Origin of the sequence: Paraburkholderia sp. BL17N1 (assembly GCF_003634175.1) — a bacterium.
In the GTDB taxonomy this organism is placed as follows: Bacteria; Pseudomonadota; Gammaproteobacteria; order Burkholderiales; family Burkholderiaceae; genus Paraburkholderia.
The window spans coordinates 1,379,833-1,494,727 of the sequence record NZ_RBIW01000002.1; the positions used below are offsets into that span (position 1 = coordinate 1,379,833).

The 114,895-nt window shown below is 62.4% G+C and carries 102 protein-coding genes and 2 pseudogenes (2 of these 104 running past the window's edge); 60 read left to right on the plus strand and 44 right to left on the minus strand.

What is annotated here, in order from left to right:
- Nucleotides 1-124 carry the 3' portion of an L-histidine N(alpha)-methyltransferase gene (gene egtD, locus B0G82_RS26155; RefSeq protein ID WP_121309535.1) on the plus strand. 857 nt of this gene lie to the left of the window's left edge, so 124 of the gene's 981 nt are visible here — the last part of the coding sequence; its start codon lies off the left edge, out of view; the stop codon is at nucleotides 122-124.
- Nucleotides 125-242: 118 nt separating this feature from the next.
- Here egtD and B0G82_RS26160 read toward each other — a convergent pair whose 3' ends face one another.
- Nucleotides 243-536, minus strand: coding sequence for an acylphosphatase (locus tag B0G82_RS26160; RefSeq protein ID WP_012428825.1), 294 nt, complete (start codon nucleotides 534-536; stop codon nucleotides 243-245).
- Between the two features lie 163 nt (nucleotides 537-699).
- Here B0G82_RS26160 and hpnA point away from each other — a divergent pair, with 163 nt between their 5' ends.
- On the plus strand, nucleotides 700-1,710 hold the full coding sequence (gene hpnA, locus B0G82_RS26165; RefSeq protein ID WP_121309536.1) for a hopanoid-associated sugar epimerase: 1,011 nt from the start codon (nucleotides 700-702) through the stop codon (nucleotides 1,708-1,710).
- A gap of 136 nt (nucleotides 1,711-1,846) precedes the next feature.
- A complete protein-coding gene (locus tag B0G82_RS26170; protein WP_106281465.1) occupies nucleotides 1,847-2,386 on the plus strand; it encodes a hypothetical protein in 540 nt (179 codons plus the stop codon).
- Between the two features lie 62 nt (nucleotides 2,387-2,448).
- On the opposite strand, the gene B0G82_RS26175 is transcribed toward B0G82_RS26170, so the two are convergent.
- Nucleotides 2,449-3,621, minus strand: a complete 1,173-nt coding sequence (locus tag B0G82_RS26175) for a glycosyltransferase (RefSeq protein WP_121309537.1) — start codon at nucleotides 3,619-3,621, stop codon at nucleotides 2,449-2,451.
- On the minus strand, nucleotides 3,621-4,487 hold the full coding sequence (gene hpnC, locus B0G82_RS26180; RefSeq protein WP_121310857.1) for a squalene synthase HpnC: 867 nt from the start codon (nucleotides 4,485-4,487) through the stop codon (nucleotides 3,621-3,623). The genes B0G82_RS26175 and hpnC overlap by 1 nt, the downstream gene beginning before the upstream one ends.
- Before the next feature lie 343 nt (nucleotides 4,488-4,830).
- Here hpnC and ispH point away from each other — a divergent pair, with 343 nt between their 5' ends.
- Entirely contained in the window at nucleotides 4,831-5,775 is a 945-nt protein-coding gene (gene ispH / locus B0G82_RS26185) for a 4-hydroxy-3-methylbut-2-enyl diphosphate reductase (protein ID WP_106281469.1), read from the plus strand.
- Nucleotides 5,776-5,785: 10 nt separating this feature from the next.
- Nucleotides 5,786-6,940 carry an adenosyl-hopene transferase HpnH gene (gene hpnH / locus B0G82_RS26190; protein WP_106281471.1) on the plus strand — a complete coding sequence of 385 codons (1,155 nt, stop codon included), beginning with the start codon at nucleotides 5,786-5,788 and terminating at the stop codon, nucleotides 6,938-6,940.
- Nucleotides 6,941-7,076: 136 nt separating this feature from the next.
- Here hpnH and B0G82_RS26195 read toward each other — a convergent pair whose 3' ends face one another.
- Entirely contained in the window at nucleotides 7,077-7,682 is a 606-nt protein-coding gene (locus tag B0G82_RS26195; RefSeq protein WP_116146589.1) for an ABC transporter substrate-binding protein, read from the minus strand.
- Nucleotides 7,683-7,895: 213 nt separating this feature from the next.
- On the opposite strand from B0G82_RS26195, the gene B0G82_RS26200 reads away from it, so the two are divergent.
- Both B0G82_RS26200 and B0G82_RS26205 read left to right on the plus strand, forming a co-directional pair.
- The gene (locus B0G82_RS26200; RefSeq protein ID WP_121310859.1) at nucleotides 7,896-10,511 is read left to right on the plus strand and encodes an MMPL family transporter; all 2,616 of its coding nucleotides are present in this window, start codon (nucleotides 7,896-7,898) and stop codon (nucleotides 10,509-10,511) included.
- 2 nt (nucleotides 10,512-10,513) lie between these two features.
- Nucleotides 10,514-11,527, plus strand: coding sequence for a VacJ family lipoprotein (locus B0G82_RS26205; RefSeq protein ID WP_121309538.1), 1,014 nt, complete (start codon nucleotides 10,514-10,516; stop codon nucleotides 11,525-11,527).
- A gap of 118 nt (nucleotides 11,528-11,645) precedes the next feature.
- On the opposite strand, the gene B0G82_RS26210 is transcribed toward B0G82_RS26205, so the two are convergent.
- The 7 genes from B0G82_RS26210 to B0G82_RS26240 all read right to left on the minus strand — a co-directional run bounded on the left by B0G82_RS26210 (nucleotide 11,646) and on the right by B0G82_RS26240 (nucleotide 18,726).
- The gene (locus B0G82_RS26210) at nucleotides 11,646-12,377 is read right to left on the minus strand and encodes a phosphorylase (protein ID WP_121309539.1); all 732 of its coding nucleotides are present in this window, start codon (nucleotides 12,375-12,377) and stop codon (nucleotides 11,646-11,648) included.
- 3 nt (nucleotides 12,378-12,380) lie between these two features.
- On the minus strand, nucleotides 12,381-14,411 hold the full coding sequence (gene shc / locus B0G82_RS26215; RefSeq protein ID WP_121309540.1) for a squalene--hopene cyclase: 2,031 nt from the start codon (nucleotides 14,409-14,411) through the stop codon (nucleotides 12,381-12,383).
- Nucleotides 14,408-15,676, minus strand: a complete 1,269-nt coding sequence (gene hpnE / locus B0G82_RS26220; protein ID WP_121309541.1) for a hydroxysqualene dehydroxylase HpnE — start codon at nucleotides 15,674-15,676, stop codon at nucleotides 14,408-14,410. The genes shc and hpnE overlap by 4 nt, the downstream gene beginning before the upstream one ends.
- Nucleotides 15,677-15,680: 4 nt before the next feature.
- Complete coding sequence (gene hpnD / locus B0G82_RS26225; protein ID WP_116146598.1) at nucleotides 15,681-16,529, minus strand: presqualene diphosphate synthase HpnD; 849 nt, start codon at nucleotides 16,527-16,529, stop codon at nucleotides 15,681-15,683.
- A 277-nt stretch (nucleotides 16,530-16,806) separates the two neighbouring features.
- Entirely contained in the window at nucleotides 16,807-17,745 is a 939-nt protein-coding gene (locus tag B0G82_RS26230; protein WP_121309542.1) for a diguanylate cyclase, read from the minus strand.
- Nucleotides 17,742-18,365: a chemotaxis protein CheC gene (locus B0G82_RS26235; protein ID WP_121309543.1), complete on the minus strand. Its 624-nt coding sequence runs from the start codon at nucleotides 18,363-18,365 to the stop codon at nucleotides 17,742-17,744. The genes B0G82_RS26230 and B0G82_RS26235 overlap by 4 nt, the downstream gene beginning before the upstream one ends.
- Entirely contained in the window at nucleotides 18,358-18,726 is a 369-nt protein-coding gene (locus tag B0G82_RS26240; RefSeq protein WP_106281486.1) for a response regulator, read from the minus strand. The genes B0G82_RS26235 and B0G82_RS26240 overlap by 8 nt, the downstream gene beginning before the upstream one ends.
- Before the next feature lie 207 nt (nucleotides 18,727-18,933).
- On the opposite strand from B0G82_RS26240, the gene B0G82_RS39510 reads away from it, so the two are divergent.
- The 3 genes from B0G82_RS39510 (at nucleotide 18,934) to B0G82_RS26250 (ending at nucleotide 22,989) form a co-directional block, all read left to right on the plus strand.
- A complete protein-coding gene (locus B0G82_RS39510) occupies nucleotides 18,934-19,317 on the plus strand; it encodes a hypothetical protein (RefSeq protein ID WP_147439574.1) in 384 nt (127 codons plus the stop codon).
- Nucleotides 19,318-19,437: 120 nt separating this feature from the next.
- Nucleotides 19,438-21,729: a hybrid sensor histidine kinase/response regulator gene (locus B0G82_RS26245; protein WP_121309544.1), complete on the plus strand. Its 2,292-nt coding sequence runs from the start codon at nucleotides 19,438-19,440 to the stop codon at nucleotides 21,727-21,729.
- A 225-nt stretch (nucleotides 21,730-21,954) separates the two neighbouring features.
- On the plus strand, nucleotides 21,955-22,989 hold the full coding sequence (locus B0G82_RS26250) for a hypothetical protein (protein WP_121309545.1): 1,035 nt from the start codon (nucleotides 21,955-21,957) through the stop codon (nucleotides 22,987-22,989).
- A 105-nt stretch (nucleotides 22,990-23,094) separates the two neighbouring features.
- Here the strand turns inward: B0G82_RS26250 and B0G82_RS26255 are convergent, their stop codons facing one another.
- A complete protein-coding gene (locus tag B0G82_RS26255; protein WP_121309546.1) occupies nucleotides 23,095-23,649 on the minus strand; it encodes an NADPH-dependent FMN reductase in 555 nt (184 codons plus the stop codon).
- Nucleotides 23,650-24,011: 362 nt separating this feature from the next.
- On the opposite strand from B0G82_RS26255, the gene B0G82_RS26260 reads away from it, so the two are divergent.
- Entirely contained in the window at nucleotides 24,012-24,218 is a 207-nt protein-coding gene (locus tag B0G82_RS26260; protein WP_121309547.1) for a hypothetical protein, read from the plus strand.
- A 168-nt stretch (nucleotides 24,219-24,386) separates the two neighbouring features.
- Here the strand turns inward: B0G82_RS26260 and B0G82_RS26265 are convergent, their stop codons facing one another.
- The 3 genes from B0G82_RS26265 to B0G82_RS41120 form a co-directional block, all read right to left on the minus strand.
- Nucleotides 24,387-24,656: a DUF6723 family protein gene (locus B0G82_RS26265; protein ID WP_241974842.1), complete on the minus strand. Its 270-nt coding sequence runs from the start codon at nucleotides 24,654-24,656 to the stop codon at nucleotides 24,387-24,389.
- 11 nt (nucleotides 24,657-24,667) lie between these two features.
- Nucleotides 24,668-24,952, minus strand: a complete 285-nt coding sequence (locus B0G82_RS26270; RefSeq protein WP_106281496.1) for a hypothetical protein — start codon at nucleotides 24,950-24,952, stop codon at nucleotides 24,668-24,670.
- Nucleotides 24,953-25,515: 563 nt separating this feature from the next.
- Nucleotides 25,516-25,647 carry a hypothetical protein gene (locus tag B0G82_RS41120; protein WP_013341997.1) on the minus strand — a complete coding sequence of 44 codons (132 nt, stop codon included), beginning with the start codon at nucleotides 25,645-25,647 and terminating at the stop codon, nucleotides 25,516-25,518.
- Between the two features lie 447 nt (nucleotides 25,648-26,094).
- Here B0G82_RS41120 and B0G82_RS26275 point away from each other — a divergent pair, with 447 nt between their 5' ends.
- Together B0G82_RS26275 and B0G82_RS26280 are read left to right on the plus strand one after the other, a co-directional pair.
- Nucleotides 26,095-26,703 carry an RNA polymerase factor sigma-70 gene (locus B0G82_RS26275; RefSeq protein WP_106281498.1) on the plus strand — a complete coding sequence of 203 codons (609 nt, stop codon included), beginning with the start codon at nucleotides 26,095-26,097 and terminating at the stop codon, nucleotides 26,701-26,703.
- The gene (locus B0G82_RS26280; RefSeq protein WP_106281500.1) at nucleotides 26,690-26,893 is read left to right on the plus strand and encodes a zf-HC2 domain-containing protein; all 204 of its coding nucleotides are present in this window, start codon (nucleotides 26,690-26,692) and stop codon (nucleotides 26,891-26,893) included. Before B0G82_RS26275 ends, B0G82_RS26280 begins: the two co-directional genes overlap by 14 nt.
- Nucleotides 26,894-26,966: 73 nt before the next feature.
- On the opposite strand, the gene B0G82_RS26285 is transcribed toward B0G82_RS26280, so the two are convergent.
- A complete protein-coding gene (locus B0G82_RS26285) occupies nucleotides 26,967-27,257 on the minus strand; it encodes a DUF1272 domain-containing protein (RefSeq protein ID WP_121309548.1) in 291 nt (96 codons plus the stop codon).
- A 134-nt stretch (nucleotides 27,258-27,391) separates the two neighbouring features.
- The gene (locus B0G82_RS26290; protein WP_116122776.1) at nucleotides 27,392-28,768 is read right to left on the minus strand and encodes a gluconate:H+ symporter; all 1,377 of its coding nucleotides are present in this window, start codon (nucleotides 28,766-28,768) and stop codon (nucleotides 27,392-27,394) included.
- Nucleotides 28,769-28,994: 226 nt separating this feature from the next.
- Between B0G82_RS26290 and B0G82_RS26295 the strand changes: the two genes are divergently transcribed.
- Nucleotides 28,995-29,981: a sulfonate ABC transporter substrate-binding protein gene (locus B0G82_RS26295; protein WP_121309549.1), complete on the plus strand. Its 987-nt coding sequence runs from the start codon at nucleotides 28,995-28,997 to the stop codon at nucleotides 29,979-29,981.
- A 48-nt stretch (nucleotides 29,982-30,029) separates the two neighbouring features.
- On the opposite strand, the gene arsC is transcribed toward B0G82_RS26295, so the two are convergent.
- Nucleotides 30,030-30,389, minus strand: a complete 360-nt coding sequence (gene arsC / locus B0G82_RS26300) for an arsenate reductase (glutaredoxin) (protein WP_121309550.1) — start codon at nucleotides 30,387-30,389, stop codon at nucleotides 30,030-30,032.
- A 1,120-nt stretch (nucleotides 30,390-31,509) separates the two neighbouring features.
- On the opposite strand from arsC, the gene parA reads away from it, so the two are divergent.
- Together parA and B0G82_RS26315 are read left to right on the plus strand one after the other, a co-directional pair.
- The gene (gene parA, locus B0G82_RS26310) at nucleotides 31,510-32,172 is read left to right on the plus strand and encodes a ParA family partition ATPase (RefSeq protein ID WP_012428795.1); all 663 of its coding nucleotides are present in this window, start codon (nucleotides 31,510-31,512) and stop codon (nucleotides 32,170-32,172) included.
- Nucleotides 32,173-32,197: 25 nt separating this feature from the next.
- Nucleotides 32,198-33,256 (plus strand): ParB/RepB/Spo0J family partition protein, encoded by a 1,059-nt coding sequence (locus tag B0G82_RS26315; RefSeq protein ID WP_121309552.1) that lies wholly within the window; start codon nucleotides 32,198-32,200, stop codon nucleotides 33,254-33,256.
- A 54-nt stretch (nucleotides 33,257-33,310) separates the two neighbouring features.
- Here the strand turns inward: B0G82_RS26315 and B0G82_RS26320 are convergent, their stop codons facing one another.
- The gene (locus B0G82_RS26320) at nucleotides 33,311-34,660 is read right to left on the minus strand and encodes a replication initiation protein (protein ID WP_106281512.1); all 1,350 of its coding nucleotides are present in this window, start codon (nucleotides 34,658-34,660) and stop codon (nucleotides 33,311-33,313) included.
- A 2,092-nt stretch (nucleotides 34,661-36,752) separates the two neighbouring features.
- Here B0G82_RS26320 and B0G82_RS26325 point away from each other — a divergent pair.
- A complete protein-coding gene (locus B0G82_RS26325) occupies nucleotides 36,753-37,979 on the plus strand; it encodes a DNA-binding protein (RefSeq protein ID WP_121310860.1) in 1,227 nt (408 codons plus the stop codon).
- Nucleotides 37,980-38,030: 51 nt separating this feature from the next.
- Here B0G82_RS26325 and B0G82_RS26330 read toward each other — a convergent pair whose 3' ends face one another.
- The 3 genes from B0G82_RS26330 to B0G82_RS26340 all read right to left on the minus strand — a co-directional run bounded on the left by B0G82_RS26330 (nucleotide 38,031) and on the right by B0G82_RS26340 (nucleotide 40,249).
- Complete coding sequence (locus tag B0G82_RS26330) at nucleotides 38,031-39,113, minus strand: tyrosine-type recombinase/integrase (protein WP_121309553.1); 1,083 nt, start codon at nucleotides 39,111-39,113, stop codon at nucleotides 38,031-38,033.
- Nucleotides 39,114-39,175: 62 nt separating this feature from the next.
- The gene (locus B0G82_RS26335; protein WP_116146624.1) at nucleotides 39,176-39,574 is read right to left on the minus strand and encodes a DUF2471 family protein; all 399 of its coding nucleotides are present in this window, start codon (nucleotides 39,572-39,574) and stop codon (nucleotides 39,176-39,178) included.
- Between the two features lie 105 nt (nucleotides 39,575-39,679).
- Nucleotides 39,680-40,249 (minus strand): XRE family transcriptional regulator, encoded by a 570-nt coding sequence (locus B0G82_RS26340; RefSeq protein ID WP_241975009.1) that lies wholly within the window; start codon nucleotides 40,247-40,249, stop codon nucleotides 39,680-39,682.
- Between the two features lie 218 nt (nucleotides 40,250-40,467).
- On the opposite strand from B0G82_RS26340, the gene B0G82_RS26345 reads away from it, so the two are divergent.
- Nucleotides 40,468-41,667: a glycine C-acetyltransferase gene (locus B0G82_RS26345; RefSeq protein WP_121309554.1), complete on the plus strand. Its 1,200-nt coding sequence runs from the start codon at nucleotides 40,468-40,470 to the stop codon at nucleotides 41,665-41,667.
- Between the two features lie 13 nt (nucleotides 41,668-41,680).
- On the plus strand, nucleotides 41,681-42,712 hold the full coding sequence (gene tdh, locus B0G82_RS26350; protein WP_012428787.1) for an L-threonine 3-dehydrogenase: 1,032 nt from the start codon (nucleotides 41,681-41,683) through the stop codon (nucleotides 42,710-42,712).
- A 98-nt stretch (nucleotides 42,713-42,810) separates the two neighbouring features.
- On the opposite strand, the gene B0G82_RS26355 is transcribed toward tdh, so the two are convergent.
- Nucleotides 42,811-43,461: a YceI family protein gene (locus B0G82_RS26355; protein WP_116146630.1), complete on the minus strand. Its 651-nt coding sequence runs from the start codon at nucleotides 43,459-43,461 to the stop codon at nucleotides 42,811-42,813.
- Nucleotides 43,462-43,569: 108 nt separating this feature from the next.
- Between B0G82_RS26355 and B0G82_RS26360 the strand changes: the two genes are divergently transcribed.
- The 3 genes from B0G82_RS26360 to B0G82_RS26370 all read left to right on the plus strand — a co-directional run bounded on the left by B0G82_RS26360 (nucleotide 43,570) and on the right by B0G82_RS26370 (nucleotide 45,460).
- On the plus strand, nucleotides 43,570-44,235 hold the full coding sequence (locus tag B0G82_RS26360) for a TetR/AcrR family transcriptional regulator (RefSeq protein WP_121309555.1): 666 nt from the start codon (nucleotides 43,570-43,572) through the stop codon (nucleotides 44,233-44,235).
- Between the two features lie 13 nt (nucleotides 44,236-44,248).
- Nucleotides 44,249-44,728, plus strand: a complete 480-nt coding sequence (locus B0G82_RS26365; RefSeq protein WP_121309556.1) for a nuclear transport factor 2 family protein — start codon at nucleotides 44,249-44,251, stop codon at nucleotides 44,726-44,728.
- A 213-nt stretch (nucleotides 44,729-44,941) separates the two neighbouring features.
- Nucleotides 44,942-45,460, plus strand: a complete 519-nt coding sequence (locus B0G82_RS26370; RefSeq protein ID WP_121309557.1) for a hypothetical protein — start codon at nucleotides 44,942-44,944, stop codon at nucleotides 45,458-45,460.
- Nucleotides 45,461-45,524: 64 nt separating this feature from the next.
- Here B0G82_RS26370 and B0G82_RS26375 read toward each other — a convergent pair whose 3' ends face one another.
- Both B0G82_RS26375 and B0G82_RS26380 read right to left on the minus strand, forming a co-directional pair.
- Nucleotides 45,525-45,881: a superinfection immunity protein gene (locus tag B0G82_RS26375; RefSeq protein WP_121309558.1), complete on the minus strand. Its 357-nt coding sequence runs from the start codon at nucleotides 45,879-45,881 to the stop codon at nucleotides 45,525-45,527.
- Between the two features lie 44 nt (nucleotides 45,882-45,925).
- Nucleotides 45,926-46,201, minus strand: coding sequence for a hypothetical protein (locus B0G82_RS26380; protein WP_106281530.1), 276 nt, complete (start codon nucleotides 46,199-46,201; stop codon nucleotides 45,926-45,928).
- Nucleotides 46,202-46,510: 309 nt separating this feature from the next.
- Between B0G82_RS26380 and B0G82_RS26385 the strand changes: the two genes are divergently transcribed.
- Complete coding sequence (locus tag B0G82_RS26385) at nucleotides 46,511-46,762, plus strand: hypothetical protein (RefSeq protein WP_106281532.1); 252 nt, start codon at nucleotides 46,511-46,513, stop codon at nucleotides 46,760-46,762.
- Between the two features lie 945 nt (nucleotides 46,763-47,707).
- Here the strand turns inward: B0G82_RS26385 and B0G82_RS26395 are convergent.
- A complete protein-coding gene (locus B0G82_RS26395) occupies nucleotides 47,708-48,955 on the minus strand; it encodes an ATP-binding protein (RefSeq protein WP_116146643.1) in 1,248 nt (415 codons plus the stop codon).
- On the minus strand, nucleotides 48,939-49,679 hold the full coding sequence (locus tag B0G82_RS26400) for a response regulator (protein WP_121309559.1): 741 nt from the start codon (nucleotides 49,677-49,679) through the stop codon (nucleotides 48,939-48,941). The genes B0G82_RS26395 and B0G82_RS26400 overlap by 17 nt, the downstream gene beginning before the upstream one ends.
- Before the next feature lie 360 nt (nucleotides 49,680-50,039).
- Between B0G82_RS26400 and B0G82_RS26405 the strand changes: the two genes are divergently transcribed.
- From B0G82_RS26405 to B0G82_RS26420, 4 genes are all read left to right on the plus strand, one after another.
- Nucleotides 50,040-51,269, plus strand: coding sequence for an efflux RND transporter periplasmic adaptor subunit (locus B0G82_RS26405; protein WP_121309560.1), 1,230 nt, complete (start codon nucleotides 50,040-50,042; stop codon nucleotides 51,267-51,269).
- Nucleotides 51,270-51,281: 12 nt separating this feature from the next.
- Complete coding sequence (locus B0G82_RS26410; RefSeq protein WP_121309561.1) at nucleotides 51,282-54,479, plus strand: efflux RND transporter permease subunit; 3,198 nt, start codon at nucleotides 51,282-51,284, stop codon at nucleotides 54,477-54,479.
- On the plus strand, nucleotides 54,476-55,903 hold the full coding sequence (locus B0G82_RS26415) for an efflux transporter outer membrane subunit (RefSeq protein WP_121309562.1): 1,428 nt from the start codon (nucleotides 54,476-54,478) through the stop codon (nucleotides 55,901-55,903). Before B0G82_RS26410 ends, B0G82_RS26415 begins: the two co-directional genes overlap by 4 nt.
- Nucleotides 55,904-56,188: 285 nt before the next feature.
- Nucleotides 56,189-56,890: a DNA alkylation repair protein gene (locus B0G82_RS26420; protein ID WP_121309563.1), complete on the plus strand. Its 702-nt coding sequence runs from the start codon at nucleotides 56,189-56,191 to the stop codon at nucleotides 56,888-56,890.
- 37 nt (nucleotides 56,891-56,927) lie between these two features.
- On the opposite strand, the gene B0G82_RS26425 is transcribed toward B0G82_RS26420, so the two are convergent.
- Nucleotides 56,928-58,700, minus strand: coding sequence for a phospholipase D-like domain-containing protein (locus B0G82_RS26425; protein ID WP_121309564.1), 1,773 nt, complete (start codon nucleotides 58,698-58,700; stop codon nucleotides 56,928-56,930).
- 282 nt (nucleotides 58,701-58,982) lie between these two features.
- On the opposite strand from B0G82_RS26425, the gene B0G82_RS26430 reads away from it, so the two are divergent.
- From B0G82_RS26430 to B0G82_RS26455, 6 genes are all read left to right on the plus strand, one after another.
- Nucleotides 58,983-61,379 carry a HAMP domain-containing protein gene (locus B0G82_RS26430; RefSeq protein ID WP_121309565.1) on the plus strand — a complete coding sequence of 799 codons (2,397 nt, stop codon included), beginning with the start codon at nucleotides 58,983-58,985 and terminating at the stop codon, nucleotides 61,377-61,379.
- 45 nt (nucleotides 61,380-61,424) lie between these two features.
- On the plus strand, nucleotides 61,425-62,159 hold the full coding sequence (locus B0G82_RS26435; protein WP_121309566.1) for a methyl-accepting chemotaxis protein: 735 nt from the start codon (nucleotides 61,425-61,427) through the stop codon (nucleotides 62,157-62,159).
- A complete protein-coding gene (locus tag B0G82_RS26440) occupies nucleotides 62,156-62,698 on the plus strand; it encodes a hypothetical protein (RefSeq protein ID WP_121309567.1) in 543 nt (180 codons plus the stop codon). The genes B0G82_RS26435 and B0G82_RS26440 overlap by 4 nt, the downstream gene beginning before the upstream one ends.
- Before the next feature lie 37 nt (nucleotides 62,699-62,735).
- A complete protein-coding gene (locus tag B0G82_RS26445; RefSeq protein WP_106281555.1) occupies nucleotides 62,736-63,707 on the plus strand; it encodes a chemotaxis protein CheX in 972 nt (323 codons plus the stop codon).
- Between the two features lie 20 nt (nucleotides 63,708-63,727).
- A complete protein-coding gene (locus tag B0G82_RS26450; RefSeq protein WP_106281557.1) occupies nucleotides 63,728-64,093 on the plus strand; it encodes a response regulator in 366 nt (121 codons plus the stop codon).
- A gap of 815 nt (nucleotides 64,094-64,908) precedes the next feature.
- Nucleotides 64,909-65,655 carry a winged helix-turn-helix domain-containing protein gene (locus B0G82_RS26455; protein WP_116122749.1) on the plus strand — a complete coding sequence of 249 codons (747 nt, stop codon included), beginning with the start codon at nucleotides 64,909-64,911 and terminating at the stop codon, nucleotides 65,653-65,655.
- Nucleotides 65,656-65,733: 78 nt separating this feature from the next.
- Here B0G82_RS26455 and B0G82_RS26460 read toward each other — a convergent pair whose 3' ends face one another.
- Together B0G82_RS26460 and B0G82_RS26465 are read right to left on the minus strand one after the other, a co-directional pair.
- Entirely contained in the window at nucleotides 65,734-66,492 is a 759-nt protein-coding gene (locus B0G82_RS26460; protein ID WP_121309568.1) for an SDR family oxidoreductase, read from the minus strand.
- A gap of 97 nt (nucleotides 66,493-66,589) precedes the next feature.
- Nucleotides 66,590-67,549: a GlxA family transcriptional regulator gene (locus B0G82_RS26465; protein ID WP_116146668.1), complete on the minus strand. Its 960-nt coding sequence runs from the start codon at nucleotides 67,547-67,549 to the stop codon at nucleotides 66,590-66,592.
- A gap of 105 nt (nucleotides 67,550-67,654) precedes the next feature.
- On the opposite strand from B0G82_RS26465, the gene B0G82_RS26470 reads away from it, so the two are divergent.
- From B0G82_RS26470 to B0G82_RS26485, 4 genes are all read left to right on the plus strand, one after another.
- Nucleotides 67,655-68,590, plus strand: a complete 936-nt coding sequence (locus B0G82_RS26470; RefSeq protein ID WP_116122746.1) for a LysR family transcriptional regulator — start codon at nucleotides 67,655-67,657, stop codon at nucleotides 68,588-68,590.
- Between the two features lie 111 nt (nucleotides 68,591-68,701).
- On the plus strand, nucleotides 68,702-69,895 hold the full coding sequence (locus tag B0G82_RS26475; RefSeq protein ID WP_116146672.1) for a CaiB/BaiF CoA-transferase family protein: 1,194 nt from the start codon (nucleotides 68,702-68,704) through the stop codon (nucleotides 69,893-69,895).
- Entirely contained in the window at nucleotides 69,892-70,845 is a 954-nt protein-coding gene (locus B0G82_RS26480) for a hydroxymethylglutaryl-CoA lyase (RefSeq protein ID WP_121309569.1), read from the plus strand. Before B0G82_RS26475 ends, B0G82_RS26480 begins: the two co-directional genes overlap by 4 nt.
- A gap of 60 nt (nucleotides 70,846-70,905) precedes the next feature.
- Nucleotides 70,906-72,237 carry an MFS transporter gene (locus tag B0G82_RS26485; protein ID WP_106281570.1) on the plus strand — a complete coding sequence of 444 codons (1,332 nt, stop codon included), beginning with the start codon at nucleotides 70,906-70,908 and terminating at the stop codon, nucleotides 72,235-72,237.
- A gap of 85 nt (nucleotides 72,238-72,322) precedes the next feature.
- On the opposite strand, the gene B0G82_RS26490 is transcribed toward B0G82_RS26485, so the two are convergent.
- From B0G82_RS26490 to B0G82_RS26500, 3 genes are all read right to left on the minus strand, one after another.
- Nucleotides 72,323-72,712: a hypothetical protein gene (locus tag B0G82_RS26490; protein WP_121310862.1), complete on the minus strand. Its 390-nt coding sequence runs from the start codon at nucleotides 72,710-72,712 to the stop codon at nucleotides 72,323-72,325.
- A gap of 29 nt (nucleotides 72,713-72,741) precedes the next feature.
- Nucleotides 72,742-72,924: a hypothetical protein gene (locus B0G82_RS40175; protein ID WP_199730169.1), complete on the minus strand. Its 183-nt coding sequence runs from the start codon at nucleotides 72,922-72,924 to the stop codon at nucleotides 72,742-72,744.
- A 385-nt stretch (nucleotides 72,925-73,309) separates the two neighbouring features.
- Nucleotides 73,310-74,035 carry a GntR family transcriptional regulator gene (locus tag B0G82_RS26500; protein ID WP_121309570.1) on the minus strand — a complete coding sequence of 242 codons (726 nt, stop codon included), beginning with the start codon at nucleotides 74,033-74,035 and terminating at the stop codon, nucleotides 73,310-73,312.
- A 161-nt stretch (nucleotides 74,036-74,196) separates the two neighbouring features.
- On the opposite strand from B0G82_RS26500, the gene B0G82_RS26505 reads away from it, so the two are divergent.
- The 8 genes from B0G82_RS26505 (at nucleotide 74,197) to B0G82_RS26540 (ending at nucleotide 84,762) form a co-directional block, all read left to right on the plus strand.
- Nucleotides 74,197-75,417: an aminotransferase class V-fold PLP-dependent enzyme gene (locus B0G82_RS26505; RefSeq protein ID WP_121309571.1), complete on the plus strand. Its 1,221-nt coding sequence runs from the start codon at nucleotides 74,197-74,199 to the stop codon at nucleotides 75,415-75,417.
- Nucleotides 75,418-75,630: 213 nt separating this feature from the next.
- A complete protein-coding gene (locus B0G82_RS26510) occupies nucleotides 75,631-76,917 on the plus strand; it encodes an MFS transporter (protein WP_121309572.1) in 1,287 nt (428 codons plus the stop codon).
- Nucleotides 76,918-76,955: 38 nt separating this feature from the next.
- On the plus strand, nucleotides 76,956-77,705 hold the full coding sequence (locus B0G82_RS26515; RefSeq protein ID WP_121309573.1) for a 2-keto-4-pentenoate hydratase: 750 nt from the start codon (nucleotides 76,956-76,958) through the stop codon (nucleotides 77,703-77,705).
- A 32-nt stretch (nucleotides 77,706-77,737) separates the two neighbouring features.
- Nucleotides 77,738-80,758: an FAD-binding and (Fe-S)-binding domain-containing protein gene (locus tag B0G82_RS26520; protein ID WP_121309574.1), complete on the plus strand. Its 3,021-nt coding sequence runs from the start codon at nucleotides 77,738-77,740 to the stop codon at nucleotides 80,756-80,758.
- A gap of 526 nt (nucleotides 80,759-81,284) precedes the next feature.
- Nucleotides 81,285-82,001 carry an ABC transporter permease gene (locus B0G82_RS26525; protein WP_121309575.1) on the plus strand — a complete coding sequence of 239 codons (717 nt, stop codon included), beginning with the start codon at nucleotides 81,285-81,287 and terminating at the stop codon, nucleotides 81,999-82,001.
- The gene (locus B0G82_RS26530) at nucleotides 81,998-82,894 is read left to right on the plus strand and encodes a glycine betaine ABC transporter substrate-binding protein (RefSeq protein ID WP_116146689.1); all 897 of its coding nucleotides are present in this window, start codon (nucleotides 81,998-82,000) and stop codon (nucleotides 82,892-82,894) included. The genes B0G82_RS26525 and B0G82_RS26530 overlap by 4 nt, the downstream gene beginning before the upstream one ends.
- Nucleotides 82,895-82,909: 15 nt before the next feature.
- On the plus strand, nucleotides 82,910-83,563 hold the full coding sequence (locus tag B0G82_RS26535) for an ABC transporter permease (protein WP_121309576.1): 654 nt from the start codon (nucleotides 82,910-82,912) through the stop codon (nucleotides 83,561-83,563).
- Nucleotides 83,560-84,762: an ABC transporter ATP-binding protein gene (locus B0G82_RS26540; RefSeq protein WP_121309577.1), complete on the plus strand. Its 1,203-nt coding sequence runs from the start codon at nucleotides 83,560-83,562 to the stop codon at nucleotides 84,760-84,762. The genes B0G82_RS26535 and B0G82_RS26540 overlap by 4 nt, the downstream gene beginning before the upstream one ends.
- A 202-nt stretch (nucleotides 84,763-84,964) precedes the next feature.
- On the opposite strand, the gene B0G82_RS26545 is transcribed toward B0G82_RS26540, so the two are convergent.
- Together B0G82_RS26545 and B0G82_RS26550 are read right to left on the minus strand one after the other, a co-directional pair.
- Nucleotides 84,965-85,933 (minus strand): alpha/beta hydrolase, encoded by a 969-nt coding sequence (locus B0G82_RS26545; RefSeq protein ID WP_121309578.1) that lies wholly within the window; start codon nucleotides 85,931-85,933, stop codon nucleotides 84,965-84,967.
- A gap of 62 nt (nucleotides 85,934-85,995) precedes the next feature.
- Complete coding sequence (locus B0G82_RS26550) at nucleotides 85,996-87,000, minus strand: alpha/beta hydrolase (protein WP_121310864.1); 1,005 nt, start codon at nucleotides 86,998-87,000, stop codon at nucleotides 85,996-85,998.
- A gap of 240 nt (nucleotides 87,001-87,240) precedes the next feature.
- On the opposite strand from B0G82_RS26550, the gene B0G82_RS26555 reads away from it, so the two are divergent.
- From B0G82_RS26555 to B0G82_RS41255, 6 genes and pseudogenes are all read left to right on the plus strand, one after another.
- A complete protein-coding gene (locus B0G82_RS26555) occupies nucleotides 87,241-88,122 on the plus strand; it encodes an NmrA family NAD(P)-binding protein (protein ID WP_121309579.1) in 882 nt (293 codons plus the stop codon).
- Nucleotides 88,123-88,166: 44 nt separating this feature from the next.
- Nucleotides 88,167-88,898, plus strand: a complete 732-nt coding sequence (locus B0G82_RS26560) for a GNAT family N-acetyltransferase (protein ID WP_121309580.1) — start codon at nucleotides 88,167-88,169, stop codon at nucleotides 88,896-88,898.
- Between the two features lie 74 nt (nucleotides 88,899-88,972).
- Nucleotides 88,973-89,527 carry a TetR/AcrR family transcriptional regulator gene (locus B0G82_RS26565; protein ID WP_116146703.1) on the plus strand — a complete coding sequence of 185 codons (555 nt, stop codon included), beginning with the start codon at nucleotides 88,973-88,975 and terminating at the stop codon, nucleotides 89,525-89,527.
- 568 nt (nucleotides 89,528-90,095) lie between these two features.
- A complete protein-coding gene (locus B0G82_RS26570) occupies nucleotides 90,096-92,279 on the plus strand; it encodes a hypothetical protein (protein ID WP_121310865.1) in 2,184 nt (727 codons plus the stop codon).
- Between the two features lie 110 nt (nucleotides 92,280-92,389).
- A complete protein-coding gene (locus tag B0G82_RS26575; protein WP_012428738.1) occupies nucleotides 92,390-92,647 on the plus strand; it encodes a hypothetical protein in 258 nt (85 codons plus the stop codon).
- A 202-nt stretch (nucleotides 92,648-92,849) separates the two neighbouring features.
- Nucleotides 92,850-92,957 (plus strand): annotated as a pseudogene (locus tag B0G82_RS41255) (LysE family translocator); the annotation flags it as partial.
- Between the two features lie 22 nt (nucleotides 92,958-92,979).
- On the opposite strand, the gene B0G82_RS26585 reads toward B0G82_RS41255, so the two are convergent.
- The 7 genes and pseudogenes from B0G82_RS26585 to B0G82_RS26615 form a co-directional block, all read right to left on the minus strand.
- Complete coding sequence (locus B0G82_RS26585) at nucleotides 92,980-94,215, minus strand: winged helix-turn-helix domain-containing protein (RefSeq protein ID WP_116146706.1); 1,236 nt, start codon at nucleotides 94,213-94,215, stop codon at nucleotides 92,980-92,982.
- Between the two features lie 96 nt (nucleotides 94,216-94,311).
- Entirely contained in the window at nucleotides 94,312-94,587 is a 276-nt protein-coding gene (locus tag B0G82_RS26590) for a hypothetical protein (RefSeq protein ID WP_116146708.1), read from the minus strand.
- Between the two features lie 140 nt (nucleotides 94,588-94,727).
- Nucleotides 94,728-96,458 carry an FAD-dependent oxidoreductase gene (locus B0G82_RS26595; protein WP_121309581.1) on the minus strand — a complete coding sequence of 577 codons (1,731 nt, stop codon included), beginning with the start codon at nucleotides 96,456-96,458 and terminating at the stop codon, nucleotides 94,728-94,730.
- A 90-nt stretch (nucleotides 96,459-96,548) separates the two neighbouring features.
- Entirely contained in the window at nucleotides 96,549-97,541 is a 993-nt protein-coding gene (locus B0G82_RS26600; RefSeq protein WP_106281617.1) for a DedA family protein/thiosulfate sulfurtransferase GlpE, read from the minus strand.
- A gap of 340 nt (nucleotides 97,542-97,881) precedes the next feature.
- A complete protein-coding gene (locus tag B0G82_RS26605; RefSeq protein ID WP_007178686.1) occupies nucleotides 97,882-98,133 on the minus strand; it encodes a hypothetical protein in 252 nt (83 codons plus the stop codon).
- Nucleotides 98,134-98,407: 274 nt separating this feature from the next.
- Entirely contained in the window at nucleotides 98,408-99,016 is a 609-nt protein-coding gene (locus tag B0G82_RS26610) for a DinB family protein (RefSeq protein WP_121309582.1), read from the minus strand.
- 256 nt (nucleotides 99,017-99,272) lie between these two features.
- Nucleotides 99,273-100,973: pseudogene (locus tag B0G82_RS26615) on the minus strand (methyl-accepting chemotaxis protein).
- 307 nt (nucleotides 100,974-101,280) lie between these two features.
- Between B0G82_RS26615 and B0G82_RS26620 the strand changes: the two are divergent.
- Nucleotides 101,281-104,838: an ATP-binding protein gene (locus tag B0G82_RS26620; protein ID WP_121309583.1), complete on the plus strand. Its 3,558-nt coding sequence runs from the start codon at nucleotides 101,281-101,283 to the stop codon at nucleotides 104,836-104,838.
- 22 nt (nucleotides 104,839-104,860) lie between these two features.
- On the opposite strand, the gene B0G82_RS26625 is transcribed toward B0G82_RS26620, so the two are convergent.
- Together B0G82_RS26625 and B0G82_RS26630 are read right to left on the minus strand one after the other, a co-directional pair.
- Nucleotides 104,861-105,262: a RidA family protein gene (locus tag B0G82_RS26625; protein WP_121309584.1), complete on the minus strand. Its 402-nt coding sequence runs from the start codon at nucleotides 105,260-105,262 to the stop codon at nucleotides 104,861-104,863.
- A 102-nt stretch (nucleotides 105,263-105,364) separates the two neighbouring features.
- Nucleotides 105,365-106,765 (minus strand): GntP family permease, encoded by a 1,401-nt coding sequence (locus tag B0G82_RS26630; protein ID WP_121309585.1) that lies wholly within the window; start codon nucleotides 106,763-106,765, stop codon nucleotides 105,365-105,367.
- Nucleotides 106,766-107,076: 311 nt separating this feature from the next.
- Between B0G82_RS26630 and B0G82_RS26635 the strand changes: the two genes are divergently transcribed.
- From B0G82_RS26635 to B0G82_RS26670, 8 genes are all read left to right on the plus strand, one after another.
- Nucleotides 107,077-108,558, plus strand: coding sequence for a sigma 54-interacting transcriptional regulator (locus tag B0G82_RS26635; RefSeq protein WP_121309586.1), 1,482 nt, complete (start codon nucleotides 107,077-107,079; stop codon nucleotides 108,556-108,558).
- Nucleotides 108,559-108,645: 87 nt separating this feature from the next.
- Nucleotides 108,646-108,906, plus strand: coding sequence for a hypothetical protein (locus tag B0G82_RS26640; protein WP_116146866.1), 261 nt, complete (start codon nucleotides 108,646-108,648; stop codon nucleotides 108,904-108,906).
- Nucleotides 108,907-109,333: 427 nt separating this feature from the next.
- Entirely contained in the window at nucleotides 109,334-109,537 is a 204-nt protein-coding gene (locus B0G82_RS26645) for a hypothetical protein (RefSeq protein WP_106281630.1), read from the plus strand.
- A gap of 235 nt (nucleotides 109,538-109,772) precedes the next feature.
- Complete coding sequence (locus B0G82_RS26650) at nucleotides 109,773-110,972, plus strand: serine hydrolase domain-containing protein (protein WP_121309587.1); 1,200 nt, start codon at nucleotides 109,773-109,775, stop codon at nucleotides 110,970-110,972.
- Between the two features lie 134 nt (nucleotides 110,973-111,106).
- A complete protein-coding gene (locus tag B0G82_RS26655) occupies nucleotides 111,107-111,397 on the plus strand; it encodes an H-NS histone family protein (RefSeq protein ID WP_116146870.1) in 291 nt (96 codons plus the stop codon).
- A 602-nt stretch (nucleotides 111,398-111,999) separates the two neighbouring features.
- Entirely contained in the window at nucleotides 112,000-112,524 is a 525-nt protein-coding gene (fae, locus tag B0G82_RS26660) for a formaldehyde-activating enzyme (protein WP_116146872.1), read from the plus strand.
- A gap of 89 nt (nucleotides 112,525-112,613) precedes the next feature.
- Nucleotides 112,614-113,651: an aldo/keto reductase gene (locus tag B0G82_RS26665; RefSeq protein WP_116146874.1), complete on the plus strand. Its 1,038-nt coding sequence runs from the start codon at nucleotides 112,614-112,616 to the stop codon at nucleotides 113,649-113,651.
- Nucleotides 113,648-114,895 carry the 5' portion of an NAD-dependent succinate-semialdehyde dehydrogenase gene (locus tag B0G82_RS26670; RefSeq protein WP_121309588.1) on the plus strand. The gene runs 192 nt beyond the window's last position, so 1,248 of the gene's 1,440 nt are visible here — the first part of the coding sequence; the start codon lies at nucleotides 113,648-113,650; its stop codon lies beyond the right edge, outside the window. Before B0G82_RS26665 ends, B0G82_RS26670 begins: the two co-directional genes overlap by 4 nt.

Here is a 114,895-nt window from a genome sequence, read left to right on the forward strand (position 1 = left end):
GAGCAGCCACAAATATCGCGCGGAAGAAATGCCCGCGATTGCCGACGACGCCGGCTTCCTGTGCAGCCATCAATGGATCGAAGACGAATGGGGCTTTGCGGAGAGCCTGCTGCTGGCGCGTTGAGCGCGCTGGGCCGCTGACGGACGCACGGTCACGCAAACACGGCAAGGCGGCGCGCCATCGCGCATGATGGCGCGCCGCCTTTTGTTTTGCGTGATTCGCGCGTTCTACGTGCTGCCGCTCAGTGCTGCTCGAAACGTTCGTAACGCTTTTCGGTCGCGCGCTCTTCGCCGGCCACCTCGGTCACGCGCGCCGCCGGCGGCCCGTGACGCAACCACGACAGCATCCGGTCGACCTGGTTGGCCGAGCCCTGCAACATCGCTTCGACAGAGCCGTCGTCGAGATTCGCCACCCATCCCTTGATACCGAGCGCATGCGCCTGCCGCACAGTCGCGTGGCGGAAGCCGACGCCCTGCACAGTGCCGCGCACGCGCACGTAATACGTTTCGATCCGCTGATCCAGATCCGGGGCCATGCCGTCCTCTCTTCGCATACTTTCAAGCCGGCATTCTAGTCGCGTCCCGGCGAGCTTGCTCGGCAAAGCGCGCATCTGATTGTTCGCAGGGGACCGCCGGCGCGACACACGGCGCGCGCGCCACGTACAATCCGTCGACTGTCACGCGGGAAATGGAAACAGAATGACCGAACAGAATCGCGATCTCGTGCTCGTGACCGGCGCCTCCGGCTTCGTCGGCTCGTCGGTGGCGCGCATCGCGCAACAGAAGGGTTTCAAGGTGCGTGTGCTGGTGCGCGCCACCAGTCCGCGTCAGAACGTCGAGTCGCTGGACGCGGAAATCGTGATCGGCGATATGCGCGACGAAGCGTCGATGCGCCACGCGCTGCGCGGCGTGCGCTATCTGCTGCACGTGGCCGCCGACTATCGGCTGTGGGCGCCTGACCCGAGCGAGATCGAGCGCTCGAACCTCGAAGGCACCGAAGCGACCATGCGCGCGGCGCTGAAGGAAGGCGTCGAGCGCATTGTCTACACGAGCAGCGTGGCCACGCTGAAAGTGACCAGCTCCGGCCAGTCCGCCGACGAAACCTCGCCGCTCAAAGCCGATCAGGCGATTGGCGTGTACAAACGCAGCAAGGTGCTGGCCGAACGCGCGGTGGAGCGGATGATCGCCGAAGACGGCTTGCCGGCGGTGATCGTCAATCCCTCCACGCCGATCGGACCGCGCGACGTCAAGCCGACCCCGACGGGACGCATCATCGTGGAAGCGGCGCTCGGCAAGATTCCGGCGTTCGTCGATACGGGCCTGAATCTCGTGCACGTGGATGACGTCGCGGCCGGCCATTTCCTCGCGCTCGAACGCGGAAAGATCGGCGAGCGCTATATTCTCGGCGGCGAAAATCTGCCGCTTCAGCAGATGCTCGCGGATATCGCGGCGCTGACCGGCCGCAAGGCACCGACGCTAAGTCTGCCGCGCTGGCCGCTCTATCCGCTGGCCATGGGTGCCGAAGCAGTCGCCAAGATCACGAAACGCGAACCGTTCGTCACCGTCGACGGCTTGAAAATGTCGAAGAACAAGATGTATTTCACGTCGGCGAAAGCGGAACGCGAACTCGGCTATCGCGCACGGCCCTATCGCGAGGGCTTGAGCGACGCACTCGACTGGTTCAGGCAAGCGGGCTATCTGAAGCAGTAATCTGCATGAACAAGCGGCCTGTGTCCCGCAAGCCGGCTCGGCCGCAAGCATTTTGTTACAACGTCACTGTGTTAGCGACAGGTAAAAGCCTACGCGCAGCAGTTAAAATCGTGGGTCTTACCAGAGAAAAGCTCGCATGAATCTTCACGAACAGCTCGGCGCACTGGAAATGGGCGTCGATCAGCTCATTCAGGCTGTCGTGGCCCCGCTGGCCGAAAACATTCCCGAGACACCCGCAGAGAACGCCGCGCCGCCAGCGTCTGCATCCGCGGATCACGTCGCGTCCGAATCCAATGCAAATGCGGCTGAGACCGAGGCGGCCGTCGTCGAAGGTGAGGCGCCGGCCCCGCAGCTTCAGCCCACGCTCGAAATTAATCGCCCCGCGCAGAACGAGATCACCATGACGATCGGCGGCCAGACCGTCGCGTTGCGCGCGGAGCAGATCGGCCAACTGATCGAGGAGCTGTCGAACGCGCGCGCGTCGATGACGCCGGAACCGCCGCCGGGCATTCCGCCAGGCTGGCGCTTCGTGTCCACCAAGAATCCGGTCATGGCGGTGCAGAAACAGTCGAATGGCGACCGTCTGCTGGTCATGCGCCACACCGGCCACGGCTGGGTGCCGTTCACGTTTTCGCCCGACATGGTGATCCAGCTTTACATGATGCTCACCAAGTAAAAAAGCGGCGCCCGATGAGCGCCGCTTTTGCATTCCTCCGCGATTTCCGACTACCGTTCGCTTCAGCGTTCCTGCACCGGCGCCTGAACCCGCGCCTTCCACTGTCCGCCCTTGCCGCGCCAATAACGCACCGCCGACGCAAACGTCGCGCCGACATAGAACAATGCGATCAGCGGCAGAAACGGCGCCCACAACGGCGAGCGGCGGTAATAGCTCAGCATCGGCGCATACGCGCAACACATGGCGGCCCACGCGAGCCACGCGGGCCAGCCTGTCGGACCGAGCACCAGCGCGGCGACCGGCGGCATCAGATAGATGATCGTCATGCCGGCCAGCGTGCCGGCCAGCAGCAGTGGCGAGTAGCGCAGCTGCGTGAAGGCCGTGCGCGCGATCATGCTCCAGATCTCACGCCAGCTATCGTACGGACGCAGCGACACGCTGCGCGCCGCCACTTCCAGCCGGATCGGATGACGCCCCTTGCCGCGATGCTTGATGCGTGCGGCGAGGCTGCAGTCGTCGATCAGCTCGGCGCGAATCGACTCGATGCCGCCTGCTTCTTCCAGCGCGCTACGGCGCACCAGCATGCAGCCACCCGCGGCCGCCGCCGTCCGATTGCGCGGGTTGTTGACCCACGAGAACGGGTACAGCTTGGCGAAGAAGAATACGAAGGCGGGAATCAGCGCCTTTTCCCAGAACGAATCGCAGCGCAGCCGCACCATCAGCGAAACGAGATCGCGCTGTTCCGCGTCGGCGCGCGCGACGAGTTGCGCGACCGCGTCGGCGGGATGGCCGATGTCGGCATCGGTCAGCAGAAGGTAGTCCGCGGACAAGCCAAGCGTGCGCACGGCCTCGATACCTTGCGACTGCGCCCACACCTTGCCCGACCAACCGGGCGGCAGCGGCTTCGCGCTCAACACGGTCAGACGGTCCGGGCATTGCAACTGCAGGGCCGCGGCGCGAGCGGCGTCGGCGGTGCCGTCGGTGCTGTGGTCGTCGACGACGATCACGTGGAAGTCGCCCGCATAGTCCTGCTGAAGCAGCGTGGTCACCGCCTCTGCGATCACATCGACTTCATTGCGGGCCGGCACCACGGCGGCCACGGCCGGCCACGTTGCGCGCGGCGCGATGGTCAGCGGCGCAGCAGGACGCGCGCGCCAGAAACCGCCGCGCCCGAACAGCAGCACACACCAGATCAGCAAGGAGAGACACGACAGAAGAAACAGAACCACCGCCATTAAGCATTACCCTCGATTGAACGCGCTTGCACGCCGACGCGACGCGACAGCCACATCACCACGGTGCGGGCCGCGACCACGCACCAGTCAAACGTATTGAGCACCGGCCGCTCGTGAAACACGTCGTAGCCCGCGCTCTCGATGCGTTCGAGAAAGCGTAGGCCGCCGTGAACGGCACCGCATAACTCGATGCCCAGCCTGCCCGGAATCCGCAAGGCGAGCGGCGCGCCACGCACCAGCATCTCGCGCACGAACGACACTTCGTGCGCCATGAGCGCCCGCCAGTCTTCATCGGCAACTCCGCTGGCAATGTGCGCCTCGGTCACGTTGAAGCGCCGCATATCGGCGAGCGGCAGGTACACGCGGTCCTTTTTCCAGTCGGCGGAGACGTCCAGCCAGAAGCTGATCAACTGCGACGCCGTGCAGATCGCGTCGGCCTCGGCGAGATTCTCCGGCGTGGCCGCGTTGATCAGATGCAGCATAAGATGCCCGAGCGGGTTGGCCGAGTGACGGCAATAGTCGAGCAGCGCGGCGCGGTCGGCGAAACGGCCGGCGTCGATATCCTGGGCGCACCCCTGGAGCAGATCGTAGAACGGCGCGAGCGGCAGTTTATACTGCGCGACCACGCAGGCGAGCTTGCCGAACAACAGCGGATGGACTGGCGCCGCGCGTTGGTCCGCCACCGCGTCGAGGCCGGCGCGGAAGTCGGCGAGACGGGCATGCCGCTCGGCTGCGCTCCAATCGCCTTCGTCGGCGATGTCGCCCGCCGTGCGTACGACCTGATAGATAATGCCGATGGGCGCGCGCAGCGCCTTGGGCAGCAACACGCTCGCGACCGGAAAGTTTTCGTATTGATCGACGTCCATCCAGCGAGCCTTGAAACCCTTTTGTAATGCGGGCACCAGGCGCCGCGCGACTACGTAGTTTAAGGGTTCCGTCAAACCGCTGCAGCGTGCAATCATTACCGCTTCCACATTGCCATACCCGATGCTTGCCGCGCCGGGCGCCGTTCCGCTGTTGCGACGCCAGACCAACACCCGCCGGGCGCTGCCAGAGCAAAGCCCGGCTGATAGCGTTAGAATGCGCGTTTGGTTTTGCTGTACCGGCACGTCGCCGGGGCTCAAGACGTCAACTAATTAGATGATCGCGGCGATAAAGTCAGATTTACCGACTTCTTCGAAACCCGCGTCAGTCGGAGTTCGCCAACTTATGCGAGTCATCCTTGCTCAACCCCGCGGCTTTTGTGCGGGTGTTGTTCGCGCAATCGAGATCGTCGATCGCGCGTTGCAGCAACACGGCGCTCCCGTGTATGTTCGCCACGAGATTGTTCACAATCGGCACGTGGTCGACAATCTGCGCCAGAAAGGCGCGCGCTTCGTCGAGGAGCTCGACGAGGTGCCGCAAGGCGCCGTGGCGATTTTCAGCGCCCACGGTGTCGCTCAGACAGTTGAGCGCGATGCCGAAGCGCGCGGTCTCGACGTGCTCGACGCGACCTGCCCGCTGGTCACCAAAGTGCACGTGCAGGGCCGCCAGTATGTCGGCGCCGGCCGCACGCTGATACTGATCGGCCACGCCGGGCATCCGGAAGTGGAAGGCACGATCGGCCAGATTCCGGGCAAAGTGCTGCTGGTGCAGAGCGAGGCCGAGGTCGCGCATCTGGATCTGCCGCTCGACACACCGCTCGCTTATGTCACGCAAACCACACTCTCGGTGGACGACACGCGCGGCATCATCGACGCGCTGCTGCGCCGCTTCACCGATATTGTCGGTCCGGATACGCGCGACATCTGCTACGCCACGCAAAACCGCCAGGCCGCGGTGCGCGAGTTGAGCAAGGAGGTCGACGTGCTGCTGGTGGTGGGCGCAACCAATAGTTCGAATTCGAACCGGCTGCGCGAGATCGGCAGCGAAAGCGGCGTGGCGAGCTATCTCGTCGCCGACGGTTCGGAAGTGAAGCCGGAATGGTTTGCGAATGTGCAGACCGTCGGCATCACGGCCGGTGCTTCGGCGCCGGAAGAGATGGTCAAGAATGTAATCGATGCGCTGAGCGCATTGGGGCCTGTCGATGTCACGACGATGGCGGGCCGTGAAGAAAAAGTCGAATTCAAGTTGCCATCGAAGCTGATGCAACCACTCGCTGCACGCGAAGTTTAAGGAGGACGTCTTGTCTATTCCGCTGCTACAGAAAGTCCGGGTCGGCGCATACATCATGCGTCAGCATATGTCCGGGAACAAACGCTATCCGCTCGCCCTGATGCTGGAGCCGCTGTTCCGCTGCAACCTCGCCTGCAATGGCTGCGGCAAGATCGACTATCCGGATCCCATCCTGAATCAGCGTTTGTCGCTGCAGGAATGCCTTGAAGCCGTCGACGAATGCAATGCGCCGGTGGTCTCGATCGCAGGCGGCGAACCGCTGCTGCACAAGGAAATGCCGCAGATCGTGAAGGGCATCATGGCGCGCAAGAAGTTCGTGTACCTGTGCACGAACGCGCTGCTGATGGAAAAGAAGATGGACGACTACGAGCCGAATCCGTACTTCGTCTGGTCGGTTCACCTGGACGGCGACAAGCAGGCGCACGACCACTCGGTGTCGCAAGACGGTGTGTACGACAAGGCTGTCGCCGCCATCAAGGAAGCGAAGCGCCGCGGTTTCCGCGTGAACATCAACTGCACGCTGTTCAACGACGCCGTGCCGGAACGCGTTGCTGCGTTCTTCGACACGCTGGGCCCGATGGGCGTGGACGGCATCACCGTCTCGCCGGGTTACGCGTACGAACGCGCGCCGGATCAGCAGCACTTCCTGAACCGCGACAAGACCAAGCACCTGTTCCGCGAAATTTTCAAGCGCGGCAACAACGGCAAGAACTGGTCGTTCAGCCAGTCGAGCATGTTCCTCGACTTCCTGGCCGGTAATCAGACATACGAATGCACGCCGTGGGGCAACCCCGCGCGTACCGTGTTCGGCTGGCAAAAGCCGTGCTATCTGGTCGGCGAAGGTTACGTGAAGACCTTCAAGGAACTGATGGAAACCACGGACTGGGACAAGTACGGCACGGGTAACTACGAGAAGTGCGCGGACTGCATGGTGCACTGCGGTTTCGAAGCGACCGCCGTGATGGATACGGTCACGCATCCGCTGAAGGCGCTGAAGGTTGCCGTGCGCGGTCCGAAGACCTCGGGCGCGTTCACGAAGGACATTCCTTTGGACAAGCAACGTCCCGCCGAGTACGTCTTCTCCCGCCACGTCGAGATCAAGCTGGAAGAGATCAAGGTGTCGGGCAAGGGCAAGAAAGTGCAGACGGCGACGGCTGCAACTTAAGCGGTCGAAGGGGCGGCCTCGCGCCGTCCTTTGTCCTGTATGCAAAAAAAGCGCGGTGGCCAATCAGCCACCGCGCTTTTTTTATGCCTCGTGCCTCACACGGTGCGACGTGTGGGCCGTCAACCGCTGCCCAGCGCTACCCAGCGCTACGCGCATTGTGAGCGGTCAAAAACTTGATCAGCCCGTCGATCCCGCCTTTGGAAATCTGATCGGCGAATTGCGTCTGATACACCTGGATCAGCCACGCGCCCATCATGTTGATGTCGTAGACCTTCCAGCCTGCGGCATCTTTGGTCATGCGATAGTCGATCGCGTCATCGCCGCCATTGCTCAGCACGTGCGATTGCACGACCACGTCTTTGGCGCCCGCCGGCACGTTGACCGGCGCGAACTTAAACTTTACGTCCTGATCACGCAGCTGCGACAGCGAGGCCGCGTAAGTGCGCGTGAGCAGCAGCGTAAACTGCTCGTACAGCTGCTTTTGCTGGTCGGGGGTCGCGGTGGACCAGGCCTTGCCGACCGCGATGCGCGTGGTGCGCTGAAAGTCCGTGGCCGGCAGGAAGCGTGACTCGACCAGTTGCGTGATCTTCGCCATGTCGCCGCCGCGCGCCTGCGGGTCGGCCTTCATCGCCGCCACCGTGCCCTCGACAGCACTTTTTACCACCGCGTCGGGCGCGCTTTGCGCATATGCCGCGGTGGACACCACGGCCGCAGCCAGAAAAGCAGACAGATAACGTTTCATACGTTCGACAGAACCCGAAAGAAGTAAGCACCGCCGGGCTTGCAAGCACGCGGCGAAAGCAGGATAGACCAGTATACCGAGATTGCGTTCCCGCCCCGAAGAGCGTGTGCGGGAGCCGCACTTGCTACCGAACCGGGGGCTCGCCGCTCCGTCTCTGTATACTTGTGCACTTTCGTCAAAAACAACAACCGTGATAAGGCCAATTTCGCCTACATGCTGAAGTCATCTATTGTCCGTCTCGTCGCCTATTCAGTGCGTCATCCAATGCGGATCGTCGCGCTGTCGCTCGTGCTCGCCGTTCTGAGCGGTTTCTACGTTGCCTTTAACTTCAAGATCAACACGGACATCAGCCGTCTCATCGAGAACGACAAGCAATGGTCGGCGCTCGAACATGCCGTGGACGTGGCCTTCCCGGATCGCGGCCAAACCGTGCTGGTGGTCGTCGAAGCGCGCGCGCCGGAATTCGCCGACGCCGCCGCGCAAGCCCTGACCACCGCCCTCAAGGCCGATCCCAAGGAATTCGTCGCGGTTTCGCAGCCGGCCGGCGGCCCGTTCTTCGAACACAATGGCCTGCTGTTCCCGTCCCTCGACGAGGTCATGTCGACCACCTCGCAGTTGGTCCAGTCCCGCCCGCTCGTCAATGCCCTTGCCCACGATCCGAGCCTGACCGGCCTTGCCGGCACGCTGACCACGAGCCTGTTGCTGCCGCTTCAACTCGGCCAGGTGAAGCTTGGCGACATGAGCCATCTGCTGTCGCAAAGCGCGACCACGCTGGACCGCGTGCTGGCCGGCCAGCACGCCGCCTTCTCGTGGCGCGCGCTGGTCGACAAGAGCGCGGCCGCCGAGCCGGCGCGCGCCTTCGTCATCGTGCAGCCGGTCGTGAACTACGATGCGCTCGAGCCGGGCGCGTCGGCGTCGAAGTCGATCCGCGACACCGCGGCCGCGCTGCACCTCGACTCGCGCTACGGCGCCACCGTCCGTCTGACCGGCGAACAGCCGCTCGCCGACGAAGAGTTCGCTTCGGTCAAGGACGGCGCGGTGCTCAACGGCATCGGCACCTTCATCGTCGTGCTGATCATTTTGTGGCTGGCGCTGCGCTCGGGCCGCATGATCGCCGCCGTGTTCATCACGCTGTTCGTCGGGCTCGCGATCACCGCGGCGCTCGGCCTGATGCTGGTGGGCGCGCTCAACATGATTTCGGTCGCCTTCATGGTGCTGTTCGTCGGGCTCGGGGTCGATTTCGGCGTGCAGTTCGGCGTCAAGTATCGCGAGGAGCGCAATCGCGACAACCGGCTTTCCGCTGCGCTGATGCACACGTCGCATAGTATCGGCGTGCCGCTCACGCTCGCCGCGGTCGCGGTCGCGCTGAGCTTCTTCTCGTTCCTGCCGACGGCTTACCGCGGCGTGTCCGAGCTGGGTGAGATCGCGGGCGTCGGCATGTTCGTCGCGTACTTCACCAACATGACGCTGCTGCCGGCCCTGCTGAAAATCTTCCGACCGCCCGGCGAAGCCGGTTCGCCAGGTTTCAAGCAGCTCGCCCCGGTCGACGATTTCCTCGCTCATCATCGCAAACCGGTGCTGATCGGCACGCTGATTGTCGTGATCGGCGCCACGCCGTTGCTCACGCATCTGCGCTTCGACTTCAACCCGCTGCATTTGAAGGACCCGCATACGGAGTCGATGGCGACGTTGTTGTCGCTCAAGGATTCGCCGGAGGCCGCGGTCAACAATGTGCATGTGCTGGCGCCCTCGCTCGCCGACGCCGACCGCATAGCCGACCATTTACGTACGTTGCCGGAAGTAGGCCGCGTCACCACGCTCGACACCTTCGTGCCCGCCGATCAGCAACAAAAGCTGATGCTGATCGCGAGCGCCGCGCAGCAGCTACTGCCCGCCTTGCAGCAACAGCCCGCGCAACCGGCAACGGACGCCGTGCGCGTTGCCGCGCTCAAGCGCGCGTCGAACCAGCTCTCGCTTGCCGCCGACGATCACCCGGGGCCGGGCGCCGCCGAAGCCAAGCATCTGTCCGCCACATTGCAGAAGTTGGCCGCCACCGATGCCGCCACGCGCGACCGCGCCGAAACCGCAATGTCGGACACGCTGCGCATCGCACTGAAGCAGTTGGCCAACCTGCTGCAACCCACCGAGATCACCCGCGAGAATTTGCCCAAGGAAATCTCCAAGGGCTGGGTCTCGAAGGACGGCCGCGCTCTCGTGGACATCGCGCCGAAGGTGAAACCCGGCACCGATCCGAACGACGACGTCATGCTGGCGCACTTCGCCCACGCCGTGAAGAAAGCGGAGCCGGGCGCGATCGGCGGGCCGATTTCGATCCTTCATTCGGCCGACACCATCATCAAGGCGTTCCTGCAGGCCGCGGGCTACGCGCTCGTGTCGATTGCGATCCTGCTGTGGATCGCGCTGCGGCGCGTCAGCGACATGTTGCGCACGCTGGTTCCGTTGCTGGTATCCGCGCTCGTGACGCTCGAGTTGTGCGTGGTATTCGGCATGCCGCTGAACTTTGCGAATATCATCGCTTTGCCACTGATGCTCGGCGTCGGCGTAGCGTTCAAAATCTACTTCGTGATGGCGTGGCGCCACGGTCAGACCGGCCTTCTGCAGTCGAGCCTGACGCACGCTGTGCTGTTCAGCGCGGCGACCACGGCGACCGCGTTCGGCAGCCTTTGGCTGTCGCACCATCCGGGAACGTCCAGCATGGGGCGCTTGCTGGCGCTCTCGCTGTTTTGCACACTGGTCGGCGCAGTGGTGTTTCAACCCGTGTTGATGGGCAAGCCGCGCTCACGTCGCGCGAAGCAAAAAGGAATATAAGCATGAAGCTGCGTAACGCCGCGCTGGCGCTCGTCGCCACCGGTTTGATCTCCGGCTGCGCCACCGGCCCCGACCGCAAACCCGGCGACCCGTTCGAACCGATGAACCGGGCCGTGTTCAATTTCAACGACGGCGTGGATCGCTACGTCGCTGTTCCAGTGGCGAAGGGTTACCAGAAGGTGACGCCGCAACCATTGCGCACCGCCGTGAGCAACTTTTTCTCGAATCTTGGCGACCTGACCAACGCCGCGAACGCGCTGCTGCAGCTGAAGTTCACCGACGCGACCGAGGACTTCGTCCGTTTCGCGTTCAATTCGACTTTCGGCCTGGGCGGGCTGCTCGATTGGGCGACGCCTGCCGGGCTGCCCAAGCATCATCAGGATTTCGGCCTGACGCTGGGTCATTGGGGCATTCCGTCGGGCCCGTACCTGGTGCTGCCGCTGTTCGGGCCGAGCACGGTGCGTGACAGCATGGGGCTGATCGTCGACGTGAAGTTCAACCCGCTGAACTACATGGAGCCGGCGGTGCGCAATCCGCTCTACGTGCTGCAGTTCGTGAGCGTGCGTTCAGACCTGCTGGGTGCGTCGGACCTGTTGCAACAAGCTGCGCTGGACAAGTACTCGTTCGTGCGCGATGCCTATACGCAGCAACGCCGTGCCCGTCTGCGCGGCACGAGCGACAACGCAGCGCCCCTGCCGAACTATGACGATCAGGGCGATTCCGGCGCCTCGGAGGCACCCGCGGCCGGCGCGCCCGCCGCAGGGGCTTTGCCGAACTACGCGGATCCGGGCGACGCCGCGGAAGCGCCGAAGGCGGCCTCCGGCGCTGCCACGGGCGCACCGGCAGGCGTGCCCAACTACAGCGATCCAGGCGAAACGCCCGCGAGCGGCGCGGCAGGTTCGACGCCGACCGCGCCGGCTGCCGCGCCCAACGGCGCTTCGGGCACGCCCGCACCGACGCCGCCCGCCGCGCCGGCCGACAGCACGCAGCCGGCTTCAGCACCGGTGACGCAATAAGTATTGGGATTTTGGACGGGCGCCCAGAACGGGCGCCCCGTAAAGCCGAACTCGACGCTGGCACAGAAGCGGACGGGTTGACGCTTGCCGCTTCGGCGCACAACGCGCGCGACGCGTTTCAGGCGATAGCCATGCGAAAAGCGCCCGCTTCCTCGATCGCACGCCGTGCGTGGACCAGCGAGAGGCGCGCCGCCCGGGCATCGACGGCAAGCTGGATCAGCGCGCCGAGTTGTGAAGGTTGTCGCATCAATTCCCGCAGGATCGGCCCCAGCGCTGTGCTGCCGTCATCGCGCAGGCCGGCGGTTGCCGCGGAAGGCAGCGTGCGCCACGCCGGATCGACAATCGCGCGGCACACGGCAAACGGCACGCCATGCGCGGCAGCCTTCGCCCCGGCGATGTGCGATTCCATATCCACCCCCAGAGCACCGTTCGAGCGATGCAGCGCGTCCTTATCGCCCGCGCTCACCAGAGGTGCGGCGACGGCCGCCATGAGACCGCGCCGCAAACGCGTGGAGAGCGGCCCAACGGCCAGTGCGGCCGCGAGCCTGTCCGACCATGGCCGATCGGTCGGGAGGCGCCCAAACGGTCCCTCGACCGCGTCAGCGACGATCAGCGAGCCCGGCTCCAGATCCGGCGCCAAACCGCCCGCCGTGCCGAAACTGACGATACCCGAACAGCCGCGTTCGACCGCCGCGCTCAACGCGCGCTCCAGCAGATCGGCGCGCGCCGCGTAGACGACCTCGACGCCTTCGCCGCGCGCGATGCGGGCTTCGAACGCCATGCCGGTCACCACGATCACCGGCAAGGGACTGCGGCCGTCATCGGCGGACAGGCTGGGGGAAAGCGGCATCCGTCACATCCCGACCGTGACGCGCGTGAGGCCGTTGCGCTTCAGATGGCGGAAGCGCGCCAGCGCCCACAACGGGAAGAACTTGCGATAGCCGTGATAGCGCAGATAAAACACGCGCGGGAAACCGGTCGCGGTGAAGCGGGTTTCGTCCCACAGGCCGTGCTCGCGCTGCTCACGCTCCAGGTAGGCGACGCCGCGCGCCACCGCTTCGTGATTCACTTCGCCGGCCGCCATCAGACCCATCAGAGCCCACGCGGTCTGCGATGCCGTGCTCGGCGCGCGCTCGTAGCCGTGGTAGTCGAGCTTGTAGCTCTCGCCGCCCTCGCCCCAGCCGCCGTCTTCGTTCTGGATCGACAGGAGCCACTGCGCCGCGCGCTTCATGCGCGGGTCGTCGTGTGGCAGGCCGGCAGCGTTCAGCGAACACAGCGCGGTCCACGTGCCATAGATGTAGTTCAAGCCCCAGCGGCCATACCAGCTACCGTCCGATTCCTGCTCCTTCAGCATGTAGTCGAACGCGCGCTGCGCCGGCTCGCTGTTCTGCGGCAGCTCGCCGAGTTGCGCGAGCATCGACAGGCAGCGGCCCGAGACGTCCGCGGTCGGCGGATCGAGCAGGGCGCCGTGATCGGAGAACGGAATGTTGTTCAGGTAGTACTGCGTGTTTTCCGGTTCGAACGCGCCCCAGCCGCCATCGCTGCTCTGCATGCCGACCACCCATTCGCGGGCGCGTGCAATCGCTTCGCGATCGACGTCCGATTGCGTTACCGTTGCCGAGCGCTGCATTGCCATGGCGACCACCGCCGTATCGTCGACGTCCGGGTAATGCGCGTTGTTGTACTGGAACGCCCAGCCGCCCGGCCGCACATTGGGACGACGCGAAATCCAGTCGCCGCGCACATCGAGAATCTGCAGCGGACGCAGCCAGGCGAGTCCGCGTTCGGCGGCCTGTTCAGCGTGCGCCTCGCCGGTTTCGAGCAGCGCATGCGCCGCGAGCGACGTATCCCACACCGGCGACAGACACGGCTGGCAATATGCTTCGTCATCCTTGATAACGAGCAGCTTGTCGATCGACTGGCGAGCAATCGCGCGATTCGGATGATCGGCCGGGTAACCGAGCACGTCGTACATCATCACCGAATTCGCCATGGCCGGGAAAATCGCGCCGAGACCGTCTTCACCGTTCAACCGTTCATCGACGAAAGCCACCGCTTCGCGCACCGCGCGCTCGCGCGTCGCCTTCGGGAACAAACCGTCGACGGCGCGCAGCAGCACGTCCACGCCACTGAAGAACCGGAACCAGCCGACATGCTGATGCGGCGCCCGATCGCGCGGGCCGGTGTTGACCGGCGCACCGCGAAAGAGCTCGTCGATGCGCACACGGCGCGGGTTGCGCGCCACCGGCCGCTTCGCATTCAACACGAGCAGCGGCACGATCACCGTACGCGCCCAGTACGACACCTTCGACAGATGGAACGGGAACCACATGGGTAACAGCATGATCTCGACGGGCATCATCGGCACCGCGCGCCACGACACCACGCCGAACAGCGCGAGCAGAATGCGCGTGAAGACGTTCACGGTTTCGGCGCCGCCGTGGGCGAGAATCGCCTCGCGCGCGCGCACCATGTGCTCGGCGTCGGCCGGATCGCCGATCATCTTCAGTGCGAAATACGCCTTCACGCTGGCGCTGATGTCGAGCGCGCCGTCGGTGAACAGCGGCCAGCCGCCGTCGGCCAACTGGATGCGGCGCAGATAGCGGGCGATCTTCTGTTCCAGTTCCACGTTCGGCGTTTCGCCGAGATAGTGGACCAACAGCACGTATTCGGCGGGAATCGTCGCGTCGGCTTCGAGTTCGTAGACCCAGTGGCCGTCCGGCTTCTGCGCGGCGAGAATCGCATCGGTCGCGCGTGTGATCGCGGCGTCGAGCGACGCTGCGGGCGTTTCGCCCGCCATACCCGGCGCGGGCGCGCTCGGCGCTGCGGGGGCGAAATCGGGCAAGACGGCGTCCAGCGGCTGGGCTTGAGATAAATCGTTCATCGGCGTTCCATCGGTTCATTCAGCAACGTATCCGCGGCCTTCTGGCCGGAGCGGATCGCGCCTTCAATCGTCGCGGGCAGGCCGGTAGCCGTCCAGTCGCCCGCGAGCATCAGGTTATTCCAGCGAGTGCGCGCGCCGGGACGCCGCGTTTCCTGATCCGGCAGCGCGGCGAAAGTCGCACGTTTTTCCACGACGACTTGCCAGGCCGGCATCGGCGCGACCGGCAAACTGGCCGCCTGCGCCACTTCGGCCCAAACGGTGGCGGCGAGGGCTTCATGCGGCGTGTCCAGCAGGCGCTCAGCGCCGTTCACGGTCACCGACAAGCGGCCTTCAAAGGCGAACAGCCACTCTGCCGTGCCGTTGAGCAACCCGGTGACCTGCGGCAAACCAAACGGCGGCTCGACCGCGAAATGCACGTTGACGGTCGCCGCGAAGCGCGTCGGTGCGCGCAATCCCTGCACGAGGGTCTGCGCGATGTCCGGCGGCACCGCCAGAATCACCGCATGGTTCGCGTCGAGCGTGACGCTTTCGTCGGCGAAATGCAGCGCTTGCACGCGGCGGTTGTCGGCGGCAAAGACGATTCCGTCAAGGCGTGAACCCAGCCTGATCGCCGCGCCGCCATGTTGCAGCAGGCGCAACGCCGGATCGACGAACGCGCTGCCCAGCCCGTTGCGCGCCACTAGCGGCCGGCACGCGAGGCCGCCGGCAAGCAGGGCTTCGCGCACCATGGCGCCCGTCAGTTCCGCCGACGCATCGCGCGGCTCGACGTTCAGCATCGCGTGAAACAGCGGCCGCAGCAGACGGTCCCACAACGGACCGTTGCAACGCATGGTCTGGGCGACGCTGCGTCCTGGCCTCGCCAGCAGAAGCGGCGCGAGCGCCAGATAATCGCCCGGCCCGGTGTTCGGTACGCGCGCGTTCGAATCGAAGACCCACCATGGCAGATGTCCCGGCGACAGCCGCACGGTCCAGCGAGCCCGCGTGGCCAGATCCACGAACGGATATTCCGGCTGGGCCGGGCCGACCAGTTCGTCGGCGGCGCCGATCGCCCGCGCGTAGTTGAGCGTCGCAGTATTGCCCGACACCAACATGTGATTGCCGGTGTCGAGCGTCGCGCCCAGCTTGGCATCGTAGTACGAACGGCAACGGCCGCCCGCCTGGGCAGCCGCTTCATGTAGCACGACGTGCGCGCCGCGCCGCTGGAGCTGCACTGCGGCGGCCAGGCCGGCAAGGCCTGCGCCGACCACATGTACGAGCTTTTGCATCAGCTCAGAAGAGCGCGTAACGCGCCACGATCCACAGCATGCGGAGCTTCGGCTTGCTGACCTTCGTGCGCGGAATGTCGAAGCCGCGTTCCAGCGTCCGTTCGAGCAGCAGGCGATACACGCCCGACATGATGCGCGGCGCGCGCACATGGTTGCGCGGCTCGCGGTCCATGATCGCGTCGGAGGCGGCGAAGTGTTCCTTGGCCCGCTCGGCGAGCGTGGCGCACACGCGCGGCAGCGACGGGTCGTCGGCAATCTGCGTGGGATTCGTCACCGCGATGCCTTCGCGCGCCAGCAATTCGTGCGGCAGATAGCAGCGGTTGATGCCGGCGTCTTCGTCGATATCGCGCAGGATGTTGGTGAGCTGCAACGCGCGGCCCAGATGATGCGCGAGCAAACGGCCGGGCTCTTCCTGCATCCCGAATATCCTCACCGAAAGACGGCCCGCCGCGCTGGCGACACGGTCGCAATAGAGGTCGAGCGTCGCTTCATCGGGGGCGCAGATGTCTTCGGCGGCGTCCATCGCCATGCCGTCGATCATCGCGTGGAAATCTTCGCGCTGCAGGTGAAACGTGTGAATGTGCCGCGTGAGCGCGCGCAGCGAAGCGCGCGGCGCGCCGGCGTAGCACGCGTCGATATCGGCCCGCCAGCGCTCGAGCGCGGCGGCGCGTTCGGCGCGCGGCATGTCGCTGTCGGCGATATCGTCGACGGCGCGGCAGAAAGCGTAGACCTGATACATCGCATCGCGCTGCGCGGCCGGCAGGATGCGCATGGCGAGATAGAACGAGCTGCCGGATGTGGCGGCAGCGGCGTCGATTTCTGTATCGTCCACGACAAGATTGGAAACAGCCAAGACGATCTCCGCTGGAGGCGCCCGCTGAAAGGCGTTCAAGAAGTTTGATGGCCACCCGCAGGGCTGGCGGCACGCGCGCGCGGACACGCGCGAAACGCCCGGCTGGGAGGCCGGAAACGGCGAAAAGTATATCAACGTTTGTGAGATGCCGCAGTTTCGTCGGCGGATATGGGGCCCGAAGGAAGCCTGGAAGCGGTGGGGCGGTGCGTCAGGCAGCTTGCCGCAAGGCTCGAAACGCGCCTCATGCGAGGTGCAACGCCGCTGCCGTACGAGGTCGTCACACGAACGCGACCGAGCGGTTGCGACCTTGCCGCTTCGCGCTGTAGAGCGCGGCATCGGCTTCGTTGATGAGCACTTCGTACGACGACACGCCGACCCGCGCCGCCGCACCGCCGACGCTCGCCGTCACCGGAACGCTAGTGCCCTGCACTTCGACCGGCGTGTCGGCGATCGTGCAGCGGATCTTTTCAGCGACGCGCATCGCGTCGTCGAGCGGCGTGCACGGCAGCAGCAACGCGAATTCCTCGCCGCCGAAGCGCCCGAAGGTATCCTGCGCCCGCACCACTTCGGCAACGCGCTGCGCCATCACGCGCAACACCGTGTCGCCGACACCGTGGCCGAACTGGTCGTTGATTTTCTTGAAGTGGTCGAGATCGAACAGCAGCACCGACATATCGCCGCCGTAGCGCTGCCAGCGCGTGTATTCGTCGTGCAGGCGCGCTTCGAAGAAACGGCGGTTGGCGATGCCCGTGAGGCCGTCGCGATCGGCATATTCCTGCAGCTTCGCAACCGCTTCCTCGCGTTCGCGCTGCACGATGCTCACGTGCGTGACGTCGGAAATGGTCACGCACACGGCCACCACTTCGCGCTCACGCATGAGCGGCATGAAGGTGCAGTCCTGCTGCATGAAATCGACGCCGCCGGTAATCGGCCGGTCGTGATCGAACTTGAAAAGATACGGGCGCTGTTCCCACGAACTGAATGCAAAGCTGCCGAGTTGAAACACGCTTTCGATCTTGCGCGACAGCCACACGCGCGGCAGTTCCGGAAAATGCGTGAACAGCGACTTGCCGACTACCTGGTCTGGCGTCAGTCCGCTGTGATCCTGCATGAAGCGATTCCACATGAGCACGTTCATGTCGCGGTCCAACACGAAGATGCCGAAGCCGACACGTTCGACCACCAGATCGCTCAACGATTCCATAGGCACATTCATAGGCTCGACAGCAGCGCGTCGAGCGCGCTGTTCATGTGGCGAATCGATTCCTCGGCCATCAGCATGACGAGGTGCGCGCGGAAACTATGGTCTTCGAGCGCGAAATTCACTTCGACCAGCAAGGCCGCTTCCCACTGCAGCACGCCCGGCTGAAAGACTTCGTCGAGCGTCATGGCTTCGCCGAGCAGACCCGGCGCGGAGAAGACCGGCGTGCGGCCGAGCTGATCCAGAATGCACGACACGCAGGCGCCGGTCAGCACGTTGGCCACGTCGAACACGAGTTCGGTCTGGCTCACCGCCTCGTAAGCCGAGCGCGAATACGGATCGCTGACGAGTGCGCAAAGTTGCTCGACGCTGTCGCTGCGGCAGATCACCAGCGCCTCGCCCTTGATATCGGAGCGGAAACCCTGACGCACCGCGCTCACTGTGTCCTTGATCCCGGTCATCTCCCGCAGCGTCTGCGCCGCCTCGCTGACCGCCACCACCTTCACGCGCGGCACCGACAATTCGATGAACGCATCGAGGAGTCCCGCCAGACGCGTCGCGGCCTGGCCCATCGCCAGATTGGCGACCTCCTGCAGCGCGTCGCGCTGATCTTCGTTGAGGACTGGCTCAGCCATGCAACCCGTACTCCTTGAGGATGGGTAGTAGCGCCTCTGGCGTCACGGGCTTCGCGATGAACGCCGCGGCGCCGAGCGCGCGCACGCGCGACTGGGCCATCGGCTGAACATCGGCGGAAACGACAATGACGAAGGTGTTCAGATCCTCGTGTTGCAGCGCTTCCAGCACCTGATAGCCGGTCATGTCCGGCATGGTCAGGTCGAGGAACATCACCGACGCCTTGCCCTCGCGATACAGAGCGAGCGCCTCGCGCCCGTTCGACGCGTAGGACACGTCGACGTCCCAGCCCGGCGGCAACGCCTTGGTGAGCACTTTGCGGGCTAGCAATGAATCATCGGCGATCACAATAGGCAAAGGCATGGGCGGGTCGAAAAGCGGAATTAGCTCATTCGCGTTAACGGCGGATCGAGGCGGATTCTTTAGCGCGATGTCTGTCGGCCGGCGGCCAAGCGGGCTGTAGCTTGCTGAAACGCGGATTGCAGGCGAGCGGGGAGCGCCCGCGGCGCGGCGCGGCGGACGGAACCGGCGGGCACGCCTGAAAGCGTACGCGCACGGTGGACGACGGCGATGACCGGCATGTTCGAAGCCTACCCCGTAGATGAATCCGCGCGGCTTCGTGGATCGGGCTGGTCCCTTGCCGCGCATGTGATTCCGCGAACGCCTTCCGCCACGCGTGGTACGCGTGGTTTGGCTGGGTGCCCTCGCGGCAGATGCGTCCGAACATGGCGGACGCATTTTTATCATGGCGCTGATTTTCGAAGCAAAACGGCGGAAAGGCAACTCGCCAATTCCACTTTCATTAAAGAGATTTTCTCATTAAATTCTATTTATGAAAATATTTTGGTAGATTCAGAAGGAATTTCCAGTTTCCATGCCTTTGTGTACGTTTGCGCTTCTCGATTCGTCGCTGTTTTAAAGCAGACAAATAAGCGGCGGGTCGCCGGCGGCTGAAAGCGGCCGCGCGGCAGTCCGTTTGCCGCGGGTAGCTTCTACTGCCGCTCCGTGTCTATCCTTCTCGTATGATGCTGACTCCCGGCCTCTGCGTCCCGAACGACCTTCGCTTTAACGACAATGACACCAGACCGGTTCGAACCGCCGCCCGCGAGCCGCCTTGCCGCCAGCCGGCAGGACGAGGCGTTGTTCCCCGCCGTGCCGGAACAGAACTTCCATGTGCGGCGCATTACGCTGATCGCGCTGTTGATCGTGGCGATCGTCCTGCCGTGCGTGTATGTCGCGGCCATGGCTATTAGCGATTTGCGCACGCGCGATGCCGACGCCACCGACATGACGCTGCGCACCGTGCGAATCGCCGAAGAACACGCGCTGAAAGTGTTCGACATGAACGAGACGCTCGATGCGCGCATCGTCGATCTGACCGAGGGGCTCGACGACGACGGCATTCGAGCCCGCGAAGCCGCCATTCACGAGAAGCTGCGCGTCATGGGCGGCGGCTATCCGCAAGTGGCGGCCGTGTCGATCTTCGGGCGCGACGGCGCCTTGCTCGCCAGCAGCCGCTACCTGCCGTCGCCGGCCATCTCGGTTGGCGAGCGTGAGGATTTCGTCGGCATTCGCGACGGCAAGGACCTCGAGCACGTGTCGAAGGTCATGACGGGGCACGTGGCCGGCGAGCAGGTGTTCAACATGGGCGTCGAACGGCCCGGCGCCGACGGCTCGTTCGCCGGCGTGGTCTCGGTCGCGCTGCGACCGAGCTATTTCGACGCGTTCTACCGCGAACTGCTCGGCGGCACCGGCAGCAGCAACGGCACGCCGATGACCATGAGCCTCGTGCGCGCGGACGGTTCGATCCTCGCGCACTATCCGCGCACGCCGCGCGAGCCGACCGCCATGGCGCCGCACACGCCCTTCGCCGAAGCCCTCGCGCAGGGGCGACGGGCCGGCGTAGTGCGCATGCATTCGAATGTCGACGGCGAAGATCTGATCCTCGCGTTCCGCCACGTCGGTTCGTATCCCGTGTACGTGGTGTGCGGCTATCGCGCCTCGGCGATCTGGGCTGCGTGGTATCGGCACCTCGGCGTGCTGATCCTGTCGATGTTCTCGCCGTCCATCGCGTTGTGGTGCGTGATCTGGTTGTCGCTGCGCCGCCTCGGCGCCGAACAGGAAGCGTGGGAACGCTGGCAGGCCGAAGCGTCCATGCGACGTTCGATCGAATCCGCGTATCGCCAGTCGCGCAAGATGGAAGCGCTGGGCACGCTGGTCGGCAGCGTCGCGCACGACTTCAACAATCTGCTGATGATCCTGTCGGCCAATGTGCAGATCGCGCGGCGGCGCGGCATAACGGGTCTGGACCGCGAATTGTCGGCAATGGAGCGGGCGCTCAAGAGCGGTCAGTCGCTTACGCGGCAATTGCTCGGCGTGGCGCGCAAGCAGCCTCTACGCAACGAGACGCTGTCGCTCGAACGCTGGCTGCCGGCGTGCCGCGATCTGCTGCGCGCCTCGCTCGGCGCGAAGGTGTCGCTGGTGATCGATATCGGCGTCGAGATCTGGCCGATGCGCGTCGACGTCGCCGAACTGGAGCTCGCGCTCATCAACGTTGCGGTGAACGCGCGCGACGCCATGCCCAACGGCGGACGCTTCACCGTGCGCGCGACCAATATCCATTTCCGGCACGAAGACGGCTTTCCGCTGACGGGCGACTTCGTGCAACTGTCGCTCGAAGATACCGGCGCGGGCATGGCGCCCGAAGTGCTCGCCCGCGCCTTCGAACCGCTGTTCACGACCAAGCCGAAAGGCATGGGCACGGGCCTCGGCTTGCCGCAGGTTTTCGCGTTCTGCGAGCGCTCCGGCGGCCTTGCCGCGATCGACAGCGCAGTCGGCGCGGGCACGTCCGTGCGTCTCTATCTGCCGCGCGCCACGGCCGAGCCGGAGGTCGACGGACCGCCGGATTCTGGCGCCGAGGAGAACGGCGCGCCGCCGGGCTTGCGCATTCTGCTGGTCGAGGACAACGAGGAAGTGGCCGCCGGCACCGAAGCCCTGCTGCAGATGATGGGTCATCAGGTCACGTGCGTCTTCAACGCCGACACCGCGCTGCGCCTGTTCGACGACGCCCACGCGCGGCGAGCGCGCACCGGTGAACCGCTGCCGTTCGATCTGGTGCTCTCCGACATCCATATGCCCGGCACTCTGAACGGCATCGATCTGGCCGAGGCGGTGCTCGCATTCGACACCAAACTGCCGGTCATTCTGGTGACCGGCTACGCCGAAGAACTCGACCGGGCGCGCCATGTCGATTTGCGGGTGCTTTCCAAGCCTTTCGATATCGGTTTGCTGGAAGAACTCCTGCAAACGATCCAGCGCGATCTGACGCAAACGGGCGCCGACCCGGCGGCGCATCCGGCGCAGTAAGGCCGGCGCTGGCGAGCGAGGGACGAAGTCTTACATTTACCGGTGGTTGTAAAAGCGCGGCGCGCTTACGCCGCGCTTTCTTTGCCGACGCCGCGCGCGAGTAGGCGGCAGCGGGCGCGCAGGCCCGCCGCACGCGGCCCGGCATGATCTTTGCGGCGAAACAGGGCATGGAGGGCGGCGCGCCAATGCGTCGTCCGTTGTGCCTAAATACGTCGGGAGACAGCCATGCGACACACCGTGATTGGTTTATTCGACACCTACGCGCAAGCGGAAGCAGCGCGCGATTCGCTCGTCCAGACAGGTTTCGGCCGCGAAACGATCGAATTGCAGGCGAATCCGGAACCGTCGGTCGGCTCCGCCACTGACGAAGTTGCCGGTTCGGGCGTGCTGGCGAATATCGAGCGCTTCCTGTCGAGCCTGTTTGCAAGCGGTCCACGCTCAACGGAAACGGCACGCTACACCGAAGCCGTCCGCCGCGGCGCGGTGCTGGTGTGCGTCAACGCGGTGAGCGAAGCTCACGCGGACCTCGCTCGCGATACTTTGACGAGACTCGGCGCGACCGACATCGGCGAGCGCGCTCCCGATTGGGACGCGCCGGTCGACGAAACCGGACGCGAGCATTCTGTCCTTGATGAACTGGGCATCGGCGCGGCGACGCCGGGCACGCCGCGTACATCGAGCGTCCCGAAGCAAGCCGCGACCGCAGCCGCCGCGGACGCGGCGGCGACAGGACGGCCCGCCACGATGGCCGACCCGCGATACGCAGTGCCGCCCGGAAGCACCGACGCCGAGCCGTTCGTGCCGCCGCCGCTCAGCGAACGGCCTGTGACGGATCCGATCAACGAACCGGTGACGGATCCGCTGGTCGGCGACGCGGGTCGTAGCGCGATCGCCGCCGGGTCGATGCCGGGTTCGGGCGCGGTCATGCAGCCGTCCGAAGTCGTTTCCGAAGCGGGACAGCCGCACGCCGGCTTAGGTGCGCAGATGCCGAACGAGTATCTCGAGTACGAGGAAGATTTCCGCGCGCACTACGACGAACAGTACGCCGCCGAAAACGCGCGTTACGAAGACTATGTACCGGCGTACCGCTACGGCGCGGAGATCGGCAAGGACATGCGCTACCGCGACCAGCCGTGGGACGACGTCGAACCGGAAGCACGGCGCCATTGGGAAAGCACGTCGCCGGATAGCACCTGGGAGCGCTTCAAGCTAGCGGTGCGTCACGGCTGGGAGCGGGTGACGGGACATCATCACGTCTGAGCATGAAAGCGATCGCGGCGGCAGGCCGTACGGTTACGGCATGCCGCCGCCTTCAGCCGCGCGATCAGCTTGCTTCTCTCTCGCAACGTTGCCGTCCGGGCGCTTTTAAGCGGCGCCCCGATGTTTGACCCACGCAACGTAGCGATCCATGAAAGTCTGCAGAAACTTGCGCGTACCGTCGTTCAATATCTCGCCTTTTTCGTTGATAACCGCGGGGTCGTGCTTGATGAACACCTCGGGTTGCCCGAGTACCGCGACATCCAGATATGCCAGCACGTTGCGCAGATGTTGTTGCGCCAACGCCGTACCGGTCGCGCCGACCGATATGCCGATCACCGCGCCGGGTTTGCCGCCCCAGGAGTTGGTGCCCCACGGGCGGGAACCCCAATCCAGCGCATTTTTCAGCACGCCGGGCATGGAGCGGTTGTATTCGGGGGTGACGAACAGAAGGCCGTCGGCCGCTTCAATGCGCTGCTTCAAATGCTTGCCCGCTTCCGGGTAGTCGGCGTCGTAGTCTTGGCTGTAGAGGGGCAATGAACCGATATCGATGAATTCGAAGGTGAAGTCGGGCGGCGCCAGTGAAATCACGGCTTGCGCCAACTGCCGGTTGAACGACTCCCGCCGCAAGCTGCCGACGACGACTGCAATGTGATAAGCCATGATTCGCTTCCTTGTGTAAGGCGCTCGACGCGCAAAAGGGTACGAACTGTCCATCATAGGCAAAACCCAGGCGGGCGGGGACGGCGGCACCAAAATAGCAGCGCCAAGACTTTTGGGGCACGTACGACTGGAGGCGCGCTGTGGATAACTTTCTATCGCACAAAGTTATCCACAGATTCTCTGAATAACTTTGTGGATAACTGGTACTTTTGCCTTGTCAATCAAGCATGCTTTCGGCCTAAGACGTTTTGAGGCAAAAGGGTGTCTGCTACCGCCCTGTTTCGACAGAAATCGATGCGTCAGGCATAAATGACCGGTCGCGTGCGCCGCGTCAGCGCGCTTAATTGCTGGAGGATAAGGTCATGACTTCGAATTACGCAGGTAAATCCCACGATGAAGCAGTCGCCGCTCGTAAGAAGGAAAAGCAGCGGGCGCAGGAGCAGGCCGGGGGCGAGATGGCCGTCGACGGTACAGCGGCGGACGCCACGCATAGCAGCGGCGAGTTGTCCGAACGTGGCAAGGACGTGTGGCGCCGCAGCAGCGGCATGGATGGCGGCGGGAAGATTTAGTCGCCGGCAGCGCGGCGGGCTTGGCACGTTGCGCCGTTACGCTGCGCTTGCGTTTGGTGGCTTGCGGCGGCGGAGTGGCGACTTGCCCGGCCACTCACGTTGTGGCGTTGTGTCTTGCCGCTCTACCGCGGTTGCGTCACGAGATTGCCTCGTCCCGCTTACAGTAAGTCATTCCGGCACAGCAATGTCGCCATCTACCAACTGCCAGCCATAGGCTTCGGCGAACGACTGCGCCGCTGCGGCGTCTTCGAAAAAGGGCATGTCGGCGTGCCCCCGGAACGGGTAGATGACCCGTTCGTCGCTCAAGCGAATCACTTTCAGCGTCGGCAAGGTGCCGCTCGAAGTGCGGCGCGAGGACGCCATCACTTGATAGTTCGCGCGCCCCGTGAGGGCGGGAAGATTCGCGCTCTGCGAGCGCCTGGTAGCTTGGCTTGCCATTGGCGCGCGCATCAGAGTCCGGCGATCGACTGGCCGGCAACCATGCCGTCGATAACCTGCTCTGCGTAGCTGGTTGAAGCAATGCGCGCGTCGCCAGCCGCGCCGAACGGCGAACGACTCGGCACGCGAAACACGCGGCTGCTGGTCATTGTGTCGTCGGTGCCGCGCCGGCAGATTCGCACGGCGGCATCGAAGCCCGAATCGTAGTGGCGGATGCCGTCGAGACCGCTTGGCTGGTGCGGATAGACCAACGGATAGATCTCGAGACCTCGATAACTTCTGATTGTATTGCCCATGATGCTCGTCTCCGGTGAACGCTTTCGTGGAACGTGGTTCGGTTGCCGGGCGCATGCCCAACAAAACGCGGCGTACCAGCGAAACCTGGTGTTGATCGACGATGCGCGTAAAGAACGGCCGATTCAATAGGCCAGGTTGACGACACCGCGAAGCTGCTTTGGAGGAAGGGACCCTTTTCGGTTCAGGGCGCTGTGATGCGAGGCGTTTGCGTCAGAGACTGCGCGTAGGCGCAGGAGGACTGCAAGCTGTTGACCCACTGTAACACGTTAGTAGGGTCACCATTGAATGCATTTGCGTGCCGGGCGCGAGTGTTGCTTCGGAGTGCCGGGTATTGTTTTCCGCTCGTGAGATGTGCCGCGTCCCTGGACCCTGTCTTTCTGGATTTCTTCGGCTGATGGCAGTTGCCGGGTTGGTTGGAGCGCTTGCCTCACCGGGCGGGATACTTAGGCTAGCATCGAGTCGTGGCCTGGTTTTTCTGGCTCAAAAGCGAAAGGGCGCCATTGGCGCCCTTCTTCTTGACTTCGGAAGCTTCCTCGTCGACGGGTCCGCGCCCGCCAGCCGATCAGTTGCCGAAGAACACGTTGCAGTACGAGGCCGGGCCGTTGCATTGCGACGGAGCGGCAGCGTGAGCAGCGCCGGAAGCGGCGGCAAACAGGGCGACGGATGCGATCAGGGCGGAAAGAATGCGTTTCATGGTGCTGCTCCTCAGCGTTTGGTTCGCGATCTGGGGCGATCGATGGACTGAAGAATATCGACTGATCGGCGGCTGAAAAACAGCGAAGACAATAAGACTTTATTTCAATTCATGAAATAATTCGGCCGGTTGGCCTGTGCAGGTTCGAGCCTCTATCGACGGCGGGCATTCCTTGTACAGCCGTGCGCCGCTGGCACTGCTAGCGATGCGATTTCAATTTTCGCAATAATCTATTGTTGCTGTCATAACGGTACGCGTGGTGCGACTAACTGGGTCTGGTCATCGCTCAAGGTCGGGCTTATGTTCAATACCGATTCGATTGCGCACGCGCTCGCGGGAGAATGGCGCACACGCTCAGCCACAGTGCGAGGACAAACACCCGCTTATGTATCGCTACCATCCAACAAAAAACATGCGCGAGAAAGCGTTGCGCCGACGGGGTCGTCCATGGCGCAAGTAGGCGCGCCGGCGCTCGACGATCCCGTTTATCTGACGCAACTGCGACGCGATCTGGTGCGCTTCGCCCGTTTGCAACTGCGCGATGCCGCCGCCGCGGAAGACGCCGTCCAGGAAGCGCTCGCCGCGGCATGGACGCAAGCCGACCGATTCGCCGCGCAATCGGAACACAAGACCTGGGTGTTCGGCATCCTGCGGCACAAACTCGTCGACACCCTGCGCGCCCGGCGACGCACGATCAACCTGTCGGCGCTCGAGTCCGAGCTCGACGGTGAAGGCTTGCTCGATCGCGATTTGTTCAAAGACAACGGGCATTGGTCGCGCGAAAGCAAGCCGCGCCCGTGGCCGACGCCTGAAACCGTGCTGCGTCAGCAACAGTTCTGGACCTTGTTCGAGATGTGTCTGGAACGTTTGCCTGAGCACATCGGACGCGTGTTCATGATGCGCGAATTCCTCGATCTCGAGACCGAGGCGATTTGCGCTGAATTGCAGATGACCGCCAATCATTGCAGCGTGCTGATCTACCGCGCGCGGCTGCGCTTGCGCACTTGCCTGAGCGAAAAGGGCCTATCCAGCGAGGACGCAAATGGGGAAATGTAAGCACATCACGCGCTTGTTGTCCGACGCGCTCGACCGCTCCTTGACGACCGGCGAGTGGGTCGCGATCCGTCTGCATCTGCCGACCTGCAGTGGCTGCCGCAATTACCGAAAGCAGATCCGTCTGCTGCGCGTGGCGGCGCATACGGTCAGCGGAATCGCGGCGCCGGGTGCGGTGAATAACGACGATTGAAGCGCACGGCGAGTACGGCACGCGAGATGCGTCGTGCTTTGGTGTCACAGCGCGTGTGAGCGCGCCATCTGAGCTAGCGCTCGCCGGGCGGCGTGTCCCGATAACGCTCGAAGAAACGCGCGTGCGACGCTTCATCGATCGAAACGGGATGCGGGGTGGTACCGGCCGGATGTTTCTCAAGCTGCGCGCGCGTGCGAACCGGTCGATGCTGGAAATTACCGCCGCAATTCGGACAGATATTGCGCAGCGTAGTGAGCGCACACATTTCGCAGAAGGTGCACTCGTACGTGCAGATCATGGCATCGGACGCGTTCGGTGGCAGTGACTTGCCGCATCCTTCACAGGACGGTCTCAGTTCTAGCATGGTGGCTCCGCGTTTTCAGGGAGGCGCGCTGCGGGACCGCAGTTCGCTTGCCGGGCAGTGTAAGCGGCGCCGGCCGCCCGGAATGGACAGCCGCGCATCAATTCCTGCCATCGCCGCGACAGCCTCATGCGGCGTCAAGTCAGCACGGTCCACAACACCAGCGTGAGCGCGAGGCCGACGACGGACACGATCGTCTGCAACACCGACCAGACCAGCACGGTCTGTTTCAATTGCAGGCCGAAATACTCGCGGACCATCCAGAAGCCCGCATCGTTCACGTGGCAGAAGAACACCGAACCCGCGCCGATGGCGAGCGCCATCAGCGAATTGTGCGTCGTGCTCAGGCCGGCGACGACCGGCGCGACGATGCCGGCAGTTGTCGTCGTGGCGACCGTTGCCGAGCCCGTCGCCTGGCGCAGCGCGACGGCGATCAACCACGCCAGCAGAATCAGCGGCATGTGCGCGCCGACCGCGATCTTGCCGATGGTCGAGCTGATGCCGGCCACCACGAGCGCCTGCTTCAGACCGCCGCCGGCGCCGATGGTCAGCAGCAGCGCGGCGATCGGCGGCAAGCTCTTGCGCAGAATCCCGCCGACGCGCTCACGCGCCATGCCCCGCGACCATCCCAGCGCCACCACGGCGAACAGCACGGTGAGGCCGAGCGCGATCAGCGGCTCACCGAGAAAATTCAGCGTGTTGAAAAGGAACGTTTCGGGCTGGAGCAGCAGCTTGGCAACCGTGCGCCCTAGCATCAACACGACGGGCAACAGGATCGTGATGAGCGAGATCGCGAAACTCGGCGGCTCGCCGGTGTCTTGTTTGGCGCTGAAGAGCTTGCCCATTTCCTCCGGCTCGACGACGTGCATCCGTTTGGACAACCAGATGCCATACAGCGGGCCCGCGAGAATCACGGCGGGAATCGCAACGATCAGTCCGAGGCCAAGCGTCAGGCCGAGATCGGCATGCAGCGCGCTTACCGCGATCAGCGGGCCCGGATGCGGCGGCAGGAGTGCGTGCAGCGTGGTCATGCCGGCCAGCGCCGGAATCGCGATGCGCAGGATCGGCTGCTGCGAACGGCGCGCCATCACGAAGATGATCGGCACCATCATCACGAGGCCGACTTCGAAGAAGAGCGGCAAGCCGATGATCAGCGCGACGACGGCCATCATCCAAGGCAGCGTGCGTGGCGTGGAGTGTTTGAGAATGGTCGAGACGAGCCGGTCGGCCGCGCCGGATTCGGCCATGAGCGCACCGAGCATGGCGCCGAGCGCAATGATGATGCCGACGTCACCGAGCAGCGCACCGGCGCCTTTACTGAATGCACTGGCGACGGCCTCCAGCGGCAGGCCGGCTGCAAAACCCGCGGCGAACGTGCCGACCAGAATCGACAGGAACGGCGCGAGTTTCAACACACTGATGAAAACGATGATCAGTGCGAGTCCGAGCACGCACGACAGAATGAGCTGGGTGTCGTGGGATGACCACGGGGCGAGTGTTGTCGTCAGATGCACGGTGTTCCTTTTTGTCGAATGACGCAGCTGCGGCCGGGCGCGGATGACGAATTGTAGCGGCCGCTTCAGAATCGACGCAGTTAGGCAGGCAAAACACAGTCCGTCCTGCTTCGTTTTATCCGCGTGATTTGCTTATGCGAATTAATCGGTTCGTCCAGGCTTGCATACGAATTATCGTCGGAGCCAATCGGTCCGTTTTGCGCCCGTCTTTTTCATGAGCCTTCCTATGTCACGTCATCCGCTGTTCACGCGCCGCTCGTTCATTGCCGGCGCGGGCGCAACGTTCGCCGCCGCCACGCTGCCCGTCATCTCCACGTCCGTTTTTGCCGCCGAAGCGCACGCACAGGAATTTCGCATCGGTTATCAGAAAGCCGCCAATACGCTCGTATTACTGAAGGCGCACGGCACGCTCGAAAAACGGCTTGCGCCGCTCGGCATTACCGTCAAATGGACTGAGTTTCCTGCCGGACCGCAGTTGCTGGAAGGACTGAATGTCGGCGCCATCGACTTCGGCTATGTCGGCGAGGCGCCGCCCGTGTTCGCGCAGGCTGCCGGCGCGAATTTCGTCTACGTCGCCTATGAGGTCCCGACGCCGCATGCCGAAGGCATCCTCGTGCATCAGGATGCGTCGATCAAAACGCTGGCCGATCTGAAGGGCAAGAAAATCGCCTTCAACAAAGGTTCGGATGTTCACTGGTTTCTGGTCGCCGCGCTGCAGAAAGCCGGCGTGAAGTACAGCGAGATTCAACCGGTCTATCTGGCGCCGGCGGATGCGCGCGCCGCCTTCGAACGCGGGGCGATCGATGCATGGGCGATCTGGGATCCGTTTCTCGAAGCGGCGAAGCGTCAGTCGAACGCGCGCCTGCTGACGGACGCCGACGGCATTGTGAGCCATCACCAGTTCTTCCTGAGCGCGCGGTCGTTCGCGGAACGGAACGCCAATGTGCTCGCGATCACGATGGACGAAGTGGGCAAAGAAGGCGCTTGGGTGCGCGGGCATTACAGCGAGGCCGCCGCGCAGCTCGCGCCGATTCAGGGTCTGGACGCGGGCGTGATCGAAGCGGGTTTGCGGCACTATGCACACGTGTATAAACCCGTCGATGCGAACGTGCTTGCGGAACAGCAACGTATCGCCGATACCTTCAGCGAGTTGCGCATCATTCCGACGAAGATCGTGACCAGGGATGCGGCGTTGCCAGATAGCAAAGTGTAGTTTGCTAGCTTGGCACTCTGCTTCGATTTGAGCGCTGTGTCACGCCATTCAGGCGAATAACGCGGCAACGTTTTCCGGCGGGCGACCGATTACGGCTCGCCCGTTTCGCACGACGATCGGCCGTTGCAGAAGGATCGGATGTTTTGCCAAAGCTTCGTATAACTGAGTGTCGGTCAATGCCGTGTCGGAGAGCTGAAGTTCCTTGTATTCGGCTTCGCTATCGCGAAGCATTTCACGGACGGTGCAGCCTAGTTGAACGTTGAGTTGCTTGAGTTGTTTCGCTGTGAGTGGATGCTTCAGGTATTCGACGATTTCTGTGGCTTCGTTTGCGCTGTTGTAGGAGGTCGCGATTTGCTCGCAGGTGGCGCGCGATTTCGAGCAACGGGGGTTGTGGTAGATCGTGATCATGGGTTTGCGGGGTGGTTTGGAGGCACGTGTGCGCGGCGGCAGTTGGGTGGGATTTTAGCGGGTGCGGAGTTGGCTGATCGATGCGTTGCGGTGGAGGTTTTGTATTTGCCGGTTGCACGGTGCGCGGTTGATGCGGATTCGGGTGCGAGACGATTGCGTAATCGCGTGACGAGCGTGATGTCCACGCTGGGCTGAGTCTTCGCGTGGAGGAGGCGCTTCTTCTATTTGCTTCGTTTTTGGATTTGTCGTTCGGCTGCGAATGGTGCTGGGCGCGGCGGGCCACACTGGGTTCTGTCAATCACCCAGGGCGTGACGCAACTTGAGCAGTCCCGACAGGGTGCGACGCGAAGGCACGGACCCGCGAACAGCCCACCGGTTCGATTGATTGGTCAATAGGTTGGCAAAGCGGCGCCTGCGTGTTGTACGGCGCGCCGATCTCTCACACTTCCGTTTCGCAGTTTATGCGCATAAACCGTGCGACCGGCATTCTGCGATTACCCGTGTCTCAAGCGTCACGCTTTCCCGTCGGAGCACGCCCGTCTACGAACGTCGCCAGCGCTTGTGGGCTTGTCTGGCGCCAGATCTCCGGCAACTCGGCTTGGCTCGCTTCGACGCTTGCGAACCGCTTCGGTGCTCTGAGCTACCAGGCCGGCGCGCTGTTGGGCGAACAGATCGTCAAAGCAGGGTGCCGCGACGACTTTATGCGCATAAATCTTGAGGCCAATTCCGCCGGCCTATCGCGCATTCACCGCTGACGCATATCACATAACCGACTACGTCCGACCGTCAGACACAGCGATCCGGACACTGTCCACGTGCAAGTGGTTTGGCGCCGCGCGCACAAAACCGCTTGAGTCCGCCGAACGTTTGAGCGGCTGTCAATCCGCAGCCAATCGGATCACTGAAGCGCGCAACAAGCGCCGCGGGGCCGGTCGGCCAACACATCGCCCCTTAGTGGCCGTTGGCCACCCTCAGCTGCGGCAGAGCGCCGCGCGACTCCCTTCTTTATGCGCATAAACCTATCCCGAACGGCTAATCCTTCTCGCGTTTACACAAAAACGATTGATATACAAATTCATCCAGGTAAAATCCATCTGCGTCTAAAAAGAGGAGGTGAAGATTGGCAGCGGAAATCATCGCGGTAACACAGCAAAAGGGCGGGGTCGGGAAGAGCACAATCGCGATGCACCTCGGCGCTGCGTTTCATGAGAAAGGCAAACGCGTCCTCGTCGTAGACGCAGACGGTCAAAACACGCTGATCCACTGGGCCAGTGCATCATCCGACGGCGACACCGGTATCCCGTTTCCCGTCGTCAACCTGTCCGAAGCAGGCAGCCAGATTCATCGGGAGATCAAGAAGTTCGTGTCTGACTACGACATCATCGTCGTCGACTGCCCGCCTTCTATCACCGAGAAAGTCTCCGGCGTCGTCCTTCTCGCCGCGAGCGTCGCGGTGATTCCCACCTCGTCATCCCCCGCCGACTACTGGTCAAGCATCGGGTTGGTGAAGCTCGTCCAGCAGGCTCAGGTGATGAACGAAGATCTGCGTGCAGTCTTCCTCCTCAACAAGACTGAAGAAAAACGGATGCTGACGCGCGAACTGAAGCGCGCGTTGGAGGAGCTCGGCTTCCCGTTGCTCAAGACACAGATCCCAACACGAGAGGCCTACAAGCAGGCCATGGCGTTGGGCCAGACAGTGCTTCAGATGAATGATCGCGGCGCCAAACTGGCTGCCATCGAAGTACGGGCGTGCGCGAATGAGATCGCCGCCTTGCTCCCGTGAAATTTATGCGCATAAAGGACCCTGAATGAAACCCTCCCAATTCGCCAAAGGCTTTCAAGCACGTCCTGATTCAACCAGCAGCGAAAAGCGAACCGCCCTCGATCGACTGAATGCTATCGACGGCCTGGTCAAGAATGATCCGAAGAGTAGCGACGCGGTGAGACGCACCATCGCGCCCGTCATGCCGTCGCAGAGCGTTGCCGAAGTCGACGACGTTGACGCCGCCAATGAATCGGCGGCCTATCGCACGTGGCGCAACGAGCACGGCTACCGACCGGGCCAGGTGATCGATCTGCCGCTGAAGACGATCAAGCCGAGTCCGTTCAATCCGCGGCACTTCTACCTCAAGTCGTCGATTGCCGAACTCGCTGTCAATCTGGCGAAGCAGGGCCAGCAGCAGGCGATTCATGTCATCCCGGATTACGACAATCCCGGCACCTACTACGTCAGCGATGGCGGGCGACGGGTACGGGCGCTGAAAGAAGCGAACAAGGAAACGGTGAAGGCGATCGTCATCGATCTGCCGATCGGTATCCAGAGCTACAAGCTTGGCTACGACCTCAACGTCCAGCGCGATTCGCAGACGGTGTTCGACAACGCGGTTGTATGGAAGCGCTTTCTCGACGACCGGCATTTCCAGAGTCAGAAGGAACTTGCCGAACACCTCGGGCTAGACGAGTCCACCGTTGCAGTCGCCTTGTCGATCGCCAAATTGCCTGAGGTCGTCATGCACGAGATGGTCGCGCGACCGGACCGCTTTGGCTCGAACATGGCGTATCAGGTGGGTCGTTATCACACTGCGCGCGGCGCCGATGCAACGCTACGCCTGATCAACAAGATCCTCTCGGACGACCTGAGTACGCGGCAAGTCGCGGACATCGTCAAGGGAAGAGCGACCGCCCAGGAAAGCACCAAACCTGCGGGCCGTCAACGCTACGCTCAGCGTCTGGAAATCAAACTCGACGGCGTGTCTGTCGGCGATCTCAAATCGTATGGGGATGATCGAATCGAACTGCGCTTGAAGGGGCTCACGCGTGAAAAGCGTGATGACATCCTTCGCCAGATTGAGAAGATGTTGAAGTAGGAAAGACTGGTAGAACGATGGGGCCGGCAGCCGATAGCCGCGCCCCACCAGTAATTACGCCGCGCGCGATTGGCTCAGCGTGAAGGCAAGCAGATCACCGTCGGTGGGCTCGCCCCAGGTCTTGCGAGCCAGCCAATCGAAGAATGCCGTTTCGACGATCTTCGAATCCAGCCCACGACGACGCCAGTCATCGCGCATGTGCGTGCCGAGTCCCGGCAATTCATCTTCTTCAAACGACTGCCGCGCGATATCCCGCTCGGACTCGCCTTGTTCGTCGTACAACTCGCGCGCTTCCTTGCGGCGATACGCCGAATACTCTCCTAGCAGGCGCGCTTTGAGGTCGTCGGCCGGCGCGGCAACCGCAGCCTTGCCGCCAGTACCTGACGGCAGCGCTTCGACCGGCGGCGCGTAACCTTTCTTCAACGCGTCCTTGAACAGCGCCGGCGCGCTGCGCACCGGCGGCAGCGACGTGCTGCGCATGCGTTGCTCGGTCATCTGGAGTGCGGCGCGAATGCGATTTTCTTCGCTGTCCGCGTAGAGCGTTTGCGCTTCCTTCAGCGGGATGCCGATCTTCACCATCCGGTCGACCAGCGTGCTGTCGAACACGTTCGGATGTTCGTCGAGCGCGAGCATCGGCTGCTTGCGTTCGGTCACGCGGAACTGGATCTCGGCGACCCGCCGCCCTTCGCGATGTTCGATCAGTTCGACAAAGATGTTGGTGACCGCGTTGACCTCGGCGATGGCCGGGCGCAAGTAATCACGCTTGAAGTACTTGTATTCGCGCTTCGCTTCATCGCCCGCTTCCGTGTCCGGCGTGCCGGAGAGGATAGGGCGCCACCATTCCCACGTCTCGCGCATTGTCAAATGGCTCGGATTCGTCAGATAGCGCACGCAAATCTCGTACAGCGCGAGGCCCGCGCTGCTGCGCAGCTGGCTTTGGAACTGGAGACTCAGGCGGGCGTACTGAACCGGATCGAGCAGCTTTTTCTTGATCTTCGGCGCAAACGAGAACTCCACCCAGACACGGCGGGTGGTCGGGTCTTCGAGAATTTCCGCGTCGGCAATCAGCGTGGAAATACCCCATTTCCGGCCCGGCTTCTGACTGGACGTGCCCGTGCTCCATTCAACCTGCACCGACACCATGCGCCGCAAGTGCTCCTTGACGAGTGCGGTGTCGTTGGAATCAAACGCGGAGTTCGCGACGATGTCGGACAGCAAGGCCCGATACGTGTCGCCGGATTCGTCCGCTTGTTGAGCCACGGCGAGAAGCACGTTGAACAGCTTACGGGTAAGGAGCGTGATTTTCCCGCTCTTGGGCTGAATCGCGATCGCCTCGACGGCTTTGCGCAATTCGGCCGAGCTCGGGCTGACTACGTCGGTCTTCTTCGCGCGCTTCGTGGCCATGCGTCGGGTCGAGGAGGGATTTGGCGAGAGCATACCGGCTGCGGTGATACGCGTCTATAGCGTGGATCTCACCGTTGCGGGTGAAGCGAGTTTACGAGACGCGACTCACCTCGAGCAACTCCCGAAAACCCTCACCTCAGCCATTTGGCGCCAGGTTCGGGCCGTCCTTGCAGGTCGCGGGCCTGGCAATTTCAGACCATTTCTGCTGCAAGTGCGAACGAGGGCCATTCAGTCCCGAATCTTCTCACCTCAAAAAAACCTGGTGAATTTTGACGGGTGTGCCGCTACGGACTAAGTCCTCGTATGGCCGATCAAACCGAGGGACAAGTTTTGAGCATCGTTTGACTGGAGGACGGCGGCCGACCAGCGCGATTGCGAGACGCCAACGCGCGAACGCGCGAACGGCCGAATCGATGCAGCGTTGACGAGGAACGCCTCGCCGATACGTGCGCCTCCACGCCAAGGGCTGAACACAGCTACAAGCCTTGCCCGCGTTGGTGGGACCGCACCTACACTACGGCTCAGACGTAAGGGCATCCGCACCCCACGAGCGATCTCACTGCAGGCGTCGCAAGCCTTCCAACCACGTGCCCAGCCTGTTTCGACTCCGCCTGAGGTTTGTGCTTCGATGCAACTACCACTTGCGCAACGGCCTCAGACGAACTTCAAGTACGGCGTCTTGAGCCAATGGGTCGGTTTAACCCGCTCATACCCCCCGAAAAATCTCACCTCAAGACTGGCGGAGCGCTCGGAACGACGCGGCCTTCAGACGACTTGTGCTCCGAAAGCACCAAAAAACCGTCCCGAAAAACCTCACCATAGCGGCATCAGAGGGTCTCGCATCACCTCAGTTACGTGCCCCCGAAAAACCTCACCTTTGTAACTCACGACAATAATATTCCATATTTTCAATGACTTAGGAATTGCACCTCGGCACCATCGACCGCGACCGCTCCCGAAAAACCTCACCTCAAGACCCATCTCAGAGGAATCAGCCATTTCCGCTCGCGACCGCCGCAGTCCTGAAAAATCTCACCGTTCGATTTCCGCGACCGTTAAATGCAAGTGACTCTGACAGCGTCAGCAGGGCCTTTCCGGCCGATAAAAGCCATTTTGGTCCCGTATTTCCTCACCTGAACGATCGTCAAGCTCCCAAACACCTCCTGAAAAATCTCACCTTTGACCCAGATCAGGTGCATTTCACGGACGGCAGACCGCGCAAAACCCGCCTCCCGAATTTCCTCACCTTTGGACCACGGCCATCGAGCCACTCATCGGCGCTGACCCCGACGTTCATGACAAAAACCCGGCCCGCTCCCGAAAACTCTCACCTTGGGCATCGAAATGCACAGAAATAAGGCAAAAACGCCGCCTTACCCCGTAAAGCCTCACCTTCGGTTCGCGTTTTCTCCCGACTTGGCTCACCAATAGGGTTAACCAGCTCAAAATACAGCCCAAAACAGGGAGGCAACCACATCCCGAAAGCGCTCACCCTCGCCCAGGCTACGCCTCAAACTGACCGTCGAGCGCTGTCCGGCGATCCACGGCATTCAGCTCCTGCAAAAACTCACCTTTGGTTGAGCCGCACTTTTGGGGTGGTTCCTGAACCCGCTCACGTTCTGTCCCGGACCCGCTCACCAAGGCCCCCGAACCTCATCACTCGACATTCCCGCAAGACCTCACCACCTCTCCCGCAAAGCTTCACCTTACCGGGCTGAAGTCCTTGCCAGGTAAGGCTTTGCCGTGGCGTTAACGTTTTTAACATGGGTTCAAAGGTGTTTACTTTTATTACTCTCTAGAATCTCCCCCGCGTGTCCTTCGGACAAAGCCTTCAACCCACGCAGCCGAGACGACGCGTCCGTGAAACAGTGCGCGATCGTCGTAAAGGCTTTAAAAGCCTTTTCTTTACAACAAGTTATTGGCTATTCTTCGTTTTGTTTCACGGAAAAAACCCGCTAGCACAAATCCGCCGCCTCACGTTTGGTAGCAAGACAGCCCTTTTCTCCATTCCGTACCCTCAACCAACAAATACGTAGCAAACATTACGTAACTTGTTATGATTCATCCAATTCCGAGCGACATCGAGGCATACATGAATCTGGATCAGGAACGGCAATCCATTCGGGACGAGCTGGAAGTGCTGCGAGCCAACGGAGCGCGGCGGCAAGAACTTTCGCTGCACGCATGCAAACGGTTGTTTTTTGATCTGGGCATTCGCCCGTCCATGGCCACGGTTCGTGATCTGACCCAGACCGGTAGCGCGAGCGACATTCCAAAGGACATCGACCACTTCTGGGAGCGCATCCGGAATGTGTCGCGTGTGAAAGTCGGCGCAGGTGCTATCCCGAAAGCACTTGAGGATCGTGCCGGCGAATTGCTAGGTGCACTTTTTGAAGAAGCCGTCTCACATGCGCGCACTACGTTCGACGACGAGCGCGAGGAAATTCGTGCGCAAGTCGCCGCCGCTGACCAGCGCGCTCGAGACGCGGAAATTCGCCAGCAAGCATCGGAAGACGCGATCAAGCGCAGCGAGTTGCGAGCCGAGGCTGCTTGGGAACGTGTTCGCGCGCTCGAGACCGAGTTGTCGAACGCCGCCACGCACGGAAATGCTCATCAGGAAGGTTTACAGGCAACGGTGCGCCGGCTCGATCACGAAAACGAAGCGCTTCGTCAACGGCTCGACAACGAATTCGCGAACAACGCGACGCTGAGAGACCGGATCGACGCATTGCACGTCGAATTGCGCCAAAGCACCGAACATTATGCGCAGCAGATCAAGGACGCTGTCGCCGAAGCCGAGCGACGCGTCAAGCCGATGCTGGTCGAGCTCGATTCGTTGCGCAGCATGGCGGCCACTTACCAGTCGGGGGTGCGCGACGCGAGTCGCAAGGAATTTGAGTTTATTCAGCAGATCGCCGCGGCCAAGGCGCGCGGCGACCGACTCGACGCCCAACTGCGCGAGCAATCGGATGAAGTAGATAGGCTCACGAAAGAAGTCGCTGTTTTGCGCGGTCAACAGGGGATCGATCCGGCGATTGCGAATCTGCTCTGCTCGCTAGTCGAAGCCGGACGCTTGACGGGCGACGAATTGAGGGCGATCGGCACGGCCGCGGATGGTCACGTCGCCCTTCCGCTGCGGTGCCCAAAATGTGAGGAAGGTGAGCCGGAACTGTCGCAAGTGAATCACCGCTTCGAACTGCAATGTCCCGAGTGCGATCACTCGTCGGGTCTTGGCGAATCGAGGCTGGAGGCGGTTAGCCGGTTTCTGTCCGGCGACCCCGATTGCGGCGTCGGCGTGACGTTTGACGCGGTGCAATAGCGGATAAATCGGCAAAGGTGAGGAAATTCGGGACCCGAAAGGTGAGGAATTTCAGGGCTCGCCGGCTCCCCCATTCCTCGTCAAACGCCCGTCGCGTCTAGGTGCGGGTAAGGGCGTGACCGCTGGATCCGGAACGTCGGCGGCGGGAGAATCCTGCTGATCCATCCAGTTTTGCCATGCTCGGTACAGACGGTTAGCCGACACCGCCTGAACAAATCCCAGCCATTGTCCGACCAGTTCCGCCCCGACGCCACTTTCGAACAGATCCGCCGCGAACGTATTCCGCAATGTTTGCGGACTGGCTCGCGACGCCCGCGACTCGGCGATCCCGGCTCCGTCGACCAAGGCGTCGACCGCGCGCAGCATGGTGGCTTTATGCATGGGCCTTCCGGAAGGCGATGCGGGAAACACCAGATTGCCGGCCAGTTCCGAGAGCCGCCGTTCCGCCAGCCACGCGTCGAGAATCGCCGCGGCGAACGGCGCGAGCCGGGTACGCCGTGTGAGCATCGGGTTGGCTGACTCGATCGTCACCCAGGGCGTTCCGGCATTCACGCAACTAACCGTAAGCGCTGCGGCCTCGCCCGTCTTCAACCCGCCACCTAAAAACACAGCGATCAAAGCGCGGTCGCGCCGCTCCCTCCAACGTTGCGCCGCGGACAAATCCGGTAACGGCGAAAACAGATGCGCAATCAGCGTCGTTCTTTCCGCGTGACTGAGAAAGCCGGTCGGCTCGTTATCGCGCGCGTTCCGCCACGCTGCTTCGCCATCCTGAGCAATGAAGCGCGCCGGATTGGTCGAAGCGGATTCGATTTCGCGCACATGATCGAGCACCCGTTCGATCAGCCGCAAATACCGTACACGTTGAGTCTTTTTAACGTCGAGACCAGCGACGAACTCGGCAATCGCATGAGCATCGACAGTGACGAGACTTTTCTGGCGCACGCTCAGCCATTCGAGAAAAAGCCCCCATTGCGCTTGGTAGACCTCAGCGGAGGAACGGCGGAAATGCTGCTTGGCAAGCCATGCGTCGAAAGCGATTTGCGGATCGCGACGCCAGTCTTCACGTTGCTGATCGAAGAGATCGGTGGACGGCGCAGGACGTGGGACCGAGTCGGTCAGGTGGGGAGGTGACATGAGCTTTCTTTCTGTTAGTTGCACGCATTGTAGGTGGCAACCGATGGAAATGCAGCTGTCGGTCAGTCGCCCCAGGCGCGTGCACGTTTGAGAGGCGCGTTCTCCGACGACGGTTGCGCAGCGCGACGTGCCGCCTCCTCATAAGCACTGACCGCGAAGGCGAACACCGCAGGCAGTGCCGTGGACGTTCCGAAATCCACCGCCTCGTCCGTTTCCGGATACGGCAGATCGGACGGACGCTGAAAAAGGCCAAGCATCACTGCGTCGTGCCGGCTGGCGAAGCCGAGGTCAGCCAGCGCTTCGGCCTCGATGGCATGCAGCAGACGCCAGCTGAGCGGCACCTCCTGAACGATGTAGCGCGTAGCAATATTGCGCACGATTCGTTCGAGATCGCGGGCCGCGGTTTGATAGCGCAGCGCGGCCAGAGCATGGTCGGTCGAGTCGGTTGTCAGGTTGTTCATGATCGGCTCCAGTCGATACCCTGTACTGTACAAATATACAGTGTCGGATGCAACCTCAGCCGAAGTGTCGATTCCGCCAACTGCTAGCCACAGTGCGCCGAAAAATCAGCCGTGGATCACCACCAGCAGCGCCTTCGCCTCGCCCTTACCGGCGTTGCGGATCGCGTGCGGCTCATCGGCGACATACCGCGCGGTGTCCGCTGACTTCAGCCGCTTCGTTGCGCCTGCCGCCTCGATTTCGATCGATCCTTGCAGCACGGTCAGATGCTCGCGCGTGCCGGGTTCGTGCGCGTTCGACACCAGCGCCCCGCCCGGCTGCAGCGTCAACTCGTACCATTCGAACTTGCCGGCCAGCTCGATCGGCCCCCACACGCGTAACTGATACCTGGCGTCGTGCCCACTCAACGTGGGAATCTCGTGCGGGCCGGAGACGGCGATCGCTTCCGGCGTCTTTTGCGGCGCAAACAGCGAATCCAGGCTGACGCCGAGCGCATTGGTCAGACGCCACGCTACCGCAATGGTCGGATTGGCCTTGTCGCGCTCGATTTCCGAGAGCATCGATTTCGACACGCCGGCCGCGCGCGACAGATCGTCGAGCGTCATGCGCCGTTCGGCGCGCAAACGCTGAATCTGTTCGCCGACGCGCGGCGGCGCCGCGACTGCCGGCACCGACATTACGCCTGAAGTGGGCGCCGCGTTGACTGCGGCGCGGCGGATACCCGAACTTGCCATTTCCTGACCCATCGTTTAGAGTTGTTCGACATACCGGATTTTAGTTCGGAAAAACGAAAATATCCGATAAAACTGACAGCCGACTATAACAGGCCGCCTCGTGGTCGCACATGCCGAACACGCTGACACAGGCGCCATCACCCATTTCAGGAGTCTGGTTCATGCGTGACCTTTACCTCGCCCATCTGCGCGGCACCCTCGAGCAGATTCGCGCTGACGGCTTTTACAAGAACGAGCGCGTGATCGCCAGCCCGCAATCGGCTGACATTCGTCTGGCTAACGGCACCGACGTGCTGAACTTCTGTGCGAACAATTACCTCGGCCTCGCCGGCGACGCGCGGCTGATCGATGCCGCCAAGCAAGGCCTCGACAACGACGGCTTCGGCATGGCGTCCGTGCGTTTCATCTGCGGCACGCAAACCGTGCATAAGGATCTGGAGCACGCGCTCGCCGCGTTTCTGCAAACCGACGATTGCATCCTCTACTCCAGTTGCTTCGATGCAAACGGCGGTCTGTTCGAAACCTTGCTCGACGAAAACGACGCCATCATCAGCGACGAGCTGAACCACGCGAGCATCATCGACGGCGTGCGGCTCTCGAAGGCGAAGCGCTTTCGCTACAAGAACAACGATCTCGCCGATCTCGAAGCGAAACTGATCGAAGCGAAGGCCGCGGGCGCACGCTTCACACTGATCGCGACCGACGGCGTGTTCTCCATGGACGGCATCATCGCCAATCTCGCCGGCATCTGCGATCTAGCCGACCGTTACGGCGCGCTCGTCATGGTCGACGATTCGCACGCGGTGGGTTTTGTCGGCGAACATGGGCGCGGCACGCCGGAACATTGCGGCGTGCTGTCGCGCGTCGACATCATTACCGGCACGCTGGGTAAAGCGCTCGGCGGCGCATCAGGCGGCTACGTGGCCGCGCGCAAGGAGATCGTGGAGTTGCTGCGGCAGCGCTCGCGTCCCTATCTGTTCTCGAACACGCTGACACCGAGCATCGCCGCCGCTTCGCTGACAGTGCTTGAACTGCTGGCGAGCGAAGAAGGCGCGCAACTGCGCGCACGTGTGCGCGAAAACGGCGCGCACTTCCGCAGCAAAATGAGCGCGCTAGGCTTTACGCTCGTGCCCGGCGAACATCCGATAATTCCGGTCATGCTCGGCGACGCGCAACTTGCTTCAAAAATGGCCGACGCACTGCTGAAAGAAGGCGTGTACGTGATCGGCTTCTCGTTCCCGGTCGTGCCGAAGGGCCGCGCGCGCATTCGCACGCAGATGAGCGCCGCCCATACGCCCGAACAGATCGACCGCGCGGTGGATGCATTCGCGCGCGTCGGCCGCGAACTCGGCGTCATTTAAAACGGAGGCGCACATGAAAGCATTGGCAAAACTCGAACGCGCTCCCGGCCTCACGCTCACGGACGTCAAGAAACCCGAAGTCGGTCACAACGACGTGATGATCCGCATCACGCGCACGGCGATTTGCGGCACCGATATTCACATCTGGAAGTGGGACGACTGGGCGCAAAAAACGATTCCCGTGCCGATGCATGTCGGTCACGAATACGTAGGTGAAATCGTCGAAATGGGCCAGGAAGTGCGTGGCTTTGCGATTGGCGATCGCGTGTCGGGCGAAGGACATATCACCTGCGGTTTCTGCCGCAATTGTCGCGCGGGGCGCCGGCATTTGTGCCGCAATACGGTGGGCGTCGGCGTAAATCGCGAAGGTGCGTTTGCCGAGTATCTGGTGATTCCGGCCTTCAACGCCTTCAAGATTCCGCCGGAGATTTCCGACGACCTCGCCGCGATTTTCGATCCGTTCGGCAACGCCACGCACACTGCGCTGTCGTTCAATCTGGTCGGCGAAGACGTGCTGATTACCGGCGCCGGACCCATCGGCATCATGGCGGTGGCGATCGCGAAACACGTGGGCGCGCGCAACGTCGTGATCACCGACGTCAACGACTATCGCCTCGAACTCGCGCGCAAGATGGGCGCGACGCGCGCGGTCAATGTCTCGCGCGAATCGTTGCGCGACGTGATGGCGGATCTGCACATGACCGAAGGTTTCGACGTCGGGCTGGAAATGTCAGGTGTGCCGAGCGCGTTCACCAGCATGCTCGAAGCAATGAACCACGGCGGCAAGATTGCGCTGCTCGGTATTCCGCCCGCGCAGACTGCGATCGACTGGACGCAGGTGATTTTTAAAGGCCTCGAAATCAAGGGCATTTATGGGCGCGAGATGTTCGAGACCTGGTACAAGATGGTTGCGATGCTGCAAAGCGGCCTGGATCTCTCGCCGATCCTCACGCACCATTTCAAGGTCGACGATTATCAGGAAGCGTTCGCCACGATGCTCTCCGGCGAGAGCGGCAAGGTCATTCTCGACTGGACGGCCGCGTGAGTTAGCACGTACCGAACGTGCTGAACGTGGCTGAAGCGCGCTATCGTAGCGGCGCACGCACAGCACAAAACGCCTGGTTCAAAACGCCCGCACCGCGCTCACCCGCCTGCGGGCGTTTTGACGAACTCGGCCTGAATACGCACATGAATATCATCGCCGACGGCCGGATACCACGTTGCCAAACCGAACTTCGCACGGCTGAAATGACCCTCGGCGGAAAAGCCGAGCGTGTCTTTTTTCGTGAGCGGATCGGGGGCAAAACCGTTGAAGGTGACGTCGAGCGTGACCGGTTGCGTGACGCCGCGAATCGTCAGATCGCCAGTCAACGTGCCGCGCGATTCGCCCGTGCGCTCAAAACGCGTGCTGACGAAGCGAATCTCCGGATAGCGCTCCACGTCGAGCATGTTTGCGCTCTTCACCATCTTGTCCAGCAACGGCACATTCGTATCGATGCTCGCCGCGTCGATTGTCACCGATGCCGTGCTCTTGTCGAGACCGCCTTCGTTCCAGTCGAGTTCTCCCTTCTTGCGATCGAAGCGCGCCGTGAAGCGTGAATACTTGAAGTGATCGATGTCGAAGGTAATGCTGCAGTGATCCGGATCGATTTCGTAGCGGCCGGGCGGCACGCGCGTCTCGTTCTGGCTGACCGTATGCGTAAGCACTTGCACAGGCGTGCAGGCCATCGCCGTCAGTAGCGTTGCGCTGAGCAAGGCGCGCGCGATCGTGGCGCGGAGAGTCAGTGTGCTCATGAAGTTCGTTCCCGTTGACCGATCGTGCACAAGATAGCAGGTCGCACCTTCCCGCTGCAAAAACGCAAAAGACTTGACGAGGGAGAATGATCGTTCTACTCTTCGTTCATGGCTACCGAAACTCACACTGAATCGATCACACCCGGCAGCGCGCGCGAGCGGCTGCTGGACGCGGCTGAGGCGCTGATCTACGCCGGCGGCATTCACGCAACGGGCGTGGACGCGATCGTCAAGCAGTCCGGCACAGCGCGCAAAAGCTTTTACACGCATTTCGAATCGAAAGACGCGCTCGTTGCGGCCGCGCTCGACAGGCGCGATGAGCGCTGGATGAACTGGTTTATCGCCGGCACGCAACGGCATGGCAAGACGGCGCGAAAACGCCTGCTCGGCATGTTCGAAGTGCTGCGCGAATGGTTTGCATCGGAGGATTTTCACGGTTGCGCGTTTCTGAATGCATCCGGTGAAATTGCCTCCGCGGACGACCCGATCCGGATCGTCGCGCGCCATCACAAGGAACGCCTGCTGGCGTTCGTGCGAACCGAATGCGATGCATTCGCGGCGGAGTCGGAACTCGACACCCGCCGCGCGGCGCGCCTGTCGCGTCAATGGCTGATCCTGCTCGATGGCGCCATTGCCGTGGCGCTGGTGAGCGGCGAGCCCGACGCCGCACTAGACGCGCAAGCTGTAGCCCAAGTCCTGCTCGACGCGCAGTGTGCGTGCGAGCCAGGCATACCGCCAAGCAAACGACCGCCATCCCGGCGAACCGCAACCTGACTGAGGAATTATCATGGCCGACACAATCGAAACCCGCCCGCCGCTGCCGCCCTTCACACGCGAAACCGCGATCCAGAAAGTGCGTGCCGCCGAAGACGGCTGGAATACCCGCGACCCCGAGCGCGTGTCGCTCGCCTACACCGTGGATAGCGTCTGGCGCAATCGCGCCGAATTCACGAATGGTCGCGCGGAGATTGTCGGCTTGCTGAGCCGTAAATGGGCGAGAGAACTCGATTACCGTTTGATCAAGGAACTGTGGGCGTTCACCGATAACCGCATCGCCGTGCGTTTTGCCTATGAATGGCACGATGATTCGAAGAACTGGTTCCGCTCGTACGGCAACGAGAACTGGGAATTCGACGAGCACGGACTGATGGCGCGCCGTCACGCGAGCATCAACGATATGCCGATTCGCGAAGCCGACCGTCTTTATCACTGGCCGCTCGGCCGCCGCCCTGACGACCATCCGAGCCTGTCCGATCTCGGTCTTTGACCTGCCGCGGGTGAACGCGTGAGGCGCGTTCACCGCTCTGCGATCGGTTCTCCGTTACTGTTGTGTCTGCGCTACCGGGCACGTCTTGTGCCCGCGCGCCCGAGCGTGTCCTCAACATCGCGTGTGCGGCTTGAGGTACAGTGCGCGACGGACGGCAAGCAGGCATACCCAGAACATAGATGACGCCGGCGCTCGACCGGTGGCGGAGAGGACATGCATTTTCGGCAGATCAACAAGAACATTCGACGTACCGCAGTAGCGCTCATTGCCAGCTTCGCAACTGCCACCGCCGCGCATGCCGGCGACTGGTGCGAGGGCGGCATATGGGTCGACGCCATGCTCGGTTCGTATCACATCAACCCCGACCCGAACACGCACTTCGAGCAGTTCAACCCGGGCCTCGGCGTCGAATGCTGGCTCAATAACCAATGGGCGTTGACTGCCGGCGGCTTTCGCAACTCGTTGCGTCGGCCTTCGTATTACGGTGGCGGGGTATGGGCGCCGGAATTCGCGCACTGGGGCATTGTGCGGATCGCGGCCATCGGCGGGATTATCTCGGGCTATAACTATGGCAACTGGGGCCTGGGCCGCGACCATACGATCGGGCCGGTGGTCGCGCCTATCGTTATGGTCGAATACAAGCGCGTGGGCGCGAACTTCATTGTGATTCCGCCGATTCCGTCAGATGACCTTCCGTTCACGATCGGCTTTCAGTTGAAGGTGAAGTTCTAACCGAACTATCGATACCGCGATAGCTTGCGGTCATCTGAAGACGCCACGCGACCAGCAGCCCGAGCTAAATTTTCCGCCGACTACTGCGCGCCGCAATGCGCGCAACCATCGGCACTACACGCGGATTGAACGCAGGGATCGAACTACCACGGCATTCAGCGCGAGCGACGATTGTATCGATGGTGATTCGCGCGACCGCGCGTTGCGCCCGCATCGCGAAGTGCTTCAGACGGCGATCGCTCACTGGATGCCTCGCCCAGATCAGCGCCGCGAACCAACCGATCACCGTCCATCCGAGCAGGATGTTCACCATGGTCACCGCAAAGGCGTCTTTCCGTTCTCTGGCGTCCGCAATCATTGCGGGTACCAGATACAACATCAGCGCACCCAGAACCGCTGCACCTTCGATAATCTTCAACATTTCGACACCTCGCCACAGCCCTGGTACGCACACGACTTTTCAGATTAGTGACCTGCGTACACACGACCAAACGACTGGTCCGGTTGACGGCTGCCGGATTCCGAGGACGACGTTACGACGCCACCGTACGAACTATTGACCGAACCGACTGCGTCGTTGCGTTCTGCTGCGACGGTTTGCGCGCTTTGGCCGCGCTGCGAAGCGGGGGCGCCGACCGACGGACGATACGAAGGTGCTGGACCGTAGCCGCTAGCAAATGCAGGAGCAGCGAAAGCGGTGGTGGCTGCGACGAGCAAGGCTGCGAGAAGTTTGCTTTTCATGATGAACCTCCAATGCGATTTTTTAGGAGCACCGCGAACCGGATGAGACGCGCGCTGCTGACAAGATGCAGTTTAGTCGGCGCCTATCTTTTTTCTATGCCGATAGGTTGAAATCACAGTTGCTACAAACCGAACAATGGGACGCAGCGCTGCCCACGGCGGGATTCCGGGCATCCCGGCACTTAAAAAGCCGATTAATAATGGTCGGCGGGTAACCGAAAACAGGGAGTCGCCTGCGGTGATAGCATCCCGACGGTTAAGTCGTGACAACGACAAAGTGTGAATCCGGCCTGCGAGTGGAGATTCGAAATGTCATCACGTATCGACAAGTCTTCGCTGGTGTTCGACAGCATCGAAAACGATGAGCACAACCGGTGCGTGGATCTGTTCCTGCGTTCAGACAGCACCTACGGATTTGAAGAGTTTCGCCGCGATGTTGAAGACGGCGGAGCCTGGACGCCGGTCCAATACTATTCGGGTGCCGTGTTTGCTTCGAAGGAAGAAGCACTCGACGCCGCAATAAAAGCAGTCGTCTGGCTTGCCGATAGAGTCGCTCGTTGAGGTGAGCCGTTCCAGGAAGGTGAGGAATTCCAGGAGATAGCGCCGCACCGGTGAATGGTGAGGAATTCCAGGAGACGGCACCACCACGATCAAAGGTGAGGAATTCCAGGAGATCACTTCATCATGTTCAACGGTGAAGCTTTCCAGGAGGCAGACAGCTCAAATTTTCTGAGAGGTGAGCAGTCCCAGGAGCGGGAGCCGCACCTTAGTCAGAAACAAAAGACGTCTAGGTGAGCCGTTCCAGGAGACAACCCGGCAAAGGTGAGCGATTCCAGGAGGTGAGTCATCGCCGCGTCGAATTCGCACCGACGATAAGGTGAGGATTTCCAGGGAGTTCATTTCATAGCGCCGACGGTGAAGCATCAAGCGCCCAAGCACCTCACCTCGAAGCGCATCGACGCAGTGCCGATGCCGCCCATCTGCTTACATCCTCTTCCATATACAAACAAAGCGTGAACGCATCAGCTCGCCCGCGCGACGCTGCAAAAAGTCACGTCGCCTGCGCCATCGGGCCACACACGCGCTCACGAGTTTCGCAGCAAGCGCCTTTCACCACCGAGCTTGTAACGGCTTCGTAAAACATGATCTTTCGCCGGTTGATAAGTTGCGCATGACACGCGACGTCGCCACTCCAGATACGGACGACGACGTGACGTGACCATAGACTTATCGAAGGGAGAAAGCATGAAGAAGTTATTGGCAATTGCGACGCTAGCCGCCTTGAGCGCAACCTTGAGCGGATGCTGGTGGGGACCGCCTCCGGGTTGGGGCGGCGGCGGTCCGGGTCACGGTGGTCCCGGCGGCGGTGGCCCCGGTGGGGGCGATGGGCCTCACGGTGCGATCGTCGTTCCCGGCAACGTCGTTCAATCCTGACCGATACACGCCGTGCGTGAGTTCACGCGCGGCAACCGTGCGAACAGCTCATCTGCACAATGACGAGAGCAACTACGCCGGAAACGTCATCGACACCACGAACCCGCCGTCGGCCGCATTATCCGCATGAAAAGCGCCGCTGTTATAGCGCACCAGACGCCGAACGATCGCGAGGCCCAAGCCACAATGCGCATCGCCGCTGCGTGCTTCGTCGAGTCGCACGAAGGGTTGCAGCGCGCGGTCGAGCTGACCGCCGGGAATGCCGCCGCCGTGATCGCGCACCTCTAGCGTAAAGCGGCCGTTATGCCGTGACGTCGAGATTTCCACCGGCGGTTCACCATAGGTGAGTGCGTTCTCGATCAGGTTCGTCAGAATCCGGTCCAGGTCGACGAGCGGCAACTCGAAGCCGTCGCCGGCGTGCAGATTCAGACGCACGAGTGCATCGTCGGCGAGACTGTCGCCGTAATGCCGGCGGCAATGCGCGTCGACGTTAGTGCGCGGCGACGTATCCGCGGTCTCGCGCGCAAAATCCAGAAACTGCGTGACGATGCGCGACAACGACTCCGCGTCGCGCAAAAAGCCGCGACGGTTCGCTTCGTCGGGCAGAAGATCCGCGCGCACCTGCATGCGCGTGATCGGCGCGCGCAGATCGTGCGCCACGCCGGCCAGCATCACCGCGCGTTCCTGGTCGGCCTGCGCAAGCTCATGCACCATCTGATTGAAGTCGCCGATCAATTCCTTCAACTCGCGCGGACCGCTCGCCTCGACGACCGGCGCGCGATGGCCGATGCGGAATTCACGCGCCGCAAGCGCAAGCCGATGCAATGGCCGCTGCAAATGCCAGGCGCCAACCAACGCCATGATCACGGCAAGCACCAGCATGGTTGCCGATGCGCCGAGAAAGCGCCGTGGCGGCAGCATCGAATTCTGCAGTTTGAGCCAGTCCGAGTAGCCCGCGTAGTGCACCCACACCGTGCCGTCATCGGCGTTGGCCACTACCTGGCTGCCCGGCGGCAACTTCGCGCGCAGGTCCCGTTCGAATGGACCCGACGTGTTCTCGCATGGCGCGGGACAGCCCGCCGCGATTGCGTCGCCCGCCTTGACATACGACACGCCGAGTATCGCCGAAACGTGCGACGCGGCCAGTGCGCCGTCGTGTTCGGCCTGGACAGCCAGAAGCAGCGCCTGCCGCGCATGACTCGTATCGATCTGCCCGCGCTCACGGTCCACGAGCAGCAGGGCGGTGATGTGCACCAGCACGATCAGGCTCACCGTCATCAAGGAGAGCCGGCCAAACAGTGTGTTAAAGGGATTGGTCATCGTCACTGCCGCCAGGCACGAACATGTAGCCGGTGCCGCGTATGGTCTGAATCAGGCGCGGATTGGCCGGATCCTCTTCGAGCAGACGGCGCAGGCGCCACACCGGCACGTCGATACCGCGTTCGGTCACTTCCGAATACGGGCCGTGCAGCAGATCGACGAGCTTCGAGCGCGACAGTGTTTCCATGGGATGCAGGGCGAGCACTTCAAGCAACGCATATTCACTGCCGGTCAGCTTGAGCGGCTCGTCGTCGCGAAACAGCGTACGGCTCGCGAAATCGAGCCGGAAGCGGCCGAAGCGCAGCGCCTCGCGCTTCTCGACCGGCGTCGTCGCGGCAGGCGCCGGTTGCGCATGCCGGCGCAGCACGGCATGAATGCGTGCGAGCAATTCCTGCGGCATGAACGGTTTGCCGAGATAGTCGTCGGCGCCGAGTTCGAGACCGATCACGCGATCCACGTCGTCGGCTCGCGCGGTCAGCATGATCACGGGAATCGTGTCGCCGTTGGCGCGCAATTGCTTGAGAGCGCTGAGTCCGTCGATGCCCGGCATCATCAGATCGAGCACGATGATGGACGGCCGTTCGCGTTCGAGCCGGCGAGCCAGATGATTGGCGTCGTGCAGCACGGACATCTCGATGCCGCGTTGCTGGAAGAAGGTTCGGAGCAGGTCGCGGAGGTCGGCGTCGTCGTCGACCAGTAAAACCTGGATGGGCGTGTCTGACATGGCTGGGCCCTGATCGATGAGGACATTTGACTGACGGCGTTTGCGCGCGCCTGTCGCTCGTCGAAATATATCGAATCGCGCGGCGCCGGCGGTTTCGGGTTCTTAACCGTGCTTACAGTTTATTACGGTAGCGGCGCCAGTTCGAGTGGCCTGCGCGAACTATCGCGTCCCTTCACGCCCCTCCACGCGATGACTCCTCACCGCGTTACACGTCGTAATCCCTTTCTAAGCCACCGTAAGACGCTGCTCTCTATGCTGGGCCCCATCTTGCCGCCGGCGCGGCGCTGCGTGGGCTCTTCGCGAGCGAACGGCGCATGCCGGGCGGCCCTTGGTCGAATCCAGTCGAAGGACGCTCACAGCATGCCCACTCTCTCCATCGCGGTCGAACCGTCGCGGCGCGCGCCGGCGTTCACGCTTCTTGCCGCGGCCGTTGCCGTTGCCACGTTCGTGTTATCGGGTTGCGGCGAACAGGCGTCTCACGGGCCGATGCAGTCGGTTCCCGAAGTCAGCGTAGAAACGATCACGCCGCATGCCGTCGTGTTGAGCACGGAATTGTCCGGGCGGCTCTCGGCGATTCGCGTCGCCGAAGTCAGGCCGCAGGTTGAAGGCATCGTTAGAAAGCGCCTGTTCACCGAGGGCTCGCAAGTCGCGGCCGGCGCCGTGCTGTATCAGATCGACGCGTCCAGTTATCAAGCCACTTATGACCAGGCAGTCGGCACGCTGGCCAAAGCAGTGGCGACGGCCAGCGCCGCACAGACCAAGGCCGCGCGCTATGCCGAGCTCTCGAAAATCCAGGGCGTGAGTCGCCAGGACTACGACGACGCCGTCGCCGCATTGGACGAAGCAAAAGCCGACGTGGTCGCCGATCGCGCTGCGTTAAAGACTGCGGCGATCAACCTCGGCTACACGAAGGTGGTGGCGCCGATTGCGGGCCGCATCGGCAAATCGAGCGTGACCGAAGGCGCGCTCGTGACTGCCGAACAGACCACCGCGCTCGCAACCGTGCAAGCAACCACGGAAATGTATCTCGACGTCACGCGCTCTTCCGCGGACTGGCTGCGCTTGCAGAAGGAATTCGCGAGCGGGCAATTGCAGCAGTCGGGAACGGACGGCGCCGTCGTTCATCTGGTGATGGAAGACGGCAGCACTTATGCGCAACCCGGCAAGCTGCTGTTCTCCGATATCACCGTCGATGCCACCACCGGTTCGGTGACCTTGCGCTGCGTGTTTCCCAATCCGGACGGCGTGTTGCTGCCCGGCATGTTCGTGCGCGCGCGACTCGAAGAAGGCGTGAATCAGCAGGCAATCACCGTGCCGCAACTCGCGGTCTCGCGTGCGTCGGACGGCTCGGCCAGCGTGCTCACCGTCGGCGCCGACAACAAGGTCGCGCAAACCGCCGTGACCGCCGACACCGCATCAGGCAGCGACTGGCTCGTCACGAGCGGCCTCAAGGCGGGCGATCGCGTGATCGTCGCGGGCTCGCAGAATGCGCGCGCCGGTGCGCTCGTCAAGCCTGTCGAAAGTCCCGGCACATCGGGCAAATCGGGTACGCCCGCCACCGCGGACAACACGTCGGCAGCACATAGTTAAAGCGAGATTCTCATGGCAGGATTTTTTATCAACCGACCGATTCTCGCGTGGGTCATCGCCATCGTCATCATGATGATTGGCGGCGCTTCCATCGGGACGCTTCCGGTCGAACAGTATCCGAGCGTGGCGCCGGTCTCCGTGCAGATCACCGCCACCTATCCCGGCGCCTCGGCGGAAACGATCGCCACTACCGTCACGCAGGTGATCGAGCAGAAGCTGAGCGGCATCGACCATCTGCTCTACATGTCGTCCACCAGCAGTTCGTCGGGACAAGCGCGTATCACGCTGACATTTCAGCAGGGCACCAACGCGGACATTGCTCAGGTGCAGGTGCAGAACAAGGTCGAGCAGGCCAGTTCGTCGCTGCCGGAGACGGTTCAGGAGCAAGGCGTGCAGGTCGCGAAAGCGGCCAACGCTTTCCTGATGATCGTGTCCTTGTCGTCGACGGACGGCAGCATGAATTCCATCGATCTCGGCAATATCATCGCGACGCAGATCGAGGACCCGCTCACGCAGATCGACGGCGTGGGCGACGTCACGCTGTTCGGCGCGCAACACGCCATGCGCATCTGGCTCGACCCGGTCAAGCTGCAGGCGGTCGGACTGACCACCGCCGACGTGACCACCGCGATCACGAATCAGAACGTGCAACTCTCGGTGGGCCAGATTGGCGGTTCGCCGTCCACGAAAACGCAAGCTATCAACGCGACGATTTCCGCGTCGAGCCTGCTCACCACACCCGCGCAGTTCGGCGCGATTCTGTTGCGTGTGAATAGCGACGGCTCGAAGGTCATGCTCAAGGACGTCGCGCGCGTCGAGGTGGGCGGCGACGACTACAGTACGGACTCGCGCCTGAACGGCAAGCCGGCCGCATCGCTCGCAGTCAAGCTCGCGAGCGGTGCGAATGCCATGAGCGTGGCGAAGGCCGTGCGCGCGAAGCTCGACGAAATGAGCGGGCAGTTGCCGCGCAACGTGGTAGTCGATTATCCGTACGACACCACGCCGTTCGTGAAGATCTCGATCGAAGAAGTGGTGAAGACACTGGTCGAAGCGGTCATGCTGGTTTTCGTCGTGATGTACGTGTTTTTGCAGAACCTGCGCGCGACACTGATTCCGACCATTGTCGTGCCGGTTGCTTTGCTCGGCACGTTCGCGGTGATGTCGGCGGTCGGCTTTTCGATCAACGTGCTGTCGATGTTCGGGCTCGTGCTGGCGATCGGCCTGCTGGTGGACGACGCCATCGTGGTCGTCGAAAACGTCGAGCGGTTGATCGCCGAAGAAGGACTGTCGCCCGTCGAAGCCACGCGCAAGGCGATGAAGCAGATCACCGGCGCGCTGGTCGGCATCACGACGGTCTTGATCGCCGTGTTCATTCCGATGGCTTTCTTCTCGGGCTCGACCGGTGCGATTTACCGGCAGTTCTCCGTCACGATCGTCGCGGCGATGCTTCTCTCGGTGTTCCTCGCGCTCACACTCACGCCGGCGTTGTGCGCGACCTTGTTGCGGCGCGCGGACGTCGAGCATCACGCGAAGCGTGGCGTGTTCGGCTGGTTCAACCGCGTGCTTGCGCGCGGCACCGATCGCTACGACTCGGCGGTCTCGCGTGTGACCGGCAATCCGATCCGCTACATGGTGATCTACGTCTTGATCGCGGGCGTCGTGGCGTTGCTCTTCATGAAACTGCCGTCGTCGTACCTGCCGGACGAGGATCAGGGGATCATCATCACGTCGATTTCCACGCCGGTCGGCACGCCGGCCGCGCAGACGCTGGAGACCGTGAAAAAGGTCGAAGCTTATTATCTCGGGCTTCCGCAGGTCGACAAGATCATCGCGCTGACGGGTTTCAGCTTCAACGGCTCCGGACAGAACAACGCGTTGACCTTCGTCCGGCTCAAGGACTGGAGCACCCGGCGCGGCAAAGACAGCTCGGCGGCGGCGCTGATCCAGCACGCCAACATGCACTTCGCGGCCACGCGCGACGCGCAGATTTTCGCGCTCAATCCGCCAGCCATTCAGGAACTCGGCACGCAGAGCGGCCTCGACTTCGAACTGGAAGACCGCGCGGGCCAAGGTCACGACAAGCTGATGGCCGCGCGCCAGCAACTGCTCGCGCTCGCAGCCAAAGACAGCGCGCTGTCCGGCATGCGCCCCGGCGGTCTCGACGACACGCCGCAGTTCCATGTCGACATCGACCGTGAGAAGGCGAGCGCGCTCGGACTTTCCATTGCCGATGTGAACGACACGTTGCAGACCGCGTTCGGCTCGTCGTATGTGAACAACTATGTCGATACGGGGCGGATTCAAAAGGTCTACGTGCAGGCCGACGCGCCGTACCGGATGATGCCGTCGGACATCGGCCGATGGTATGTGCGGTCGAGCACCGCTTCGACGAGCACAAGTACAAGTGCGGCCACCACAACGAGCAGCACGAGCACCACGACCTCCAGCGGCTACGACGGCGAGATGGTGCCCTTCTCCGCCTTCGCCACCGGCAAATGGACCTTTGGGCCGCCGCAGATCGAGCGCTTCAACCGCACGCTGGCGATGGAAATCACCGCGCAAACCGGTGCGAATACCAGCACGGGCCAGGCCATGGACGCCGTCGACGCGCTGGTCAAGAAACTGCCCGCGGGCTACGGCATCGACTGGACTGGACAATCGTACCAGGAGCGCATCGCCGGCTCTCAGGCGATCTATCTGTACGCGATCTCGTTGATCGTCGTGTTCCTCTGTCTCGCCGGACTGTACGAAAGCTGGTCCATTCCGATCGCGGTGATTCTGGTGGTGCCGCTCGGCGTGCTCGGCGCGGTGCTGGGCGCGCATATCCGTGGGCTCTCCGACGACATTTATTTCAAGGTCGGCCTGCTCGCGACCATTGGTCTGTCCACCAAGAACGCGATCCTGATTGTCGAATTCGCCAAGGATCTGCAAGCGCAGGGCCGTGGACTGATCGAGGCTACCGTCGAAGCCGCCAGGCTGCGGCTGCGGCCGATTCTGATGACGTCGCTCGCGTTCATATTCGGCGTCTTGCCGCTCGTGATCAGCAGCGGCGCCGGTTCGGCGAGCCGTCATGCGATCGGCACCGGTGTGATGGGCGGCATGATCGCCGCGACGCTCCTCGCGATTTTCTTCGTGCCGGTGTTCTTCGTCGTCGTGCGACGCCTGTTCGGCGAACACGGCGATCCCAAGCAACAGGAAGGTGTTGAATGATGAGATTCAAACTCGGTGCCGGTGCAGTGGCGTTTGCGCTCGCCGTGCTCGCGGGCTGCACGCTCGATCCGCACTATGAACGGCCGGCAGCGCCGGTGGCGGTGGGGTATCCGCAAGGCGATGCTTACGAAAGCACGAGCACGACTGCAAACAGCGCGAGCGCTACGGCCGCCACATCGCCGCTTGCCGTCGATACTGCATGGCGTAGTTTCTTTCGCGACGAACGCCTGCGACGATTGATCGAAATCGCGCTCGCGAACAACCGCGACTTGCGCGTGGCGGCGTTGAACGTCGCCGAATACGAGGCGCAATACCGCATCACGCGCGCCGCGCTCGCGCCGTCGATCAGCGCGAGCGGCAGCCTGACGCGTGAGCGGACCCAAGGCGTGACGAGCAGTGCCAGCGACCTCAACGTCGGCACGACGTCGTGGGAAATCGATTTCTTTGGACGCCTGCGAAGCCTGAAGCGTCAGGCGCTGGAAAACTATCTCGCAACGGATGCATCGCGGCAAAGCACGCGGATCAGTCTGATCGCGACGGTGGCGACCGACTATCTGACCTTGCTGTCCGATGAACGCCTGTTGCAGTTGACCGAAGACACAGTCAAGGCGGATCAGTCCACCTACGACGTGACGAAGCGCGTCCAGGAGTTGGGCAATTCTTCTCTGCTCGACGTGCAACAAGCCGAGAACTCGTTGGCGAGCGCGAAGGCGAGTCTTGCGTCTTACCGTCGCGCTGTCGCGCAGGATCGCAACAACCTGGTCGCTGTGCTCGGCGCGCCGATTCCCGATGACCTGCCGCCCGCCCGCTCATTCGACGACGAGTCGATGTTCGCCGACATCGGTGCGGGCGTGCCGTCGCTGCTGCTCACCCGTCGTCCTGACATCGTGCAGGCGGAGCACGCGTTAAAAGCGGCGAATGCGAACATCGGCGCCGCGCGCGCCGCGTTTTTTCCGAAGATCGAGCTGACCGCGACGGCCGGCACGTCGAGTTCGACGCTCTCGAGCCTGTTCAAGGCCGGCACCGGAGCGTGGGCATTTGCGCCGAGCGTGTCGATGCCGATCTTCGATTACGGCAGCAACAAGGCATCGCTCGATGTCGCGAAGATCGAGAAGCAGATCGAGGTCGCCGACTATGAAAGCACGATCCAGACGGCGTTCAAGGAGGTTTCGAATGCGCTGACGGCGCGCGCTACTTATGTCGATCAGGTGCAGGCGGATCGCGAATACGTGGCGTCCTCGCAGCAGTACTACACGTTGGCCGAAGCGCGTTACAAGGCGGGCACCGATAGCTTTCTCACGTTCCTCGATGCGCAGCGCACGCTCTACACCGCGCAACAGCAACTCGCGACGGATACGCTGTCGCGGCAAGCGAATCTCGTGACTTTGTACAAGGTGTTGGGCGGAGGTTGGGAGCAGGGCTGAAAGCGTACAGGTGAGAAGATTCGGGAGCCGGCGAGGTGAGAATATCGCTACCTGTGTGCGCACTTTAAATCTAAAGGTGAGGGAATGCGGGAGCAGAAGTCCGGGACTATTGAACAGTGTTTTCCGTGACCTTGACGCTCATTTCCCAGCAAACTACGATTCGATCCACGTCTACTCGACGCTTCCATCCAATGGACGTCCAACCCTGCGGGAGATCACCATGCACGCGAAGCATGAGCACGACGTCGGCCGGTGCGGTGAAGGTCACGTCGAGCACTTTCCTCAATGACGCCCAACGCATTCGTCAAGGAAATCAAGGCGGCGCTTGCTCCCCATGCGGACGCGGAGCGCGCGCTCGCCATGCGCGCCTATATGCGTCACCAGTTCAATTTTATCGGTGTGCCGACGCCGCTGCGTCGTCAAGCGGTAACGCCGGTTTTCAAGCGGCTGCCGGTGGAGAACGCCGATCACTTGCTGGCGTGTGCCAATCGCTTATGGACGATGCCGGCGCGCGAATACCAGTACGTCGCGACCGATCTGCTGGCGCGCAACTGCAAAACACTTGCCGTCACTGACATCGCGCATTTGCTGACCATCGCTCAGAACGCTTCATGGTGGGATTCGATCGACCCCCTCGCGGCCGTGGTCGGTCACGTGCTGAAAGCGGCGCGAATCCAGACGCCGCAAGCGCAAGTTCAGGCCGCAATGGATGCGGCGCTTCTGCACGAATCCATGTGGGTGCGCCGCATTGCGATGATTCATCAACTCGGCTGGCGCGGGCATACCGACGAAGATCGCCTGTTCGGCTACGCGCGTTCGCTGGCTGCGGAAAAAGACTTCTTTATCCGCAAGGCGATTGGTTGGGCACTGCGGGATTACGCGCAGCATGCGCCCATGGCGGTGAGCGATTTTCTATCGGCGTCGCGCGAGCTCGTCTCGCCGCTCACCTTGCGCGAGGCGTCGAAGCATCTTCCGCCGATTCGCTGACGATGCTTCGACCACCTTGCGTTTGCCCACAAGCGGTTTAATCGCCGCCGTGCGCGAGCGCCACACGCGCTTTGTCTTCCGGACTGTCCGCAACGAAATACTTCTTCGCCCACGACCCGTCCGGCGCCAGCATCAATCGCTCATGCGTGCCGTCGTTCTTTTGCCGTATCGCCAACGCGCGCGCCCGATAGTGTTCGTAGAGCCGTAGAAATTCCGCGAGATACGTGCCGGCGATGCGGCGGTCGCGAATCTCCAGCAGGTTCTCGTCGTTGAAATGTTCCGAGTTGTTGCTCATGTTTGCTGAGCCTGTGTAGACGATGGGATTCGGACCCTCCGCATCGATGACGAGAAACTTGTGGTGAATGATGACCGGCGCGTAGCTCGGCGCGTGTTCACCTGGAAAAAGGCGCAACTCGGGTTCGAAGCCTGCCGGCACGGTCGCCGGTGAAAAATACTCCGCGTCGATCACGTCGTGCTTGTCGCGGCCGCGGTGATATAGCTCCATGTTGGCGAGCGCGGTCGTCGAGACGATCTGTCCGTTCTTTTCCGCTTCCTCCGCTGCCTGCGCCGACGTCGGGCTGATGTGGTTGACCAGGCCGAACATCATCCGACCTTTGTCGCCGGCCGCGAAACAGGCATCGCGCAGCGGCGCGTCGGTCGGCATGAAGAGGCAGAACACCACCGAGTGTTTCGCGTTGTTGATGGCGTCGACGATCGTGTCGATCTGCAAACGCGAGTCGTTTGCTTCCGGCGAAAAACAGACCCGCACTTTCGCGCTGCCGATCGCAATCGAGTCGGACCAGCCCGGCGTGAGCCTGGCCGTCGCGGCAATGCTCGGATTGCCGGCGAGCGCCTTGGCGCGTTCGCTATACAGCGCGGCCAATTCCGGCGAATCGAACAGATGGAGCACGTTGGCCTGCTCCGTGATGCCTTCGGTGGTGAAGTTGGCCGAGCCCGTCAGCACCCGAGCCGGCGAGGCCTCGCCGTTGCCGTTGTCCACCACGATGAACTTGTCATGCATGATGTGCGTCTTGTCACGCGGCGCGAAGGTGGCGAAATCGGCGAGCTGATCGACTGCGGGCTGATTCGGCGACGGCGCCGGCGGCTTGCCCTTCTGCGAGACTTTGTGCGAGTCGTAAACGATGGCAAGCGATGCTTTGCCCTGCTTCTTGCCGAAGGCCTCGAAGGCGGGAATCGCCCAGAGCGGATCGGTCAGGTGATACACCGCCGACGCCGCGCGGTGCGCATGACCGAGCGTGAGCGCGAAGACTTCCTGCAGATCGTTCGCGAGCCATGTGCGCAGGCGCAACGCTTGCTCCGGCGACGGCGCTGCATCCGGCGCCAGATGCAGCGCCGCGACTTTGCGCGCGAACGCCTGCGAACTGACCACGGCGCGGTTGAACCACGAGCCAATGTTCGCTTCCGTATGCGCGGGCAGGGTCAGCTTGCATTCGCCCTTCTGGGCGTCGAGCAATTGCGGCGCCTCCGGCGCGCCGACCACTGGATAGACGAGATACGTGAACGACTTCTCCCGATCCGCTTCGTCGATTCGCGCATCCCACCACATGAATTTCTGAATGGGCGCTTCATTCGTGGGCGCGTCTTTCTGCGTGTCAGGCACCGCGCCTTTGAAGGTCAGCCGGTTGGGCAGCCAACTGCTGGCGTCGCGCTCGTGTCCGTCGGCGGAGAGAAAGCCCGGCGTCCGTTTGATGGCGAAACCCAGGAAGTCTTCGCGCGTGCCGCCTTCGGGCCAATCGAAAGCGAGCAGGACGAGGGTCGGGGACAGATAGCTGCGCACGCTTACATTCATCATTTGGCTCCATGATGTCGAATGGAGCTTTAGTCTGGATGCGCAGTTTGTTGAAATGGTGACAAGAACAAAAATCAAAAAATGGCGCTAGTTAACGGCGTTTTATGCGGAAACTTTAGCCATTAATTTAGAGCGTTGAACACGCTTTAAAAAAGTCTTCAGTCATCGCTTAGTAACATGCCTGCGCAATACTCCGCAGCGCTGCAAGTCAGACCAAATTTCGCATAAAACGCGCTGCTCCCAACGAGGGCTGGCGCGAAGGCCAGACCCCGGGGGGTTCACATGACTATTCGTCATCGCATCACGCTATTGGTTGTTTTGATGTTCGTCGCGTTATCGGCGATTGGCGGTTACGCCGTCTACCAGACACGCGGGAGCGCCGCCGAGGTGCGCAAGGTTACGGAAGGCGTCGTGCCCAGCGCGCTCGCTTCCGCCGACCTCGTGTCGCAAGTCAAGGACGTGCAGCTTGCCACGATGACGCTGGTGTACGCGCCCGACGCCAACATGGTCGCACAGGCGCAGGACGAACTGAAGAAGAAGCGCGCCGCGCTGCAACAGGCGCTCGCGTTGCAAGCGAAAGATGCCGCGAGCCACGCTCAGAAGGGCCTCGTTTCGCAGGCCAACGACAGTCTCGAGAACTATTTTTCCGCGATCGCCGAGACGGCCAAAATGAAGGCCGACGGCAAGAACGAACTCGCGCAGGCGTATCTGTTCGCCAACGTCGCGCAGTATCGCGACGAACTCGAAGGGATCGTCGAGACCCTGCGCGTCGAGAAGAACCGCGAGAAAGACGAGGCAATCAGCACGCTGAACACCACGCTTTCGACTACGACCACGGCCATCGCCGTCGTCACGGGCATCGCGATCATTCTGCTGACATCCATCGGCTCGCTGCTCTACCGGCAGATCACGCGCCCGCTCAGTCGCATGCAGGCGATGATGAGCGAGATCGCTTCGAGCCAGGACTTCACACGGCGCGTGCCGGTGGGACGGCTCGACGAGATCGGCCATTCGATCGTCGCCTTCAACGGCATGATCGAAAAGATCCAGGAAAGCTCGGCGCAACTCAAGCAGAAAACCGCTGACATTCAGGCGATGTTGCAGAACATGCAGCAAGGCATTCTGACCGTGATCGACGGCGCCGTGATCCACTCCGAGTACTCGGCATATCTGGAAGACATCTTCGAAACGAAGGATATTGCCGGGCGCGGCCTGATGGATCTGGTGTTTGCGGATACCGATCTCGGTTCGGACGCACTCTCTCAAGTCGATGCCGCGGCGCATGCGTGTCTCGGCGAAGATTGCATTAACTTCGCGTTCAATCAACATCTGCTGGTCGGCGAAATTTCCAAACGCATGCCGGACGGCCGCGTGAAGATTCTCGACCTGAGCTGGTCGGCGATTACCGATGAAAACGACGTGATCCAGCGTCTGATGCTGTGCGTGCGCGACGTCACCGAGTTGCGCAAGCTGGCCGCCGAAGCCAGCGAACAACGTCGGCGCCTCGACATGATCGGCGAGATTCTCGCGGTCAGTGAGGAGAAGTTCCACCACTTCATCGAGAGCTCAGCGGGCTTTATCAGTGAGAACGAGCGGATCATTCGCAAGCATTCGGAAGCGGATCACGCCGCGATTGCCGAACTGTTCCGCAACATGCACACCATCAAGGGCAATGCGCGGACCTACAACCTGCAGCATCTGACCAACGTCGTGCACGAAACCGAGCAGAGCTACCACGAACTGCGCCAACCGGACGCGGATCGTTCGTGGGATCAGGAGCATCTGATGCGCGAACTGACGCGCGTGCGCGATGCCATCGACAGCTACGCGAAGATCAACGAGCAGAGCCTTGGCCGCAAGAGCAAGGGCAACGGTCAGACGAACGACGCCGCCAATTCAGGCCACTACGTCATGGTCGCGAAAGACCATATCCAGCACACGCTGAGCATGCTGGAGCAAACCAACGCCGGCGAACTGCACGAACTTCAGTCGATGCGCGATGCGCTGCGCCGCACGCTGCGCGCACTGGGCAGCGAAAGCGTGCGCGACGCGCTCTCCGGCGTGCTCGACTCGCTGCCCTCGCTGGCGAGCGAGTTGGGCAAGCCCGCGCCGACCGTGCATATCGACGACAACGGTTACCGTCTGCGTGGCCAGGCGGGCGGCACGCTGAACAACGTGTTCATGCATCTGCTGCGCAATTCGATGGATCACGGCATTGAAACCGCCGAGGCGCGCAGCTCCCGCGGCAAGGCGCCGGCCGGCGCGATCGATATCGAAGTCGGCGTGGACAGCGGCGCATTGCAGATCACACTCAGCGACGACGGCCGCGGCCTCGCGCTCGAACGCATTCGCGGCATCGCCATGGAGCGCGGCTGGATCGGCCGCGACGACACGCCGAGCGACGAAGCGATCGCCGATTTCATTTTCCGGCCGGGCTTCTCGACTGCGGAAACGGTCACGGAGTTGTCGGGCCGTGGTGTCGGCATGGACGCCGTGCGTGACTTCCTCAAGCGCGCGAACGGCAGCATCGAACTGCGCTTCACCGACGACCGCAAAGGCGCGGCCTTCCGTCAGTTCCAGACGATCGTCTGCCTGCCGGATAGCGTTGCCGTCGATACGCTCGGCATGGAAGCACGTCGCGAAGCCGGCGCACTGCAACTCGACGCGATGGCGGACTGAGCACCTGGTCCGCGTGCGTCGCGACGCAATTCGAAGGGAACGGTTGTGATTCAACAGTATGTATTGGCGGTGGCAGTAGGCAGCGCGGTGACCGCGCTGCTGGCATTTGCCGCGCACAGGCTGCACAGCGTGAAGCTGACGGCACGGCTGCGTGCCGAAGCGCAAGCCAGCATCTCAAGGCTCGAGGCTGAGCGGGCCGATTACGGCGCAGCCATTCGCAAGCGAGAACAGGCCGAGCAGGAACTGCACGCGTTGACCACACTGTTGCGCGAGGAACTCGCGCAACAACAAAGCAACGCTGACGAACTGCGAGCGGCACTGAAATTGGCTAGCGAAGACAAAGAGCAGTTGGCGCATCACGCGCGGCAGATTGCCGGCGAAGCCGAGCGTTTGAAGAGTCTCGGCGCGACATTCGAGCGCTGGCACGAACAGATGATCTCGCTGATGACGCAAAACCACGACATGCACGCGAAGAATCAGGAGCTGTCTTCGATCGTGCGACACGTGGTGATCGTGTCGCTGAACGCGTCGATCGAGGCCGCGCGCGCGGGGCCGGCCGGTCGCGGCTTCGCCGTGGTGGCCAGTGAAGTGCGCGCGCTTGCCGCGCGCTCCGAAGAATTGTCGAAAAGCTATCGCGACAGCCTGCATCGCAACGACCTGACCACGACGTCCACGTTTCAGGACATCCAGGCGGGCGGCAAGATGATCGCGGCGTCGCTGGCCAGCGTCGAATCGCTGGCCAACCAGTTTCATTCGAAGCTGCACGAGGTGGCGGCGTGATCTCGGCCCACGCCAGGGACAGCTTCGACCGCATTTTTCGCAAGGCGGCGCAGGCGCGCTTGCCGCTGGATTCGGGCGATCTGTGCGAGATCGCGCCGATAGCCGACGCTAATATTGACGTATCCAAAGACACGCAAGTGGTTGTGCTGACCATTTCGTCAATCGTGTTCAGATTGCTGCTGATCCTCCATTTCGACGAAGACGACAGCACGCGCAGCTACTACCTGAAAGACTCGATAGAAGAACGCGATTTCCAGGAAGCCTTTCTGGAAATCTGCAATCTGTGTTGCGGAGCGATGAATCAGGAGTTGCTGCGCTATTTCCCCGACCTCGGGATGTCGACGCCTTATGTGCTGAACGCGCGTTGCCTGCCGCATTTGCATGAATTGAAACCGGCTTTGCTGTCGTCGTATTCGATCACGCTCGACGCCGGCGTGCGGCTTGCCGCGACAGTGTGCGTGTGCGCGGATGCGCCGCTCGACTTCGTCGCCGATACGAGTGCTGTCGAAGAAACCAGCGGCGAGCTGGAGTTGTTCTGACCGTGAGTTGATTAGCCGTTGTGAGCGGGGACGCGACATGAACATGAACAAGCCGGTCAGCAAAGTGCTGGTGCTGGACGACTGCCCGGCGCACAAAGAAGCGCTGAAGCGCTTTTGCGACGAGAACAATCTGGTCGGCGTGAAAGTCGGCAAGAATCGTCTGCAATCGGTGCTGCGCTCGAACATCGATCTGGGCGCGGTGCTGTTTGCCGAAAGTTATGGCGGCTCGCCGGAAGCGAGCGCCGAGATCGCGATCAGGATCAATGCGGTGCGCCCCGAGTTGCCTATCATCATGCGCCGGGACAGCGATCCCGGCATGGAGAGCTTGCCGGAGAGCTTGCGACGCGTGGTCTGCGCCGCGTACGTCGCGCACGATATGGCGCCGCTGCGCCAGGTGATCGACGACTACATCTTCAGCCTGGATTATCCGAACGCGCTGGTGCGTGGCATCGCCGACATGACGCAGGCGATTCTTGGCGATGTGTTCAAGGACCTGGCCATCACGTGCGACACGCCGTATATCGTGCGCGACCGCATCATCTTCGGTGAGGTGTTCAGCCTGATTCCGCTGGAAAGCGCATGGTGCCGCGGCTACATGATGATGCAGGCCGAAGAGACGCCGATCCTCGAACTGCTTGATCGCTATCAGATGATTGATAACGCGCGGCACGGCGAAGCGGATTTCCGCGACCTGAACAGCGTGCTCGGCGAAGTGACGAATCTGATCTGGGGTTCCTTCAAGAACCGCTACGCCGGCGACGCGGACGCCTGGACGCGCAGCCAGGTGCAGGTGCCGCTGCTGGTGAATCACAAGCACAAGTACATCTCGTTCGGCAGCGGCAATCCGCAACTGTGCTTCACGTATTGGTTGAAGGACCCGCAGTCGAACCGCGCGGTCAAGTTGCATCAACGTTTTGTGTTCAGCCTGAGCTGGTCGCCGGAGGACTTCAAGGAAGTCGCGGACGACGTCGGCGCAATGGTCGAGGCAGGCGAACTGGATCTGTTCTGAGTGTTGTCATAGGAAGAAACATGTCAAAAATTCTGGTGGTGGATGATTCGAGCACGGTGCGCGACGAAGTGGCCGGCTTTCTGAAGAAAAACGGTCTGGACGTCGACACGGCCGTGGACGGCAAGGACGGCCTCGCCAAGCTGAAGGCGAGCCCCGGCATCAAGCTGGTGATCAGCGACGTCAACATGCCGAATATGGACGGCCTGACAATGGTCGAGAAGATTCGCGGCGAGCTCGCGAACAAGACGGTCAACGTCATCATGCTGACGACCGAGAGCAGCCCGGCGATGAAGGAGCGCGGCAAGGCAGCCGGAGTGAAAGGCTGGATCGTCAAACCGTTCAAGGGCGAAGCGGTGCTGGAAACGTTCCGCAAACTGGCGAGCTGAGCGCGGCTTTCGCTGCGAGTGAACGCAAAGGTGAGAGTTTTCGGGAGACTTGCGCTCGCCGGTGTTTGAGTCTGTTTCGCAGTCACGGCGACTGTCGAAACACGGGATAAATGCCGATAAACCGGCTGGCGCAGCGATCGAGGCGATGCTTCCGGACGCCTCTGCCTGCTCTAAGGTGAGGATATTCGGGACCTCCCGCGTATTCATGCGACGCTCGCCGCAACGCCTCGTTTATCGCCGCATGCGCGGACCATGCCGCTTTCTCCGCGTTTCGCGCATCGGGATCAAAACGGTGATCGGCGAAATTGATCCGCGCTCACGATCACAGTGCGCAACTCCCGCGTAAATCTTGCATCTCCATCACGCGCGAAGGCCCGCGCGCGCGCCGCTGCTTACCTGGGTATGCAAATTACTCCACCGGCTTTAAAGGTGAGGGTTTGCGGGAGTGGCCTGTTTTGGAGTAGTCGAGCCAAGCCCAGCATGCCTTTGCGGCCTGCCCCCAAGCTCGAAAGGTGAGGGTTTTCGGGAGCAATCTGACGCGCACCTCGCCTCGAACCCCAAGCGCTCCGTCTCAAAGGTGAGGTTTTTCGGGAGAGGAGCCCGTGAATCGTACGGTGCGTCACACGCGCCGACTCATATCACGTTTCACATTGAAAGAGTTGGGAAGAAATTGGCAACCTAAGGGGCTGTTCCGCGTTTTGAGAACACGCGCAAGCAGGGAAGATGGCGACGCGGACGACAGGGTGCGCGGATCGGCTATATCCGCCTGCCAGATGCCTGTCTCTGAAAAACGATCGTCTCCTGGAATCAGTTGGATGAGTCAGCATATTCTTTTCGTGGGTGCCGACGCCGGCTTGACTGCCGTGGTGGGCGAATCATTGCGCGGCCAAGGCTGCGGTGTGTCGGCACGTCCGCCTGCCGCCGGGCTCAAGCATGTGATCGAGATGGAGCGGCCTTCGTTGCTGGTGCTCGACATCTCGGCGCCGCACGGCGACGGGCTCGCCGTGTTGCGCGACTTGCGCATGAGCGGCAACGACGTGCCCGTGATTCTGCTATCGGCAAGCAGCAAAGCGATTGATCGCGTGATCGGTCTCGAACTCGGCGCCGACGACTTCATGAGCAAGCCCGCCGACCCGGCCGAGCTGCTCGCGCGAATTCGCGTCTTGCTGCGACGGCGCGGCTCGCTCGCGCCCGGCGCGCCGGAGACACGGCCGCCTTATCGCTTTGGCCGCTGCGAGCTGAACTTCTCCGCGCGCGAATTGCGCCGCGACAACGAGCACTTCGCGTTGCGCAGTTCCGAGTTCGCGCTGCTGAAGATCTTCGTCAATCACGCGATGACCGTGCTCACGCGCGTGCAGCTCAACGAGAAACTGCGCGGCAATAGCGTATTGCATCAAGGGCGTAGTTTGGACGTGTCGATCTGGCGGCTACGTCGGCTGATCGAAATCGATCCGTCCGAGCCGCGCTATGTGCAAACGGTATGGGGGCGCGGCTATGTGTTCGTGCCGCACGGCGAACTCGGTGCGGCCGAGCGCGGTGTGATGGTCGCGCCCGGCGTGTAGATTTGCGAAGAATCAGGCGAAAGGTGAGGGTTTTCGGGAGCGCGTGATGCGCTCCCTTTTTGCTCCGTTATCAGCGCATCACACGGGCTTTGCGATCTCGCGAATGTCGGCGACCGGCGTTTGGCCGAACGCATCGCTCAATGCGTAATCGAGCAACTGGGTCGCACATTGTTCAGGCGTCGACAGTTGGCCATTGCGCTTGAGTTCTTCGAATCGCTCGCGCATGGGGAACTGTTCGACGCCGCTGCCGCGAATCTCCGCCTGCATATTCGTATCGATCACACCCGGCGCCAGACTGCAGATGCGCAGCCCACGATTCGCATCGAGCTCGACGGCGCGTGCGTGATGATCGAGCGCGGCCTTCGTCGCGCAGTAGATGCTCCAGCCGGGATACGCGTTGCGTGCGGCACCGCTGGAGATATGCACGATGCGCCGGTCGCTTGCATCGACGGCGGCTGCGGCGAGCGCGCTGGCCAGCATCAAGGGCGTGGCGACATTGAGGCTCACGGCGGTCGCGATGGATGCCGCGTCTTGTCCTTCAATCGGGCCGATGGGCTGCACCATGCCCGCGTTGTTGATCAGCAGAACCGTCTGCGCGCCGCTAACGAATCCACGCAGCGCATCGCTCGCGATCCATTGCGCGACGCGCGCGGTGTCGGCCAGTTCCAGTTCGATTTCTTCGAGCAGCGCCGGGAAGCGCGCTTTGAGCGTGTCGTGACGCGAGCGGGACAATCCCAGCACGGCGATATCGCGAGCCAGAAGTTGTTCGGCGAGCGCCGCGCCCAGACCGCGTGTGTGGCCGGTGACGATCGCGCGGATCGGAGAAGAAGTGGTCATGTCGTCCTTGAGATTGTTGGCCTGAAAAGGCGGCTATTTTCTCACGCGACATTTTTCCGCGTGCGGCGGCTCTCACCGCGAGTGCTTGCGCTTCACGTCAAGCCGGGCGAAAGCGCTCGCGATACTGCATCGGCGTCGCACCAATCCGTTTGGTGAAGACGATACGCATGCGATCCGCCGTGCCGAAGCCGCAGTCGTACGCAATCGCCTTGAGCGCCGCGCCGCTGCTTTCGAGCAGCTTGCGCGCCGCATCCACACGGGCGCGTTCGACGAATTCATGCGGCGTCACGCCGGTCTCCTGCACGAACACGCGCGCGAAGTTGCGGGCGCTCATGCCTGCGACATCCGCGAGTTGCTTCACCGAAAAGCTCTCGCGAATCCGTTCCATGACGTGCGCCTGGACTTTGGCGACTGGCGAGGTGTCGTCGGCGGGTGCTGTCAGGTAGGGGCTGAATTGCGATTGGCCGCCCTGCCGCTGTGCGAACACCACCAGACGTTTCGCGACGGCGAGGGCTGTGTGCGGACCGTGATCCTCCGCAACTAAAGCGAGCGACAGATCGATGCCCGCGGTCACGCCGGCCGACGTAACGAGTTGCCCGTCACGCAGATAGATACGGTCGAAGTCGACGCGCGCCTTTGGAAATTGCGCCGCCAGTTGCGCGGCGTGCTGCCAATGCGTCGTCACGTTGCGATCGTCGAGCAGGCCTGCGTGACCGAGCGCGAACGCGCCGGTGCAGATCGAACCGTAGCGGCCGCACTTTGTGGCGACGTTCGCTAACCACTCGAGCAGTGGCGCATCAGGCACCACGTCCGGTAGCGCCGGGCCGCCCGCGACCAGCGCAAGATCGAACGGACCGCGTGCCGTGTCGAAGGTAGCGTCGGCGACCAGCATCATGCCGTTGGACGCGCGCAGCGGCGCGGCTTCGGCGCTGAGCAACCTGACCTCGTAGGCATCCGCGGGCGCGATGAAGCGGTTGGCTTCGGAAAACACGTCGACCGGACCGGCGACGTCGAGCGCCTGCACCCCGGGAAAGATCGCGATCGCGACGGTGGGCATCGGAAGACTTCCTTTGACGAAGGGCGGAATCCGCGAGGGCACGGCACCTATTTTTTGCGTCTGGCGTCAGAATAGGCGGATCGCACAACAACGCGGCGCCCCGTCATGGTAATCAAAAACCTTCTCCGAAGGCTCGACCTCACCACGCTGCAACTCTTTCTCGCGGTCTACGAGGAAGGCACGCTCACGCGTGCCGCCGAGCGCGAGGCGATTGCCGTCTCCGCCGCGAGCAAGCGTCTGCTCGAACTCGAACAGGCGGTCGGCGCCACGCTGTTCCAGCGCAACGCGCGTGGCATGACGCTTACGCCGGCGGGCGAAACGCTGCTGCATCACGCGCGCCGCGTGATGCGCGACATCGAGAACATCGGCATTGAACTGGCCGGCCATGCGAGCGGCGTGCGCGGCTATGTGCGCATGATGGCCAACCTCTCGGCGATCGTCGAATTCCTGCCGGAAGATTTGCGCGCGTTCCAGTTGCAGCACGAGCGCGTCAAGCTCGATCTGGAAGAGCGGCCGAGCGGCGGCGTGGTCGAAGCCGTCGACGACAGCCTCGTCGACGTCGGCATCTGTTCCGGCGACGCCGACACGCGCGATCTGCACGTCGAACACTACCGGCACGATTCGCTGGTGCTCGTAATGCGCGACGATCATCCGTTGGCGGCGCGCGAAAGCGTCGCCTTCGTCGAAACGCTGGATGGCGATCACGTCGGTCTGCACGCCGCGAGTTCCATCAACGCCCGTACGCACCTTGCCGCACGTCAGGCGGGCAAGCCGTTGCGGTTGCGCATCCACGTGCCCGGCTTCGATGCGGTTTGCCGGATGGTGCAGGCCGGCATGGGCGTCGGCGTGTTGCCGCTGAAGGTGTATCAACTGATGGGCCGGCCGCTGGGTCTCGTCGGCGCCCCGCTCGAAGACGATTGGTCGGCGCGCAGCCTCGTGCTGGTGGTGCGCGATGTCGATGCCTTGTCGCCGGTGAGCCGCCTGTTGTTCGACCATCTGCGCACCGTCGAAGCCTCGGAGGCCCTGCCCATCAACGCTTGAAGGAGAGCGTTCGCCGTTCGCGAACGGTCGTTGGCGATTTGCGGTTGGACGCTGCGGTCTTACCGCTCATAAGCTGTCTCCCAACACGAAACCAGCATCGGAGACAGCATTATGGGTGGACCCCTTCAGGGTATCCGCGTCATCGAGATCGGAACCCTCATCGCCGCGCCGTTTGCCGCGCGCCTCATGGCCGAGTTCGGCGCCGACGTCATCAAGATCGAAGCGCCCGAGAGCGGCGATCCCCTTCGCAAATGGCGCAAGCTGCACGAGGGCACCTCGCTCTGGTGGTATCTGCAGTCGCGCAACAAGAAGTCCATCTGCGTGAATCTGAAGTCGGCGGACGGTGTCGAGATCGTTAAGCGGCTCGCGGCCGACGCCGACGTCGTGATCGAAAACCTCCGCCCCGGCGCGCTCGAAAAGCTCGGCCTCGGCTGGGACGTGCTGCACGCTGTCAATCCGAAACTGACGATGGTCCGCATTTCCGGCTACGGTCAGAGTGGTCCGTATCGCGATCGTCCTGGCTTCGGCGCGATCGGCGAAGCGATGGGCGGCATCCGCTACACGACCGGCGAAGTGGATGGCGCACCGGCGCGCGTGGGCGTGAGTCTCGGCGATTCGCTTGCGTCGCTGCATGGCGTGATCGGCGCGCTGATGTCGCTGCTGCGTGTGAAGACGGGGCAGGGCGAAGGCCAGGTGGTGGATGTATCGCTGGTCGAAAGCGTGTTCAATCTGATGGAAAGCCTCGTGCCGGAATACGATCTGCTCGGCCATGTGCGCGAGAGGAGCGGCGGCGCGTTGCCTGGCATTGCGCCGTCCAATACGTATCGCACGGAAGACGAAGGCTTCGTCGTGATCGCCGGTAATAGCGATCCGATTTTCAAACGCCTGATGCAGGTAATCGGCCGTCCCGATCTCGCCGACGATCCCGCGTTGGCGCGCAACGACGGCCGCGTTCGGCACTGCGCGATGCTCGATCAGGCCATCACCGAATGGACTTCGCACCATTCCACCGACGACGTGCTGGCGGCGCTCGAACGTGCTGAAGTGCCCTCGGGGCGCATCTATTCGGTGGCCGATATCGTCGCCGATCCGCACTACCAGGCGCGCGACATGTTGCTGGAGGCGCAACTGCCGGGCGGCGCGTCGGTGAAGATGCCGGGGATCGTGCCGAAGCTCTCGGACACGCCGGGCGAAGTGCGCTGGCAAGGGCCGACGTTAGGCGAGCATACCGGCAGCGTGCTCAGCCAACTGGGATTCGCCAACGACGAAATCGAGCGGCTGCGCCGCGAAGGAGCCGTGCAATGACTCGCGTTTTGAACACCCCGCAATTTGACAAACTGATCGTGCAGGAAGTCGCGCCGCGCGACGGCTTGCAGATCGAACCCACATGGGTCGATACGCCCGACAAGATCGCGCTGATCAACGCGCTATCCACCGCGGGTTTCACCCGCATCGAGGCCGGCTCCTTCGTTTCGCCGAAAGCGATTCCTGCGTTGCGTGACGGCGAGGCGGTGTTCCAGCAGATCGAGCGGCAACCGGGCGTGATCTACGTGGCGTTGATCCCGAATCTGAAGGGCGCCGAACGCGCGCTGGCTGCGCGTGCCGATGAACTGAACCTCGTGATGTCCGCGAGTCAGACGCACAACCGGGCCAATATGCGGATGAGCTGCGAGTCGTCGCTGGTGGCGTTCGGCGATATCGTGCGGCACGTGAAGGGCTCGGGCGTGCTGTTGAACGCGTCGGTGGCGACGGCATTCGGCTGTCCGTTCGAAGGCAAGATCGACGAAGACCGCGTGATCGGCATTGTCGATACATATCGTGAGATGGGCATCGAGGGCATCACGCTTGCCGACACGACCGGCATGGCGAACCCGCGCCAGGTGACACGCCTTGTCACACGGGTACTCGAACGTCTGCCGGCCGCCGCGCTCACGCTGCACTTCCACAACACACGCGGGCTGGGTCTTGCGAATGTTCTGGCGGCATACGAAGCCGGCGCGCGCCGCTTCGATGCCGCACTGGGTGGCCTCGGCGGATGTCCGTTCGCACCGGGCGCGTCCGGCAATATCTGCACGGAAGACCTCGTGAACATGTGCGACGAAATGGGCATCCCCACCGGCATCGATCTGGAAAAGCTGATCGCGTTGTCGCGCGGCTTGCCCGCGTTGCTCGGCCACGACGTCCCGGGGCAACTGGCGAAGGCAGGCCGTAACCGCGACCTGCATCCCGTACCCGAATACGTTCTACAAATTTGATATTTTCCTAATCGATTAGACGACCGGACGGCTTCGCCGAATCCGGCATTGGAGACGAACATGAGTGACCTGGGCGCAGTCGCAACCGGCAACCGCGAGCACAGCTCGAACGATGCTGCGGCCATCATCCGCAAAGTGGCGTGGCGGTTGATGCCGTTGATCATGATCTGCTATCTGTTTGCATTCTTCGACCGCATCAACATCAGCTTCGCGAAGTTCCAGTTGCAGAGCGACCTCGGCTTGTCCGACACCGCTTATGGTCTCGGCGCCAGCCTGTTCGTAATCGGCTACGTGCTGTTCGAAGTACCAAGCAATCTGTTTCTGTACAAGGTCGGGGCACGGCGCTGGATCGCGCGGATCATGATCTCGTGGGGCCTGGCGACGGCAGCGATGGTGTTCGTCAGCAATGAATGGCAGTTCTACGGGCTGCGTTTCGTGATCGGCGCCATGGAAGCGGGCTTCGCGCCGGGCGTGCTGTACTACCTGACGCTGTGGTTTCCGCCGAGCTATCGCGGGCGTATCACGTCGATGCTGTTTCTCGCGTCTGCGTTTTCCGGCCTGGTCGGCGCGCCGCTTGCGGGGCTCGTGATTGGACACATGAACGGCGTGCTCGGCATGCCGGGCTGGCACTGGCTGTTTCTGCTCGGCGGGTTGCCGTGCATCGTGCTGGGCTATCTGGTGCTGAAACTGTTGAAGGACCGTATCGAGGATGCAGGTTGGCTGTCGCCCGCGGAAAAGTCCTTTCTTTCGGGGCAGATTGCGCAACAGAGCCGTCATCCGGATACCGGGCATTCGTTGATGGGCGCCATCAGGACGCCGGGCTTTCTCACGCTGGGGCTGGTGTACTTCCTGATTCAGGTGGCGTCGTATGGATTGAATTTCTGGGCGCCGCATCTGATTCACGTGGCGGGTACGAACAACCCGACGGTGATCGGCTTGCTGACGGCAGTGCCCTATATTGCCGGCGCAATCTGCATGGTGGTGGTCGGGCGCCTGTCCGATGCGAGCGGCGAGCGACGGAAGTTCGTGTTCGGCTTGCTGGTGATGTCGGCGATCGGCTTCTTTGCCGCGGGGTTCTTCGACAAGCAGACGGCGTTGCTGGTCGTCGCGCTGGCTGTGATGGGGGCGGGCGTAGTCGCATCGATTCCAGCGTTCTGGGCGCTGCCGCCGAAGCTCGTCACGGGCGCGGGCGCGGCGGGTGGGATCGCGTTGATTAACACGCTCGGCCAACTCGGCGGGATTGTGAGCCCGATCATGGTGGGGCGTGTGAGAGACCTGACCGGCAGTACGACGCCGGCCTTGTATGTGATCGGTACGATGAGCCTGGTGTGCGCGCTGATCGTGCTGTACGGCTTGCCTGACTCGTTGCGACGCAGGGAAGCCGCGCGTTAGACGGTGCCCCGGATCGGCTTTGTCCGTCGACAACAGCAAGGCGTCCTCATGGCGATGTGAACCTCATCGCCGACTTTGAGTTTGCTCACGTCGCCGACCGCGGGGTCGGCTTCGACAACGTTGCATCATCGAAAACGCGGGCACGCTCTGCTTCAACGAGACACCTCTTTTTCTTTAACGAATGTTCGTGCATCTGACTGCCCATGACAGCCAGATAGTCGTCGAATCTGTTGCGCCTGAAGCGCAAATAAAATTCCTTTCCCGCAAGTCCATTCGCCAGACTGAGTAGCGCACCGTAGTCGACGCCGCTCTCCCCAGCCAGCAGAGCAACAGCTTTCTCTAGCGCGGCGTACCGGCTGGACAGCGGATCCATGGGGTCGAAAAGCGCATGAAAGCGCTGGTAGGGAACCAGCTGTCTGTGTTCGCCAGCACGTCGCAATGTCAATGCGACTTGCTCGACGATATTGAGGTCCATGAATCCTTCCTGTTCGTACGTCGTTGGCGTCATGCGTTGCCGAGCTGAGCTGTCGGAACCCATCGCAGGCTGGCCGACAATGGATGCTTGCCGTTGATCTTCATCTCGTAGGTGATGACGGTCCCCAGTGCGAAGTTGTGTCCGCGAAAACCGCGCGGACGCTCGGCAACCGGTCCTGCATCGTTGCTGAGTTTCTGCGCGGTTCCGGCCACGATGCCTACACGGGACCGTTCACAAACTCTTCAATGCCATGATATCGAGCGTGAAAAGAGGTGCGCAGTGGTAATCGGTCGCAGTGTTGATCGTGTAGAACTGCAGGCCCTTATGGCGCAACGGGCTGCAATTGCCCATCGGCCAGAGCGGGCAGACGCTGTAGGCAGGGACTCAATCTCAAGCGAGACACCTGCCTAATGTGTAGGACGGTCTTTCTTTGGGGGCGAAGGTTTCGCCGCACCGCAGCGTGTGGGGAAACGAGGGAACCGGACGTTTGAGGGCGCGAGGGGAAAGACATTTCCTCCACACGCCGTCGGCGCAGGCGTGCAAACTCACACTAACGCTAAACGCGACCGGCGCTCCAATACATTAACTCTACTCACCTCAAGTCTTCAACGGAGAGGCAGCCACCGCTTCCCGCGATTGCACCTGTAAAACCGCATCGCGCTTATCGAGCAGATGCTGCCGAAGAATCGCACTCAGCTTCTTGCCATCTCGCGCTTCGAGCGCCTTCAGCATTTCATCGTGATCATGAATCGCACTGTCCCACTTCGGAATCTGGAAGTTCGACCGGAACCGGAGCGCCTGCAAGCGACGATTCACCGAGACATAGGTCTGCCGCAGTGCTGAATTTCTGGCCGCCTCGTTGATCTTGTCGTGAATCGCCTGATTGCGGCTGTAATACCCAGCCAGATCATTCTGCGCGCGGCACGCGAGCATTGCGTAATGCAGCGCCTTGATCTCGGCGAGTTCAGCCGCCGTCATCCGCTCGGCCGCCAGTTCGCCGGAAAAGGCTTCGAGACCGCTCATCAATTCGAAGGTCTCGCGTAATTCAGCCTCCGACATCTTCGACACCGACGCGCCACGATTCGGCGAAATCTCGATCAGCCCTTCGGCGGCCAGCACCTTCAGTGCCTCGCGCAGCGGCGTGCGTGAAATGCCGAGCGTGTCGCATAGCTCGCGCTCGTTCAGTTTCTTGCCCGGCTCGAGCACGCCTTCGACGATGAAGCGCCGAATGTGCTCTACCACCGTGTCATGCAAGCGTTGCCGCTCGACCTTCGGCATCAGTGGGGAAGTGGCAATGCTCGCCTCGAAATCCGAATTTTGCATACAAAAGTCCTCAACATCCATTAACTCTGATTTTATCGGAAGCTGAAAGATTAGTTAACAGCACGGGTAAACACCGGTGACCACAGGCGATTTTCGTCTTGGGATCGTCACAGATCGTCTGATATAGTTTTTTGAATGCAAAATTCAATCGGAGGAGCCCAATGCTCAAGCTAGACTTTCACCCCGCTGGCCGTCACTTTTTGCAGATCCCGGGTCCGAGCCCGGTGCCCGACCGTATCCTCCGGGCGATGAGCTACCCGACCATCGACCACCGCGGCCCAGAGTTCGGCGAACTCGGTCTGAAGGTGCTCGACGGCATCAAGAAAATCTTCAAGACGCAGCAGCCCGTGGTGATTTACCCGGCCTCGGGCACGGGCGCCTGGGAAGCGGCGCTGTCGAACACGCTGAGCCCCGGCGATCACGTGCTGATGTTCGAGACCGGCCACTTCGCCACGCTGTGGAAAAAGATGGCGGAAAGCCTCGGGCTGAAGCCGGAGTTCCTCGGCCTGCCAGGCATTGAAGGCTGGCGCTGCGGCGTGCAGCCGCAAATGATCGAGGAGCGTCTGCGTGCCGACACGCAACACGCAATCAAGGCCGTGTGCGTGGTGCACAACGAAACCTCCACGGGCGTGACCTCCGACATTGCCGCCGTGCGCCGTGCAATCGACGCCGCGGGTCATCCGGCCTTGCTGCTGGTCGACACGATTTCGGGCCTCGCGTGTGCGGACTACCGTCACGACGAATGGGGCGTCGACGTCACCGTCTCGGGCTCGCAAAAAGGTTTGATGCTGCCGCCGGGCATCAGCTTCAACGCGATCTCGCCGAAAGCCGTGGCCGCCAGCAAGCAGGCCAAACTGCCGCGCAGTTTCTGGGACTGGACCGAGATTGTCGAGATGAACAAGACCGGTTACTGGCCGTACACGCCGAACACGAACCTGCTCTACGGCCTTAACGAAGCGCTCGAAATGATTCTCGGCGAAGGGCTCGACAACGTGTTTGCCCGTCACGAACGTCTCGCAGAAGCGACGCGTCGCGCGGTGCGTGCGTGGGGCCTGGAAATTCAGTGTGCGGATCCGTCGGTGTACAGCCCGGTGCTCACGGGCGTGATGATGCCCGACGGCATCGACGCCGACGCGGTGCGCAAGCTGATCTACGAACGCTTCGACATGTCGCTCGGCACGGGCCTCGGCAAGATGAAAGGGCGCATGTTCCGCATCGGCCATCTCGGCGACTGCAACGACCTGATGCTGCTGGCCACGCTGGCCGGCTGCGAAATGGGTCTGCGGCTCGCAGGCGTGCCGCTCAAGGAAAGTGGCTTGCCTGCCGCTATGGAGTGGTTGAGCCAGCCGACGAAGGCATCCGGCCTGAAAGCCGCGGCCTGAGTACGCCCCGAACGCTGTTTCTTTGGGGCATCGAACGAAGCGCAGCCAGCAGTGACTTGCGGAACCGGGAAGGCGGGGAGCACTTCCCTCACGAAGCCGCGCACAGAACGCGGCACGAACGAATGCGATGGTCCCGCGGCGCAAGCCGCCGCCAGGCAACGACGCAGCGCGCCATCTCAGGCCCGCCGTCGACACATGCAATGGAGATAGACGATGAAGCGGTTTCGTGTGACCAGTGCGACCAGTATCGTTCTAGTGATGCTCTGCATCATGTACTTCATCACCTACCTCGACCGCGTCAACGTTAGCACTGCGGCTGCGGGTTTCGGCAAGGAATTCCATCTCTCGCATACGGAGGTTGGCCTGGTGTTCTCGGCCTTCGCGTATCCGTATCTGATCTTTCAGATCATCGGCGGGTGGGTCAGCGATCGTTTCGGCGCGAAACGCACGCTGATCTTTTGCGGCGCGATCTGGGGCGTCGCCACTTTGCTGACGGGTTTCGCCGGCGGCCTGGTTTCGCTGCTAGCCGCGCGCGTACTACTGGGCTTCGGCGAAGGCGCGACGTTTCCCGCCGCCACGTCCGCGATGGCGCGTTGGGTCGCCAAGGAAAAACGCGGCTTCGCGCAGGGCATCACACACGCGGCGTCGCGGATCGGCAATGCGGTGGCGCCCGGTCTGATCGTGCTCGTGATGGCGACCTGGGGCTGGCGCGAATCGTTTTATATCTGCGGCGTGTTCAGCTTGTTGTGGGTCGCCGTGTGGGCCTTCACGTTTACCGAACATCCGAAAGACCATCCGCGTATCACGAGCGACGAACTCGCCGTGCTGCCCGCGCCCAAGCCGAAAGCCGCCGGCGTGCCGTGGGGCAAACTGTTTCGCCGCATGTGGCCGGTCACGATCGTGTACTTCTGCTACGGCTGGACGCTGTGGCTGTTCTTGAGCTGGATTCCACAATACTTTCTGCACAGCTATCACCTGCAATTACAGAAGTCGGCGATCTTCGCCTCGGTGGTTTTCTTCGCCGGTGTGATCGGCGACACGCTCGGCGGCATCGTGACCGACTGGGTCTTCACACGCACCGGCAGCCTGAAGCGCGCACGTAGCTGGATGGTGTCGGTCTGCATGTTCTTCTGCCTGCTTTCGCTGATTCCGCTGATGTTCACGCACAGCCTGTATCTGTCCATGGCGTGTCTCGCGTCCGGCTTCTTCTTTGCAGAAATGACGATCGGTCCGATGTGGGCGATTCCAATGGACATCGCGCCGGAATACTCGGGCACGGCGAGCGGCATGATGAACACCGGCTCGGCATTGGCCGCGATCATCTCGCCGGTGGCCGGCGGTTTTCTGATCGACTACTTCGGTAGCTGGGAATTGCCGTTCGTCGGCAGCATGCTGCTGATGGCGATCGGCGTGGTGCTCGCGTTCCGCATGCAGCCGGAAAGCAAATTCGCGCTCAACGCGGCTGACAAAGCGCATGTTGCCACGGGTATGGGCGCTTGAGTACACCGCGCCGGTTCCCCTCTCCGCATGACGACACTATGACGACAGCACTCAGCCGGCTTCTCGCCGACGCACGCCGCAATCACGCCACGCTCGACACGTTGCCGCCCGAGCAAATTCCAGCCGATGCCGCCGCGGCCTACGCAATCCAGCACGAGATCCTGGACGCATGCGGCGCGCGGATCGCCGGTTGGAAAATCGGCGCGAAGTCCGAGAGCGGTCCAATCCAGGGCGCGCCGTTACTCGACCTCGACCTGCATGCCGACGGCGCCCGTTTGCCGCACCAAGACTTCACGCCCTTGGGGCTCGAACTGGAAATCGCGTTTCGTTTCGGGCGGCGTTTCGATGTTTCCGCCACGCCCTATAGCGAGGCCGAAGTGCTGGCGAGTATCGGCTCGATCGGCGCGACCATCGAAATCGTGGCGAGCCGCTACGCCGGGTGGCCCGCTATCGACAAGCTCGCTCAACTCGCGGACTTGCAGAATCACGGCGCGCTGATCGTGGGCGAGTTCACGCCGTATCGCGAGGACTTTCCGTTCGTTGCGCCTTCGCTGCAATTCGATTTCGACGGACAGGATGTGGTTAAAGCCACGCCCGCCAATCCGGCCGGCGATCCGCGGCGCCTGCTGACGTGGCTCGTCAATCACGCCACGTCGCGCGGCATTGCCGTGACGCCTGAGATGGTCATCACGGCCGGCTCATACACCGGCATGTTCTTTCCGAAGACGGCGGGCACGGCGAGCGGGCGCATTGAAGGACTCGCACCAGTCAGTCTCACGCTGTACTAGCCGCTTCCCCGTATTTGCCATAGGCCGACGATATGACGAACCCCACTTCCGCTTTACTCGTCAAGCCGATCCACCTTCCGTCCGCCGCGCGGCTGACGAGTCCGCTCGCGCAGCATCTGCGCAAATCGCTGCGCGGCGACGTGCTGTTCGACGCGGCGAGCCGCGGTCGTTACGCGACCGACGCGTCGATCTATCAGATCGCGCCGATCGGCGTGGTGGTGCCGCGCGACCAGGACGATCTGCGCATCGCACTGGAAATCGCGCGCAGCGAGAAAGTGCCGCTGCTCGCACGCGGCGCGGGCACGAGCCAATGCGGCCAGACGGTCGGCGAAGCGCTGGTGATCGATACGAGCAAGTGGTTGAACAACATCGTTGCTTTTGATGCCGAAGCGCGCACGGTGACGGTCGAGCCGGGCGTCGTGCTGGATCATTTGAATGCGTGGCTCAAGCCGCATGGACTATGGTTTCCGGTGGATGTTTCGACCGCCGCGCAATGCACGATCGGCGGCATGGCCGGCAATAATTCGTGCGGCTCACGCTCGATCGAATACGGCAACATGGTGCACAACGTCGAATCGATCGATGCGATTCTCGCCGACGGTAGCGAAGCGCATTTCGCCTCGTTGCGTGAAGCGCCGCAAGGCGCGCGCTTGCAGCAGATACTTACGGGCGTGAAGCAGATCGCCGAACGCGAGCGCGATGAAATCGTCGCACGTGTGCCGAAGGTTTTGCGCCGCGTGGCGGGCTACAACATCGACGTGTTCGATTGCCAGAACCCGCGCGCTTATACCGACGACGGCGTCGCGAATCTCGCGCATCTGCTGGTCGGCTCGGAGGGCACGCTCGCGTTCAGCCGGCAATTGACGCTCAGGCTCGCGCCGCTGCCCGCGCATAAAACGCTCGGCGTGGTCAACTTCCCGACCTTCTGGCAGTCGATGGATCTCACGCAGCATATCGTCAAGCTGAAGCCGGTGGCGGTGGAACTGGTCGATCGCACGATGATCGATCTGGCGATGAGCAATCCGGCGTTTCGTCCGGTGATCGGCAAGGCGCTAGTCGGCGAGCCGCAAGCCATTCTGCTGGTGGAGTTCGCGGGCGAGGACCGCGAGGCGCAACTTGCTTCGCTCAAGCAGCTCACGGAATTGATGGCCGATCTCGGCTTGCCCGATTCGGTCGTCGAGATGCCCGACGCGAACGAACAGAAAGCGCTGTGGGAAGTTCGCAAGGCCGGGCTCAATATCATGATGAGCATGAAGGGCGATGGCAAGCCGGTGTCCTTCATCGAAGATTGCGCGGTACCGCTTGAACATCTGGCCGAATACACGAGCCGCCTCACCGAAGTGTTCCACCGAAACGGCACAGAAGGCACATGGTATGCGCATGCAAGCGTCGGCACGCTGCATGTGCGGCCGATTCTCGACATGCGCCGCGACGGCGCGCAGAAGATGCGCGCGATCGCCGATGAAGCGGCGGCACTCGTGCGCGAATACAAGGGCGCCTATTCGGGCGAACACGGCGACGGATTGTGCCGCGGCGAATGGGTCGCGTGGCAATACGGGCCGCGTCTGAATCAGGCGTTCAGCGAGATCAAGGCGCTATTCGATCCGGACAACCGTTTCAATCCCGACAAGATCGTGCGTCCGCCGAAGATGGACGACGCGCGCAATTTTCGCTTCGCGCCGGGCTACAAGGAACATCGGATAGAAACGGCGCTCGACTGGTCGGCATGGAATGTCGAACGCGATCCGCTGACCGGACAGGAGACCTTGCCGGGCAGCGGCAACGATCTGGCCGGCGGTCTCGCGAAGGCCGTCGAGATGTGCAATAACAACGGCCACTGCCGCAAGTTCGACGCGGGCACCATGTGCCCGAGCTATCGCGTGACGAAGGACGAGCAGCACGTCACTCGCGGACGCGCGAACACATTGCGCCTCGCGATTTCCGGTCAACTCGGCGAAGCGGGTCTCGCGAGCGACGACGTGAAGGAAACGCTCGATGTGTGCGTGTCCTGCAAGGGCTGCAAGCGCGATTGCCCGACGGGCGTCGATATGGCGAAGTTCAAGATCGAGGCACGGGCGGCGCGCGTCAAGCGTCAGGGGCTGCGTCTGCGTGACAAGCTGGTGGCTTTCATGCCGCGTTACGCGTCGACGGCTAGCCGCATGCCGGGCTTGATGGCGCTGGCCGACAACGTGCCGGTGCTGTCGGCGTGGTTCAAGCGGTCCGTGGGCTTCGCGCCCGAGCGAAGCTTGCCGCGCTTCAAGAAGTCGTTTTTGGCCGATGCGGTGTCATCGCGCAAAGCAGACCAAGGTGACGCGCTCAAAGAAGTCCTGCTATTCGTCGACACGTTCAACAACAACATGGAGCCGGAGAACGCGCGCGCCGCGCAGCAGGTGTTGGAGGCTGCGGGCTACACGGTGCACTTCAACACGCGCCAGGGCGAGCGGCCCGTTTGCTGCGGCCGCACGTTCCTCGCGGCGGGTCTCGTCGGTGAAGCGAAGCAGGAAGCGCGGCGCATGCTCGATCTGTTCAAGCCGTTCGTGGAGCGCGGCGTGCCGATCGTCGGGTTGGAGCCGTCTTGCCTGCTGTCGTTGCGCGACGAGTTCCTGCACTATGGCTTTGGCGACGAAGCGCAGCGGTTGTCGAAACAGGCGTTTCTATTCGAAGAGTTTCTGGTGCGCGAGGAAAAGGCCGGACGGCTGCAGCTTGTGCTGAAGCCTTTGGCGAAGCAGCAGGCGCTGGTGCATGGCCATTGCCATCAAAAGGCCTTCGACGCCTTCACGCCCGTGCAAACCGTGTTGAAGTGGATTCCTGAATTGAAGGTATCGACGGTGGAATCGTCGTGCTGCGGAATGGCGGGCAGTTTCGGCTACGAGGCCGAGCATTACGCGACGTCACAGGCGATGGCGGAACTGTCGCTGCTGCCGGCGGTGCGCAAGATGGACGGCGACACGTTCATGGTCGCGGACGGCACGAGTTGCCGGCATCAGATTCACGATGGCGCGGGCGTCGACGCGATCCACGTGGCGCGCGTGCTGGCGATGGCGTTGCAGTGAGCGTTTCCGGGAGCCGAAAAAGCCGTTGAAAAACCCGCCGGTGAGCTTTTGCGGGAGAGCGGATATCAAGCAAAAGTCAAAGCCGGCGTTCCGTCCAACTCCTCCACAGTAACCACATGGGTAGACGAAGCCACCCATCGTCCGTATAATCGCAGCATCCTGACCGCGAAATTGCAGCTAGATAAGCTAAGTTAGAAGGGGTTAGGCGCAAACTGGCAGCAGTTTGCGTCCGCCCCCGTTGCCGGTAAAACAACCGGTACTCAAAAGGGGCACCCAAACCCCGCCGGATAGGAGCCTGGCGCTGCTATCCACATCATCGATGGATCTGGCACCAGTTTTGCTAACTGGTCCGCCGCCGAAGGCGAAATCGCCCCGCCTTCGCGCCGGGAGAAAGACAAACCTCCGGCACCACTCGGTTCACCTCGCGGCATGTGCCGCGTCCCGAACTTCCCATTCGCAGCGCCGTCACGGCGCCTGTGCGGCGCGGCTATTTCCGCGCGTCGCTCGAACAAGGAGGCGCATCTTCATGATTCAACGTCCTGCCAGACTGGTCGGCAGTCTTGTAGCCATCGGTATTGTCGTCGCGTTGCTGTGTCGCGCGATCGACCCCGGCGCACTCCATCAGTACGCGCCCGATTTGGTCTACTACACGAAGCGACATCTGTTGCTCGTCGGTTATTCCATGGCGCTCGCGTTGCTGGTCGGCATTCCCGCCGGCGTATTGCTGAGCCGTCCCTCGTTCGCGCGTCACGCCGAACGTCTCATGCAGATATTCAACATCGGCAACACGATTCCCTCGCTGGCCGTGCTGGCGATCGCGCTCGGCATCTTCGGCATCGGCGATATTCCGGCGCTCGTGGCGCTGTTTCTCGCGTCGTTGCTGCCCATCACACGCAATGCCTATGAAGGCATGAAGAACGTCTCGCCCGCGTTACGCGAGGCCGCGCGCGGCCTCGGCATGACGGACTGGCAATCGCTGTTGCGCGTGGAGTTGCCCAACGCCATGCCGATCATCATCGGCGGCGTGCGCACGGCGCTCGCAATCAATGTGGGCAGCGCGCCGCTCGCCTATCTGATCGGCGCGGACAGTCTCGGCACGCTGATCTTTCCCGGCATCTATCTGAACAACCAGCAGCAGCTATTGCTCGGCGCGGCAGCCACCGCGATTCTCGCACTGGTTCTGGACGGCATCGTCTCGACCGGCAGCCGCTACCTGCTCGCGCGACGTGGGGTGACGGCATGACGAATCTGTTCAAGCGCAGCCGCTGGATCGCCGCTGGCGCATTGCTCTTTGCGAGTATTCACGCGAACGCGGCGACGCTCGTACTCGGTGGAAAAAATTTCACCGAGCAGTACGTTCTTACCGAGATCACCTCGCAGTACCTGCGCGCGAAGGGCTACACGATCGACGCCCGCACTGGCCTCGGCAGCACGCTGTTGCGCAGCGCGCAGGAGAACGGTCAGGTGGACATCACGTGGGAATACACCGGCACCGCCGCGATCGTCTACAACAAGATCACCGAGAAGCTCGATCCGAAGACGATGTACGAACGCGTAAAAGCGCTCGATGCAAAACGTGGTCTGATCTGGCTCGACTGCTCGCCGCTGAACAACACGTACGCGCTCGGTTTGCCGGAGCAAGTCGCGCAGCAAACAGGCATCCGCACGATTTCGCAACTCGCGGCGAAGATGGCCGCGGAGCCGAACAAGAAGCACGTGTTCGCGATGGATGCGGAGTTCGCCAATCGACCGGACGGCCTGAAGCCGCTCGAAGCCGCCTACGGCATGCAGTTCAGCCGCGAGGAAACGCGTCAGATGGATCCAGGTCTCGTCTACACCGCGTTGCATAACAACCAGGTGCCGATCGGACTGATCTACACGACGGACGGCCGCGTGAAGGGCTTCAACATCACGCCGCTCGAAGACGACCGCCACTACTTCCCCGCGTACAACGCCACACCGGTGGTGCGCAAGACGACGCTCGACCAGAACCCGCAACTCGCGCCGCAATTGAACGCGCTCTCCGACGCGCTCAACAACGACACGATGCTGGAGATGAACAAGCAAGTCGATATCGACGGCAAGCCGGTGCGCGAAGTGGCGGCGGAATTCCTGCGCACGCACAAGCTGCCCTGAGCGGAGATCTTCTTTATGACTGTATTCGACTATCTATCGGCCAACTGGCCTGAATTGCTGCAACTCACCGCGCAACACGTGTGGCTCGTGGGGATCGCGGTGGGCTGCGCGATCGTCGTCGGCGTACCCCTGGGTATCCTGATCAATCGGCACGAGTGGCTGGCCGCGCCGCTGCTGAGCGTGGCGACGGTCGTGCTGACGTTGCCTTCCATCGCGCTATTCGGCTTGATGATTCCCGTGTTCTCGCGCTTCGGCCAGGGCATCGGCGCGGTGCCCGCGATTACCGCGGTGTTCCTCTATTCGCTGCTGCCGATCATGCGCAACACTTACCTCGCGCTGCGCAACGTCGACCCCGGCATCAAGGAAGCGGGCATCGGCATCGGCATGACGGTGTGGCAACGGCTGCGCCTCGTCGATTTACCGCTTGCCGTGCCGGTGATTCTCGGCGGCGTGCGCACGGCGGTGGTGATGAACATTGGTGTGATGACGATCGCCGCGGTCATCGGCGCGGGCGGTCTCGGCACGCTGATCATTCGCGCGATCGGCCAGAGCAACATGATGAAACTGTTGGTGGGCGCCGTGCTCGTGAGCGTGCTCGCGATCGTCGCCGACCTGCTGCTGCAAGCGCTGCAACGCCTGCTGACCCCGAAGGGAGTACAAAAGACATGATCGAACTCGACAAACTGACCAAGACGTTTACGCAGAAGGACGGCCAGCAGGTGAAGGCGGTCGACTCGGTGAGCCTGACTGTCGGCGAAGGCGAAATCTGCGTGTTTCTCGGCCCGTCGGGCTGCGGCAAGACCACCACGCTGAAAATGATCAACCGGCTGATCGCGCCGACTTCGGGCCGCGTGCTGATCAACGGCGAGGACACTTCCGGTCTGAACGAAGTCGAATTGCGCCGTCACATCGGCTACGTGATTCAGCAGATCGGGCTGTTCCCCAACATGACGATCGAGGAGAACATCACGGTCGTGCCGCGCCTGCTCGGCTGGGACAAGAAACGTTGCCGCGAACGCGCCACCGAGTTGATGGCGATGGTCGCGCTCGATCCGAAGCAGTATCTGAAGCGCTATCCGCGTGAACTGTCGGGCGGCCAGCAGCAGCGCATCGGCGTGATTCGCGCCTTGGCCGCCGATCCGCCCGTGCTGCTGATGGACGAGCCGTTCGGCGCGGTCGACCCGATCAATCGCGAGTCGATCCAGAACGAGTTTTTCCAGATGCAGCGTCAACTGAACAAGACGGTAATCATGGTGAGCCACGACATCGACGAGGCGATCAAACTCGGCGACCGTGTGGCCGTGTTCCGGCGTGGTCAACTGGTGCAATACGATCATCCGGATACATTGCTGGCACATCCGCGCGACGAGTTCGTCGGCGCGTTTGTCGGTCAGGACAGCACATTGAAGCGCCTCTTGCTGGTGAAGGCCGGCGACGCCGCCACGCAGCCGGAATCCGCGCCTGCGGACATGCCGGTCGCGCGCGCCTTCCAGATGATGGACGACAGCGACAGCCGCTACCTGACCATCGTCGATGACAGGCAGCAGGCGCTCGGCTATGTGACGCGCCGCGCGGCGCGCACGGGCCAAGGCGTGTGCGGCGATCATTTGTCCGCGTTCAAGGCGACGGTCGGCGCGGAGGAGCATCTGCGCATCGTGCTGTCGAAGATGTACCAGTTCAATTCGTCATGGATGCCGGTGCTGGATGGCGACGGCCGCTACGTCGGCGAGGTCACGCAGGATTCGATTGCGGACTATCTGAGCTCAGGGCGCTCGCGCCGGCAGACCGGGCAGCCGGCGATCGTGTCGCCTGCTGTTGCCGCTGCGGAAGCGGCGGCCGTGCAGGCTGCGATGGTTCAGCATGGGTGAACTGCGCAATGCCCTGATGCTGCGCGAGCGCGGCGGCGGGAGTCGAGCCAACGCGGACAACCGGTGGCCCTGTTGGTCGATGTCCCTTCTTTGAGTACAAGGGTCATTGAAGACTCCCGTCAGCCTGCGTTACGCCGCCAATTTCTTCGCTCGATTAAACGGAGCCTGGAGCAGAGAGTACACCGGACAGTGTCCGAAACGATCATGCGAGATCAACGGTACGCACGAACTTCAGCAGTTGGTCGCCGACCTCGGCGGCGGCCTCATGTTGTACCCAATGCCCCACGTTATCGAGTTCGAGTCCTCCCACAAGGCCCGGTAAGCCAGCGCGAAGGTCGTCGATGCTAAGCGGATATAACTCTCTCAGACCGTCGGCCTTGCCCCAGATAAAAAACGACGGCTGAACGATCTTCGCGCCCTTCCACGGAGCGGACAGGACGAAATACGGCTCCGCCGCGCGGTAGTAATTCAATCCTCCGTGGAACCCGGTACGCTGAAATTCCGCGATGTTATACGCGACGTAGTCCGTGGACGCCCACGAAGGCAACGGTCCGGGAGCAGTGCGATAAAGGCTCCGAGCCGGATCCATTGGACTCCACTGCTGGCCGGCTGGCGCAGTGCCCGATGCCCAATACAGAATGCCGGGAATGGTGACCGCGGCGTTAGCCCAGATTTCGTCAGCGTCAGGCCGAATCTGCTCGAACATATAGAACTTGTCTTGAAGTCCCGCCTTTCGCATCCTGTCGAAAACACTGACGTCTCCGCGCGGCACGAAAGGGACGCTGAGGCAGAACACCGCCGCGAACCTGTCCGGGCGCATCAACGCCGCGTTCCACGCATGCGTCGCACCCCAGTCATGACCGACGAGGATGGCGCGGGGAATCTCTAGCGCATCGAGCAGGCCGATCAGGTCGCCTGTTGTGTGCAACGGTGTGTAGAGGCTTGCGTCGGCCGGAGCCGAGCTTCGTCCATAACCGCGCATATCCGGGGCAATCGCACGAAAACCCGCCGACGCAATGGCCTTCATCTGCCGCCGCCACGTGTAGACGGTGTCCGGGAAACCGTGGCAGAACAGCACGGCCGGTCCCTCCCCTTGCTCCGTCACATGCAAGGTAATGCCGTTGGTCGCAATGTCGTATTGTTTGATGCCATTGCTGTCGGAGGCGCTCATGTCATTCCACTCCTTTAGTCGATGTGCAGGACCCGATGCGGGTCAATATTCGTTCGTCATGGCTACGACAGCGCCTTCGCCTCGAGCCAGGCGCGGATGGCCTGGACCAGTTCAGCCTTGCGTTCGAGCGGAAGCCAGTGGCCCGCGTCCAGCGTCGCTACCGCCATATCCGTGCAGGCATCTCGCATGGGCTCGCCGAGAACGCTGCGCGTGATGTCGCAGATGCCATCGAATTCGCCGTTCACGAACAGCACGGGTTGACTCAGGCGGCCGCTGTCGGGCGCAGTTCGAGCGTAGGCGATGTTGGCATCATCGTTCAGATACCAGGCGTTACCAGGACGAAACCCGGTCACACGGAACGCATCGACCAGCGCGTCGAAGTCGGCCGTCGGCCAGAGCGTCTCGTCCGGCGCCACCGTCGGCGCACGACGTGCCGAGCCGAACCAGCCGCCATTGCGCGAAACCAGCGCGGAGCGATAGACGCGGCCCACCGACTTCGGGTCTCCAGACCGGTAGATCGCCGCCAGTGTCGCTGGTATGTCGGCATTGAAGTCGGTAACGGTCTGGTCGAAATGCGTCAGATAGAAACGGTAGTAGTCCCATTGCCCGTCCGGATACTGGTCGGCCGGATAGAGCGTCCGGTCGACCAGTGGCAGCAGACTGCGCAACCCGAAGCTCTCGGGCATATACGGAACGGAGACGAACACGATGGCGCGGCTGCGCTTCGCGTGATGCGCAGCAAGCGCCCCGGCCACCGGGCTTCCCAGGTCGTGGCCGACCCATATGGCCGGACTCCCGCCCAGATGGTCATGAAGTTCGACCATGTCGTCGACCACCTCCTTGAGCGCATAGGCATCGGGCGCGCCCGGAGTCGACGAGCCGCCGTATCCGCGCATGTCCGGCGCAATGCAGCGCCAGCCCGTCGACGCGAAAGCTTCGATTTGCGCACGCCACATCAGACCGACCCCGGGCCAGCCGTGCAGGAAGATCATCAATGGCCCGTCGGCGGGGCCGGCCTCCCAATAGCGTGTGGAGTGACGAGGTGAGGCGAAGGTGTGGGCGAGCATGGCAGGAACATTCTCCGATGGACGGTCGTCGGCGGGCGCGGTCTTTGAATTCCACTTGCAGCGTGCATTCGCGAACGTAGCCACACCCGCTTGCCGGCTACGTTGCGAACGGCATTCCGCAAAAGACTAGTACGGAATTCTCATCTATCGCCGCTCAGGATTATGACTATACTCCAGTTCAGATCCGGTGACTGAAGCACTCACCATCTTCCCAATTAATGAATTGAGCGGAGCTTTCAAATGGCTTTTCGTAAATTTTTTATCGCAGGCGCGACTGGTGACACGGGCGGAGCAGCGACAGATACCCTCTTGGCTGCAGGCGAACAGGTACGAACCCTGGTGCGACGCGAGGACGCCCGTTCAGAACGGCTGCGCTCGCGAGGCGTCGAGGTGCTGGTTGGCGACCTCTCGGATATCGACGACGTCGCACGCGCTCTTCAAGGGATCTCATCAGCCTATTTCGTTTATCCGATCGAGGCCGGTGGGATAGCGGCCAGCGCTTCGTTTGCACAGGCCGCCCGTGAGACCGGAATCGAATCGATTGTGAACATGTCGCAGATTTCGGCTCGCCGTGAAGCGAAAAGCCATGCCGCGCGAGACCACTGGATCTCGGAACAGGTGTTCGACTGGGCCGGCACGCCGGTCACACATCTGCGCCCCACGTTCTTCGCTCAATGGTTGACCTACCCGGGTCAAGTCGCGTCCATCAAAAAAGACGGGATGCTGCGTCTGCCCTTTGGCGAAGGGCGCCATGCGCCGATTGCAGCCGAGGATCAGGGTCGCGTGATTGCCGCGATCCTTCGCGATCCGGCGCCGCACGCGGGCAAGGTCTATCCGCTCTACGGGCCGGTCGAGATGAATCACCATGAGATTGCGGCCGAGATGAGCCAGGCGTTGGGTAGGACGGTCACGTATCAACCGGTCGATCTCGACCTGTTCAAAAAACGGCTGGATACCGATGCAAAATTCAGTGACACGTTCAGGCAGCATCTGCTCTCGGTTGCTGTCGATTACCAGGAAGGCGTTTTCGCCGGCACCAATTCCTTCATCGAGGAATTGACCGGCACGCCGCCAATGACGGTACAGGTGTTTATCAGGAAGCACGCGGCACGGTTCGCCTGACCGCGATTCCACAGCAGAGAAGACGAACAAAACAGGAGCTTGTCATGCAGTCCTCCCACATCGATGCAGCCAGTGAGATCGCGACCGAGGAATACCTCACCAATCCCGTCTGGATCGCTCTGAGCGAAGCGCCTCCAGCCTTCATCGAGCGCCGCGAAGGCGGTGCCCGGTATCGCCCGGAATTTGCGCCGTTCGGGGCCGCACGGAATTACTCGGCGCAAAGCGTCTCGCAAGTTGCAGCGATGCTCCAGCCGGGACAGCGCCTATCATTTTTCACGGCGGGCAAGCCGGACTTGCCGTCTGGCTTCGACGTCGCGCGCGAGGCTGTCGCCAATCAGATGGTTGCCGCCAACAGGTTCACCGTATCGTCCGACGAGCGGATCGTGCGACTCGGCGTCGACGACACACCTGATATGCTCCGACTCGCCGAGCTAGCGGAACCCGGACCATTCAACGCCCGGACCAACGAACTAGGTCACTTCTTTGGCATCAGGGAGGGCGGCCAGCTGGTGGCGATGGCGGGCGAACGAATGACTGCCGGGAAGTACGTCGAAATCAGCGCCGTGTGCACGCACCCGGAATGGCGTGGCCGAGGGCTGGGCCGGCTGTTGATGGAGCATCTGTCGGCAACCATCCAGGAACGCGACAGAGTGCCGTTCCTTCATGTGTTCACCAATAATCTTTCCGCCGTTCGTCTGTATCGGGAACTCGGCTTTCGCATTGCCAGGACTTTGCAACTGACGGCAATTGTGAGGTCGTCGGGCGACGCGAGCTAACCGCTGCTGCGGGAGCACCGGTCGAACGGCATTGCAGATTGACTCACAGCACAATACATCTTTGAGACTGAAAAATGGGGCACTCACAAGCTGACAAACTCGCCACGCATCAGCGGATTGTGCAGGTCGCCGCATGTCGTTTCCGCGAGCGTGGCATTGATGGGGTTAGTGTCGGCGACATCATGAAAGAAGCTGGCTTGACTGTTGGCGGCTTCTACAAGCATTTCGAGTCACGCGATACGCTTGTGACCGAGGCTTTCATCATGGCGCTGCAGGACATCGAGCATTTCCAGGCCGCGCTCAAGACGGCGCCTGAGCGCGCAATAAGCACATATGTGTCGGAAAGCCATCGGGACAACCTGGGCAGAGGTTGCCCAATTTCAGCGTTAGTCAACGACGTACCGCGCGCGCCCGAAGCAACCCGCGAGGCATTCACTGAACGTGTCAGTGAGATCATCGCTTCGCTCGCACAGTCTTTGCCGGATACAGAAGACGCCCATGCTAAAGCGGTGATGATCTTCAGCACCTGCGTGGGTTCAATAGCGCTCGCTCGCGCCGTGAATGATCCGCGTCTGTCGAACAGGATAATCGAAGGAGCGCTGGCGGGGATGCTCAAGATGTACGAATGAAGTCGATCAGCGGAAAAGGATGATTCGCTGGCTGCGACCATAAGCCGGTTGATGCAGCAGAGCGGACGCTCGAATGTCTGCGCGAATCAGCGGCTGGAAGGCCGCAGTTGGCCGGCTGCAGAAGTCCCGCCGCCGCTGGTCGATCGCCGGTCGCGCGGCTTCGTCGAACTTCCGTAGCCGAACCAGCTGCGGGCCACGGCGTTGACTCGGTCCTATGCGCCGCCGCCGTTCTCACCACCCTAGGCGCGCTTTCGAATACCTCGACGTGGGCGAAGATGGTTTGATAGAACGCGAGGAACATGTGCTGACCGTCGCGCGCCGGTGTGCTTATCGCATCCGCGCGAAAGGCAGACAGCACCGTATCCGCGCATACGCGTATGCGCTTCGAATCATCTGAGCAATTCAACATTTAAGAATGATTTTTTATCAATATATTTACCATTTTTCTATGCGAGGATAAAGCGCCAATCTCTTACACATGCGCGACTGCCCATCAATCCGCATGCGCGCGAATACGCGCCGGACATGCCGCCGGCAAGCGCTTCGCACCTCGCAAGGAAATACCGTCGTGACATTGTTCTCTCGCCTGGGTGTGGCCGCTGTTATCTTCAGCAGCCTTATTCCACTGAATTCATCAGCGCAATCGCAACTCAATTACACCACTTCATGGATCGGCAATAGTTTTGGTTTCGGCGATGGCAAGTGGATGCAGCAGGATATTCAGGCCATCAGCGTCGGCGCAGACGGCACCGTGTACACCAACACGCCTTGGGACGAGAGCGGCAGTGAAATCGCCGCTTATCGCGCGGGCGACAAGATCGCCGTAGCCGGCTCGACGCATGGCTGGGGCGCGGCCGGTGGCGACGCGGTCGCGGTTAATCACACGTACCTGTATGCGGCGATGTCGATCGGCAACGAAAGTAACGCCCTGGTCGGGGCGGACTATCCCGCAGCCAGTCTGACCTGGTACGGCATCACGCGCCGCACGCTCGCCAATCTGGCGGCTGGCGCGCCGTTCAACGGTGGTATCGGCAATAGCGCGAATGCGACGAAAAACAGCTTTTTGCCGGTCGAGACGGTAGCGACCGGTAACGACGCGAGCATTCGTGGCATGGCCGCGACCGACAGCGAACTGTACGTGGCCGATACCTACGCGAACCGGATCGTCGTGTTCAACGCGAATTCGATGCAGCGTTTGCGCTCGTGGAACGTGACGTCGCCAGGACGCATTGCGGTGGGCACCGATTCGACACTGTGGGTGATGAGCGGTGTTTCGTCCGGAAACCTAACTATCCAGCACTACGCCGCGAATGGCACCGCGCTCGCCGGCACATTGACGCTGCCCGTGGGCGCCGTGCCGGCCGACATCGCGGTTACACCGGCCGGGCAAATCCTCGTTGCGGACAATGGCCCGTCGCAGCGGATTCTCGTCTTTAACAAAGACGGCAACGGTCAACCGCAAGCGGCCGCGCCCATCGGCACGCGCAACGGCATCTTTCACCCGGTCAAGGGTGTGCCAGGCAATTGGCGCTTCAACGGCGTGACGGGCATCGGTGTCGATCCCGCGGGCAATCTGTACGTCGCGCAGAATGGCGAAGGGCCGCGGCCGGTCGGATCGGCATCGGTCGGACAAGGCGCGGTGCTCGAAAGCTACGTGTACAGTTCGCACGCCCTCAATTGGCGCCTGTACGGTCTGACGTTCGTCGATAGCGCCGCGTTCGATCCCGCCACGCCCAGCTCCGTCTACACCGGCTCCAAGCGCTTCACGCTCGACTACAGCCAACCCGCCGGCCGCGAATGGTCGTATGCGGGTTTCACGCTGGATCGTTTCGACTATCCGGACGATCCCGCGTTTCATCAGCCGCGAGGCGTGCGCGGCGAGCCGATGGTGCGTCGAATCGACGGCCAGCGGTTTCTCTACACGCTGGATCCCGGCGCGCATTATCTGAACGTTTATCGCTTCGACGCCGCACACGGTGAAATGGCAATTCCATCCGGCCTGCTCGCGCAAAATCCGCTGCCGGGCACATGGCCCGCCGCGCAGCCCGCGTATGGCGAATGGCTGTGGCGCGACAGCAATGGCAACGGCAGCGTCGACGCCAGCGAGATCAGCAGCAATCCGTCGACCGGCAGCACGGTCGGCAACGGCTTCTGGTGGGTCGACGCGCCGGGCAATGTCTGGCTCGCCACGCCGCTGAGCGGCATCCGTGAAATGCCGTTGCAAGGTCTCGATCCCGCCGGCAATCCGATCTACACATACGCCAGCTCGAAGATGTTCGCGATGCCGCAACCGTTCACGCGGATCGCGCGGATCGTCTACATCGCGGCGACCGACACCATGTATATCTCCGGCTTCACAAGCGCGATTCCGTGGGATGCGACGCATTGGAAAGAGGCGGGTCCGGTGCTCGCGCGTTACGACAACTGGAGCTCCGGTACGCCGACGCAGCAGTACACGATCTCACTGCCCTGGAACACGCAAAGCAATCCGCAAACGACGACCGTGGGCGTCGCGGTGGCGGGCAATTACATCTTCGTAGCGGAGCTGTACACGCAGAGGGTGGATGTCTACGACGCGCGTACCGGCCAGGTGGTCGGCTACATGACGCCGGGCGCGAGCGTCGGCAACACGAGCGGCTGGGTGGACGTGTATCTTGGTATCAGCGCGGTGCAACGCGACAATGGCGAGTATGTCGTGCTACTCGAGGACGATGCCCGCGCAAAAATTCTGATGTATCGATGGACGCCTTGACGCCGGTCGCATGCGTGCAGATCACGAATAGACGGCAACGCACGATCGGTATATAACAACATGCAAGGATGGCTTGTTCACCGCTGCATCAACAGGAGCGAAGTTTCATCATGACGCAAGACGTAACGCCTAAGCCACCCACGGGCGACCGGCCCGATCTGGAAAACCTCGACGCAGCGCTCAGTCACGTCGATCAGCAGGTTTCGTCGGGCAGCATTGCCTCCGGCGCCGCGAAGGGCATTCTGTATAGCCTGATCGAAACGCTCGGCACATTCGTCGGCGATCCTGATCTGCCGGAGCATGCGCGTTCGGGTTACGAAGGTCTGCTGGAAGCCGCTCGCGAACTGCGCGCGAAACTGGATCACTAAAGGCGGCTGCGCGTCGCCGATGGGCGGCGCGAGTCACATCGGCATGCCTGCCGGTGCCGACTGCCGTTGCCCGGTTGGGTGTGACGGCATCACGCGTCGCGATTCGTCATCGTTATTGGCGGCTGCATTTCGGCGCGGCCGCCGTCTATGCTAAAACGGCGCACTGTCCCCAACATTGCGCCTTTTTTTATGCTCTCCGTGTCTGCTCGCGCTGCTCGCCATCGGCATTGTCGTCGTGCTGATTACGCCCGGCCCCACCAATACGCTGCTCGCGGCGGCCGGCTTGCAGCAGGGTGTGCGGCGCTCCATTGAGTGCGACGTTGGTGCGGCGGTCAGGCCGCCACACTGTCGCCCAAAGTGTCGCCGACGTCTAACGCGTCGAGCCATTCCGGCGGCGCGGATGTGATTTCCAGCTGCGGGGTGCCATGCCAGTCCGCGCAGCGTTGCAACGCGCGCCGCAGATCGCCGGCGAGACGCGCGCTCAGACGCACGCCCGGTTCGATGTGCAGCGACTTCAGTTCGAACACGCCTTGAGTGCGGTGCGCTTTCGCATCCACGCGGCCGACCAGACGGCCGCGACTCAGCAGCGGCAAAACGAAGTAACCATATTTGCGCTTTGGCGCGGGCGTGTAGCATTCGATCGCGTAGTCGAAGTCGAACAGCGCCGCTGCGCGCTTGCGATCCCACACCACCGGATCGAACGGCGACAACACCGTGGTGACCGTCGAGGTGAGTTTGCCGCTCGCGGCATCGTCGAGTATCGCGGCGAAGTCTTGATGCACGTACGTGTCCTGCTTCCACCCTTCCACGCTTACCGGAATCAACTCGCCCTGGTCGGCGAGCGCGCGCAGTTCGTCTCGATACGGGCGACGCGGCATACGGTAGTAGTCGGCGACCCAATCGGCGCGCGCGACGCCGAGTGCGCGGCACGTGCGGCGTAACACGGCGTCCGTCAGGGTGTGCGCGGGCGGCAGATCGCGCGCGTCATCCCAACCCGGCAGGACGCGCTCGGTCAGATCGTAGACGCGGTGAAAATTGCGCCGCTCGGCCACCATCAATTGCCCGATTGCGAACAGCACTTCCAGGTGACGTTTCTCCGGCTTCCAGTCCCACCAGCCGTTGCCCTTGCCCGCCTCGCGGGCAAAATCCGCGGAGCGCACCGGTCCCGTCGCGCGAATGTGCGCAAGCAGCTTGTCAATCTCCTTGCGATGCTTCTTGTGCCACTCGGCCGCGTATTTCCAACCCATCCCGCTTGGATCGAGCATGCGATGGCGCAGCAGGCCGTAGTCTTCTATCGGCACGAAACAGGCTTCATGCGACCAGTATTCGAATAGCTTGCCTTCGGCGAGATGTTCGTCGAGCCATTGCGGCGGATAAGCGCCGAGCCGGCTGAACAACACAAGATAGGGACTGCGCGCGACCACGTGGATCGTGTCGATCTGCAATTGCGCCATGCGGCGGATCGAGTCGAGCACGTCGGCCTTGAGGGCTTTGCGGCGGGGCGGCGTCAGCAAACCTTGCGCGGCCAGATGCAGAGTGCGGGCGGCGGAAAGCGAGAGAGTCTTCACGCGGGCGTCGATCAGTGAGTGACTGCAAAGGGAAGGGCACGAGGCCCGGCCTGGATCAGCAGCCGCTACTGTAGCGTGAAGCGCCCGAACTTGCCTTTACCAGCCGCGCCCGTGATGCCGATCCCAGCCGCGATGACGGCCATGATCGTGATGCCAGTGGCGGCGGCCGCGATAGTCGTCGTCCCGGTAGCCGTAACCGTAGACCGGTTGAGGCGCGTAGACGACCGGCGGCGGCGCATAGACAGGCGGCGCGGCATACACCGGGCCCGGGGTATTGACGAACACGCCGACGTCCACCCGCGCCGAGGCGGCAGTCGATGCGCAGGCGGCGGCAAGGCCGAAGGCGGCGAAAACAATCGCGCGTTGGAACATGCTTGTCTCCTGTCGAATAGCTGACAGAGATATTACGAGACAGAAAGGCAAGCAGGTGCAACCAGTTGAAGGTGTGTGTAACAGCAGGTTACCCGCCGGCGGTTGCAAGGCCGGCGGGCATTTCAGACCGTCCAGATCATTCAGGCGCCCAGCGCGACCGCTTCTCCCGCCGACACCGCCAGCAGTTGATGGATCTGCGCGACCACGGCGGCGCCTTCGCCGACGGCCGCGGCCACGCGTTTGGTCGAGCCGGCGCGCGCGTCGCCGATTGCGTACACGCCTTCGACCGTCGTCGCGAGATCGCAGGCCGACGCGCCGTCGGCGCTCGTCCCGGTCAGCACGAAGCCTTTCTCGTCGAGTTCCACGCCGCAGGTGCGCAGCCAGTCGGTATTCGGGTCCGCACCGGTGAAAAGGAACAGATGGCGCGTGTCGAAATGATCCGTGCCGTCGGGCAACGGTTTTTTCAGCGCGACCGACGACAAACCACTGTCATCCGAATCAAGCCGGCCGATCTCCGAATTCGGATGCACGAACACGTTCGGCAGTGAGCGGATCCGGTCGATCAGATAGCGCGACATGGTGGCTTCGAAACCGCTGCGCCGGATCAGTACGTGGACCTTGGCCGCGTGCGTCGCCAGATAGACGATCGCCTGGCCCGCCGAATTGCCGCCGCCCACCAGCACGACTTCCTGGCGCTTGCACAGCTTGGCTTCCACTGGCGACGCCCAGTAATAGACGCCGCGCCCTTCGAAACGATCAAGCCCTTCGAGGGCCGGACGCCGGTAGACCGCGCCGCTCGCGATCACAATCGCGCGCGCCGTGATGTGTCCGCCGCACTTCAGTTCCAGCCGATGCGGCCGGTCCGCGCAATGCAGCGCCTTCACATTGACCGGAATCGCGACGTGCGCGCCGAATTTCTGCGCCTGCACGAACGCGCGGCCCGCCAGCGCCTGGCCGGAGATGCCGGTCGGAAAGCCGAGGTAGTTTTCGATCCGCGAGCTCGCGCCAGCCTGGCCGCCGGGCGCGCGGCTGTCGAGCACGATCACCGACAGGCCTTCGGATGCCGCGTACACCGCAGTGGCAAGCCCGGCCGGTCCGGCGCCGACGATCGCGACGTCGTACACATGCGCATCGTCGAGATCGGGCAGCAAGCCCAGGCACGTGGCGAGTTCCGGCATGCTCGGGTGCCGCAGCACCGAGCCGTCCGGACAGATCACCAGCGGCATGTCTTCTTTTTGCGCGGCGAATTGCTCGATCAGACGCAGCGCGTCTTCGTCGCGTTCGTCGATCACGGAATGCGGATGGCCGTTGCGCGACAGGAAGCCTTGCAGCATGACGAGCCGCGCGTCGTTGCTGTTGCCGATCAGGATCGGCCCGCCCGCGCCCTTTTCGATCAGCGACACGCGCCGCAGGATCAGTGCGCGCATGATGCGCTCGCCGAGTTCCGCTTCGGCAACGATCAGCGCGCGCAGCCGCTCCGGCGGAATCAGCAACGCTTCCACCGGACCGATCGCCATGCCGTTGACCAGCGCGGGCCGACCAGACAGTTGACCGACTTCGGCAAGGAAATGCCCGGCGCCATGTTCGTTGATCAGCACTTCGCGCCCAATGCCGTCGCGCTGATACACCTTCACGCGTCCTTCGAGCACCACGAACATGCCGGGACCGGTGCGGCCGGTCTCGAACAACAGTTCACCGGACTTCCAGTGGCCGATCTCGCCGAACTTGCGCAGACGGCCGATTTCGGCACACGTGAGCGCGGGGAACATCTGATGCATGCGCGTCGAGAGCGACGAAAACGGCGCGTCGGCGACGACGTCTGGTTGTGGCACGTCCGGTTGCTGCACTTCAGGTTCTTGAGTCGAAAGCATTGAACCGCTCCTTCGGTGTTCATTGATGGATCGAACGAGAGGCGAAGCGGCGCGGCGCCCGAAGGCGCGAATCACGATGCGCTGCTTGCGCTACACGGCCTTCGGCGCGACGCCTTCGACCGCCACTTCGGGCGGCGGCATGTCGGGCAGCGATTCCACCGGCTTGCCCGAGTCGCGCCAGGCTTCCATGCCACCGCGCAGCGGCAGCACGTCGGAGAAGCCGGCTTCGTTCAATTGCTTGGCCATCCATGCCGCGGAAATCTCATTCGGGCAGGAACAGTAGATCACCAGCTTCTGATCGTGCGGATAGGTCGCGACGATCTCGTCGAGTTGCCGCTCGTCGGCGAATTGCGAGCCCGGAATGATGAACGGATCGAGCGCGCGCTTCTCGTGCGAACGGATATCGAACAGCACCGGCGTTTTGCCGGCAGTGACGAGCGACGCCAGTTCGTCGACTTCGATGCGCGCGGTCGCGAGCTTCGAAATCAGCTGACGCCGGCGGATCCAGCGATACGCCGCATACGCCAGCAACAGGCCGACGGCGACCAGCGCGGCTGTGCGCCCAAGGCGCCCGGCGAGCGCAAACAGCATGTCGATCTGCTTGGCGAACAACGCGCCGATGATCAGGCCGGTGCCCGACCACAATGCAGCGCCGATGCTGTCATACGTGAGGAAGGTGCGGTAGCGCGTGCCCATGGCGCCCGCCATCGGAATCGACACGATCGACAATCCCGGCACGAACTTGGCCACCGCCAGCACGCGCACGCCCCAGCGGCCGAAAAAGCGCTCGGTCTTTTTCACGCAGGTGTCACGCGAGAGCGACAGCCGGCAAATCGTTTTGAGCGTATTGCCGCCATACATGCGGCCGGCCAAATACCACGCGCTGTCGCCGATCAGCGTGGCGAATATCGACAGGATGAGCACCGGCGCCAACTGCGTGCCCACAGAACCGGGATGCATGGCGGCCATCGCCCCGAACAGCACGAGCGACGGCATGGCCGGAACCGGCAGCCCGATCGAGGCGGCGAGCACGTTTACGAACACGAGCGCCGGCCCATATTGCTCGACGAGATCATGTAGCATCGGCTTACATCCGCGGCCCTTTCGGGCGCGGCGCAGGTAGGAAATGCAAAGGAGAATGCAAGGATTATGGACGCATTTTCAAGACGTGCAAACGCCCTGAAAAGTAGCCCTTTACTTGGGTATGGAAAGCGCTATCTCAAGTGCACTGAGCCACCTGAAAGACGCATTAGCACGGCGGCCTGAACAAACCGGAATAGATGCGAATGTCGCGCGGTATGCGTTAGCGGAAATAATGCCCGATTGACGTCCGCGGACGCCCGCCCAGCAGGCAATTGGAGAACGGCGATGCTAAAGCGTCACGCGGCATTCGCACCAGAGATGCAATGCCGCGTGACGAAACTCATTGACGATGATTGTGCTGTTCGCCCGGCAATTCCGCGCCGTGTGCGCGAATGGCAGCAATCAGTTCGGCCGGCGTGATTTCGTAGCGCACTTCGCGGTGTATGCCTGGCTTGCGCTCATCGACTTCGATCAAAAGAATGCCTTTGCCGTCTTCTGTCGATTCGAGGCGCAGCGAGCGAAGTTCGCGCGCCGTTGCGTCGTCGTATTCGGTGAGCAGGGCCATTGACCCGGAAGACCCGGTAGTGCGCATCGAAGTTGTCCTCGTTCCGTTGATGATCGAACTATTGTACGGGCAGGATAGGGCGGCGTCTGTCGCGCCGCCGTCACGTTTGCCCGTTCGCCTGCCTGCATGGCTTGCGCCGCCGAGCGCGTTGACTGGCGCGGCGCGCCCGGCAGCGCCCATCGTGACGTCCTGCCGTGACAACCAGTTTAACGCGACTCCCGGTAACGACGGATGCATTTTTCGTGCCCCGTGCCGGTGCGAATCTTCTCCATGACTGTCACGCAGTTGACGCGCGTTCCGGTTAGGGGAATTGGGCGCGGGGCGGCGTGGTTTGCGACTCGCGCATCGTCTCCAGATCGCCGAGCTCGGAAGCGCGCAGCGGTGCGTCGGCGGCGAGAAAAAACTCGTCGAGCTGCGGCGGGGCGGCCTCTGTGCCGCTCATCATCGCGTGAACTTGTCCGCGATGATGAATCTGATGGACGAAAACATGCGGCAGTACGCTGCCGATCTGCTCGCGTTGTATCCCAACCGACGGTCCACGGTCGATCTGGACTTCGCGTGGCAGATCGTCGTCAGTCAACGATTCGCAGAAGGCCAGCAGTTGCTGATCGCTCCGCGCCTGTGCATCCCACAGGTCGGCTGCGCGCGGATAGGGCAGTTCGTTATCGAAAATGGTGAGACCTGCGCCGCCGCCGATCAGCGCGTCGAAGTAGTAACGGTCCACTAGCAGGATGTGATTCAACGTGAACTGCAATGACGGGAAGAAGCTCACCCTGCGTGCGGCGAACGCTTCGTCGGTCAATGTGAGGCAGGCGCGGTAGAGACGCAGGTTTGACCATGCGTTGTTGCGCGCCATGGCGGTGAGGTGCGAAGACAGCGGATTGATGCGTGGCGGGTCGGAAGGAATCACGTCGGCCTCCGGTGGTGGGAATCGGCATGGGAGGACGCGCTTGCGCGTCTTCGTGGCGGCACGAAACGCGTGACTCAACTGGATATATACCAGCGCACCAGCGCCAGCCCAAAAAAATAGGCCCGTCCACAGAGGGGGCGGGCCGCTAAACGCCGTTGTTACTCGGGTCAGCTTGCCCTTGCAAACAACTGGGCGCTGACGGTGCCATCGTGCTGCGTCAATACTGGACTGTCGAGGTGGGAGTAACGCCGATCTATCAGATCAATGTGGCTTCTTCCTGCTCGGCATCTTCTGCGATGACTGGCGCGTGGTGTCGTTTGATCTCAGGCGCGGGCGTCGGCGCTGCTTCGACGGTGAACGCCTGACGCTTTGTGGCGGCAGCGCGTCGAGCCGGCGCTGCGTCGGCGACGGTGAACAGCCGCACGGCTTCATCCAGCACGTCCGCCTGTTCCGCCAGGCGCTGCGCCGTGGCCGCCGCCTGCTCGACGAGCGCGGCGTTCTGCTGCGTGGCGCCGTCCAGATGCGAGACCGCCTGATTGACCTGGCGAATCCCGTCGGCCTGTTCGCTGCTCGCGTTCGCCACGTCGACGATGATCGACGACACGCGGCCCACTGCCTCGTCGATTACGCGCATTTGCGAAGTTGTCCGTGCAACCAGTTCGGTGCCGGCCGCGACTTCGGATGCGCTTGCTTCGACCACGGACTTGATTTCCTTCGACGACGCCGCGCAGCGCTGCGCCAGCATGCGCACTTCGCCCGCAACGACGGCAAACGAACGACCTGCTTCGCCCGCTCGCGCCGCTTCGACGGCGGCATTCAACGCGAGAATATTGGTCTGGAACGCAATGCCGTCGATCACGCCCGTGATGTCGGCGATACGCCGCGATGCGGCGGTGATGCCCGCCATGGTCTGCTCCACCTGGCCGGCAATCTTGCCGCCGGCCGCGGCCGCCGCCTGGGCCTCTTTCGCCAGATCGAGCGCGCGCACGGTGGCATCGGCGTTGGCCTGGACGGTCGTGGTCAGTTCTTCCATGGTAGCGGCGGTTTCTTCGAGCGACGCCGCCTGCAATTCCGTGCGTCTCGCGAGATCGACATTGCCGCTGGATATCTCGCGCGCGTTGTCCAGTATGCCGGTGATCTGGGCGCGCACGTCGTAGACGATCGCCGCGAGATTCGCCTTCAACTGATTCAGCGCTTGCAGCACGTCGCCGAGGTCGTCGTGACGCGCGATATGCAGATCAGCCGTCAGATCGCCGGCGGCGAGACGCGTGGCGAATCCCGACATGTCGTTGATCGGTGCGGCGAGTTGCCGCGTCAGCATTCGCCACGAGGCGATGCTGAGCGCCGTGGCAACGCCGAATCCGATCCAGAACGGCGCGGGCGGCGCGCCTCGCCATGCGGCGAGGCCGGTGAGCAGCAGCGCCAGCGGCGTGATCGCGTAGCCGAACGCCGCGCGCGTCGCGACCGGCAGACGCATCAGCGCCTGCAGACGCCCCAGCACGCCGGTGCGCACGATCACGCCGCGGCGCAGCTGCACGCCGCGGGACTCGCCGCTGCGCATGCGTGCTTAGAGCGCTTCAGCGGCGCGCACCGCGGCGCGCACCGGTTTCACGCGCACGCTCAAATAGCCGACGACCGCGCCTTTCTCGACCACCGGCGTGACATTGGCGTGCACCCAGTAGTGATCGCCATTCTTGCGGCGGTTCTTCACGAGCGCAGTCCAGGGACGGCCATCGCGTATCGTCGCCCACATGTCGGCAAAGGCTTCGCGCGGCATGTCTGGATGGCGGATCAGGTTGTGCGGCTGGCCGATCAGTTCGTCGCGCGTAAAACCCGAGACCGCGATGAAGGCCGGATTGCAGTACTGGATGCGACCGGTCAGGTCGGTCGCCGAAACAAGCATGTGTGACGACGGAAATTCGTACTCGTGCCCGCTGACAGGCTGGTTGTTGCGCATGGCTTTCCTTGCTGAGCTAGCCCGCGCGTGGGCGCGGTGCTTACATGTTTGCAAGCAATAACGGCAATTGACCCCTTGCCCTTTAGGGTTTCCTAGTAAACCACTCAGGTTTAGGCAGGCCGACGCCGTTAATACAGGGTTGTTTGACGCGTCGTGGACGGCGGCGTGAAACAGTGCCGGATGCGTCGCGCTATACCTTCAAAAGGACTACACTGCGCCGGTATGAGGACTGCGGACGCATCCAGTCCCGGTTTCGCAGCGGTCTGCCTGCGCGAATTTGCCACCCACGCGCCACACTCGCGAGCTGATGCAGAAAATCCTCGACCGTACTCAAGAGTCATTAGCGCAGGCTTTCGCCACGCTCGCGCAGAGCGCGAAGCGCCAACAGCGGCTCTACCTGGCGACGATCGGTTCGCTGATGCTGCTCGTGCTGATCTTCGCGCTGGTGCTGACTGTCGTCGCTGGGCTCAAGCAACTCGAGTATCGCCGGGTCCTCGCGTCGCAGAACGCCACCGACATCTCTCTGCTCATCCACCAGGAGGAGTCGTTCCTGAGGCGCGACGCGTTGACGCTCGACTATTACTATGGCCCATCCGGCGGGCGGAGCGCCCCGGACGCCATACAGCAGGCGATTCTGAAGACCGGCGTAGCGCTCGGCAAGACAGACGGTGTCGACTCGAATTTCGACATTGTGGTCGGCGAAACCACGCGCAATGCCTGGGGCTCGCAATTGAGCGAAAAACTCGGGCGCCTCTACGAAGCGGCGCAATCGACGCTCGTGACCCAGCAGGCTTTTGAAATCCGTCAACGGGCAACGCTGATCGGGCTGAATGAAGACTACGCAGCCATTCTGCCTTCGCTGACTCATCCGCTCGCGGACCCGGCCAGCGGGCACGATCAGGCCGCAATGCCAGCGCCGCAACCGCCGATCGTGAGCTTGCTGCGCGAGACGCTCGAGCGCCAGATCGAGGCGCAAACCGGCAGGCGCGTGCCGGCAAAAGGCGAGCGTATCTGGCTCGGACCGTACCGTGATCCGCTGCAGAATCGCCAGGTGGTTTCCGTGGTGAGCGCCTACTATGACGGCGACACGCCGACCGTGCTAATCAGCACGAGCCTTCCGCTGGACGCGCTCGCGTTGCGTATGGCGCCGCCTGACCACGAGGGCGTGAATCTGCTGATGACGGCGGACCACCGCGTCGTCGTGTCGTCGATGCCGCTAGATGCATCGATCATCAAACTGGTGCAACAGGCAGCCGCCGCTACCCCCACCCGGATCTTTCACTACGGTCGTGAGGGCGTGATTTTTCACGAGCCACTGGGGCTGGGCTTCGGCCTTCTGGTTGGCTACGTGCCGTGGGGCGCGCTGGCCGCCGCGCTCGGCTGGCAACTGACGGTGCTAGGCTGTCTGACAGCGCTCGTCCTGATAGCAATCGTGCTGACGGCTCGCTATTTCGGGCTGCGGTTGCTGCGCAATTCGTTTGCGGAGACTTCCCGCGCACTGCAAAGCGAGATGCTCAACCACATTCTGGTTAGCGCGACGCCGGTCGGCTTGTGCATTGTCCGGCAGAGCGACTATTCAGTCCTGACCACCAACGCGCTGGCGATCGAGTTGCTCGGGATCGAGGCCGACGGCAACCGGCTCCCGCGGCACATCGTCGGCGAATTTCTGGTTCAGGCGCCGGATCAGCCGTCGGCCATGTCGTTTGCGCGAGTCGCTGCTTTCGTCGTGCCCACGCGGCCGGCGCAGATGCCGCCTCAGTCTTCGCATCCGTCCACAACGACGCAGCGAAACGAGCCGCAAACCTCGCCGCCGCCAGATCAGGACAGCGGCGCGTCCTCACGGTTTCTGCAATTCATTTATGCGCCGGCACGTTACGCTGGCGAGAACGTGCTGTTTTGCGCGATTCTCGACGTGACGGCGCAGACCATGCTCGAACAGCAATTGCGGCAGGCACAGCAAACGTCCGAGGCACTGATGCGTGCGCGGACGAATTTCTTCGCCGCCATGAGCCACGAAATCCGTACGCCGTTGAACGCGCTGCTCGGCAATCTTGAGCTGTTGGCTCGCACGCCGGGCCTCGAAGCGCATTCGCAACGGCTCGCAACATTGGGCCTTGCCGGGGGTGCGCTGCGCCGCGTCGTCAACGACATTCTTGACTTTTCGAAGATCGATGCCGGCGCGATGTTGCTGGTCACGGAGCCGTTCTGTCTGATCGACGATTTCGAAAGCATTGCGCTCTCCTACGCGCCGATGCATGGGAATCGCTCGATCCGTTTCTATGCGATCTTCTCTCCGACTCTCGAGCAGACCTTGATCGGCGATCGCATGCGCATCGCGCAGATCGTCAACAACTTGCTGAGCAATGCGTTCAAGTTCACCTCAGCGGGCAAGATCACGCTGCGCGCAGAAGTAACGGACGATTCGCCGGACCGCGCGGTATTGGTTTGCCGGATCTCGGATTCGGGCGCCGGGATGGACGAGCAAACGCTGGCGCGGCTTTTCAAACCTTTTGCGCAAGGCGAACAGAGTGCTTCGCGGGGAGCCGACGGCACGGGTCTTGGGCTGGTGATCTGTGCGCGCCTGTGCGCGCTGATGGGTGGTCAGATTACCGCGGAGAGTGTGTGCGGCGTGGGCAGCGCATTCCGCATATCGATTCCGCTCACCAAGCCTCCCGTCGATTCGCGAGCGCCGGCAACGGTTTGTGAGGAGCACGGAACGATGCTCATCCTGTCCGTGGAGCAGGAAGTCGGTGAAAACCTCAACTGCTGGTTCCAGCGCGAGGGTTGGGCCCGACACCTCGTGTTCTCATCGGCCGCCGCGCAGGCGTGGTTGCGCGCGAACCGGCCGGACGTGTTAGTCGTCACCGGCGAATACGATCTCGATGTGATTGCCGCTCTGCGCGCGCTGCAGCCGGTCGGCGTCGTGTGGATCACGCGTGGCGGTCCGCACCATCCCGAGGCGCGCGGCGACGGCGTGTTCGAGGTGACTGAATTCAGCCGCTCGGCGATCCGGTCGGCGGTCGATCTGGCGCGCGGGGACACGATTGCCGTTGCCGCTCCAACTCCGGCGTCCGCAATGGGCGATTCGGCGGGAATCTATCCGGCGCTGCGAGGTCTGCCCGTTCTCGTCGCGGAAGACAACCCGTTGATCCAGAATCTGATCGACGAACAACTGGTCGAGCTGGGGTGCGCGCCGACGATCGCGCACGACGGTAAAGAAGCACTGAGAATGTTCCAACAGGCAAGTTTCGAAGTGGTGCTGACCGACATCCACATGCCGGAGATGGACGGTTACGAGCTGCTGGCCGCCTTGCGCAAGTTGAATGCGACCGTTCCGGTGCTGGCCTTCAGCGCCGTGGCCGAACATGAAGAGGCGCGCAATTGGCGCGAGCACGGCTTTAGCGGATATGTGCCCAAGCCGGCGTCGCTCAGCGAATTGCAAGCCGCGTTGCTGGCGGTGGCGCCGGCGGGGGCTCAGGGACGGGCACAGGCATCGGCGCTGGCTGTACCCGAGAACGCAGCGCCAGCCGAACCCATGGTTCCTGCTTCCAGCGCCGCGAGCACGCTCAGCACGGACGACAGGGCGCGCTACAGGGCGATGCTCAAGGAGCACTTGCAAAAAGATCTGCCCAGGCTGCTTGCGATCGTCGAAGCGGAAGACCTGCAGGCGTTGGCCGGCTGGGCGCATAGCGCGAGCGGCGCGTTTGTCGTCGTGCAGGAACCGCGGTTCGTCGACCAATGCCGGCGGCTGCAGCGACTATGCAACGACAGCGGACGTTGGACCACCGAGATGGACGAACTCGCGATCTCGCTACACGACGCCTTATCCGATCACTACGGACTCGACGAGGAGTCGACGCATTGACACGCCATTCGGCTCGGCGCGCTCAGCCCGGCCGTTTGGCGATGAAATCGATCTCGACCAGCGCTTCGCGCGCAAGCCCGGTGACGCCAATACAGGTTCGTGCCGGCAGCGCACCGGCAGGAAAGTAGGCGCGGTAGATCTCGTTCATCGGCGCGTAATCGCGTTTGAATTCGGTCAGGAAGATGCGTGCCGCCACCACGTCTTGCAGTCCGAGGCCCAGCCCTTGAAGCACCAGCACGAGATTGTCCATCACACGCTTGGTCTGGGCGACCACGCCTTCGGGAAGCGGCGCCGTGTCGTCGGTCGGGCAGGTCGGCATCTGGCCGGTCAGGAAGACCCAGCCGTCGGCCTCGGCAGCATGCGAGAACGGGCCGACCGGCGTGGGTGCTGTGGGAATCATCCAGAAAGAGGGCGCTGAGCTCATGACAGGGTGTGCTGGGTAAGAACGGTTGTCGGGATGACAAGGTAACCGATCAAAAGTCAGGACGCCGGCGCGTTGCCGGCATCGTGCCCAACACACGCCCGCTCAGACCAAACCAGTCGCGTAATAGACTGCGATCACAAAGAACACCGCCATCGTCTTGATGACCGTGACCGCGAAGATGTCGCGATACGACTGTCGATGCGTCAAGCCCGTCACCGCCAGCAGCGTGATCACCGCGCCGTTGTGCGGCAGCGTGTCCATGCCGCCGCTCGCCATGGCGACGACCCGGTGCAGCACTTCCATCGGAATATGTGCCGCTTCCGCGCCCTTGATGAAGGTGTCCGACATGGCCGCGAGCGCGATGCTCATGCCGCCCGACGCCGAACCCGTGATACCCGCCAGCGAGCTCACCGACACGGCTGCGTTGACGAGCGGATTGGGAATGCTCTTCAACGCGTTGCTGACTACCAGAAAGCCCGGCAACGCGGCGATCACACCGCCAAAACCGTATTCCGACGCGGTGTTCAACGAAGCCAGCAGCGCGCCCGCCACCGCAGCCTTGGTGCCGATCGCGAAGCGTTCGCGCACCCGGTTGAACGCCGTCACGACAACCATGATGATGCCGAGGAGCAGTGCGCCTTCCACGGCCCAGATGGCGACCACGGCCTTGATCGTCGTCGTGACCGGTGCGTGAATGCCCGGCAGAATGTCCGGCGCAACCGTGTACGACGCGCCGTACCAATTCGGAATCCAGCGGGTCAACAGGAAGTTCGCGACGCCCACCAGAACCAGCGGCGCAACCGCCAGCAACGGATGCGGCAGTTGCTTCGATTCCACGCGATCCGGCTCGTTGACGAGTTCCGTGCCGTAGCCTTCGCCGGTCGCCATCGCCGCACGGCGGCGCCATTCCAGATACGTCAGGCCGACCACGATGATGAACAGCGAGCCGATCACGCCGAGTGCGGGCGCAGCCCACGACGTCGTTTTGAAGAAAGTGGTCGGGATGATGTTCTGGATCTGCGGCGTACCCGGCATCGAATCCATGGTGAAGGAGAACGCGCCGAGTGCGATCGCGCCGGGCATCAGGCGCTTCGGAATATTGCTCTGGCGGTACAGCTCGGCGGCGAACGGATAGACCGCGAACACCACCACGAACAGCGAGACGCCACCGTAGGTGAGCAGCGCGCACACCGCAACGATCACCGCATTGGCGCGCGAGCGGCCGATATAGCGGATCGCGGCGGCCACGATCGACTCCGAGAAACCCGACAGTTCGATAACCTTGCCGAACACGGCGCCCAGCAGAAACACCGGGAAGTAGAGTTTCACGAAGCCGACCATCTTCTCCATGAAGATGCCGGTGAAAACCGGCGCGACGGCTGCCGGATCGGTCAGCAGAACGGCGCCGAGCGCGGCGATCGGCGCAAATAGAATGACGCTGTAGCCGCGATAGGCGGCAAACATCAAAAACGCCAGCGCGGCGAGGACGATGACAAAGGACATTGAGTCTCCAAAGCTTGGTTGTTCTACATGGTCGCCGTCTCGAAGGTGCGGCGGCACGGCGCCCGCAAACGCAGGTTCCGTGCCATATCAGCGGCAACGGCCAGCCGCCTGATTTCGCAGGCCGAAGTTCAAAACGTGATCGCGGCGATTGTACCCAAACGTCTCCAAAACGGGACGCAAAATGGCTGAAATTAGGTCAAACCAAGGTTAAACCCTTATGTCATGGGCTTGCTGGCGATCTCGCCGATGAGATAAGCTTGTCTACGAAATGAGACAAGCACAATAAAACGATAGCCGGAGACAGCGACAGCATGATGAACGACTGGGCAGGCTTGCCTGCCACTTACGGCGACGTACTGCGCCGGGCGATGGATTCGCTCTTCCGCACATTCGAAAATTTCAGCGAAGGGACGTTTATCGTCGATGCCGACGCGCGCGTGGTCTGGATCAACAAACGCTATGCGGCGCGCTTCGGTTTTTCGGACCCGGACCAGGCCATCGGCCGCGATTGCGAAGCGGTGATTCCGAACAGCCTGATGCGCGAGGTCGTCAACACCGGCAAACCGATTCTGCTCGATATTCTGGAAACGGACCGCGAACCGCTCGTCGTCACGCGTTTGCCGTTGAAGGACGATGCGGGCGCCACGGTCGGCGCCGTTGGCTTTGCGCTCTTCGACGAACTGAAGGCGTTGACGCCGCTCTTTTCCCACTACTCGCGCGTTCAGGAAGAATTGATCGCGACGCGCCGGTCGCTCGCGCAGGCGCGGCGGGCCAAATATACGTTCGGCAGTTTCGTCGGCACGAGCGCGGCCAGTCTCGAAGTGAAGCGCCAGGCGCGCCGCGCCGCGCAGCTCGAATCGCCGGTGCTACTGCTCGGCGAAACCGGCACCGGCAAGGAGTTGCTTGCGCATGCCATCCACGGCGGCTCGGCGCGCGCGAATCAGCCGCTCGTGACGGTCAACGTCGCGGCGATTCCCGACACCCTGCTCGAAGTCGAATTCTTCGGTGCGGCGCCGGGCGCCTACACTGGCGCGGATCGCAAAGGGCGCGTCGGCAAGTTCGAGCTGGCGAACGGCGGCACGCTGTTCCTCGACGAAATCGGCGATATGCCGCTGCCCTTGCAGGGCAAGCTGCTGCGCGTGTTGCAGGACAAGGAGTTCGAACCGCTCGGCTCGAACCGGATCGTGCGCGCCGACGTCCGGATCATCGCGGCGACCTCGGCCGATTTGCCTGCGCTGGTCGCGGCCGGGCGGTTCCGCGCTGACCTGTTCTATCGGCTGAACGTGCTGACGATCCATGCGCCGCCGTTGCGCGAACGGACCTCGGATATCGAGGCGCTGGCTTACGCCATGCTTGAAGATCTGTCGACCCAGGCGCGCGGCGCCAGTCACTTCGAATTGCAGGACGACGCGCTGAGGTTGCTGTGCTCGTACGGCTGGCCTGGCAATGTGCGCGAGTTGCGCAACACGCTGGAGCGTGCGGTGATGCTGTCCGACAATGAGCGGATAGATGCGCGGGCGCTGGCGTCGTTTATCGGCTCGGCGCACGGCGGCGGCGCGTACCGTCCGAATGCGCCCTTGCCGGAGGTGCCTTCGACGGCGCATGCGGCAAACGCGCAGGCTAGTGCGTTGCAACCCGCCTCATGGAGCGAGGCGATGGCGGCCTTCGAGAAGCGCTTCCTGAGCGACGCTTTGCGCGCCAACGGCGGCCGCGTGATCGAGACTGCAAACCAGATCGGCATGGGTCGCGCGACGCTCTATAAGAAGATCGCGGCGTACGGCATCGACGTGTGACAACGTTCCGCGACAGCGATTGACGCAGCGTAATTGACGCGTGGCACAATCCCGTGATCGAAAAACAAGACGTGATCGGGGTTTCAAATGAAATGCAATCTCTCCTTCTACGCGCGCCGGGCCTGCGCCACGCTGGCGGCCGGCGCCATGGTCGCGCTGGGCGGTTGCAGCAGCAGCGCGCCGCTGTTTTTGCCGGACGGCCGCGCGACTACGCTGGTGCAGTGCCCCGCCGGTTCCGACTCCTGCTCGCAGCAGGCCAGCGCAAGTTGCGGCGGCGCGTTCGATGTCGTGCGTCAATCCACTGAGAACGGCACGCTGAACCTGATTTACGCCTGCCGGGGGAAATAACGGTTCGCCGGCGCAAGGCCGGCTCGACCAACGCCTCAAGCTTTCTTCCTTCAGTCGCGCTAAAAGCGTATGGCGGTCGTAAAGACCTGCATCCAATGCGGGTTCTATCCGCGGCAATGATGCGCAATGGATATTAATACCGCGCTTCATATTATTTCCCTTGTCGCCGGACGCAATTAAAAACATGCGAATTCCCGTCGAATAGCCAAGTCGGTGCGGCACCTAACGGAACGCGAAGTTGAGCCGCAGTATTGTCTTTTCAGTGGCTCAAGATTCAAGCAGCAGGCAGCTTTTGCCGGTTTTGCCGTCCATGCGGAAAGTGCCAGGAAGGATTTTCCGTTTAGACCGAAAACCGAAAATAGTGCGGCACGCTTTGTGCTTCGCGTTACGCATTGAAAATAGTTCAACGAGTAATCCGGGGAAAGCAATGAATCATCACCAACTCGAAAAAGATATTGAACATCTTGAGCACGTAATCTCGCATATCTCCGCAGCAGACCACATCCCGCTGTCCTATTGGCGAAACCGCATCGATTCCGTTTCCGGCGCGGCGCTGGTGCCGGCGCAGGCGAACCGCGTCAAACGGCTCAACGCCGCCCTTTCGGCTCTCGAACAACGCCTGAAAGCCTGAACGCCCGGTGCAGTGGATGGCTGTGACGTACCCTTCTGGTACCGTTTTTTGCAAAAATGGGGAAACGTAACGGCCACGTAAGCGGCACGGCGCAGCGCGACGTCTCGACAGGATGGCAAGCCACGTCATTTGGTTGCGCACGCGCTGGCGCCGCTTTACGCTTCGGAGGACCGCGGGGACGGACGGCGCGCGTCAGGGTGAACAGGCCGCCATTCCCTCCACGATCAGGACAAACATGCAACGAGCAGGACTTTCCGCGTCTCGGCTGACGGCACTGACCAACGCCATGCAAGGCTATGTGGAACGCGGTGAAGTGGCGGGCGTGGTGTCGATGGTCTGGCGGCGCGGCGAGATTGGCTATTTCGAGCCGCTCGGCTGGCGCGACGACGCGGCGCGGTTGCCGATGGAGCGCGATACGCTGTTCCGCATTGCGTCCATGACCAAGCCGGTCACCAGCGCCGCGATCCTGATGCTGATCGAAGAAGACCGGCTCGCCCTCGACACACCGATCTCACTCTGGTTGCCGGAATTGTCCGCGCCGCGTGTGCTGTGCGACCCTGCCGGCCCGCTCGACGAAACCGACCCCGCCAGAGCGTCGCTCACCGTGCTGGACCTGCTGACGCACCGCGCCGGCTTCGCCTACCACTTCACCGCGACTGGGCCTCTTGCCGACGCGTACGCCGCCGCTTTCAACGGATTCGAAGCGCGCATGGACGGCAACGCCTGGCTTGCCCGCATCGCAAGTTTGCCGCTCATGTTCCAGCCTGGGTCACGCTGGCACTACGGCGTTGCCACCGATGTGCTCGGCGTGCTGATCGAACGCGTGAGCGGCATGCCGCTCGGCGAGTTTTTCCGGACGCGGATCTTCGAGCCGCTCGGCATGCGCGATACCGCTTTCTGGGTGCCTGACGCGCAACTCGGCCGGCTCGCCACAGCTTATGGCGTCGAACAGGGCTCAGGGCAGCGGATCGTCGAGGACCATCCGTCGTCGAGCCGATGGGCGGATCCGGACCGCTTCCAGAGCGGCGGCGGCGGCCTGGTTTCCACAGCGCACGACTATCTGCAATTCGCGCAACTGCTGCTCGGTCGCGGACGGGTCGGCACGACGCGTTTGCTGTCGCACCGCTCAGTCGATCTGATGCGCTCCAATTTTCTGACGCGCGACCAGCGCCGTGTGTCGGCCTTCGGTCATGCGCTGTGGGCAGGCCAGGGGTTCGGCCTCGGCTTGTCCGTCGTCGACGATCCGGCGCAGCAGTTGCCGCTTGGCTATCGTTCGATCGGCTCGTTCGGCTGGCCGGGTGCGTATGGTACAAGCTGGTTCGCCGATCCGGTGGAAGATCTGATCGGTCTGATGCTGATTCAAAGGCGCTCCGTCGAACCGTTCTCAATGACAGTGGATTTCGAACGCCGCGTGTACGATGCAATTGACGATTGAGCGAACCGGCCGCGTCCGGGCCGGCTTCTTTTAAGCGTGTTACCCGCTCGCGGCGTCGGGCTTCTCTATCCGGCAATTTATTCGTCTGATAGTGTCCGCACTTCAGTTCTCGTCTAATGATCGGAGCACCCGTCATGGCCTCGTACAAGCAGTTGACCGCCCAGCTAGAAAAACTCCACAAGGAAGTCGCGGCGGCGCGCGAGAAGGAAATCGCGCAGGCGATCGCCGAGATCAAGCAGAAAGTAGCCGAATACGACCTGACGGCGGAAGAACTGGGTTTCACCAGCAAAGGCGCCACGGCCCGCAAGACGCCTTCGGTTGCCAAGTATCGCAACCCGAAAACCGGCGAGACCTGGAGCGGCCGCGGCCGCTCGCCAGCGTGGCTCGTGGGCAAGAATCGCGAGCGCTTTCTGATCGAAGGTTGAAGTGCGTTGGCGCATGACGTCTCCACCCGTCATGTGCCGGATTATTTAAAGTGATGTCGCGTGCGGAGTTTCTCGCACCTTTCGCACGCGGCGAGGCAAGTCCCGAAAACACTCACCTTTCGCGTGAACCCGGCGCGTGAACCATAGGCGCGGATGCGCGGCTCGCGACGGACCGGTTGTTTCGGTCAGCCTGGTTTCATCGAATCACGCAGCTTGCGACAGGCTTGCTATCGCAGGCCGCGGTGACTGATCCATTTCCTCCGAAACCCGCGCCAGCCCTTGCTGGTAGGGGTTCCCAGGCTGTACGAAGAATCGCTGAAGCCATCGCTTGAGCCTCTTTTAGTCGCGCCTGATGCGCACGTCGCTTTGCGGAGTGTCGCGGCGCAGGTGCGCGACTGTTCGTCGATACGCTCACCTTTCGCACCGCTGCCGTGATAGTCCCGAAAACCCTCACCTTTGCGCGTCTCGATACCCGCGGGCCACTGCGCTCGGGGCTAACCCGGAGTTGAGTTCCTCTCATACCCCGCATCAAAACTCATCGATACATGGTCGCGGATGCCGAACCCCACAATCGGCCATCCACTCAACCTCGACGGAAGACCATGAGCGCATCGACGGACAAACAACTCTTTATCGGCGAAGGATTCGAAGGCCCCGGCGTCAATCTCGCGCATATCAACGTATTGGTCGGCCCGCGCAACGGCCCGGCTGGCCAGGCATTCGCCACCGCATTGGCGACGCCTTCGGCGGGTCACGCGCCGTTCGTCGTGATCGCGCGTCCGGGCGTGCCGACCAAGCCGCTCACGCTCTATGTGAACAAGGCGCAGATCGGCAGCGACTTCCACGGCAACGCGACGTGGGGCGCTTCGCAAGCCGGTATCGCGAAGGCGGTGGCCGAGTCGCTGGAGAACGGCACGCTGCCGCCTGAAGCGGAGAACGACTGGGTGGTGGTGTCGGCGAACTGGGTCAACCCGTCGACCGACGATCTCGACGCTGTCTTCGAGAACAACTACCGCGCGTGCAAGAACGCGATCCTCGCGGCGATGAAGGGGTTGCCGCATCGCGATGAAGTCTTCGCTGCCGCGCGCGACGTATCGAACCCGTTCTACACACCGAAGCAACGTTAATGGCAGGCAGCGCGGTTCGGTCGCGCGCCCTGCAATGCGCAACTAACCGTCCGCACCGCTAGTTTTCAGGAAGGAAGGAGACACGCACTATGGAATACATTCGCCTCGGCCAGTCCGGTCTGAAGGTTTCGCGTCTGTGCCTCGGCACGATGAACATGGGCACGCCGCAATGGAAGCCGTGGATTTTCGACGAAGCGCAAAGCGAGCCGATCGTTCGTCATGCGCTCGAAGCCGGCGTCAACTTTATCGACCTCGCCGATTTCTATTCGACCGGCGTCGGTGAAGAAGTGGTGGGCCGCATTCTGAAGCGTCTCACGCGCCGCGAGGAAATGGTCGTGGCCACCAAGGTCGGCTATGACATGGGCGCGTATCAGAACGCCGGCGGTCATTCGCGCAAGCACATCATGGACGGCATCGACGGCTCGCTGACGCGTCTCGGCATGGATTACGTCGATATCTACATGCTGCATTTCTTCGACGTGAATACGCCAGTCGAAGAGACCATGGGCGCGCTCAACGATATCGTGCGCGCCGGCAAGGCGCGCTATATCGGCGTGTCGACCATGTACACGTGGCAGTTCGCCAAGATCATGCAGGTCTGCGAGTGCAACGGGTGGCACAAGCCGATCAATATGCAGTTGCAGTTGAACCTGGCATACCGTGAAGAAGAGCGCGAAATGATTCCGTATTGCCAGGATCAGGGCGTCGGCGTGTCCGTGTTCAGTCCGCTGGCGCGCGGGCTGCTGACGTGCGATCCGAATTCGACGCGCAATCAGACCGACTTCTTCACCGCGCAAATGTATGGCGATGTGGCTTCGCGTGAAATTGCCGCGTCGGTGGCGCGCGTGGCCGCGCGGCGTGGCGTTTCCGCCGCGCAGATCGCGCAAGCGTGGGTGCTGAATCACGGCGGCGTCGCGAGCATGCTGGTCGGCGCGGATACGCCGGCGCAGTTCGACAGCGCGCTCGCCGCGCTCGGCACGACGCTTTCGGCGGATGAACTGTTCGAGCTCGAACGCAACTACACGCCGTGCGATCTGATCAACGACTACACCGCAGGCAAACGCATCGCGCGCGAACCGCGCCTTGCGCAGGGCATGTTCGTCGAAACGCTGGAGAAGGCCGCATGAACGAATTTCTCCGCACCGGACATTACATTGGCGGCGAATGGTACGAAGGCGCCGACACGTATGCTGTTTTGAATCCCGCGACCGGCGAGGTCGTCACGCGAGTGGCCAAAGGTGGCGCGGCGGAAGCGGCGCAGGCCATTGCGGCGGCCGAACGCGCGTTTCCCGCATGGCGTGCGCTGACCGCGAAAGAACGCAGCGCGCGCGTCAAACGCTGGGGCGAGTTGATGCTGGAGAATCGCGACGCGCTCGCCGAATTGCTGACGCTTGAGCAAGGCAAACCGCTTGCTGAAGCGCGCGGCGAAGTCGGTTACGCGGCGAGCTTCTTCGAATGGTTCGCGGAAGAAGCGAAGCGGGCCTACGGCGACGTGATTCCGAGTCCAAATCCAAACGCGAAGATTATCGTGACGAAGGAACCGGTCGGCGTGGTCGCGGCAATCACACCGTGGAATTTCCCGCTCGCCATGATCACGCGCAAGGCCGGTCCCGCTCTCGCGGCCGGTTGCACGATGGTGCTCAAGCCGTCGGAAGAAACGCCGTTGTCCGCGTTCGCTTTGGCGGTGCTGGCCGGGAAAGCGGGCATTCCACCCGGCGTGTTCAATATTGTCTCCGGGGACGCCGTGGCGATCGGCGGCGCGCTCACGGAATCCGACGTGGTGCGCAAACTGTCGTTCACCGGTTCGACGCGTGTCGGCAAGCTGCTGGCGAAGCAGTCAGCGGACACGCTGAAGAAGTTGTCGCTCGAACTCGGCGGCAACGCGCCTTTCATCGTGTTCGACGACGCGGACCTCGATGCTGCCGTGCAAGGCGCGATGGCTTCGAAATTCCGCAACACCGGGCAGACGTGCGTGTGCGTCAACCGCTTCTACGTGCAGGACGGCATCTACGATGCGTTTACATCCGCGTTGACGCAAGCAGTGCGCAAGATGCGCGTCGGCAATGCGTTGCAAGGCGAGGTCGAACAAGGTCCGTTGATCAACCAGGCTGCGTTGAAGAAGGTCGAAACGCACGTGGCCGACGCGTTGCAAAAAGGCGCGAAGGTCCTGACCGGCGGCAAGCCGCACACGCTCGGCGGCACTTTTTACGAGCCGACTGTTCTCGTCGACGCCAACAGCTCGATGTTGATCGCCGGCGAAGAAACCTTCGGACCGGTTGCCGCGTGTTTCCGCTTCAAGAGCGAAGCGGAAGCGATCGAAGCGGCCAACGACACACCGTTCGGCTTGTCGGCGTATTTCTACACGCGCGAT

Coding starts and splice junctions, on each gene's coding strand:
- B0G82_RS26160 (WP_012428825.1), bottom strand. CDS start 536: ATGGCCCCGGATCTGGATCAGCGGATCGAAACGTATTACGTGCGCGTG.
- hpnA (WP_121309536.1), top strand. CDS start 700: ATGACCGAACAGAATCGCGATCTCGTGCTCGTGACCGGCGCCTCCGGC.
- B0G82_RS26170 (WP_106281465.1), top strand. CDS start 1,847: ATGAATCTTCACGAACAGCTCGGCGCACTGGAAATGGGCGTCGATCAG.
- B0G82_RS26175 (WP_121309537.1), bottom strand. CDS start 3,621: ATGGCGGTGGTTCTGTTTCTTCTGTCGTGTCTCTCCTTGCTGATCTGG.
- hpnC (WP_121310857.1), bottom strand. CDS start 4,487: ATGGACGTCGATCAATACGAAAACTTTCCGGTCGCGAGCGTGTTGCTG.
- ispH (WP_106281469.1), top strand. CDS start 4,831: ATGCGAGTCATCCTTGCTCAACCCCGCGGCTTTTGTGCGGGTGTTGTT.
- B0G82_RS26195 (WP_116146589.1), bottom strand. CDS start 7,682: ATGAAACGTTATCTGTCTGCTTTTCTGGCTGCGGCCGTGGTGTCCACC.
- B0G82_RS26200 (WP_121310859.1), top strand. CDS start 7,896: ATGCTGAAGTCATCTATTGTCCGTCTCGTCGCCTATTCAGTGCGTCAT.
- B0G82_RS26205 (WP_121309538.1), top strand. CDS start 10,514: ATGAAGCTGCGTAACGCCGCGCTGGCGCTCGTCGCCACCGGTTTGATC.
- B0G82_RS26210 (WP_121309539.1), bottom strand. CDS start 12,377: ATGCCGCTTTCCCCCAGCCTGTCCGCCGATGACGGCCGCAGTCCCTTG.
- shc (WP_121309540.1), bottom strand. CDS start 14,411: ATGAACGATTTATCTCAAGCCCAGCCGCTGGACGCCGTCTTGCCCGAT.
- hpnE (WP_121309541.1), bottom strand. CDS start 15,676: ATGCAAAAGCTCGTACATGTGGTCGGCGCAGGCCTTGCCGGCCTGGCC.
- B0G82_RS26230 (WP_121309542.1), bottom strand. CDS start 17,745: ATGAATGTGCCTATGGAATCGTTGAGCGATCTGGTGGTCGAACGTGTC.
- B0G82_RS26235 (WP_121309543.1), bottom strand. CDS start 18,365: ATGGCTGAGCCAGTCCTCAACGAAGATCAGCGCGACGCGCTGCAGGAG.
- B0G82_RS26240 (WP_106281486.1), bottom strand. CDS start 18,726: ATGCCTTTGCCTATTGTGATCGCCGATGATTCATTGCTAGCCCGCAAA.
- B0G82_RS39510 (WP_147439574.1), top strand. CDS start 18,934: ATGACCGGCATGTTCGAAGCCTACCCCGTAGATGAATCCGCGCGGCTT.
- B0G82_RS26245 (WP_121309544.1), top strand. CDS start 19,438: ATGACACCAGACCGGTTCGAACCGCCGCCCGCGAGCCGCCTTGCCGCC.
- B0G82_RS26250 (WP_121309545.1), top strand. CDS start 21,955: ATGCGACACACCGTGATTGGTTTATTCGACACCTACGCGCAAGCGGAA.
- B0G82_RS26255 (WP_121309546.1), bottom strand. CDS start 23,649: ATGGCTTATCACATTGCAGTCGTCGTCGGCAGCTTGCGGCGGGAGTCG.
- B0G82_RS26260 (WP_121309547.1), top strand. CDS start 24,012: ATGACTTCGAATTACGCAGGTAAATCCCACGATGAAGCAGTCGCCGCT.
- B0G82_RS26265 (WP_241974842.1), bottom strand. CDS start 24,656: ATGGCAAGCCAAGCTACCAGGCGCTCGCAGAGCGCGAATCTTCCCGCC.
- B0G82_RS26270 (WP_106281496.1), bottom strand. CDS start 24,952: ATGGGCAATACAATCAGAAGTTATCGAGGTCTCGAGATCTATCCGTTG.
- B0G82_RS41120 (WP_013341997.1), bottom strand. CDS start 25,647: ATGAAACGCATTCTTTCCGCCCTGATCGCATCCGTCGCCCTGTTTGCC.
- B0G82_RS26275 (WP_106281498.1), top strand. CDS start 26,095: ATGGCGCAAGTAGGCGCGCCGGCGCTCGACGATCCCGTTTATCTGACG.
- B0G82_RS26280 (WP_106281500.1), top strand. CDS start 26,690: ATGGGGAAATGTAAGCACATCACGCGCTTGTTGTCCGACGCGCTCGAC.
- B0G82_RS26285 (WP_121309548.1), bottom strand. CDS start 27,257: ATGCTAGAACTGAGACCGTCCTGTGAAGGATGCGGCAAGTCACTGCCA.
- B0G82_RS26295 (WP_121309549.1), top strand. CDS start 28,995: ATGTCACGTCATCCGCTGTTCACGCGCCGCTCGTTCATTGCCGGCGCG.
- arsC (WP_121309550.1), bottom strand. CDS start 30,389: ATGATCACGATCTACCACAACCCCCGTTGCTCGAAATCGCGCGCCACC.
- B0G82_RS26315 (WP_121309552.1), top strand. CDS start 32,198: ATGAAACCCTCCCAATTCGCCAAAGGCTTTCAAGCACGTCCTGATTCA.
- B0G82_RS26320 (WP_106281512.1), bottom strand. CDS start 34,660: ATGGCCACGAAGCGCGCGAAGAAGACCGACGTAGTCAGCCCGAGCTCG.
- B0G82_RS26325 (WP_121310860.1), top strand. CDS start 36,753: ATGAATCTGGATCAGGAACGGCAATCCATTCGGGACGAGCTGGAAGTG.
- B0G82_RS26330 (WP_121309553.1), bottom strand. CDS start 39,113: ATGTCACCTCCCCACCTGACCGACTCGGTCCCACGTCCTGCGCCGTCC.
- B0G82_RS26335 (WP_116146624.1), bottom strand. CDS start 39,574: ATGAACAACCTGACAACCGACTCGACCGACCATGCTCTGGCCGCGCTG.
- B0G82_RS26340 (WP_241975009.1), bottom strand. CDS start 40,249: ATGTCGGTGCCGGCAGTCGCGGCGCCGCCGCGCGTCGGCGAACAGATT.
- B0G82_RS26345 (WP_121309554.1), top strand. CDS start 40,468: ATGCGTGACCTTTACCTCGCCCATCTGCGCGGCACCCTCGAGCAGATT.
- tdh (WP_012428787.1), top strand. CDS start 41,681: ATGAAAGCATTGGCAAAACTCGAACGCGCTCCCGGCCTCACGCTCACG.
- B0G82_RS26355 (WP_116146630.1), bottom strand. CDS start 43,461: ATGAGCACACTGACTCTCCGCGCCACGATCGCGCGCGCCTTGCTCAGC.
- B0G82_RS26360 (WP_121309555.1), top strand. CDS start 43,570: ATGGCTACCGAAACTCACACTGAATCGATCACACCCGGCAGCGCGCGC.
- B0G82_RS26365 (WP_121309556.1), top strand. CDS start 44,249: ATGGCCGACACAATCGAAACCCGCCCGCCGCTGCCGCCCTTCACACGC.
- B0G82_RS26370 (WP_121309557.1), top strand. CDS start 44,942: ATGCATTTTCGGCAGATCAACAAGAACATTCGACGTACCGCAGTAGCG.
- B0G82_RS26375 (WP_121309558.1), bottom strand. CDS start 45,881: ATGTTGAAGATTATCGAAGGTGCAGCGGTTCTGGGTGCGCTGATGTTG.
- B0G82_RS26380 (WP_106281530.1), bottom strand. CDS start 46,201: ATGAAAAGCAAACTTCTCGCAGCCTTGCTCGTCGCAGCCACCACCGCT.
- B0G82_RS26385 (WP_106281532.1), top strand. CDS start 46,511: ATGTCATCACGTATCGACAAGTCTTCGCTGGTGTTCGACAGCATCGAA.
- B0G82_RS26395 (WP_116146643.1), bottom strand. CDS start 48,955: ATGACCAATCCCTTTAACACACTGTTTGGCCGGCTCTCCTTGATGACG.
- B0G82_RS26400 (WP_121309559.1), bottom strand. CDS start 49,679: ATGTCAGACACGCCCATCCAGGTTTTACTGGTCGACGACGACGCCGAC.
- B0G82_RS26405 (WP_121309560.1), top strand. CDS start 50,040: ATGCCCACTCTCTCCATCGCGGTCGAACCGTCGCGGCGCGCGCCGGCG.
- B0G82_RS26410 (WP_121309561.1), top strand. CDS start 51,282: ATGGCAGGATTTTTTATCAACCGACCGATTCTCGCGTGGGTCATCGCC.
- B0G82_RS26415 (WP_121309562.1), top strand. CDS start 54,476: ATGATGAGATTCAAACTCGGTGCCGGTGCAGTGGCGTTTGCGCTCGCC.
- B0G82_RS26420 (WP_121309563.1), top strand. CDS start 56,189: ATGACGCCCAACGCATTCGTCAAGGAAATCAAGGCGGCGCTTGCTCCC.
- B0G82_RS26425 (WP_121309564.1), bottom strand. CDS start 58,700: ATGAATGTAAGCGTGCGCAGCTATCTGTCCCCGACCCTCGTCCTGCTC.
- B0G82_RS26430 (WP_121309565.1), top strand. CDS start 58,983: ATGACTATTCGTCATCGCATCACGCTATTGGTTGTTTTGATGTTCGTC.
- B0G82_RS26445 (WP_106281555.1), top strand. CDS start 62,736: ATGAACATGAACAAGCCGGTCAGCAAAGTGCTGGTGCTGGACGACTGC.
- B0G82_RS26450 (WP_106281557.1), top strand. CDS start 63,728: ATGTCAAAAATTCTGGTGGTGGATGATTCGAGCACGGTGCGCGACGAA.
- B0G82_RS26455 (WP_116122749.1), top strand. CDS start 64,909: ATGAGTCAGCATATTCTTTTCGTGGGTGCCGACGCCGGCTTGACTGCC.
- B0G82_RS26460 (WP_121309568.1), bottom strand. CDS start 66,492: ATGACCACTTCTTCTCCGATCCGCGCGATCGTCACCGGCCACACACGC.
- B0G82_RS26465 (WP_116146668.1), bottom strand. CDS start 67,549: ATGCCCACCGTCGCGATCGCGATCTTTCCCGGGGTGCAGGCGCTCGAC.
- B0G82_RS26470 (WP_116122746.1), top strand. CDS start 67,655: ATGGTAATCAAAAACCTTCTCCGAAGGCTCGACCTCACCACGCTGCAA.
- B0G82_RS26475 (WP_116146672.1), top strand. CDS start 68,702: ATGGGTGGACCCCTTCAGGGTATCCGCGTCATCGAGATCGGAACCCTC.
- B0G82_RS26480 (WP_121309569.1), top strand. CDS start 69,892: ATGACTCGCGTTTTGAACACCCCGCAATTTGACAAACTGATCGTGCAG.
- B0G82_RS26485 (WP_106281570.1), top strand. CDS start 70,906: ATGAGTGACCTGGGCGCAGTCGCAACCGGCAACCGCGAGCACAGCTCG.
- B0G82_RS26490 (WP_121310862.1), bottom strand. CDS start 72,712: ATGGACCTCAATATCGTCGAGCAAGTCGCATTGACATTGCGACGTGCT.
- B0G82_RS26500 (WP_121309570.1), bottom strand. CDS start 74,035: ATGCAAAATTCGGATTTCGAGGCGAGCATTGCCACTTCCCCACTGATG.
- B0G82_RS26505 (WP_121309571.1), top strand. CDS start 74,197: ATGCTCAAGCTAGACTTTCACCCCGCTGGCCGTCACTTTTTGCAGATC.
- B0G82_RS26510 (WP_121309572.1), top strand. CDS start 75,631: ATGAAGCGGTTTCGTGTGACCAGTGCGACCAGTATCGTTCTAGTGATG.
- B0G82_RS26515 (WP_121309573.1), top strand. CDS start 76,956: ATGACGACAGCACTCAGCCGGCTTCTCGCCGACGCACGCCGCAATCAC.
- B0G82_RS26520 (WP_121309574.1), top strand. CDS start 77,738: ATGACGAACCCCACTTCCGCTTTACTCGTCAAGCCGATCCACCTTCCG.
- B0G82_RS26525 (WP_121309575.1), top strand. CDS start 81,285: ATGATTCAACGTCCTGCCAGACTGGTCGGCAGTCTTGTAGCCATCGGT.
- B0G82_RS26530 (WP_116146689.1), top strand. CDS start 81,998: ATGACGAATCTGTTCAAGCGCAGCCGCTGGATCGCCGCTGGCGCATTG.
- B0G82_RS26535 (WP_121309576.1), top strand. CDS start 82,910: ATGACTGTATTCGACTATCTATCGGCCAACTGGCCTGAATTGCTGCAA.
- B0G82_RS26540 (WP_121309577.1), top strand. CDS start 83,560: ATGATCGAACTCGACAAACTGACCAAGACGTTTACGCAGAAGGACGGC.
- B0G82_RS26545 (WP_121309578.1), bottom strand. CDS start 85,933: ATGAGCGCCTCCGACAGCAATGGCATCAAACAATACGACATTGCGACC.
- B0G82_RS26550 (WP_121310864.1), bottom strand. CDS start 87,000: ATGCTCGCCCACACCTTCGCCTCACCTCGTCACTCCACACGCTATTGG.
- B0G82_RS26555 (WP_121309579.1), top strand. CDS start 87,241: ATGGCTTTTCGTAAATTTTTTATCGCAGGCGCGACTGGTGACACGGGC.
- B0G82_RS26560 (WP_121309580.1), top strand. CDS start 88,167: ATGCAGTCCTCCCACATCGATGCAGCCAGTGAGATCGCGACCGAGGAA.
- B0G82_RS26565 (WP_116146703.1), top strand. CDS start 88,973: ATGGGGCACTCACAAGCTGACAAACTCGCCACGCATCAGCGGATTGTG.
- B0G82_RS26575 (WP_012428738.1), top strand. CDS start 92,390: ATGACGCAAGACGTAACGCCTAAGCCACCCACGGGCGACCGGCCCGAT.
- B0G82_RS26590 (WP_116146708.1), bottom strand. CDS start 94,587: ATGTTCCAACGCGCGATTGTTTTCGCCGCCTTCGGCCTTGCCGCCGCC.
- B0G82_RS26595 (WP_121309581.1), bottom strand. CDS start 96,458: ATGCTTTCGACTCAAGAACCTGAAGTGCAGCAACCGGACGTGCCACAA.
- B0G82_RS26600 (WP_106281617.1), bottom strand. CDS start 97,541: ATGCTACATGATCTCGTCGAGCAATATGGGCCGGCGCTCGTGTTCGTA.
- B0G82_RS26605 (WP_007178686.1), bottom strand. CDS start 98,133: ATGCGCACTACCGGGTCTTCCGGGTCAATGGCCCTGCTCACCGAATAC.
- B0G82_RS26620 (WP_121309583.1), top strand. CDS start 101,281: ATGCAGAAAATCCTCGACCGTACTCAAGAGTCATTAGCGCAGGCTTTC.
- B0G82_RS26625 (WP_121309584.1), bottom strand. CDS start 105,262: ATGAGCTCAGCGCCCTCTTTCTGGATGATTCCCACAGCACCCACGCCG.
- B0G82_RS26630 (WP_121309585.1), bottom strand. CDS start 106,765: ATGTCCTTTGTCATCGTCCTCGCCGCGCTGGCGTTTTTGATGTTTGCC.
- B0G82_RS26635 (WP_121309586.1), top strand. CDS start 107,077: ATGATGAACGACTGGGCAGGCTTGCCTGCCACTTACGGCGACGTACTG.
- B0G82_RS26640 (WP_116146866.1), top strand. CDS start 108,646: ATGAAATGCAATCTCTCCTTCTACGCGCGCCGGGCCTGCGCCACGCTG.
- B0G82_RS26645 (WP_106281630.1), top strand. CDS start 109,334: ATGAATCATCACCAACTCGAAAAAGATATTGAACATCTTGAGCACGTA.
- B0G82_RS26650 (WP_121309587.1), top strand. CDS start 109,773: ATGCAACGAGCAGGACTTTCCGCGTCTCGGCTGACGGCACTGACCAAC.
- B0G82_RS26655 (WP_116146870.1), top strand. CDS start 111,107: ATGGCCTCGTACAAGCAGTTGACCGCCCAGCTAGAAAAACTCCACAAG.
- fae (WP_116146872.1), top strand. CDS start 112,000: ATGAGCGCATCGACGGACAAACAACTCTTTATCGGCGAAGGATTCGAA.
- B0G82_RS26665 (WP_116146874.1), top strand. CDS start 112,614: ATGGAATACATTCGCCTCGGCCAGTCCGGTCTGAAGGTTTCGCGTCTG.